Raw genomic sequence first — 114,565 nt, forward strand, 5'->3', positions numbered from 1 at the left:
CCACCAGCACTGGAAGAAGATCCAGTCCACGAACCCGCTGGAGCGGCTGAACCGGGAGATCAAACGCCGCACCGACGTCGTCCAGGTCTTCCCCAACCCGCCCGCGGTCCTCCGCCTCGCGACCGCGGTCCTCGCCGAACTCCACGACGAGTGGATCGCCTTCCCCCGCCGCTACCTCTCCAACGAGAGCATGGACGCCCTCTACCTCGATGCCCCAACCGTCCTACCCGCCACGTCAGACGACTGATCGCCTACACCACGACAGGGGACATGACCCTGGAGCGACGGGTCATCGGTGAGTCGACGCGCCGCAACTACGAAGGGTTCATCCGTAACCACCTCGTGCCGCGCCTGGGGCGGAAGGCGCTGGCCGGGTTGGCGCGGTGCGACTTCGAGGAGTTCGCCAAGGGCGTGCATGCCTCCGGTGCGGGGTTGTCGGCCTCCACGGTCAATGAGCCCTTTCAGGGAGGCCACCGATCGGGTGACGGGCCGGTGTCCCGCAACGCACGAGGCCCCTGTGCCGTTGAGAGAGGTGTTCGACGTCTCAACTCATCAGCCTAGGAGCCTCGTTGGTTCCCTATCCTCCCTCACTCGACCTGCCTCACGCCCTGGTCGAGTGGGTAGCCATGCTTATCGTCACCCGTGAGGGTGACCGCCGCTGCAAGCTCCCGCCGCACCAACGTGCTCTCGTCGCCTTGATCTACCTGCGCCGGCACGACCCGCTCACGCAGATCGCCGCCGGCTTCGGCATATCCGTGGGCACCGCCCACGCCTACGTCACCGCCGTCGTCGGCCACCTCGCCCGCCGGGCCTGCTGCGGGTTCTGCGGGAGACCGACCCTGATCACGTTCTGCTCGATGGGACGCTCGCCGAGTGCGACCGGGTCGGCGACAGCCGGGCCGACTACTCCCACAAGCACCGCCGCCACGGCGTGAATGTGCAGGTCGTCGCCGATCCCGCGGGGAAACTGCTGGGTGACCACGCCGATCAGACGCCTTCCGCACCAGGACCTCACCCCGACCCAGCGGACGATCAACCGGGCCCTGTCAGCGGCACGGGCACCGGTCGAGCGAAGCGTCGCGCGGCTCAAGTCCTGGCGCATCTTCCGCCGGTCCCGCTGCAGCCCGAACCGCATGTCCGTCATCGCCGCTGCCGTCCTCACTCTGGAGAGGCAACGCTGAAAACGCTTACTGACGCGTCGGATGTTCGCCGTACTGAAGCAAGGCTCCTGTCAGGATCTTTGGGCAGCACGACCGGTGGGCACAGGCGCGCAGGCTCGGCTGCTGCGGCCGTGATCGCGTTCGGATTGAGGGCGGGCGCAGCGGCTACGGCCGGGTCCAGCCGTTGGAGAACTCGCACTGGAGGTCCGTCGAGTGGCGCCGCCCCATGGGGGTGTAGCCGGGGTGGTCGCGGAGGTGGGCCAGGGCGTTGACCCACTGGTCCCAGGGGCCGTCAGGCCGGGTGAAGCGGTCCGCGTGGTGGGTGCCGAGGTGGGCGTCGAGGCGGAGGAGGGCGCCGAGGGCTGCGGGCTGGTCGTAGCGGAGGTCGGTGCGGGGGAGGTAATGGTCGAGGTAGGCGGTGAGGATCTCGGCGTCGGCGTGGGTGCCGAAGCGGGCCAGGGCGAAGCAGTAGGCGCTGCCGGAGAAGCAGACCTCGCTGGCCAGGAGCAGGTCGCCGATGCGTTCGCGGAACCGTTCGCGGCGGTCGACGCCGATCAGCCATGCGGCGGTGAGGCGCGAGCGCCACTCGTAGCCGAGGAGGGCTTCCAACTCGGCATCGGTGATCGTGGCCGCGTCGTCGATGAGGTGATGGGCGAAACGTTCGCCGTGAGGCCACTCGGGCCGCAGGAATCGACCACTTTTCAGGACGAGGTAGCGCGCGTGGCCCGAGTCCTTCCTTGCCGCGTATCGCTCGATCACGTAGCCGTAGCCGATCTCCTCGGGGTGCTGGAACGGCATCGGTCACCTCTCCGGGTGCAGGTCGGTACGGTCGATCCAGGTGGGGCGACGAAGATGTTGTCGCCGGTGGGGGCTTCGGAGGCTTCCAGCAGGGACCAGGTGCGGGACTCCTCGACCAGGTGCTCCCAAGGCGCGGTCCAGTCGAGTTCCCAGTCCAGGTCGGATCCGGAGACGCCGTATGTGCCGTCGGCGTCCACTCGCCAGAACTGGGAGTAGAGGATCACCTGGGCGTGGTCGGCCAGGTCGTTGATGATCTCGGTGAAGTGGGCTGAAGGCCAGCCTGGGGCGTTGTCCGCAGTGGTGGGTCGTAGGCGCGCGGTGAGCGGCGGGACGACGGGGCTGCGTGCGCCGAGTTCGGTCAGGGCCCAGCGGATGCCTTCCGGCTCGCTCCAGTCGGGTGGCGTCGCCCGTTCCAGGCAGGCGCGATAGGCGCGGCGCACGGGCTCGACCGCGCCGTCGAACTTCAGGCTCGCCAGGGCCATCGCCGCCCATTCGCGGACGGTCGGGTTGTCGCTGTCCAGCAGGCCGATGAGAGCGGCGCCGCAACGGGGATCGCCCACCGCCTCGAAGACCTCGATGGCGGTCAACTGACCGAAGCCGCCGAGGGCAGGCAGGCCGTTGATGACGGCGGGTATGGCGTCGGCGCCGATCCGGATCAGCTCCGCGCGGGCGTCGCAGGACTCGTCGGCCTTGCCGTCGAGCTGCTGGACGAGTGTCTCGATGTGGGAGGTCATGACGTGGAGTGGTCCCGGCGCCAGAAGGTGGGCAGCCACCAGCAGAGCACCGAGTGGTCGTCGGGCCACGGGGCGCGGTCCTCGGCTGCCCAGTCCTCGAAGGAGTCGCGTGTCAGGTCGATGGGGCGCCAGGCGGGGTCGAGCGGCTCGTCTTCGGCCGGCGGGCGGACGAACCGTCGGCCGTGCTCGTCGCAGGCGCCGAAGTCCTGGTAGTTCCGCTGGGCCTCGATCAAGGAGACCTTGTTCGCGCCGCCGCCCATAGTCGGCCAGCGGAACTGGACCCCGTCGTCCTCCCAGAAGCAGACGGGGCAGATCTCGTACGAGCCGGGCATCTCGCCCAGCAGGCGGTGCCCGCAGCATGGGCAGGGGTAGCGGTCGCTCACCCGGGCAGTCTCCTTGCCGGTCCCGCTGGTGCGCCATGGATTTCTCGGCCTCCGCCCGCCCAGCCAGTCCGCAGCCAGTCCGCAGGACACCCGTAAATGGCCGTCGGGAGCCAACGCATGCCAACCGGGGTATCCCAGGTCAGAGCCCTGGAGGGGGCTCCGTCGCAGGTCAGGATCAGCCCGCAGACATTCCGCTTCAATGTGTGACCGGTTCATCGCTTTCCGCTAGATGCTCCGTCAGGCGCTCAGGCAGCAGGGGTCGACTCGTTCGGGTCGGCCCCTTGCTGTTTCCCGTGCCGGAAAGGGTCAGGTCACGTCCATAACTGCGAGCGAAGCCCGCAAGGCTCTCTGGTCGCGGCGTCTTCCGCGTCGCCTGTGCGGTAGTTGACGAAGACGTCGGTCATGAAGATTCCTTTTGTGAGGAGGACGGAGGTGGACACGCATGGGAGTGAGGTCTGCCGAGCGCCCCGGATTCCTGGTTCGCCCGGGCCATGAGGTGCCGACCGTTCGACCGCGCGAGGGCACGGGGTGCCCACGGAAAGGCCTACGAATGGAGGTGCGCCGCCTGGCGCGTCACTGGTCTCGGGTGGTTCGGGGAAGCCGGGAGCGCGGTGCGCCCCGGCGGGCGGGATCAGAGAGATCCGTCGGATCATGGGAGCCGGAGGGGCCGCCGAGCATCCGCCGTGCCGGGCGGCTCAAAGAGCCGATGTCGCTCGTTGGCTCGTGGAAGTGGTTTCAGTCGTGCGCGGGGGCGAGCACCCGTGCCAGCGCCGGTTGCAGATCGCGCACGGCCCGGTTGCTCCGGAACCTGGAGAGCTCCCGTGCGAGACGCCGGATGTCGCAGTTCACCGTCGCCGAGGGCACGGCCGGCATCATCCCCAAGAGTTCTCCCGCGATCGTGCACGCATGCTCGGCTTCTCCGGAGGCGGCGTGGGCCAGGGCCTTGCGGAAGCCGTACCGGGCGCGGGTACGCAGGGCGTGCGGCGGGAGGCGATGGCATTCCCGGTCGAGGATCTTGGCGGCGGCCTTGGGGCGACCGAGGTCGTACAGGCACCAGCCGGTCGTCATCACCGCCGGGTCGCTCACGTGGGTGGTGCCGATCACGGGCTCATTGCCGCCGCGGGCGTCATCACTGTCGAGTAGTTCTCGTGCCCTGTCGAGGCTGCGGAGGCAGTCGTGTTCGTTGCCGATGAGCGCGTGCCCCTGGGCCTCTCGCTGGGCTGCGAGTCCCCGGATGCGCGGCGGGAGTTTGCTGCTCTGAGCCCGGCGGGCCAGGGCGATGGTGCCCGCGGCGTCCCCGCTGTAGAGCGTGACCAGGGCACGTCGAACGAACGCGTAGGAACCGAGGTGCGGATCGCCCCCGGCGTGCGCAAGTGCGGTGGCCTCGCCCATCCAACCGAGCGCCGTGCTGTTGTCCCCGGCCTCTTGGGACATCCAGCCGGTGAACTCCGCGAAACGCGATGCGAGCAGGAGCGCGGGGACACGAGTGGTCGACGCGGCGCCGGCGGCCAGCCCGGCAATCATGCGTGTCTGCGTCTCCAGCAGGGGAAGCAGGACCTTCGGCGCGGTGGACTGGCCGAGCTTTCGCAGCTGGTCGAACTGCGCGCGGAAGGAGGACAGGAGGGGGTCGACGGCGGCGGGTGCCTGACTGCTGAGTTTCAGGCCGACGTCGATCAGCGCCCCGGTACCCGCTGAGAGAACTGCTCAGGACGGACGGCCAGGCGCCACAGGTCGCCGTTCGCACCGAGAAAGGCGTCGCACCGGCGGGCCAGGTCGGGGGACGCGGAGCGCTCTCCGCAACGAGGTGAGTGCTAATATGCATGTTAGTAACATTTGGATTAGTTACATGCGTGGAGGTGGGTGTGGCGGTCTTCGTGGGGCGTCGGCAGGAGCTGGCGGCGCTGGAGCGAGAGCTGCGGAAAGTAGCGGCAGGGGTCGGCGGGGAGAGGCCCGGTCGGTGCGTGATGTTGCGTGGGCGGCGCCGAGTGGGCAAGTCGCGGCTGGTCGAACGGTTTGCGGAGCGCTCCGGGGCTCCGTTCTTGTTCTACGCGGCGACCGGTGCGTCCCCTTTTGATGATCTCGGCCGGCTCGCCCGTGACGCGCAGGCGTCGACGCTGCCGATGGCGGGGCTTGTGGCCGCCGCGCGGCCGGAGAGCTGGGACGCCGCGTTCGATGTGCTGGCAGCGGCGCTGCCCGCCGACCGGGCGAGTGTGCTGGTCATCGACGAGGTGCCGTACCTGATGGATGCCGATGGCGCCTTTGAGGGGATGCTGCAACGGGCCTGGGACCGGGTGTTGGAGACCAAGCCGGTGCTGCTGGTCCTCATCGGTTCCGATCTGTCGATGATGGAGGCGCTGAACAGCTATGGGCGCCCCTTCCATCAGCGTGGCCGGGAGATGGTGCTGGGGCCCCTGAACCCCGCAGAGGTGGGTCAGATGCTGGGGCTGGAACCGGCGGAAGCCTTCGATGCCGCGCTGGTCACCGGCGGACTGCCGCTGATCTGCGCGGACTGGCCGCGAGGCGCGGGACTGTGGGACTTCCTCGGCGAGGCGCTGAGTGACCCGGTCTCGCCCCTGCTGGTGTCGGCCGAGCGTTCGCTGGCTGCCGAATTCCCCCCGCAGGCCCAGGCGCGTACGGTTCTGGCGGCCATCGGCAGCGGCGAGCGGACCTTCACCAACATCGCCCGGGCGGCCGGCGGAATCGGGGCCACGCCACTGCAGCGAGCGCTGGAACTGCTCACGAACAAGCGGATCATCGCTGCGGAGCTGCCCGTGTCGCCGCGCCCTTCGAAGGATCGCCGCTACCGGGTGGCAGATCCCTATCTGCGCTTCTGGCTGCATCTGCTCGGCCCGTCCATGGAAGAGATCGAGCGGGGGCGGGGCGACCTGACCTTGGCGCGTATCCGGGAGAATTGGACCAGTTGGCGCGGCCGGGCCGTCGAGCCCCTTGTCCGCGAGGCCCTGGCACGGATACTGCCCGATGACAGGCTGCCCGCGGCCCCGGCAGTGGGCGGCTACTGGACCCGCACCAACGACGTCGAGATCGACATCGTCGGGGCGGACCGCGCCCCCATCGCCAAGGAACTGCTTTTCGTCGGATCCATCAAGTGGCTGGAGCAGTCGCCCTTCGACCGGCACGACCTGGCAGCCCTCCATCGGCACCGGGCCGCCCTCACCGGCGAACCCGTTCCCGTCGTGGCGGTCTCGCGCAGCGGAGTCGACTGCCCGGGGCTCGACACCTCCTACGGTCCTGGCGATTTGCTGACCGCCTGGCCACTGTGAGCCGCGAGCCCTTTGATCGATTACTGCTGAGGTCGAGACAGAGGTGCACGGGCTTGCCGAGGTGATCCCGGAGGCGCTGCTGGGGGTGCAGTTCCTGGCGAGCGAACGGGGGACAGGAGTCGGCTGTCCTGCCGCCTGGCCGGCCAGCTCCTGTCTGCCGCCCTTGCGTACCCGACCTCTGCCTTCGACACCCCGGACGCCGCGTCCAGCGGTTCCGACGCGGCGGGGGATCGCTACTTCGTGGCCCCTTGAGCGAAGCCGTTGTAGATGTAGCGCTGGAGAAACAGGAAGATCACGAGTGTCGGCACGATGACGAGAACGGCTCCGGCTGAGATGTTCTCCCAGTGCGCCCCGAAAGGCCCCTTGAAGCGGAACAGGGCCGTTGACATGGTCCCGAGATCCTCTTTGGGCATGTAGAGAAAGGGGATGTAGAAATCGTTGTACGTGGTGATGCCCTTGATGATGACCACGGTAGCGATGGCCGGTTTCAGCAGGGGGAAGATGATCTTCCGGTAGATGGTGAACGAGTTGGCGCCGTCGAGTCGCGCGGCCTCGTCGAGGGACTTCGGAATTCCGCGGATGAACTGCAGGAAGATGTAGATGGCCACGATGTCGGTGCCCATATAGAGCAGGATCGGGGCCCACCGGGTGTTGAACAGCCCGAAGCTGTTGACGACCTGGAAGGTGGCGACCTGGGTCGTTACGGCAGGCACCAGCGTGGCGATCAGGAAGAGGGCCATGACGAGCTTCTTGAAGCGGAAGTCGAAGCGGTCGATGGCGTACGCGGTCATCGAGCCGATGATCACGGTGCCCGTGATGGAGAACAGCAGGATGAAGGCGGTGTTGCCGAACGCCGTCATCATGTGGCCATCGGTGAAGGCCGTGGCGTAGTTGGAGAAGTTGAGCCAGTTGTCCGGCAGGGCGAGGGCGCCCTGGCCGTCGGAGATCTCCCCGTAGGACTTGAGCGAGGTCAGGAAGATGACGACGAGCGGCAGCAGCACCACGAGGGAGGCGACGACCAGCGACAGGTACACCAGAGCGGTGCTGACGCGTGGGCTGCGGCGCTTCCGGTCCTGAGCGCGGGCGGGAGCGGTGAGGGTCATACGAGGTCCACCTTCTCGTCGGGTACGAGGCGGCGCTGGATCCAGGTGATCACCAGGATGATTGCCAGCAGCACCACCGCGCAGGCGGAGGCCAGGCCGGTCTTGTTGAACTGGAAGGCGTACTTCACCGTCTGGATGACAAAGGTCGAGGTTTCGGTCGCGCCGCCGGTCATGATGTACGGGATCTCGAAGACGGAGAGGGAGCCGGAGATCGCCAGGATGACGCTCAGGCCCAGCACCGGGCGGATGCTCGGCGCGATGATGTGCCGGAACTGCTGCCAGCGGCTCGCCCCGTCCAGTTGGGCGGCCTCGTACAGCTCGCCGGGGATCGACTGGATCGCGCCGAGGAACAGCACGAAGTTCAGGCCGGTGTAGCGCCACACGGACACGCCGGCCATGGAGGTGTTGGCCGACTCGGGAGTCCCCAGCCAGGCGTGGTCGGTGCCGACGCCGAACCAGGACAGGACCGAGTCGAGTGTGCCGCCGTCCTGGAAGAAGTACAGGAAGACGAAGCCGATCGCGACGCCGTTGATCAGGTACGGAAAGAACAGGATGCCCTTGAAGAGATTCCTGAAGCGCAGGTCGAAGCTGAGGACGACGGCGAAGTACAGGGCGATGACGATCTGTACGGCGGACGCCGCCAGGTAGTAGAAGCTCACCGCGAACACCCGGAACAGTTCGGGGCGAGTGAAGATCTCGGTGTAGTTCTCCGTGCCGACGTAGTTGCGGTCGGGGCTGACGCCGTCCCAGTCGGTGAAGCTGTAGTAGATCATGTTGCCCACCGGCACGTAGGTGAACGTGATCAGCAGGGCCAGGGGCGCCACCAGGAACAGCCACGGCGTGATCTTGCCCACCGGCCGGTCGCGCCACGAGGCGCCGGCCCGCGCGCGGTGCCGGGAGCGTTGCTTGCCGGCCGGGCCCGGCCCGGTGGCCGGGGCGGGCGGTGACGCGGTGGAGACGGTTCGGGTTCGGGTCATTGCGGAGCCAGGGCCTTTCGTCGTCCGCTGAGGGCACTGGGGCGCCGGGCCCGCTCGCCGGGACGGCGTGCGGGGACCCGGCGGGTGCTGGGGTCAGGAGCCGACGGTCTGCCTGGCCTCGGACCAGCGCTTGTTCAGGTCGTCGAAGTAGCCCTCGATCGACCCGTCCGTGGAGCCGCGGGCGATGTCGATGAGCTTCTTGCGGTAGTCGGGCTTGTTCAGTCCGATCTCGGCGGCATTGTCGATGGCGTTGACGTCCGCCGTCGCCGCCTCGGAGCGTTCGATCATCTTGACATCGTTGTCAACGTAGTCCTTGAGTGTCGTCGGCATCGCCTCGGACTTCAGGGCGGAGACGGCGCCCTCCTTGGCGGCGTAGCCGGACTTCTCGGTGAACCAGTCGATCCACGCCCGGGCGGCCTCCTTGTGATCGGAGTGGATGTTGACGGCCTGCTGGTAGTCGGAGACCAAGGTGGCGCAGAACGTGCCGCCCTGCTGGGACGGGACCGGCATGAAGCCGATGTCGTCGGGGTTCTGGCCGGCGGTCCCGGCCGCGTCCCGCATCTGGTTGATCGCCCAGGAGCCGAGCATCATGCTGCCCACCTTGCCCTTGGCCAGGAGGGTCTTGGAGCTCTCCCAGTTGGTGGTGGCGGGGTCCTTCTCCGACAGCCCCTCGTGGACGATGTCGTGGAGCAGGGTGTCGAGGGCGTGGAGGTCGTTGCCCTCGGCCCAGGGCTTGTCCATCCTGGCCAGTTTGTCGGAAGCCTGGGTGTCACAACTGATCGAGCCGACGCCGTTGGTCCAGGGGCTTTCGAGCGGCCAGCCGTCCTTGAAGTTGGTGTAGTAGGGGGTCGCCCCGGTCTTGTCCTTGACGGCCTTGAGATCGTCGAGGAACTGCTCGGTCGTCGTCGGCCATTCGGTGATCCCGGCCTTCTTCCACAGAGCCTTGTTGTAGACCAGGCCGTTGGCGGTACCGAAGGTGGCGATGCCGTACGTCCTGCCGTCGACGTCGGTCTTGTCGGTGAAGCGGTAGGTGGCCGCCATCGACGAGGTCTCACCGAGCGGTGCGAAGAACTTGGGGTAGTCGCCCTTGGCGACCGCCGACGGGATGAGCAGGACGTCGCCGTAGTCCTCCGTGTTCATGCGGATCTTCACCTCCCCCTCGTAGTCGGTGAGGCCCTCGAACTCGACCTTCACGCCGGGGTAGGTCTTGTTGAACTCGGCGGCGTACTTCTTCATCGTTCCGTCCTCGACGAGGTCGGTGCGATTGGTCAGCACGGTGATGTCCCCCGAGACGCCGTCCGGGTTCACCGGCGCGGCGGCTGTTTCGCCGGCGTCCGCGCTGCCCCCTCCGCTGCACCCCGCAACGGTCAGCATCGCGGTGGCGAGCAGTGCGACGCTCAGCGTCCTCTTCCCCATGTGCCCAGCTCCTTTCCAAGGATTACGGCTCGGGCTCCGGTGGTGGTTGACGGCGACTATGTCAGCCGGTCGTGAACCGGTAAAGCTACTCAATCCTCCGCGATGCTCAATCGTTACCTGAGGTTGAGGTGGGTGGGCGCAACACGCGGGCGCTGCCTGTGTCTCCGTGGAGGCTCCTGCCGGCATGAGAGGGCTAGACCGGTTCACTTCTGTGGGGTTAGGTTGAGCCGCGTTGCCTACGACACCGGGCCCGTCCCGCCGAAGGAGCCGTACATGAAGGAAGTCGTCCCGCTCGCCGAGGGCTGGAGTCTTTGCCACCGGGAGAACCTGCTGCCCGCCCAGGTCCCCGGATGCGTCCACACCGATCTGCTCACGGCCGGCCTGATCCCGGACCCCTTCCTCGGTACCAACGAGACCGAAGTGGCCTGGGTCGGACAACGTGCCTGGACCTATGTCCGCGACCTGCGGGACACCGACACCGCCGCGGAGGACGGGTACGAGCGGACGGACTTGGTCTTCGACGGGCTGGACACCGCCGCGGCCATCACCCTGGACGGGCGCGAACTGGGCCGCACCCGGAACATGCACCGGCGTCACCGCTTCGACATCACCGGTCGCCACGGGCTCCTGGCAGTGGACTTCGCCTCCGCCTACGACGAGGCGGCCTCGGTGCGGGCGCTGACGGGGGAACGCCCCAACGTCTACCCGGAGCCGTTCCAGTACATCCGCAAGATGGCGTGCAGCTTCGGCTGGGACTGGGGCCCGACCTTGGTGACCGCCGGCATCTGGCGCCCGGTCCGACTGGAGCGCTGGTCGACGGCCCGGCTGGCCGATGTACGTCCGCTCGTGACGGTCGACGGCGGCACGGGCCGCGTCGAGGTGCGCTTCGAGGTCGAGCGGACCGCGCAGGGGACGTCCCGCCCGCTCGCCGTGCGTGCCACCGTCGGGGACGGCCTCGCCGAGGCGCGCGGTGTCGTGGAGGGGAAACACGCCGCGCTGACGCTGGAGGTGCCCGACGTCTCCCTGTGGTGGCCTCGTGGCTACGGTGATCAGCCTCTGTACGACCTGGAGCTGGTGCTCGTCGAGGACGGTTCCGCAGAGCGACCCCTCGACTCCTGGCGCCGGCGGATCGGCTTCCGCACCGTGGAACTGGACCGGTCGGCGGACCGGCACGGCACCGGATTCACCCTGGTCGTCAACGGCGAACGGATCTTCGCGCGGGGGGTCAACTGGATCCCCGACGACGTCTTCCCGTCCCGGATCACACCGGAGCGCTACCGCACCCGGTTGCGCCAGACGGCCGATGCGGGCGTGGACCTGGTGCGTATCTGGGGCGGCGGCATCTACGAGGACGACGCCTTCTACGACGCCTGCGACGAGCTGGGCCTCATGGTCTGGCAGGACTTCCTCTTCGCCTGCGCCGCCTACCCCGAGGAGCAGCCGCTGCGTGGCGAGGTGGAGGCCGAGGCGCGCGACAACGTTGTCCGGCTCATGCCGCACCCCTCGCTCGTCCTGTGGAACGGCAACAACGAGAACCTCTGGGGCTTCCGCGACTGGGACTGGGAGCCCGAGCTGCGCGGCGACTCCTGGGGCGGCGGCTACTACCTGGACCTGCTCCCGCGGATCGTCGCGGAACTCGACCCCACTCGCCCGTACAACGCCGGCAGCCCCTGGTCGGGCTCCTGGGACCACCACCCCAACGACCCGGCCCACGGCACGTATCACTCCTGGGAGGTCTGGAACCGCCGGGACTACGCCGAGTACCGCGACTCGGTGCCCCGCTTCGTGTCGGAGTTCGGCTGGCAGGCGCCGCCCGCCATGGCGACCCTGCGACGCGCGCTGCCCGGCGAGCGGCTCTCACCCGACTCGCCCGGCATGCTGCACCACCAGAAGGCCGAGGACGGCAACGGCAAGCTGAACCGGGGAGTGGAACGCCACTTCGTGTTGCCGGACGGCGACTTCGACCGCTGGCACTACCTCACCCAGGTCGTGCAGGCTCGTGCGATCGCCACCGGGATCGAGCACTGGCGTTCCCACTGGCCCGTGTGCGCCGGGACCGTCGTCTGGCAGATCAACGACTGCTGGCCGGTCAGTTCCTGGGCGGCCATCGACGGTGACGGCCGGCTCAAGCCCCTCTACCACGAGCTGCGCCGTGTCTACGCGGACCGGCTGCTCACGCTGCAGCCGGGAGCGGGCGACGACGGGCCGGTGCTCGCCGTCGTCAATCAGTCCGCCGAGCCCTGGCAGGCGCGCGTGACCCTGCGGCGCATGCGGGCGGACGGCTCCGGGGTCGCCGAGGACGTGCTCGACGTGACCGTTGCCGCTCGTTCGGTGCACCGGCAGTCCGTGCCGCGGGACCTGGTCCCTGTCCCGCGCAGCGCCAAGGAGTTCCTTGTCGCCGACAGTGAGCACTTGCGCAGTGTGTACCTGCCGGTCACGGACCGGGAGTTCGCCTACCCGGTTCCGGACTACGACGTGGCCGTCGAGTCCCCGATGGGTGCCGGGACGGGTACTGTCGAAGTCGTGGTCACCGCACACACCCTCGTACGCGATCTCCTCCTGCAGGCCGACCGGCTCGGGCCCGACGCGGTCTGCGACACCGGACTGCGCACCCTGCTCCCCGGCGAACGACTCCGCCTGCGGGTCACGGGCGCGACCGACACCGGGGCCAACGCCGTCCGGGCGGCACTGTTCTGCGTGGAACCGGCGTGAGCACACCGTCCGTACGCGTCACCATCAAGGACGTCGCCGCGGCCGCCGGCGTGTCCAAGGGTGCCGTGTCCCTGGCGTTCAACGACAAGCCAGGGGTCTCCGACGCCACCCGCGAGCGGATCTTCGCGGCGGCCCGGCAACTGGGCTGGGCCCCGAACTCCTCGGCCCGCAGCCTGTCGCGCCAGTCCGTCGACACCGTCGGCCTGGCGATCTGCCGGCCGGCCCGGCTGCTGGGCCTGGAGCCGTTCTACATGGAGTTCGTCTCCGGCATCGAGAGCGTGCTGGCCGAGCGCGACTGCTCGCTGCTGCTGCGCCTCGTCGGCTCGCTGGAGGAGGAGATCGGTCTGCAGGAACGCTGGTGGCGGGAGCGGCAGATAGGAGGTTCGATCCTGGTCGACTTCCATCACGACGATCCGCGGATCGTCCCGCTGCAGCGGATCGGTCTCCCCGCCGTGGCGGTCGGCCACCCGTCCCTCACCGGCGGGTTCCCTTCGGTGTGGACTGACGACGCCGCCGCCGTCGCCGAGGCGGTGCGCTACCTGGCGGTGCTGGGGCACCGGCGCATCGCGCACGTGGGCGGCCCCCGGGGGCTCGGGCACAGTGCCATCCGGACGACCGCGTTCGAACAGACCATGACCGAGCTCGGCCTGGAACGGGGGCCGCACGTCGAGACCGGATTCTCGGGCGAGGACGGCGCGCGCGCCACCCGCTCCCTGCTGCTGTCCGCCGAGCGGCCCACGGCCATCCTCTACGACAACGACATCATGGCGGTCGCCGGATTGGGTGTCGCCACAGAGATGGGCGTCTCCGTGCCGGACGACCTGTCGCTGCTGGCGTGGGACGACTCCCAGCTGTGCCGGCTGACGCACCCGACCCTGTCGGCGATGAGCCACGACGTGCACGGCTTCGGCGCGCAGGTCGCGCGGGTGCTGTTCGAGGTGCTGACGGGCCACGACGTGACCTCCCGGCCCGTCGCGACGCCGTCGTTGGTACCGCGGGCGTCGACCGCCCCGCCTCCGTCGTAGGAGGGGGCGGGCAGGGACGGTCGAGGGGCGCGGCGTCATGCCGCGCCCCTTGGCGTGTCGCCGAGGAGTTCTGCTCGGCAGGCCCCCCCTCACGATGCGGGAGTGGACGACGGAAACCACTGCGACGACTCGAGAGTGGCTCGGGATTGCCCGACCGAAACCGGTCAAGCACTGGGTTCGTGGACGACGGACACTTTTCCGCGCACTTCTGATGATGCCGTTCCGTCCACTGTGCGGAGTCGCTGCCGGGCGGCCGCCGCCGCACCGATGAGGCCGGCGTCCCGAGCCAGAGCGGCGGGACGGACTTCGAGGTCACGCACGAAGCCGAGCACCGCAAACGCGCGCAGGTGGCGGCGCAGCGGCGTGAACAGCGTTCCGCCCGCCTGCGCGACGCCACCGCCGATCACCGCGACCTCGATCTCCAGCAGAGTCGCGCTGCCGGCGATCGCGGCGGCCAGAGCTCGCGCGGAGCGGTCGTATGCGGCCAGGGCACGTTCGTCGCCCTCACGCGCCGAAGCGGCGACCGCGGCGGCGGAAGGCTGCGACCCCGGTTTCGGTGACCAGCCCGTCTGTACGGCGTAGCGGGTGATGGCCGTCCCGCTGGCGTACGTCTCGACACATCCACGCGCCCCGCAAGCGCAGGGTGGTCCGTCCATGCCGACGGAGATGTGGCCTATGTGCCCGGCGTTCCCCGAAGGGCCCGGATGCAGCCGTCCGTCCAGGACGTACCCACCGCCCACGCCGGTGGAGACCACCATGCACAGGGCGTTGTCCACGCCTCGAGCGGCGCCGAGCCAGTGCTCGGCGGCGGTCATGGCCACCGCGTCCCCGAGCAGGACCGGTTCGAGGCCGGCGAGGACCATGGGATGGTCGCGCACGCTCTCGACGAGCGGGAAGTCCCGCCAGGCGGGAATGTTCACGGGACTCACCGTGCCGGCCACCGTGTCGACGGGGCCGGCGCTGGCGATCCCGATGCCACGTACCGTGCTCCACGCCGGAGCGGTCGACAGGGCGTCGATCACGGAGTCGACGGTCCGCGCCATGCGCTGGGCGGACTCCTGGGCGGGTGTGGGGAGCTCGGCCCGGTAGACGACGGTTCCCCTCTCGTCCACCAAGGCTCCCGCGATCTTGGTACCTCCGATGTCCAGGGCGGCGTACACCGATTCGGTCCTTTCTCCAGTCGTCCCTCCGGGACCCTCGGAGCGTGCAGGCACCGAGGAGCGCAGAGGGAGACAACGTTGTCAACGAGGGGGAGGCGCAAGGAGCCCTACGCGGCCGAACCCGGCACGTTCGAGTCCGGGCCCACGGTTGCCACGAACAGGGTGCCCGTGCCCTCGACCAGGACGTCCTGGTCGGCGGCGGACAGGAAGCAGGAGGCGCCCCGGTCGAGTCGCATCGGCTCCCCGCCGCCCGTCCCGGAGCGCAGCCGGGCCGATCCTTCCGCGCAGAAGGCGATACGAGGACCGGTCGTGGGCACGAGAGGCAACCGAGAACCGTCCAGTTCGGTCCTGTAGAGGGCGAACTCCGGCACCGGGCAGTCGTAGAGCCAGGTGGGCCGCGGTCCCGGGACGCTCACCGGCGTGACCTCCGGGACGCGCACCGCCGGGTCGGTGACGCGCAGCAGCTCGGGCACGTTCACCTCCTTGGTGGTCAGGCCCGCACGCAGCACGTTGTCCGAGTTGGCGAGCAGTTCGAGGCCGACACCGCGCAGATGGGCGTGCAGTCCGCCGGCGGGCATGAACAGGGCCGTGCCGGGCTCGAGGACCCGGTGGTTCATCAGCAGGGAGGCAACGAGGCCGAGGTCTTCGGGGTGATGCCGCGACATGCGCTCCACCGCCGCGTACGCGGCCGCGTGGACGTGCGTGGATCGTGCAAGGCGCCTACTCGATGCCACCACGGCGGACACCAGCGAGGCGCGCTCGTCCGGCGCCCATTCCAACAGGGCACGCAAGGCGTCGGAGAGGGCCTGCTGGTCGACCCCGGCGCGCAACAGGCCCGTCACCGGGCGCAGGTCGTCGATCCGGAGATCCTCCAGAAGACGTGCGGCCTCCTCACGCGCGCGGAAGCCGGCCAGAACCTCGAAGCGGCTGAGCGCGCAGAGCAGTTCGGGCTTGGGCCAGTCGTCCATGTACGAGCCCTGACCGCCGCCGGCCTGCTGGGCTGCGTAGGCCGAGCGCGCATGCTCCCGGTCGGGGTGCACCTGTATGGACAGTGGCTGCTCCGCGGCCAGCACCTTCAGCAGGAACGGCAACTTTTCCCCGAACCGCCGGGCGCACGCGGTCCCCAGCTCCCGGTGAGGGTCCTCGGCCACGGCCTCCAGAAGCGTCGTGGCCCGTCCGCGGCGGGTCATCCCCGACGGGCCGGACGGGTGCGCGCCCATCCACAGCTCCGCCTCCGGCCCGGCCGCCGGGGCGTCCCTCCCCTGCAGCCGGGCCAGTGCGTCACGTGAACCCCATGGGTACGGCTTGATGATCGGTTGAAGTAGATCCACGGTCGTACGTTAACCGCGACCGAACGCATTTCGCGGACCCTCCGGCTCCTGTTATTGAACCGGTATAGTGCCAGCCGGGTCGGCTTTCTGATCAGCTCGCTGAGCGGGTCGTTCCGGGCGTGATGGGCGTGTTGCAGCCCGAGGGATGAACAGGTCGTAGGCGTTGGCGCCGGCGGAGGTCGGGGGGAGGGCGCATGAGCGACAGACACGCGCCCGCCAACGCGGCCACGAGGAGGAGCGCCAGAGGTGTCACAAGCGGTCTGGTCGTGGGGGAGGGGCGGCCGTGCATGGCGGCTCTCTCGTTCGGGGGATGACTCGCATGTACCGGTTCATCGGAGTGGAACGTAGGGGCGCCTGCTTCGGCTGTCAATCAATCGCGCAGGTGCCTTCTTGCTGGTAAGTGGCCTGCCTGACAAGAACGTGGGTGTTGGGCAGCGGGTTTAGCGGTTTAGCGGTCGGGTGGCCCTCAGTGCGCTCAGGCGAATCCTGAACCGTCTATTGACATGGATGGAACATCCGGTGCCTCATGGTGTGGCACTGAGCGGCCGCAGCCCCTCCCGGCCGCCGTGACGACCCATCACCCCGCTTGTCCGGGGCCTGTCTCGCACCCCCCGACGTCTGTGAAGCGTGCTGCGGGCGGTGCTCTCCGCCGTCGGACATCGTTGTCATCCGTGGGCGTCGGCAGGGTGCGTCCAGCACGTCCGGTCACGCGTCGTCCTCCGTCATCCCCTTCAACCGAGGAGAAACATGCGAAAGCCAAGAAGCACGCTCATCACGACGGCGGGGATGGCGTTCGCCGCCGTTCTCGGGCTGCTGCTCTCACTCGCCGGCCCATCCGCCGGCACGGCGCAGGCGGCGGAAGGCGGTATCCACGTCAGCAACGGTCGTGTCGTCGAGGGCAACGGCAACGCGTTCGTCATGCGCGGGGTCAACCACGCCTACACCTGGTACCCGGAGCGCACCAGCTCCATCGCCGACATCGCGGCCAAGGGTGCCAACACCGTCCGCGTCGTGCTGTCCAGCGGCGGCCGCTGGACGAAGACGAGTGCCTCCGAGGTCTCCACGCTCATCGGCCAGTGCAAGGCCAGCAAGGTCATCTGCGTGCTGGAGGTGCACGACACCACCGGCTACGGCGAGGACGGCGCCGCGACCAGCCTGGACCAGGCGGCGGACTACTGGATCAGCGTGAAGGGCGCGCTGGTGGGCCAGGAGGACTACGTCGTCGTCAACATCGGCAACGAGCCCTTCGGCAACACCCATTACACGGCGTGGACCGACGCGACCAAGGCGGCCGTCACCAAGCTCCGCGGCGCCGGCCTCGACCACGCCCTGATGGTCGACGCACCCAACTGGGGCCAGGACTGGTCCGGCACGATGCGCTCCAACGCGGCCTCCGTCTTCGCCTCCGACCCCGACCGCAACACCATCTTCTCGATCCACATGTACGGCGTGTACGACACCGCGACCGAGGTGCAGGATTACCTCAACGCCTTTGTCGGCAACGGACTGCCCATCGTCGTCGGGGAGTTCGGCGACCAGCACAGCGATGGCAACCCCGACGAGGACGCCATCATGGCGACGGCCCAGTCCCTCGGTGTCGGCTACATCGGCTGGTCCTGGAGCGGCAACGGCAGCGGCGTCGAATACCTCGACATGGTCAACGGCTTCGACCCGAATTCGCTGACCAGCTGGGGCGATCGCTTCTTCAACGGCAGCAACGGCATCGCAACCACGTCCAGGACCGCCACCGTGTACGGCGGCGGTGACGACGGCGGCAGCACGGGCGGTACCGCTCCCAACGGTTACCCGTACTGCGTGAACGGGAGCGCCTCGGACCCGGACGGTGACGGATGGGGCTGGGAGAACAGCCGTTCCTGCGTCGTCCCCGGCGGTATCGCTCCCAACGGTTACCCGTACTGCGCCAACGGCAGCGCTTCCGATCCTGACGGTGACGGGTGGGGCTGGGAGAACAGCCGTTCCTGCGTCGTCCGGGGCAGCGCTGCGGATCGCTGACCGACGGACGCTGTGACGCCCCGCAGCAGGTAGGTCCCAGCGGCGGGGCGTCCGGCCGGTGCTCACGGGCCGGTAGGTGCGACCGCACTCGAACCGTCTCCGTCACCGCCGACGAGTCCTCGGTGCGCCCCGCTACAGCCGTGTGATGCGCAGCGGGACCACATGCCAGTGGGTTTCGACCGCGTACGGGTCGGCGGCGACGCGGGTGTGCATGCCCGCGGTGAACGCCTGTGTCACGGTGCCGGCGTGGTCGGCGGGGAGTGTGCTGAGCAGGGAGGGCAGGAACGCCGCCCGGAAGAACGCCGTCACCCGGTCGGCGAAGTGCTGGACGTCCCCGGTTGCCCGGAGCTGTTCGAGCAGGAGGTCGGGGAGTGCCACCAGGTCGTGCTCCTCGAGCCGCAGGACCCCGGCCGGCGGCCCCGCCCCGAGAGGGGCGAGGAACTCCTCCCTGGTCCGGTTCCAGGTCGGGATCGTCATCCTCGCGTACTCGTCCGACGTGATCAGGCCCTGGCGTACCAGATCGGCCAGTACGGCCTCGGCGGCGTCCATCAGACCGTCGGCCCCGCTGGTCCCGTCGTCGGCGCACGCCCCGCCCAGGACGACGACCTGCCCGCCAGGGCGCAGTTCCCGGGCCCGGTGGGCGAGGAAGGCCTCCCAGTCGGCGCGGGACTGTTCCTTCAGGGCACGGCGCACGTCGCCGGTGGCGCGTGAGGAGTAGATGTGGCCGGGGATCGATGCGGGCACCCGGGAGAGCCAGTGCACCGCGATCGCGCTCCAGACCAGGTGCAGCTCAGCGGGCGGGAAGAGGGGCTCGTAGAAGGAACGGGCTTCGGCGTGGACGAACACGTGCGGCTGGTGGGCGTAGGAGCCGGGTGAGCCCGTGACCGTCGCGAACATGGTGTTGAAGTCGTTCCCGGGGATGTCGGTGTGGACCACCGTCACCGGGGTTTCCTCGCCGGTACGGCCGCGGATGCCCTCCACCACGGCCCGCATCGGGTCCAGGGAGTTGGTTCCGGCGGCCACGCCGAGGTCCGCGACGCGGAAGGGGGCGCCGCCCTCCGGCAGGGGGACCGCGTCCAGGGCCCGGTGCAGCAGGGGCATCCCGTAGTCACCGGCACGGTGCTGGACCCGGGAGTGCCGTGCGTAGCCGTGGCCCATGGCGCCCTCGGCACGCAGAGGAGGGACCGATCCGCTCACAGAGACCTCGCTCACCGCCAGTCGGGTCCCCTCCGTCCACGATAGCCACGCCCCGGTGAGCCGCCACCCGCGCGGTCGGACGACGAGCGTGACGGCCTCGACGAGGTCCGACGCCGATCAAGGGCTGCCCGGCCTTCCGAATCGGCGTACGGGACGGGAGGGCATGGCGCGGCCCGTGGCCCACGGACAGCGTCTCGATCGGGCGGCCCGCACGGGACGTGCCGATCCGGCGCAGCCGGCCGGTCCCCGAGAATCCGGAGACCGGTCGCCGCGCCCACGGGGAGACGTCCGCGCCCCTGAGACAGCGGTCCCTCATGCGCGTCCAGTCCTCGTCGCCGGCAGGGTGGGTCGGCAATGGCGGAATCGCAGCGGAGGTGACCGTGCGGGCAACGGTCCGCTCGGTGCGGCGGCCTCGGGATCGAACCGGGGCGCCGGGCGGGGTGCGACCGGGTCGCCCGGACGTACGGGGCGGGTCCGCCGGTCGTGCGCTGTCACGGGTATGGGCCATTACCTTCGTGCAGGGCCCTTGTGCAAATCCTGTGGAACCCTCAATCTTTCGGCTGACGCACGGACTTGGCCATCGGTGTTGACATGATCCTGTCAGTGGCCGGTTTGCTTCGCCACCCGCGCAGCAGGTGCGTCGACCGCACCACCCCCCACAGCACACGCACCACCGACTGAGGAGGAACCCTCACATGGCAGTGATGCGTCATCCCCGGCGAAGACTGGCCACCCTCGGTGCCGCGGCCTCCGTGGCGCTCGTCGCGGGTCTGGTCTCCGCTCTCCCCGCGGGCGCGGCCCCGGCCGCTCCCGAAGGCCGCATCCAGTACGCGGGCGACGCGAACGCGGTCGCCGGCAGCTACATCGTGACCCTGAAGGCGGACGAGGCCCGTTCCGGCTCCGCCGAGGGCCGGGCCCTGGCGAAGAAGTACGGCGCCGACATCGAGCGCACCTACACCAAGGCCCTCAACGGCTACGAGGTCGAGGCCTCCGAGACCGAGGCGAAGCGTCTCGCCGCCGACCCGGCCGTCGCCTCCGTGATCCAGAACCGCACCTTCCACGTCACCGGCACCCAGCCCAACCCGCCCTCCTGGGGCCTGGACCGGATCGACCAGCGCGCCCTGCCGCTCAACAGCTCCTACGGCTACCCGGATTCGGCCGGGGAGGGCGTGACGGCGTACGTCATCGACACCGGAGTCCGCATCACCCACAACGACTTCGGCGGCCGTGCCTCCTACGGCTACGACGCCATCGACAACGACAACACCGCCCAGGACGGCCACGGTCACGGCACCCATGTCGCCGGCACGGTCGCGGGCAGCGCCTACGGTGTGGCGAAGAAGGCGGACGTCGTCGGCGTGCGGGTGCTGAACGACTCCGGCTCCGGCACCACCGCCCAGGTCGTCGCCGGTATCGACTGGGTGGCGCGGAACGCGGTCAAGCCGGCCGTCGCCAACATGTCCCTCGGCGGCGGCGCGGACAGCGCCCTCGACGCGGCGGTGCGCAACGCGATCGCCTCCGGCATCACCTTCGTCGTCGCGGCCGGCAACGAGTCCACCAACGCCTCCACCAAGTCCCCGGCCCGGGTGACCGAGGCGATCACCGTCGGCGCCACCACCTCCAGCGACGCCCGCGCCAGCTACTCCAACTACGGCTCGGTGCTGGACCTGTTCGCGCCGGGTTCCTCCATCACCTCCGCCTGGCGCACCAGCGACACGGCCACCAGCACCATCTCCGGTACGTCCATGGCGAGCCCGCACGTCGCCGGTGCCGCCGCCCTCCACCTGGCCGCCAACCCCTCGGCCACCCCCGCCCAGGTCTCCGCCGCGCTGACCTCCGCCGCCACCAGCGGCGTCGTCGGCAACCCGGGCAGCGGCTCGCCCAACCGCCTGCTGTTCACGGGCGAGGGGGACGACACCCCGCCGCCCCCCGGTGACCGCTTCGAGAACACCGCCGACTACACCATCGCGGACCGCTCCACCGTCGAGTCCCCGGTGACCGTCTCCGGCGTCTCGGGCAACGCGCCCTCGGACCTGGCCGTCGAGGTCGACATCACGCACACCTACATCGGCGACCTCCAGGTCCAGCTGATCGCCCCCGACGGCACGGCGTACACGCTGAAGTCGTACGGCACCGGCGGCAGCGCGAACGACATCGACACCACCTACACCGTCGACGCCTCCGCGGAGTCGGCGAACGGCACCTGGAAGCTGCGCGTCAGCGACAACGCCTGGTGGGACTCCGGCCGGCTCAACGGCTGGGCCCTTCAGTTCTGACGGCACCCGACCGGCACCCTCACCCCCGGGAAGCGATCCCCGGGGGTGAGGCCTGTGGCCTCCCGCTTACGATGCGGCTCGTGTCCATACCTCCGCCCTACGGGCCCCCGCACGCTCAAGGCCCGCAGCCGCCGCCCCAGTTCCCCTACGGGGGACAGCCCGGGTTCGCGCCGTACGGGCTCTACGGCCCCTACGGGCCCCGGCCGCCGGTCACCGTCAACGGGGTCGCCGTCGCCGCCCTGGTCTTCGGCGTGCTGTGCTTCCTGCCGGCCGTCGGGCTGGTGCTGGGGCTGATCGCGCTGTGGCAGATCAAACGGCGGGGGCAGCGGGGGCGGGGGATGGCCGTCGCGGGTTCGGTGCTGTCGTCGGCCGGGCTCGCCCTGTGGGCGCTGGCCCTCGCCACCGGGGCCGCGTCCGACTTCTGGCAGGGCGTGAAGGACGCGAGCCGGAGCGACAGCGTCCTCGCGCTGCGCGAGGGCGACTGCTTCGACTCGCCCGGCGGGCTGGAGGGCTGGGCCGAGAGGGCCACCCGTGTGCCCTGCGCGCGCGAGCACGACGGGGAGGTCTTCGCCGTCGCCGCCCTGCCCGACGGCGCCTACCCGGGCGACGCGCGCCTCGGCGACACCGCGATCGAGCGGTGCGACGAGCTCCTGGACGGCTACGTCATGGACACCTGGGCGCTCCCCGGCCATGTGGACGTCTACTACCTCACGCCGTCCGAGGACAGCTGGGACTTCGGCGACCGCGAGATCACCTGTGTGCTCGGCAACCGCGACCCGCAGGCCACCCTCACCGGCACGCTGCGCCGGGACGAGACCACCCTCGACGCCCACCAGTTGGCCTATCTGGAGGCCGCGCGGGTGCTGAACGCGGCGCTGGACGACCCGCCCGAGGGGGAGTACCCCGACGAGGACCTGAGCGACGACAAGGAGTGGGCCGGACGGGTCGAGGCGGCACTCGCCGAGCAGATCGGGCTGCTGCGCGCGCACCAGTGGCCGGCCGGTGCGGAGCGGCCGATGGCCGATCTGGTCGCGAAGCTGGGTGAGGCCCGCGCGGAGTGGGGCAGGGCGGCCGACGCCGCCGACGTCGGTGCCTACTACGGGCACGAGGCGGAAGGCTGGGAGCTGATCGACCCCTCCCACTCCGTCACCGCCCGCAAGGCTCTGGGTCTGGCCACGTCCCCGCCCTCGTACGAGGAGGAGCCGGAGCGCGCGCCCGAAAGCGGTGAGATGAAGGTGTGAGGGCCCCCATAGCGGGGAGAAAGTGCCTGCGTAAAGCCCTCACCCCGAAGATGTCATCACATCGAGTGATTCTCTGGCCTTCGCTTGCCTGGTACAACCTACGGTTGCCACGCTGTTGCTGTCTGTACAACCTGATGGGAGTGGCCCGTGACCTTCGGTGAGCAGCCGGCGTACCTGCGCGTCGCGGGTGATCTCCGCAAGAAGATCGTCGACGGACGGCTGCCCCCGCACACCCGGCTCCCCTCCCAGGCGAGGATCCGCGAGGAGTACGGCGTCTCGGACACGGTCGCGCTGGAGGCGCGCAAGGTGCTCATGGCGGAGGGGCTCGTCGAGGGCCGCTCCGGCTCGGGGACGTACGTGCGCGAGCGTCCGGTGCCCCGGAGGGTCGCCCGCTCCGGGTTCCGTCCGGAGCGCGGGGCCACGCCCTTCCGCCAGGAGCAGGCCGACGCGGGCGTCCGCGGCACGTGGGAGTCCAGCAGCGAGCAGACGGACGCCTGTGCCGCCATCGCCGGGCGGCTCGGGATCGAGTCCGGCGACCGCGTGATGCGCACCAAGTACCTCTTCCGGGAGGCCGGTGAGCCGGTGATGCTCTCCACCTCCTGGGAGCCGCTCGCCCTGACCGGCCGGACCCCCGTGATGCTGCCCGAGGAGGGCCCGCTCGGCGGCATGGGCGTGGTGGAGCGGATGCGCGCCATCGACGTGATCGTGGACAACGTCACGGAGGAGGTCGGCGCCCGCCCCGGGCTCGCCGAGGAGCTGGTGCTGCTGGGCGGTGTCCCCGGACATGTCGTCCTGGTCATCCAGCGCACCTACTTCGCCTCGGGCCGGCCCGTGGAGACCGCCGACGTGGTCATCCCGGCCGACCGCTACCGGGCCGCGTACCACCTCCCGGTGAAGTAGCGCGTTCCGGCCTTCACGCCCCCGTCACCGCCCCGCACATCCGCCCCATCACTCCCTCGCGCTCCTTTCCGCGCCCCGCGCCCGGCCGCGCTCCGGCGCGCCGTGCGGGCCGCGGTCGCCCCGCCGCCGTAGCAATCTGGCCGTTCTCGCAGGTCGCCCCCCGGAGCGGGGCGCGCCCGGCGGTATGCCGCTGACCGGATACGCAGGCCCTCGCGCACGGCGCATCCGCCACCGTGCGCCCCCTGTGTTCTGGCTGGTTGCGTGCCTCTTTGTGAAAAGGCGTATTCGCTCAGTGAAGGTAAGGCGTAGGCTCGGGCATATGCGTACTGGGGTTTCCTTACCGGGCGGAGCGCGGCGCGGACCGCGGACGGGAAGTGGAGGGGAGCGATGAACGACGGCACGGTGACTCTTCCCTGGCTCGTCGTGCGTCAGGACGACAACGGCAATCGCTACCGGGTGGGCAGGTACGCGACGCGCGCCGAGGCGGAGCGGATCGCGGACAGCCTCGACGGGCGCGGACACAAGCAGCTCTACTGGGTCGAGCGGATCAGCCAGAACGGCGCACCGTCGGGCTGACCCCGGTCTCCCGCGCGGGCCCTGCCGTAGGCTCCGGCGCATGAGCGAGCGGATCGTGGTGGTGGGTGCGGCCCTGTGGCACGAGGGGCGGCTGCTCGCCGCCCGCCGGAGCGCGCCCGCGGAACTGGCCGGGCGCTGGGAGCTGCCCGGCGGCAAGGTCGAACCGGGGGAGGCCCCGGAGAGGGCCGTCGTACGGGAGTTGCGCGAGGAACTCGGCGTCGACGCCGAGGCGGGAGAGCGCGTCCCGGGCGAGTGGCCGCTGCGGACGCCGTACGTGATGCGGGTGTGGACCGCGCGCCTGCGCCCCGGATCCCCCGCGCCCCGTCCCCTCGAGGACCACGACGAGCTGCGCTGGCTCACCCCCGACCGGATCTGGGACGTCGACTGGCTCGACCACGACGTGCCCGCCGTCCGGGACACCCTCGTCCACCTGGGGCTGCGCGAGGGCGTGTGAAGCACGACTCCGGCGTGCGGGCGCGGGGATGACGGAGCGTGGGCGCCTCTCCGCGCCGCTCGTGCCACGATGCGCCGCCGGACGCGGTACTCCGTCCGGGATATCGGGTATGGGCCCCTTAACCCCATGAAACCGGACATGGACGGGTTCGCTCGCCCTCGCTCCCCGGCGGGAAGTGATCCGTGTGACCGAGACCGACGGCGACTGGGCCGCGTGGACCTTCTCCGCCGACCCGGGGGCCGTGCGCGCCGCCCGCTCCGCCGTCCGCGACCAACTGCGCCTGTGGGACCTCGACAGCGTCGGCGACCTCGCGGCCCTGCTGGTCAGCGAACTCGTCACCAACGCCCTGCGGCACGCCACCGGACCCATCGGCGTCCGCCTGGTGCACCCCTGCGACCACGCCGAAGTCCTGCGCGTGGAGGTCTCCGACCCGCTCCCCGAGCCCCCGCACGAACGCGCCGCCCGGCCGGAGGACGAGGGCGGACGCGGACTGCACCTCCTGGCCTGCGCCTCGCGCCGCTGGGGCACCCGGCCCGGGGCCGCCGGCAAGACCGTGTGGTTCGAACTCACGGTGCCCGGATGAGCCCCCGCACGGCCGTTCGCCGCTGTACGGACACGGAACTTCCGTCGAGTGACCGGTTCAGGCCGGTGGCGGTTGCCCGGGAGGGGGATTCGACGACGTGTCCGCTGGTTAGAAGACTGGGAGTGTTCTCACGGCGCGGACCGAAAAGCATCGGGACCGTGCTGTGATCGTGAACACCGTGTTGTGCGGCGCCGTAGTGCTGGATACTGCGGGCAGCCGCCCCCGGTGACCGGTGCCGGACGCGGTGAGCTGGAGGGGACGGTTCGCGTGAGCGAGATACCAGCGAAGGCCACGGAGTCCGAGGACTCGTCGGGCGGCGCGAGGAGCGGGGCCGTCGACGGCCTCTCCTCCGGCGACGCTCCGGGCGGCAAGGGGATGTGGCAGAGCAGTCCGCCCGGCTCCATGTACGACTACATCAAGGTCGCCTCCTTCTCCATCGGCCCGGACGGGCTGGTCGACCAGTGGAGCCTGCGCGCCGAGCAGATCTTCGGCATCCCCGCGGACCACGCCGTCGGCATGGACCCCATCGAGGCGTTCATCGAGCCGGTCCGCCGCGAGCGCGGCCAGCGCAAGATGGCCGAGATCCTCGACGGCCGGGAGTGGACCGGAGTGGTGCCCTTCCGGCTGCCGGACTCCACGGCGGCGGACGAGCGCGACCGGGAGGGCCTCGCCGAGGTCTACGTCATGCCGACCCGCACCGAGGAGGGCGAGAAGGCCGCCGTCTGCATCGTCGTCGACGTCCGCACCCTGCGCCGTATCGAGACCGATCTCGCCGCCTCGCAGGCCATATTCGGCCAATCCCCGTTCGGCTTCGTGCTGATCGACCCCGACCTGCGGGTACGCCGCGCCAACCAGCGGTTCGCGTCCATCTTCGGCGGCACCCCCGACGACCACCGCGGCAAGGGCGTGCACGACTATCTGCCGCGCGGGGAGGCCGAGCGGGTCGCGGCGACCCTGCGCCGGGTCCTGGAGTCCGGCGACTCCATCACCGACATGCACGTCACGGGCTTCGTCCCGGGCTCCGAGGAGCGCCGCCACTGGTCCGTCAACCTCTACCGCGTGCACAGCGGAAGCGGCCGGCCCATCGGCATCGCCTGGCTGGGAACCGACATCACCGCCCGCCGCGCCGCCGCCCGCGAGGCCGCCGCCGCACGGCGCAATCTCGCCCTCCTCAACGAGGCGGGCGCCCGCATCGGCAATTCCCTGGACCTGGAGACCACCGCCCGCGAACTGCTCGACGTCGTCGTCCCCGGCTTCTGCGACCTGGCCACCGTCGACCTGTACCAGGGCCTGCTGGTGGGTGACGAGAACCCGCCGGGGCTCGCCGACGGCAGCGCGGAGGTGCGCAGGGTCGCCTTCGCCAGCGCGGTCTCCGACGCGCCGCTCATCGGCGCCGGCGAGCATGTCGAGGTGGGCGCCGTCCACCACTTCCCGTTCAACTCGCCCTGCGCGGACGCCCTGCGCACCGCCCGCCCGCAGAAGGTGCCGGGCGACGACGGCGGCCTGGTGCAGTCCACGCTGGCCGTGCCGATGGTCGCCCACGACACCGTGGTGGGCCTCGCCCGGTTCGCCCGCACCAAGGGCAGCGAGCCGTTCGGCGACCGCGACCGCGAACTCGCCGTCGAACTGGCCGCCCGGGCCGCCGTCTGCATCGACAACGCCCGCCTGTACCGGCGCGAGCACGAACGCGCGTTGATACTCCAGCGGTCCCTGCTCCCGCCCGGTGACCCGGAGGCCTCCGGCCTCGACATCGCCTGCCGCTACCTGCCCGGCAACGCGGCGACGGGCCGGCCCAGCGAGGTCGGCGGCGACTGGTTCGACGTCATCGAACTGCCCGGCCACCGCACCGCGCTGGTCGTCGGCGACGTCATGGGGCGCGGACTGCGCGCGGCCGTGGCGATGGGCGAACTGCGCACCGCCGTACGCACCCTGGCCCAGCTCGACCTCGAACCCGCCGAGGTGCTCTCCCAGCTGGACGAGATCGCCCGCGGCCTCGGCACGCCGGGAGGACCCTCCCAGGGCTTCGCGGGAGGTGTCCAGCAGGCCACCAGAGCCGCCCGCCGCCCCCGCGAGGCGGACCTGTCCGAGGTCTACCTGGCGACCTGTGTCTACGCCGTCTACGACGCGGTGACCAGGCGCTGCACCTTCGCCAACGCCGGCCATCTGCCGCCCGTCCTGGTCGAACCCGGCGAACCGGCGCTGATGCTGGACGTGCCGCCCGGGATGCCGCTCGGTGTCGGCGGGGAGCCCTTCGAGGAGGTGGAGGTCGAACTGCCCGAAGGCGCCCTGCTCGCGCTCTACACGGATGGACTGGTCGAAAGCCGCGATCACCCCCTCGACGAGGGCCTCCAGGCCTTCGTGGGCGCCCTCACCGATCCCGCGCGGCCCCTGGAGGACGTCTGCGACCACGTCCTCAACACCCTCGACACCCACCACGGCGAGGACGACATCGCCCTGCTGATGGCCCGCGTCCAGGGGCTGCCCGCGGACTCCGTCGGCGACTGGACGCTCCCCCGTGAGCCGCGCAGCGTGGGCCGGGCCCGCGAGTACGCCCGCGCCCAGCTGCTCGGCTGGGACATGGAGCCCCTGGTCGACACGACGGAACTCCTGGTCAGCGAACTCGTCACCAACGCCCTGCGCTACGGCGAGGGCGAGATCAGACTCCGCCTCCTCCTCGACCGCACCCTGGTCTGCGAGGTCTGGGACTCCGGCCTGGTCCAGCCCCGCCGCCGGCGCGCCCGCGACACCGACGAGGGCGGCCGCGGCCTCCAGCTCGTCGGCCTGCTCAGCGCGGCCTGGGGCTCACGCCGTACGCACCGGGGCAAGACGGTCTGGTTCGAACTCCCCCTCCCCGGCACCGACACCGCCCTCACCGACCCGGCGGAGGCGCTGATGAGCCTGTTCTGACCCCGCTGCGCCCGACGCACGCCCGGCACCCTGTCCTGGCGGCCCGACGGGCGAGCCCGGGTGATCGCAACCGGAACACCCGTTCCCCTCGTCCTCCCCCTCAACATCAACCACTCGGCTGCCCAGGGGAGTCGACGGGTGAAGGGGAGCCGTCATGGCACGCGCGGAGCCGCAGGAACCGCAGGAACCGGGGACGGCGGCGGACGAGACACCCCCGCGGGAGCCGGACGAGACATCCCCGCGGGAGCCGGACGAGACACCCCCGCGGGAGCCGGACGAGGCTTCCCCGGAGGAGCCGGCCGGCAAGCGCCGTGGACCCTGGGGCCGCCGGGTGAGACGTACCGCCCTCGTGCTCGCCCTCGTCCTGATCGTCCCCGTCCTCGCCGTCGAGACCGCCCTGCGCGTCAACTACATGGGAGACCCGGCGGACGGCACGTACACCCGCAACCGCGACGCCATGTGGCTCGGGCACGCCTGGGTCGACGGGCGGAAGAAGGACGCCGACGTGACCGCGCTGGCCCGCCGCCTCGAAGGCACCGGGATCCGCGACCTGTACGTCCACTCCGGGCCGCTGGAGCACGACGGGACCCTGCCGAAGTCGAAGTATCCGCGCGCGCGTTGGTTCATCGACGCCGTGCACCGGGAGCTGCCGGGCGTCCGCGTCCAGGCGTTTCTCGGGGACGTCCTCGCCAACGGCGGCCCCGACGGCCTGCGTCTGGACCGGGCCGCCACCCGCGCCGCCGTCGTCCGCAGCGCCGGCCAGGTCCTGGACGCCGGCTACGAGGGTGTCCATCTCGACCTGGAGCCCCTGCACTCCGACGACCCGGACTACCTCCCCCTCCTGGACGACCTGCGCGCCGTCACCCGTGCCGAGGGCGCGCAACTCTCGGTGGCCGCCCACCAGATCGACCCGCTGCCGGGCCTCCACACCGTCGCCGGTGTCTTCGCCGACCACCCCAAGTGGTGGTCCCAGAAGTTCTTCGGCGAGGTCGCCCGGCGCGTCGACCAGATCGCCGTGATGTCGTACGACACCGCGCGGCCCCTGGAGAGCACCTACGGCGGCTATGTCGCCCAGCAGACCTCCCTCGCCCTGGAGGTCACCCCGCCCACCACCCATCTGCTGATGGGCCTGCCCTTCTACTACGAGAGCGACTTCAGCCACTGGGGTCACGCCGAGACCGTCGCCGCCGCTGTCCGCGGGGCCCGCCTCGGTCTGTCGCGGACGGACCCCGACCGGGAACTCTTCGGTGTCGCCCCGTACATCGACTTCGCGGCGACGGAGACGAACTGGGAGGAGTACCGCGAGGGCTGGCTGGACCCCGGGGTGAGCCCCTAACGCCTCCTGATCTTCGACCCCAGCCACACCAGCGGGTCGTACTTCCGGTCCACCGCCCGTTCCTTCAACGGGATCAGCGCGTTGTCCGTGATCTTGATGCCCTCCGGGCAGACCTCCGTACAGCACTTGGTGATGTTGCAGTAGCCGAGGCCGTGTTCGTCCTGGGCCGTGCGCCTGCGGTCCAGGCCGGACTCCTCGGCCGCGTCCAGCGGGTGCATGTCCAGCTCCGCGACCCGCATCAGGAACCGCGGTCCGGCGAACGCCGGCTTGTTCTCCTCGTGGTCGCGGACCACATGGCAGACGTCCTGGCACAGGAAGCACTCGATGCACTTGCGGAACTCCTGCGACCGGTCCACGTCCTCCTGCATCATCCGGTACTCGCCCGCCGCGACCCCCTCCGGCGGCACGAACGCCGGGACCTGCCGGGCCTTGGTGTAGTTGAAGCCGACGTCCGTGACCAGGTCCCGGATCACCGGGAACGCCCGCAGCGGGGTCACGGTGATCGTCTCGTCCCGCTCGAAGACCGACATGCGGGTCATGCACAGCAGCCGGGGGCGCCCGTTGATCTCCGCCGAGCAGGAACCGCACTTGCCGGCCTTGCAGTTCCAGCGCACGGCGAGATCGGGGGCCTGGGTGGCCTGGAGGCGGTGGATGATGTCGAGGACCACCTCGCCGTCGTTCACCTCGACCGCGAAGTCCTCCAGGCCGCCACCGTCGACGTCCCCCCGCCACACCTTGAAGCGGGCCTCGTAGCTGCTCATTCGTGGAGCTCCTCTTCGGCGAGGTACTTGACCAGCTCCTCCTTCTCGAAGAGGGCCAGCAGGTCGGGGCGGATGGGTTCGGTGGTCTCCCGGGTGAGGGCGATCCGGCCGCGCACCGCCTCGGTGACCGGGAGACCTTCCGCGGTGCCGGCGAGCGCGCACAGCAGGTTGACGTTGCGCCAGCCGCGGTCCATCCCGGAGTGGTCCTCGCGGGTGTGGCCGCCGCGCGACTCGGTGCGTTCCAGCGCCGCCCGGGCCACGCACTCGCTGACCAGCAGCATGTTCCTGAGGTCGAGGGCGAGGTGCCAGCCCGGGTTGAACTGCCGGTGCCCCTCGACACCGGCGCGGCGGGCCCGTACCCGCAGCCCGGCGAGTTTCTCCAGGGCCTTCTCCATCTCCTGCTCGCGGCGGATGATGCCGACCAGGTCGTTCATCGTCTGCTGGAGCTCCTGGTGCACGGTGTACGGGTTCTCCGGCGGGCCCTGGTCCGGGGCCTCGCCCTCCGCGGAGAACGGGCGCAGCGCCTCCGCGGCGGCCGTGTCGACCTGGACGTCGTCCACCCGGGGCCGCGCCTGAGCGCTGCCGCTCGCGTACTCGGCCGCGTGCCATCCCGCCCGGCGCCCGAACACCAGCAGGTCGGACAGGGAGTTGCCGCCGAGCCGGTTGGAGCCGTGCATGCCGCCGGCCACCTCACCGGCCGCGAACAGTCCCGGCACCCCGCGCGCCGCCGCCGAGTCGGAGTCGACGGCGATGCCGCCCATCACGTAGTGACAGGTCGGCCCGACCTCCATCGCCTCCGCCGTGATGTCGACGTCCGCCAGCTCCTTGAACTGGTGGTACATCGACGGCAGCCGCCGCTTGATCACCTCGGCCGGCATGCGCGTGGACACGTCCAGGAAGACCCCGCCGTGCGGGGAACCGCGGCCGGCCTTGACCTCGGCGTTGATCGCGCGGGCCACCTCGTCGCGGGGGAGCAGTTCGGGCGGGCGCCGGTTGTGGTCCGGGTCCTCGTACCAGCGGTCGCCCTCCTCCTCGGACTCGGCGTACTTGTCCTTGAAGACGTCCGGGACGTAGTCGAACATGAACCGCTTGCCCTCGGAGTTGCGCAGCACCCCGCCGTCGCCGCGCACCGACTCGGTGACGAGGATGCCCTTCACCGACGGCGGCCAGACCATCCCGGTCGGGTGGAACTGCACGAACTCCATGTTCAGCAGCGGCGCCCCGGCCAGCAGCGCCAGCGCGTGCCCGTCGCCGGTGTACTCCCACGAGTTCGACGTCACCTTGAACGACTTGCCGATCCCGCCGGTCGCGATGACGACGGCGGGTGCCTCCAGCACGAAGAAGCGCCCGGACTCCCGCTCGTACCCGAAGACCCCGGAAACCCGCTCGCCGTCCTTCAGCACGCGCGTGACCGTGCACTCCTGGAAGACCTTCAGCCGGGACTCGTGGTCGCCGGTCTCGCGGAAGTCCTCCTGCTGGAGGGCGACGATCTTCTGCTGGAGGGTGCGGATCAGTTCGAGGCCGGTGCGGTCGCCCACATGCGCCAGGCGCGGGTACTCGTGGCCGCCGAAGTTGCGCTGCGAGATCCGGCCGTCCTTCGTGCGGTCGAACAGCGCGCCCCACGTCTCCAGCTCCCACACCCGCTGCGGGGCCTCCTGGGCGTGCAGCTCGGCCATCCGCCACTGGTTGAGGAACTTCCCGCCGCGCATGGTGTCGCGGAAGTGCACCTGCCAGTTGTCGCCGGAGTTGACGTTGCCCATCGCCGCCGCAATGCCGCCCTCGGCCATCACGGTGTGCGCCTTGCCGAAGAGCGACTTGCAGATCACGGCCGTACGGGCGCCCCGCTCGCGCGCCTCGATCGCGGCGCGCAGGCCGGCGCCGCCGGCCCCGACCACGACGACGTCCCACTCCTGTCGGTCGACCACGGACATCAGTCACAGCCCCCAGCTAGAAGAAGCGCGGATCGTCGAAGACACCGGTCGCGACGAGGTACACGTAGAGGTCGGCGAGCGCCACGCTCAGCAGGGACGCCCAGGCGAGCTGCATGTGCCGGGCGTTCAGCCGGCCCACCCACTGCCACATCCGGTAGCGCACCGGATGCCGGGAGAAGTGCTTCAGCTTGCCGCCGACGATGTGCCGGCAGGAATGACAGGAGATCGTGTACGCCCAGATCAGCACGATGTTGACGAGGAACACCAGGGTGCCGAGCCCCATGTGGCCCCAGTCGTAGTTCTCGTCGCGGAAGGCGAGCACGGTGTCGTAGGTGAGGATGCCGGCGACCAGGATCGCCGCGTAGAAGAAGTACCGGTGGACGTTCTGCAGGATCAGCGGGAAGCGGGTCTCACCGGTGTACGTGGTGTGCGGTTCGGCGACGGCGCAGGCCGGCGGGGACGCCCAGAAGCCCCGGTAGTAGGCCTTGCGGTAGTAGTAGCAGGTCAGGCGGAAGCCGAGCGGGAAGATCAGGATGATGATCGCCGGCGAGAGGCCCCACCAGCTGCCGAAGAGCTCCCAGTTGGGTCCGGCCTTCATCGGTTCGCAGTTCTCCGCCAGACACGGCGAGTAGAACGGCGAGACGTACGGCGCCGCGTAGTAGTCGGCGTTCGCGAGGGCCCGCCAGGTCGAGTAGACGACGAAGGCGAGCAGCCCGGCCGCGGTGGCGGCCGGGGCCAGCCACCAGCGGTCGGTCCGCAGGTGCGGGGCGGCGATCGCGGCGCGCGTGCCGGTGCGCACGCCGCCGGTCCGGCGATGGGGTTCGGTGGCAGGGGGTTCCGTGCCAGTGGCCACTTGTCCACTCCGATGGGGGTCGGGGGCGCCGCGATCGGCGGGGGTCAGGGGGCGTGACGGCCGCGGGCGCCGAGCCCTTCGTCGTCCGTGTCCACCCACAGCGAGGGGTCGTAGGGCGTGTCGGAGATGGTCACGAGGTCGGGCCGCTGCTGGGGGGCCGCGGTGGTGGCCGCCGTCTCCCGCAGCAGCGCGATGCTCTCGCGCAGGTGATTGGTGTCGGACCGGACGCGGCGCATCTCCAGGCCGCCGCTGCCCATCTGCTTCTCCAGGCGCCCCACCGACCGGATCAGATCGTCGAGACAGCGCTGGACGGATGTCAGTTCGTCGTGCACGGACATGACTTGCCCTCACTTCCACGGGTCCTTCAGGCCCAAGGCGGCAACGTTCATGCGCCTGCGAGTGTTGCGCGTCACACCTTGCGCTGTGAAGGGATGTGCATCGATTGGCCGAGGCGTATGGGTGCACCGTCCGGTGCGTTGCGCCGCACGGGTGGGCTTGTCACCCATGGCCGCCGTGTCGCCCTGAGTTGCCGAACCCTTTCCTCTTCAGTGGGCCGCATACATCGGATGAGCTCCAAATACCACCAAAAGTGATCGTAACGCCCGCGGCTTCCCGGAGGTACTCAGAGATGTCCCACGACGGCGTCGGACCGCGCGCGGCTCTGCGCTCGGTCGCCCTCCTCACCGCGGGCGTGCTCGCGGTGCCCGCGCTGGCCGGCTGCGGTGCCGACGACCCGGCGGGCAAGCCTCTCGCGGGAGCGGACATCGCACGGGCCGACCGGGCGAAGATCGCCGACGGAGGCACCCTGCGCTGGGCCGTGGACACCGTCCCGGACACCCTGAACGCCTTCCAGGCGGACGCCGACAGCACCACCTCCCGGATCGCCCAGGCCGTCCTGCCCTCCCTGTACCGGATGGACGGCCGGGGCCGGGCGGTGCGCAACCCCGACTACCTGGAGTCCGCCGAGGTCGTCGACACCGAGCCCAAACAGGTGGTCCTCTACAAGCTGAACCAGCAGGCCGTCTGGAGCGACGGCCGCGAGATCGGCGCCGACGACTTCGCCGCCCAGTGGCGCGCCCTGTCCGGCAAGGACACCGCCTACTGGACCGCCCGCAACGCCGGCTACGACCGCATCGGGAAGGTCGAGCGCGGGAAGAACAACCTCGAGGTCAAGGTCACTTTCAGCCGCCCCTACGCCGACTGGAAGTCCCTCTTCACCCCGCTGTACCCCAAGGAGGTCATGGGCACCCCGGACGCCTTCAACGACGGGGCGCGCAAGAAGCTGAAGGTCACCGCCGGTCCCTTCACGGTGAAGAAGGTCGACACGGAGGAGGACGAGGTCACCCTCACCCGCAACACGCGCTGGTGGGGCGACCCGGCGAGGCTCTCCACGATCGTGCTGCGCTCGGTGCCTCGCGACAAGCGGATCTCCGCGCTCAGCGCCGGCACCCTCGACCTGGCCGAGATCGACCCGGCCGGGGCCGGCCGGATCACCGCCGCCGCGAGTCCGCAGGACGGGAGCGGGGAGGGGAGCACGCCCCTCATGGGCCCCGGCGCCGACCGCTCCGCCGCGGACGCGCTGCGCTCCTGGGCGGTCGCCCACGGCTCCGACGAGGACGCCGCCGACGAGGAGATCTCCGCCCGCAAGAAACAGCGCAAGAAGGCCGCCAAGTACGCCCGTCAGCAGAAGGCCCTCGGCGGCTTCGAGGTGCGCACGTCACTGGAGCCCGCCTACACCCAGCTCGCCCTCAACGGCGCCGACGGGCCCCTGGCCGACGAGCGGGTCCGCCGGGCCGTGGCCCGGGCCCTGGACCGGCGCGCCATCGCCGAGGCGGTCCTGAAGCCGCTGGGCCTGCCCGCCGAGCCCGTCGGCAGCCACCTCGCGCTGGCCGGGCAGGCCGCCTACGCCGACAGCAGCGGGGCCCTCGGCGAGCAGGACGCCAAGGAGGCCAGGGCACTGCTCGCGGACGCCGGCTGGGTGCGGGGAGGACCGGTCGAGGAGAAGCAGGAGAAGGACGAGGGGGAGAAGGCGGCGGGCTCCGAGAACGACGAGGACTCGGGCAGTGACAAGGCCTCCGGTGACGACGGGGACTCCGGGAGCGGCGACGACGGCACGTACATCGTCGGCGAGGACAAGGACACCGAGGACAAGGACACCGAGGGCAAGGACGGCAAGGACAACGACACCAAGGACGGCGACGGCGGCGACAACAAGGCCCCCCGCGACTCCGGTACCGGCACCCAGCAGCTGAACCAGGGCAGCGCCCCCGGCGCCTACGCCCCCAAGGGCACCGCCGCCCCGGCCCGTGCCGGGAACGCGCCCGTCGCGAAGGACGGCAAGGCGCTCACGCTCCGCTTCGTGCTCCCCTCGGGGCCGGGCTCGGACACGCTGGCCACCGTGGCCGGCCGGATCTCGAAAATGCTGGAGAGGATCGGCATCCGCACCGACATCTCCAAGGTCGACGACGACAGCTACTTCAAGGACCACATCGCCTCCGGCGAGTACGACCTGGCCCTGTACTCGTGGCCCGCGACCGCCTTCCCCGCCACCGACGCCCGCCCCGTCTACTCCAAGCCGGTCCCGGCCGCCGACGGCTCCCTGAACGTCGAGCAGAACTGGACCCGGGTCGGCACCGACCAGGTCGACCAGCTCTTCGACCAGGCCATCGGCACCCTCGACGACTCCGAGCGGCACGCCCTGATCCGCAAGGCCGACTCCCGCATCTGGGCGGCGGCCGGCTCGATCCCCCTCTTCCAGCGCCCCCAGCTCACCGCGGCCCGCACCGACCTGGCCAACGCGGGCGCCTTCGGCTTCCGTACGCCGGTCTTCGAGGACATGGGCTTCCTGAAGAAGTCCGCCCAGGGCCCGTCGGGCTCGCCGGGCGCGAAGAGCTCCGAGTCGTCGGCCGGGGACTGACGCCTCGGGCACGTACGGAAGCGGCCCGCCCCGCTCGGGGGTGGGCCGCTTCCGTATCCGTACCTGCCGGGGTCAGCCGTGCTTGGCGCGGCTCGCGGCGCGGGCGCGCTCGCGGGCGTCCAGGTTCACCTTGCGGATGCGGATCGCCTCCGGGGTGACCTCCACGCACTCGTCGTCGCGGCAGAACTCCAGGGACTGCTCCAGCGACAGCTTGCGCGGCGGGACGATCGACTCGGCCACATCGGCCGTGGACGACCGCATGTTGGTGAGCTTCTTCTCCTTGGTGATGTTGACGTCCATGTCGTCGGAGCGCGAGTTCTCGCCGACGATCATGCCCTCGTACACCTCGGTGCCGGGCTCGGTGAACAGCACCCCGCGCTCCTGGAGGTTGGTCATCGCGAAGGCGGTGACCGCACCGGCGCGGTCGGCGACCAGGGAGCCGTTGTTCCGGGTGACGAGGTTCCCGAACCAGGGCTCGTGACCCTCGTGGATGGAGTGGCCGATGCCGGTGCCGCGGGTCTGGGTCAGGAACTCCGTACGGAAGCCGATCAGACCGCGGGAGGGCACCACGAACTCCATGCGCACCCAGCCGGAGCCGTGGTTGGACATGTTGTCCATCCGGCCCTTGCGGACGCCCATGAGCTGCGTGACCGCGCCCATGTGCTCCTCGGGGACGTCGATGGTCATGCGCTCGACCGGCTCGTGGAGCTTGCCGTCGATCTCCCTGGTGACCACCTGCGGCTTGCCGACGGTGAGCTCGAAGCCCTCGCGGCGCATCTGCTCGACCAGGATGGCCAGCGCCAGCTCGCCGCGGCCCTGCACCTCCCAGGCGTCGGGGCGGTCGGTGTCCAGGACGCGCAGCGAGACGTTGCCGATCAGCTCGCGGTCCAGGCGGTCCTTGACCTGGCGGGCGGTGACCTTGCGGTCCTTGACGGCCGCCTTGTTGTCGGCGCCCTTGCCGGTGCCGCCGCGGCCGACCAGCGGGGAGGTGTTGGTGCCGATGGTCATGGAGATCGCCGGCTCGTCCACCGTGATCAGCGGCAGCGGGACGGGGTTCTCCGGGTCGGCCAGGGTCTCGCCGATCATGATGTCCGGGATGCCGGCGACGGCGCAGATGTCACCGGGGCCGGCCTTCTCGGCGGGCTTGCGGGTGAGCGCCTCGGTCATCATCAGCTCGGAGATGCGCACGTTGGTGACCGAGCCGTCGCGCTTCATCCAGGCGACCGTCTGCCCCTTCTTCAGCTCGCCCTGGTGGACGCGGAGCAGGGCGATACGGCCGAGGAAGTTGTCGGCGTCGAGGTTGGTGACGTGGGCCTGGAGCGGGGCCTCCTCGTCGTAGACCGGGGCCGGGATGTGCTCCAGGATCGTCGAGAAGAACGGCTCCAGGCTGGTGGAGTCGGGCGGGACCGTGCCGTCCTCCGGCTTGGTCAGGGAGGCGACGCCGTCCCGGCCGCAGGCGTAGACGATCGGGAACTCGATCTGCTCCTCGTCGGCGTCCAGGTCGAGGAAGAGGTCGTAGGTCTCGTTGACGACCTCGTCGATCCGGGCGTCCGGACGGTCCGTCTTGTTGATGCACAGGATGATCGGCAGCCGCTGCTGCAGCGCCTTGCGCAGCACGAAGCGGGTCTGCGGCAGCGGGCCCTCGGAGGAGTCCACCAGCAGTACGACACCGTCGACCATCGACAGGCCGCGCTCGACCTCGCCGCCGAAGTCGGCGTGGCCGGGGGTGTCGATGATGTTGATCGTGATGGGCTCCCCGCCGTCCTTGGGGTGGTACTTCACCGCCGTGTTCTTGGCGAGGATCGTGATGCCCTTCTCACGCTCCAGGTCGTTCGAGTCCATCATGCGGTCGTCGACCTGGTCGAGCTGGTGGGCGGCGAAGGCGCCGGCCTGCTTGAGCATGCCGTCGACGATGGTGGTCTTGCCGTGGTCGACGTGAGCGACGATGGCGACGTTGCGGATGTCGTGACGTGTTGCGGACGGAGCCATAAAAGGCGTACTCCCGGAGTGCTGAGGAATGCCCTGCACGAGCGTCTGTGGTGTGCGGGCCCTGCCGGGCTGACACACGCCACGGCCACACCCCATGGTACGGGCCCGCCACGGCGTCCGCCGTCGCGAGCGACGGCGCCCCCGACGGTTCACGTGAACCGGGGGAAGCCGTTCGCATATCGGAGTGCAGCGAAACACGTTTCGGACATGTAAACAAAATGGTGCGCCTAAATGTCCGGATTGCCGGGCTGCCTTTGGGGGTGTCAAGCGCGCGCAGGTGTCAATCTTTGCAATTTTTGCTCAAAATATGGACGGTAGGGAGATCCCTATGCCTTCCGCCCTTGACGCGCGTTGACGGTCTTGGCGAAAGTTCCCCCAAACCACAGAACCTGCCGGTATCTGTGCTGCGCTCAACTTCCCAACCCCCCGGGGGACGAACACGATGACCAGTCCAATCAAGGCCGAGGACTCCGGGTCCGCGGCTGTCTTGGACCCTGAGCTCGCAGCGACCAGTGAGAACGCGGTCGTGAAGGGCGAGAAGCAGCCCGAGGGTCGTTCCCCCGGCCAGTTGATGTGGCAGCGCTTCAAGCGCGACCGTACCGGGGTCGTCTCCGCGTGCGTAGTGATTTTCTTCTTCGTCGTCTCCGCCGCGGCTCCGCTCATCGCGAAGCTGTACGGCAAGAACCCCTACACGCTGTACGCCCAGGAGCCGGACTACCCGTTCCTCCTGGACGACTTCGCCATGCCGAACGGATCCTTCGGCGGCATGTCGGGCGAGTTCTGGTTCGGTGTGGAGCCGAAGCTGGGCCGTGACGTCTTCACGATGCTGCTGTACGGCATGCGGACCTCGCTGTACATGGCCGTGGTCGTCACAACGCTCTGCGTGATCACGGGCGTCATCATCGGCATGGTCATGGGCTACTTCGGCGGCCGGGTGGACTACTGGCTCGGCCGGGTCACGGACTTCTTCCTGGCCTTCCCGCAGCAGCTGTTCTTCATCGCCTTCATGCCCGTCGTGGTCGCCATGTTCGTCGACCCGCAGGACGAGACCCCCACCTTCCTGCGGGCCCTGGCGATCACCCTGGTGATGTGGTTCCTCGGCTGGATGGGTCTGGCGCGCCTCGTGCGCAGCTCCGTACTCTCGCTCGCCGAGCGGGAGTTCGTGGAGGCGGCCAAGGTGTCCGGCGCTTCTCCGTGGCGCATCGTGCGCAAGGAGATCCTGCCGAACATCGTCACCCCGATCCTGGTGCAGGCCACCTACATCCTCCCGGGGACGATCCTCTCCATCGCCTTCCTCTCGTACATCGGCGTCGGCTTCGTCGAGCCGACCCCCGACTGGGGCCGGATGTTCGCCATCGGCGCCGACGTGTACGAGCAGGACCCGATGTTCATGTTCTTCCCGGGCGTGGCGCTGGTGGTGTTCGTTCTCTCCTTCAACCTTCTCGGAGACTCCGTCCGGGACGCATTCGACCCCAAGACCGGACGGTAATCGTCCATTGGTGGTGGGGGAGCTGCCGCCCCCGTGCCGGGCTACCGGACCGCTAGGCAGCACTCGTGGACAACTAATGACAGGTAGGTGCATCGGCATCATGAAGCCCATCAGAACGCGTACCGCGCGTGCCATCGCGGTGGCCATCGTGGCCGGCTCGCTCGCGCTGACCGGCTGCTCCAGCGACAACGGTGGTGGCAGCAAGGGCAAGAGCGACGCGAAGAACCAGAAGGACGCCGCCGAGCAGCAGGATCCTGTCGCCTACGGTGACGCCGCCGCTTCCACCGGTCCGGCCGAGGAGGTCGCCGGCGCCAAGCCGGGCGGTTTCATCAACGTCTACATGCAGTCGGACCTGTCCCACATGGACCCGGGTCAGATCTACGTCTCCGACGCCGGCCAGTTCGCCAACCTGATCCACCGCGGTCTGACGAACTACCAGGAGGACGACAAGGGCAACCTGACGGTCGTCGGTGACATAGCCACCGACTCCGGCAAGACCACCGACGGCGGCAAGACCTGGACGTACACGCTCAAGGACGGCGTCAAGGACGAGGACGGCAACGCCATCACCTCGGCCGACGTCCGCCACTCCATCGAGCGCCTGTACTCGAAGGTCATCTTCGACGGCCCGACGTTCGTGCAGTCCTGGCTCTCGGGCAACGACTACCGCAAGGCGCTGCCGGACGGCCCCTACAAGGGCAAGCACCTGCCGGACACCGTGCTGGAGACCCCGGACGACAAGACGGTCGTCTTCAAGTTCGACAAGCCGCGTCCGGACCTCCCGCAGGCCCTCGCCATGGCCGGCTACGCCATCGTGCCCGAGAAGCAGGACACGAAGGAGAAGTACGACGACGCCCCCGCCGCGCTCGGCCCCTACAAGATCGCCGAGTACAAGCCGGGCAAGTCGATGAAGCTGGTCAAGAACGACCAGTGGGACCCGAAGACCGACTCCGTGCGCCACCAGTACGTGGACGGCTACAACTTCAGCTCCACCATCGACCAGGCCAGCCAGACCAAGCGTCTGATCGCCGACCAGGGCGAGGCGAAGAACGCCATCCAGTTCACCGACTCGGTGGACCCGGCGCAGATGTCCACCGTCATCGGTGACGCGAACGCCAAGAAGCGCACCATCCAGGGCTTCCAGCCCTACGTGTGGCAGCTCACCTTCAACCTGGACCGGCTGAAGGACAAGAAGATCCGCGACGCGATCACCTACGCGATCCCGAACCAGTCCATGGTTCAGGCGGACGGTGGCCGCTACGGCGGTGAGGTCGCCGGCGGTCTGTTCGCCCCGACCCTGCCGAACTTCGACCCCGAGTACGACCCGTTCGGCAAGCTGAAGAAGCCCAACGGTGACCCGGAGAAGGCCAAGCAGCTGCTGAAGGAGGCGGGCTTCAAGGAGGGCACCAAGATCAGCTACGCCTACTCCAACACCCCGCGTGGCCAGGCGCAGCAGGTCATCATCAAGGACGCGCTCGAGAAGATCGGCTTCGACGTCCAGGCCAAGGAGATCGACCGGGCCAGCTTCTACGAGCAGGTCGGCAAGCTGGACAACCCGTACGACATCTACATGACCGGCTGGGGCCAGGACTGGTCCTCCCCGTCCACGGTCGTCACCCCGGTCTACGACGGCCAGCTGGTCGCCGACGGTGCGTCGAACTACTCGCACATCAACGACCCCCAGGTCAACGACCTGATCAACAAGGCCCTGGTCCAGCAGCCCGAGGAGGCCGCGAAGACCTGGGAGGAGGCGCACCACCGCATCGTCGAGGAGATCAACCCGGCCGCTCCGGTCTACTACTCGAAGCAGATGCAGCTGTTCGGTTCGAACATCGGCGGCGCCAAGTACAGCACCGAGTCGAGCTACATCGACATCAACGACCTGTACCTGAAGCAGCCGTAACCCGTCAGCTAGGCTGACCGCGGGGGTGTGCGCCAGGCGGAGCGCACCCCCGCGGACGGTACCCCCTCCCTGCCGCCGCGTTTCGAAGAGAGCATCCACCCGCCATGCTTCAGTTCCTCATCCGCAGGCTGATCGGCGCCGTCGTCATCATGTTCCTGATCGGCGCCTTCACGTTCTTCCTGTTCTATACGGTTCCTCAGGACTTCGCTGCGCTGTCCTGCGGCAAGAACTGCTCGCCCGAGAACCTCGCCGTGATCCGCGAGAACCTCGGGCTGGACAAGCCCATCACCACCCAGTTCTGGGAGTTCATGACGGGCATCGTCGCAGGGCGGGACTTCGCGACCGGACACTGTGCGGCACCCTGCCTCGGCCAGTCCTTCGAGACCGGTGAGTTCGTCTGGGACTCGATCATGGACCGGTTCCCGCTGACCCTGTCGCTGACCGTCGGCGGCCTGGTGATCTTCCTCATCGTCGGTCTCGGCTCCGGCCTGCTGGCCGCCTGGAAGCGCGGCACGTACGCCGACAAGCTCGTCAGCGGCGCCTCCATCGTGCTCAGCTCGTTCCAGATCTACTTCCTCGGCCCGATCGTCCTCGGCATCGTCGTCTACCAGACGGGCTGGCTGGACAACCCCAAGTACCACCCCTTCACCGAGAACCCGCTCACCTGGGCCGCCGGCATGCTGATCCCGTGGGCGGTGATGGCCACCATCTTCACCGCGCAGTACACCCGTATGTCGCGCTCGACGATGATCGAGCAGCTCCAGGAAGAGCACGTCCGCACCGCCCGCGCCAAGGGCATGAAGCAGAGCTACGTCTTCTTCCGCTACGCCTGGCGCGGTTCGCTCATTCCGATCGTCACCATCCTCGGTATCGACCTCAGCGCGCTGCTGTCCGGCGCGGTGGTCACGGAGTTCACGTTCGACCTGGCCGGAATCGGCCGTCTCGCGGTGGATTCGTCGCTGACGAAGGACCTGCCGGTGACCATGGGCGTCATGCTGTTCGGGGCGTTCTTCATCCTGCTCCTGAACATCCTCGTGGACCTCGTCTACGCGTACATCGACCCGCGCGTGCGGCTCAGCTAGGAGACATACCGTGACCACACTGACCAAGACCGAAGGCGAGAAGGCCCCGACCGGGCCGGACTCCTTCCTCTCGGTCCGCGACCTCAGGGTGCGGTTCTCCACCGAGGACGGCGTCGTCAAGGCGGTCGACGGACTGTCCTTCGATGTCGAGCGCGGCAAGACCCTCGGCATCGTCGGCGAGTCGGGCTCCGGCAAGTCCGTGACCAACCTGACCGTCCTGGGCCTGCACAACCCCAAGACCACCACCGTCGAGGGCGAGATCCTCCTCGAGGGGCAGGACCTGGTCACCGCCCCCGAGAAGGAGCTGGAGAGGCTCCGCGGCAACAAGGTGGCGATGATCTTCCAGGACCCGCTGACGGCGCTCTCGCCGTACTACACGGTGGGCCGGCAGATCGCCGAGCCGTTCATGAAGCACACCGGCGCCTCCAAGAAGGAGGCCCGGGCGCGGGCGATCGAGATGCTGACCAAGGTCGGCATCCCGCAGCCCGAGTCCCGGGTGGACGACTACCCGCACCAGTTCTCCGGCGGTATGCGCCAGCGCGCCATGATCGCCATGGCGCTGGTCTGCGACCCCGACCTGCTGATCGCGGACGAGCCGACCACGGCCCTGGACGTGACGGTGCAGGCCCAGATCCTCGACCTGCTGAAGGACCTCCAGCAGGAGTTCGGCACGGGCATCATCTTCATCACCCACGACCTCGGCGTCATCTCCGACATGGCCGACGACCTGCTGGTGATGTACTCGGGCCGGGCCGTGGAGCGCGGCGGCGTCCGCGAGGTGCTGCGCGCGCCGAAGCACCCCTACACCTGGGGCCTGCTCAGCTCGATGCCGCGCCTGGGCGCCGACGTCTCGCAGGCCCTCAACCCGATCCCCGGATCGCCGCCCAGCCTGCTGAACCCGCCCTCCGGCTGCCCCTTCCACCCGCGCTGCGCCTTCACGGACAAGGTGTCGGGCAACCGCTGCAGCACCGAGCGCCCGCCGCTCGGCGAAGGCCGGGCCGCTGCCTGTCACCTGACGGCGGAGCAGAAGCAGACCATATTCATCGACACGATCCAGCCCCGGCTGCGCTAGGGAGAGATCCGAGACATGAGCGACAACCTCACCCTCCCCGCACAGCAGGGCTCCACCGGCGCGTCCACCGAGACGCTGCTGAAGGTGGAGGGCCTGACCAAGCACTTCCCGATCTACGGCGGCTTTCCGATCAAGCGGAAGGTCGGCGCCGTCCAGGCCGTCGACAACGTCGACCTGACCGTCGGCGTCGGCGAGAGCGTCGGCCTGGTGGGTGAGTCGGGCTGCGGCAAGTCGACCACCGGCCGGCTCATCACCCGGCTCCTGGAGCCGACCGGCGGGAAGATCGAGTACGCCGGCCAGGACATCACGCACGCCAAGCGCAGGCAGCTCGCGCCGGTCCGGTCCGAGATCCAGATGATCTTCCAGGACCCGTACTCGTCGCTGAACCCGCGGCAGACCGTCGGCACCATCATCAAGTCGCCGATGGAGGTCAACGGGATCGACCCCGCGGGCGGCCGGGAGAAGAAGGTGCGCGAGCTGCTCGAGCTCGTCGGCCTCAACCCCGAGCACTACAACCGCTTCCCGCACGAGTTCTCCGGCGGCCAGCGCCAGCGCATCGGCGTCGCCCGTGCCCTCGCGCTCAGCCCGAAGCTGATCGTCGCGGACGAGCCGGTCTCCGCCCTGGACGTCTCCATCCAGGCGCAGGTCGTCAACCTGCTCCAGAAGGTCCAGGAAGAGCTGGGCATCGCCTTCCTGTTCATCGCCCACGACCTGGCGGTGGTCCGGCACTTCTCGCAGCGCGTGGCCGTGATGTACCTCGGCAAGGTGGTCGAGGTCGGCGACCGGGACTCCATCTACAACCGTCCCCGTCACCCCTACACCCACGCCCTGCTGTCGGCCGTGCCCGAGGTGGCGATGGACGACGAGACGGAGGACCGGGAGCGCATCCGCCTCTTCGGCGACGTGCCCTCGCCGATCATGCCGCCGTCCGGCTGCCGCTTCCGCACCCGGTGCTGGAAGGCGCAGGACAAGTGCGCCACGGAGGAGCCGCCGCTGGTGCAGATCTCCGGCAACCGTGACGGCCACCTGACGGCCTGCCACTTCCCGGAGGACCCGACGACGGAGGCCCGCGGCGAGGACGTCGTCCTCGACCCGGCGCTGAAGGCCCTGGAGGACTCGACCGACAAGAAGGACTGACACCTCGTCGGACGTCACGGCTGCCGTTCACCCCCGGGGGTGGACGGCAGCCGTCGTCCGTTCAGGGGGCGCTCGAAGGGCGCCCGTGCGTGCATATGGCTGGAGTCGTCCCCGAACAGGTGCCGTACATGTGCGTGACGCACCCTGTGCGCCGATATTGGCGTAAAGGATCAGCGCACGTACGAGGAGGCACCCCATGCGCGGAGCCACGCACGTCACATGGGCCGCTTGCGCGATGGCGCTCGCCCTCGCCGCGACGGCCTGCGGAGGGGGCGGGGACGGCGGCGGCAGTGACTCGGGCGCGGTGCTGAGCGCCTCCTGGGGCGATCCGCAGAACCCGCTGGAGCCGTCGAACACCAACGAGGTGCAGGGCGGCAAGGTCCTCGACATGATCTTCCGGGGGCTGAAGCGGTACGACCCGGAGACCGGCGAGGCCCAGGACATGCTCGCCGAGAAGATCGAGACCGACGACTCGCAGAACTTCACCATCACTGTCAAGGACGGCTGGACCTTCAGCAACGGCGAGCCGGTCACCGCCCGGTCCTTCGTCGACGCCTGGAACTACGGCGCGAGCCTGCGCAACAACCAGCGCAACTCGTACTTCTTCGGCTACATCCAGGGCTACGACGCGGTCCACCCCGAGGAGGGCGAGCAGACCGCCGACACCCTGTCCGGGCTGAAGGTCACCGGCGACCGGACGTTCACCGTCGCGCTCACCCAGAAGTTCTCGACCTTCCCCGACACCCTCGGCTACAACGCCTTCGTCCCGCTGCCCCGCGCCTTCTTCGACGACCACGACGCCTGGGTGAAGAAGCCCATCGGCAACGGCCCGTACCTGGTCGACTCGTACACGCGTGGCTCGCAGATGTCGCTGCGCAAGTGGGACGACTACCCCGGCGAGGACAAGGCGCAGAACGGCGGCGTCGACCTCAAGGTGTACACCGACAACAACACCGCCTACACCGACCTGATGGCCGGCAACCTCGACCTGGTCGACGACGTCCCCGCGGCCCAGCTGAGGAACGTGCGCAACGACCTCGGCGACCGCTACCTGAACACCCCCGCCGGCATCATCCAGACCCTCGCCTTCCCCTTCTACGACGAGGACTGGAACCGGCCCGGCGCGGAGCAGGTCCGCAAGGGCCTGTCCATGGCGATCGACCGCAAGCAGATCACCGACACCATCTTCCAGAAGACCCGCACCCCCGCCACCGACTGGACCTCACCCGTCCTCGGCGAGGACGGCGGCTACCAGGCCGGGCTGTGCGGGGAATTCTGCGAGTTCAAGCCCGACGAGGCCAAGCGGCTCGTCGAGGAGGGCGGCGGGCTGCCCGGCGGCCGGGTGACGATCACCTACAACGCGGACACCGGCTCCCACCGCGAATGGGTCAACGCCGTCTGCAACTCCATCAACAACGCGCTGGACGACGAGCGGGCCTGCACCGGCAACCCGGTCGGCACCTTCGCCGACTTCCGCAACGAGATCACCGACCGGAAGATGACCGGCCCGTTCCGGGCCGGCTGGCAGATGGACTACCCGCTCATCCAGAACTTCCTCCAGCCGCTCTACTACACCGACGCCTCCTCCAACGACGGCAAGTGGTCCAACCAGCGGTTCGACGACCTGGTCGACCAGGCCAACCAGGAGACCGACACGGCCAAGGCGATCGACCTGTTCCAGCAGGCCGAGGGGGTCGTCCGCGACAACATGGCCGCCATCCCGCTCTGGTACCAGAACGGCAGCGCCGGCTGGTCGGAGCGGCTGTCGAACGTCAAGCTCAACCCCTTCAGCGTCCCCGTGTACGACCAGATCAAGGTGAGCTGATCCGCCGTGGGGCGCTATGTCGTCCGGCGGCTGCTCCAGATGATCCCGGTGTTCATCGGGGCCACGCTGCTGATCTTCCTCATGGTCAACGTGATGGGCGACCCCATCGCCGGACTGTGCGGCGAACGCCAGTGCGACCCGGCGACCGCCGCCCGGCTGGAGCAGGAGTTCGGCCTCGACAAGCCGGTCTGGGAGCAATACGTGACCTACATGGGGAACGTCTTCACCGGCGACTTCGGCACCGCCTTCAACGGCCAGGAGGTCACCGAGCTGATGGCGACGGCGTTCCCCGTCACCATCCGGCTCACCCTGATCGCGATCCTCTTCGAGATCGTCATCGGCGTCACCCTCGGCGTGGTCACCGGACTGCGCCGGGGCCGGCCCGTCGACACCGGCGTGCTGCTGCTCACCCTCGTCGTCATCTCCGTGCCCACCTTCGTCACCGGCCTGCTGCTCCAGCTGCTGCTCGGCGTGAAGTGGGGCTGGATCCGCCCCTCAGTCTCCTCCGAGGCGCCCTTCGACGAGCTGATCCTGCCCGGCCTCGTCCTGGCCTCCGTCTCCCTCGCCTACGTCACCCGGCTGACCCGCACCTCCATCGCCGAGAACCGCCGCTCCGACTACGTCCGCACCGCCGTCGCCAAGGGCCTGCCCCGCCACCGGGTGGTCGTGCGGCACCTGCTGCGCAACTCCCTCATCCCGGTGGTCACCTTCATCGGCGCCGACATCGGCTTCCTCATGGGCGGCGCCATCGTCACCGAGCGGATCTTCAACATCCACGGCGTCGGCTACCAGCTCTACCAGGGCATCCTCCGGCAGAACACGCAGACCGTCGTCGGCTTCGTCACCGTGCTGGTGCTGGTGTTCCTGGTCGCCAACCTGATCGTCGACCTCCTGTACGCCGTACTCGACCCGAGGATCCGCTATGCCTGACGGACGCCACGAACCCGAGCAGGCCATCGCGGGGACCGGGATGGGCGGCACCATGGACCTGGGTGTCGAGGAGGCCGAGACCCTGGAGAAGCGGCCGGAGGGCGACGGCGGCTCCGGACCGCAGGGCAAGCCGCGCTCCCTGTGGTCCGACGCCTGGCGCGACCTGCGCCGCAACCCCGTCTTCATCGTCTCCGCCCTGGTCATCCTCTTCCTGGTCCTCATCTCCCTGTGGCCCTCGGCGATCGCCTCCGGCAGCCCCCTCAAGTGCGACCTGTCCAAGGCCCAGCAGGGCTCCCAGTCCGGCCACCCCTTCGGCTTCGACGGCCAGGGCTGCGACGTCTACACCCGCACCGTCTACGGCGCCCGTACGTCCGTGGCGGTCGGCGTCCTCGCCACCCTGGGCGTCGCCGTCCTCGGCAGCGTCCTGGGCGCCCTCGCCGGGTTCTTCGGCGGCATCGCGGACTCGATCCTGTCCCGCATCACCGACGTCTTCTTCGCCATCCCGGTCGTCCTCGGCGGACTGGTGCTGCTGTCCGTCATCACCAGCAACACCATCTGGCCGGTCATCGGGTTCATCGTGCTGCTGGGCTGGCCGCAGATCTCCCGCATCGCCCGCGGCTCCGTCATCACCGCCAAACAGAACGACTACGTCCAGGCCGCGCGGGCCCTCGGCGCCTCCCACACCCGCCTGATGCTGCGGCACATCGCGCCCAACGCCATCGCGCCCGTCATCGTCGTCGCGACCATCGCGCTCGGCACCTACATCTCGCTGGAGGCGACCCTGTCCTACCTCGGCGTCGGCCTGAAGCCGCCCAGCGTCTCCTGGGGCATCGACATCTCCGCCGCCTCCCCGTACATCCGCAACGCCCCGCACGCGCTGCTGTGGCCCTCCGGGGCCCTCGCGATCACCGTCCTGGCGTTCATCATGCTCGGCGACGCGGTGCGCGACGCCCTCGACCCGAAGCTGAGGTGAGCCGCCGTGCTGCTCGAAGTGCGCGACCTGCACGTGGAGTTCCACACCCGCGACGGGGTCGCCAAGGCCGTCAACGGGGTCAGCTACGGCGTGGACGCCGGCGAGACCCTGGCCGTGCTCGGCGAGTCCGGCTCCGGCAAGTCGGTGACCGCGCAGGCCGTCATGGGCATCCTCGACATCCCGCCCGGCCGGATCACCGGCGGCGAGGTGATCTTCCAGGGCCGCGACCTGCTGAGGCTCAAGGAGGACGAACGCCGGAGGGTCCGCGGCGCCGAGATGGCGATGATCTTCCAGGACGCGCTGTCGTCCCTGAACCCGGTCATCAGCGTCGGCGACCAGCTCGGCGAGATGTTCACCGTGCACCGGGGCATGTCCCGCAAGGACGCCCGGGCCAAGGCGGTCGAACTGATGGACCGGGTGCGCATCCCCGCCGCCCGGGAGCGGGTCAAGCAGTACCCGCACCAGTTCTCCGGCGGCATGCGCCAGCGCATCATGATCGCGATGGCGCTGGCCCTGGAACCCGCCCTGATCATCGCCGACGAACCGACCACCGCCCTCGACGTCACCGTCCAGGCCCAGGTCATGGAGCTGCTCGCGGAACTCCAGCGCGAGTACCGCATGGGCCTCATCCTCATCACCCACGACCTGGGCGTGGTCGCCGACGTCGCCGACCGCATCGCCGTGATGTACGCGGGCCGGATCGTGGAGTCGGCGCCCGTCCACGACATCTACAAGGCCCCCGCCCACCCGTACACGCGCGGTCTGCTGGAGTCCATCCCGCGCCTGGACCAGAAGGGCCGGGAGCTCTACGCCATCAAGGGCCTGCCGCCCAACCTCATGAACATCCCGCCGGGCTGCGCCTTCCACCCGCGCTGCCCGCTGGCCCGGGACGTCTGCCGCACCGACGAGCCGCCGCTGTACGAGGTGTCGCCGGTGCGGGGGAGCGCCTGCCACTTCTGGAGGGAGTGCCTGGATGGCTGAGCCGATCCTGGAGGTCTCCGGCCTGGTCAAGCACTACCCGCTCACCCGGGGCGTCGTCTTCCGCAAGCAGGTCGGCGCCGTGCGCGCGGTCGACGGCGTGGACTTCCACCTCGGCCGGGGCGAGACGCTGGGCATCGTCGGGGAGTCCGGCTGCGGCAAGTCGACGGTCGCGAAGATGCTGGTCAACCTGGAGCGCCCGACGGCCGGTTCGATCCGTTACAAGGGCGAGGACATCACCCGCCTGTCGGGCAGGGCGCTCAAGTCCGTACGCCGCAACATCCAGATGGTGTTCCAGGACCCGTACACCTCCCTCAACCCCCGGATGACGGTGGGGGACATCATCGGGGAGCCGTACGACATCCATCCCGAGGTGGCCCCCAAGGGCGACCGGCGCCGGAAGGTGCGCGAGCTGCTCGACGTGGTCGGCCTCAACCCGGAGTACATCAACCGCTACCCGCACCAGTTCTCCGGCGGCCAGCGCCAGCGCATCGGCATCGCACGGGGGTTGGCGCTGCGCCCCGAGGTGATCGTCGCCGACGAGCCGGTGTCCGCGCTGGACGTCTCGGTGCAGGCGCAGGTCATCAACCTGATGGACCGGCTGCAGAGCGAGTTCGACCTGGCCTACATCTTCATCGCGCACGACCTGTCGATCGTCCGGCACATCTCGGACCGGGTCGGGGTGATGTACCTCGGCCGGATCGTGGAGACCGGCACGGACACCGAGATCTACGACCATCCCACGCACCCGTACACGCAGGCGCTGCTCTCCGCCGTCCCCGTACCGGACCCGGAGGCCCGCGAGCACCGGGAGCGGATCATCCTCAGCGGTGACGTCCCCTCGCCCACGAACATCCCCTCGGGCTGCCGTTTCCGCACCCGCTGCTGGAAGGCGCGGGAGCGGTGCGCGCTGGAGGTGCCGGCGCTCGCGGTGCCGGCCTGGTTCGAGGAGGCCGGGGGCCCGGCGGCGCACGACTCGGCCTGTCACTTCGCGGAGGAGAAGCACGTGGTCCCGGCGGAGGGGCACGGCAACGGGCCGGGGTGACATGAGGACATGCCACCCCGGCCCGCTCACGGCACCCGCACGGCCGTACGCCCTTCAGGGTTCCGTGTCCGTATATCGGAACCGCTTCCGCGGAGTTGCGCGCGTGTTAACGCGGTGCGTCCCCGTTCGGCAGGCCGAGCGAGTGCCGGAGGAAGTCGAGCTGGAGGCGGAGCAGGTTCTCGGCGACCTCCTCCTGCGGAGTCATGTGCGTGACGCCGGACAACGGCAGCACCTCGTGCGGGCGGCCGGCCGCCAGCAGGGCGGAGGACAGCCGCAGGGAGTGCGCGACGACCACGTTGTCGTCCACCAGCCCGTGGATGACCATCATCGGGCGGTGCGGTTCGGCGGCGTCGACCAGGCCCGCGTCGTCGATCACCGAGTTGCGGCGGTAGACGTCCGGCTGCTCGCCGGGGTGGCCGGCGTAGCGTTCCTGGTAGTGGGTGTCGTAGTGGCGGAGGTCGGTGACCGGGGCGCCCACCACGGCCGCGTGGAAGACGTCGGGGCGGCGCAGCGCGGCGAGGGCCGCCAGGTAGCCGCCGAAGGACCAGCCCCGGACGGCGACGCGGTCCAGGTCGAGCGGGAAGTCGGCGGCGAGCGCCTGGAGCGCGTCGACCTGGTCCTGGACGACGATCTCGGCGATGTCGTCCCTGATGGACTTCTCCCAGGCGGGCGAGCGGCCCGGGGTGCCCCGCCCGTCCGCGACGATCACCGCGAACCCCTGGTCGGCGAACCACTGGGAGGTCAGGTGCGGGTTGTGGGCGGCGACCACCCGCTGCCCGTGCGGACCGCCATAGGGGTCCATGAGCACCGGCAGGAGGGTGTCACCGGAGTAGTCCCGAGGCATAAGCACGGCGCACGGAATACGGCGTGCGCCCCCCTGGGTCAGGGTCACGCGGGGGGACATACCGGGGTCTTCGGCGTACGAGGGGACAGTCGCCGTCGGTTTCCCGTCACGCAGGACCACCGCCCGGGAACCTGGCCGGTCCGGTGTGGCGGAGACGAGCACGGTGACGCCCCCGGCGCGTACCGCGGAGTGCACGCCCGGCTCCTGGGAGAGGCGCTCCACGCCGAGCTCGTTCACCCGGTGGACGTGCACCTCGCCGGTCTCCGGATCGGCCGCCTCCGCGCCCGCCGACGCCGAGACCAGCACGTCGTCGTCGGAGACGTCGAGCACCGCGCGGATGTGCAACTGCCCTCCGGTGAGCGGTCGTTCACCGACGGCGAGTCGTCGTGCGCCCCCCTCGTCCGCGATCCGCACGAGCTGCCCGGACGGGCTCCAGCAGGGCACTCCGGGGAAAAGTTCAAGCCAAGTTGGATCTTCGTCGGCGTGCACCATGCGGGTCGCCCCGGAGTCCGGGTCCACGGCCAGGATCAGCTGCCCGCGCTGGTCGCGCGCCTGTACGAGCAGCAGCGGGGCACCCGCCGCTGACCAGTGCACACGCGCCAGGTAGGGATACCGCGCACGGTCCCAGGAGACCTCGGTACGGGTCCCGGCGAGGTCGATCACGAACAGCCGCACGTCCGCGTTCGGGGTGCCGGCGGCCGGGTAGCGGACGTGGCGCGGCTCACGTTCCGGATGGGCGGGATCGGAGATCCACCACCGCTGCACCGGCGTGTCGTCCACCCGCGCCACCAGCAGCCGGTCCGACTCCGGCGCCCACCAGAAGCCCCGGGAACGCCCCATCTCCTCGGCCGCGATGAACTCCGCGAGACCGTAAGTGACGTTCTCCTCCTCGGGGGTTGCGAGCGCCCGGTCGTCCGCCCCCTCGGCCCCGGTCACCCGCAGCGCGCCCCGGGCGACGTAGGCGACGTGCCGCCCGTCGGGCGACGGCCGCGGGTCGATCACCGGCCCCGCGGCGGGCAGTTCACGTGCCGTACCGGCCCGCAGTTCGGCCGCGAAGAGCCGCCCTGACAAGGCGAAAGCCGCCAACTCGACGGCCGCGTCGGTGGCGTAGCCGACGATGCCGGCACCGCCCTCACGGCTCCGCTCGCGTCGCGCCCGTTCCTCGGCGGGGAGGTGCTCCGAGGCCCCGCCCAGGAGGGCGCGCGGGTCGGCCGCCACGCGCTCCCCGCCCTCCTCCACGTCGAGTACCCAGAGTGAATGGGCCCGGTCCGTACCGGAACCCGAGCGGAGGAACACGACACGCGAGCCGTCGGGAGCCACGCTGAACGAACGCGGCGCGCCGAGCGTGAAGCGGAGGGTACGGGCGTGCCGTCGGGGGAAGGAGTCGGTCTCGGTCGTCATGCCTTGACCATATTGGCCATGCGCCCCCTTGTGCGGCCGTGCGCCGACCGATGCGCACGTACGGATAGTTATGATCGTTAGCGCATAGTGGGTATGAACCTGCTGGCTGCTGTGTGGATTTGATCTGCCCCCATATTCCTACCCCCGCGCCCTGGGATCCTTGGAGGTGAGCCGCCGTGGCACTCTCGATTTCGGCGGTGGTGCTGCTGGCGATCATCGTCTTCCTGCTCATCAAGAAGTCGGGCCTGAAGGCAGGCCACGCCGTGGTGTGCATGCTGCTCGGCTTCTACATGGCCTCGTCGACGATCGCGCCCACGATCAGTGAGCTCACGACGAACATCGCGGGGATGATCGGCAGCATCAACTTCTGATCGCCGCCGCCGGCCCCCTCGCGTGTTACCCGCCGGTAAGCAATGATGGCGGGGCCATCATTCACGCGCGCAGGGCGGAGCCGACGGTGACGACTTCCGAGGAACAGAGCCAGGAACGCGGCGAGGCACGGAACGAGGCCCGCACCAGGGTGCACGTCTTCCGGGACGACGCCCTCGGCGACCACGACGCGGTCGGCCTCGCCCGGGCGATCCGCCGGGGCGAGGTGAGCGCGGCCGAGGCCGCCCGTGACGCGTCGGCACGCGTCCGGGCCGCCGAGGCCCTGAACGCCGTCCAGGTCCACCTCGACCTGCCGGTCCACGGCTCCGCGACCGGCGGTGCCTTCGCCGGGGTGCCGACCTTCGTCAAGGACAACACCGACTACCAGGGGCTGCCCACGGGTCACGGCAGCGCCGCCTTCGCGCCCCGCGCCGCGCGGCGGCACGCCCCGTTCACCCGCCAGTTCCTGAGCACCGGCGTCACGGTGCTCGGCAAGACCAGGCTGCCCGAGTTCGGCTTCAGCCCCACCACGGAGTACGAGACCGGTGAGCCCGTCCGCAACCCGTGGCACATGGACCACTCGGCGGGCGGCTCCTCGGGCGGCAGTGCGGCCCTCGTCGCCGCGGGCGCGGTCCCGATCGCCCACGCCAACGACGGCGGCGGCTCGATCCGCATCCCCGCCGCCTGCTGCGGCCTCGTCGGCCTGAAGCCGACCCGCGGCCGGGTGGTGGCGAACGCGCAGGGCCGCCAACTCCCCATCGACCTCATCACCGACGGCGTGGTGAGCCGCTCGGTCCGCGACAGCGCGGCGTGGCTGGCCGCCGCGGAAGAGCACTGGTGGAACCCCAAGCTGCCGCCCGTCGGCCTGGTCGAGGGCCCCTCGGACCGCCGGCTGCGCATCGGCCTCCTGGTCGACTCCCCGAACGGCATCCGCTCCGACGCGGACACCCGGACGGCGGTGACGGAGACGGCCGAGCGCCTGGAGCGGCTCGGGCACACCGTGGAACCCGTGGAACTGGCCATCGACCCGCACTTCACCGACGACTTCCTCACCTACTGGGGCCTGCTGTCGTTCCTGCTCGGCGTCACGGGCAGGAAGCTCGGCGCGGACTTCGACCGGAACCGCATGGACGGCCTGAGCCGGGGCCTGCGCGAGACGTACCTGGGCAACTGGCGGAACACACCGGGCGTACTGCGCCGGCTGAAGCGCACCCGGCTGGCCTACGCGGCGGCGCTCCGCGGCCTCGACCTGATCCTCTCCCCGGTCCTCGCCCACACCACCCCGCCGCTCGGCCACCTCAACCCGACCGTCCCCTACGACACCCTGGTCCAACGCCTCGTGGACTACGTGTCGTTCACCCCGGTCAACAACGTCGTCGGCACCCCGGCGATCTCCGTCCCGGCCACCCACACGACCCCGTCCGGCCTCCCCATCGGCGTGATGTTCTCGGGCCGCCCGGGCGCGGAACGCAAGCTCCTGGAACTGGCATTCGAACTGGAGGCGGACCAGCCGTTCCGCAGCCTGCGGGACGCCTGACGGCCGGATCAGCCCTCGACCGCGTACGGCAGGAAACCGCTCCACGCGGCGGGGCTGAAGGCAAGTTGGGGGCCGTCGAGGCTCTTGGAGTCACGGACGTGAACGGTGGCGGGGGCGGTGGCGATCTCAAGGCAGGACTCGCCGTCAGGGCCGCTGCTGTAGCTGCTCTTGAACCAAGCTCCCGCGACTTCGACGCACGAGTCGCCTTCGTTGCCGTCGCTGTAGCTGCTCTTGAACCACGCGAGGCCTGAAGTGCAGCAGTCGGAGACCTTGCGGATCATGTTTCCCCCAGCAATTCCTCGATGAATGCCAGCGACTCCCGAGGTGGGAGAGCCTGCGCGCGGATGCTGCCATATCGTAGTTCGGCGATGCGGAGTTGCCGGACGTCCGAGACCGGACGGCCGTTGAAGGCTCCCTCGCAGCGTGCCACTGCTGAACCGTCCTCGAACTTCAGCAACTCGATCTTCCCGTCCAGGCCGGGGTGTGCCTCGCAGTGCGTCGGCATCACTTGCAGCGTTACGCAACGCAGCCTGCCCACGTCGAGGAGGTGCTCCAGCTGTCCGCGCCACACCATTGTGCCTCCGAGCGGACGCCGTAGAGGGGCCTCTTCCAGGACGAAACTGAGCGTGGGCGCCGGGTCTTTGCAGAAGATGGCTTGGCGATCCACACGAGCAGCTACCATCCGCTCGATCTCGTCCTGACTGTAGGCGGGTTGCCGTGACTCGAACGCTGCCCGTGCGTGATCGGGGGTCTGGAGAAGTCCGCTGATGCTGTGGCACACGTAGAGGCTGATCTCAACCGCCCGCGCCTCCAACTGTGCGAGATCCCGAACCTTCTTCGGGTACCGGACCCTCTTCACGTCCTCGTGCATCGCAGCGATGAGGCCACCGGCGTTCAGGACTTCGTCGGCCGTGTCCAAGTACTCCGGCCGAGGAATCCGCTTCCCCGTCTCGATCTTGTACACGAGATCCGCGCCGTATCCGGCCGCCGCCGCGAAGTCGTTGACCCGCAGGCCCGCCGCCTCCCGGCGGAGCCGCAACTGCCGCCCCACCGTGGCCACCACGGCCAGTGCCCAGTCGTCGTCCGGGTCCACCTCCCAGCCCGGCTCGTCCGTCTGGTCCATCTCGGTCCCGGCCCGCACCGCCTCACTGCTCACCGACATCTGTGCCCCTCCGTTGTGGTGCGACGTACTGTTCCGAGCCGTTCGCAGGAGCTACTTCGACAGCGCGGACAGAGCCCGCCGAATCTTGGACCGTAGCTCTACGTAACAGCTCAATTACCTATCTCAGTATGTCCGGTCGGCCACGCTCGGTGATGTGAATCAGCAAACTCAGGGAATCGCCGAGCACGGGTCAGGATCCGAACCCGACGGCCCCGTCCGGAACTTCAGCGTGCTGCTGTCGTCCACGCCGCGAGGCGCCCGTCTCGGCCGGTTGCTCGCGGTGGACACGCTCCGGAGCTGGGGGCTTCCGCACGAACGGGCGAGCCATGTCATCGCGGAACTGGCCGCCAACGCGGCGACGCACGGCCGCCTGCCCGGCCGCAGCTTCCGGCTCACGCTGTACGTGATCGGCTGCACGCTGCGCGTCGAGGTCACGGACACGCGCGGTGATCTGATGCCGGAGCCGCACGTGCCGGACCCGGACGCCGAGTCGGGCCGTGGCCTGCTGCTCGTGGAGGCGCTGGCCGACCGCTGGGGTGTGACGGAGGGGTGGTTCCCCCGCAAGACCGTCTGGGCCGAACTGGGCTTCACGCCACCGGAGCCCGCATCCCCGTGCTCCGGTGCCCTCGGCGACTGAAAGACAAAGAACCCCGGGGGAAAGCACCCCCACCAAACCCGACCCTTCCGCCTGTGGCCGTACTCACTCGGGCGGGTGAACATCGCCGTTCCGGCTGGATTTTCGCCCCTCCGAGGCCCGACGCTCAGGCCAACGACCACTGCACACATGAGACGGCCCCCGCAGGGACTGCAATCCCGGATGCGAGGGCCTGACCACCGAGGAAGGTAAAGGCTTCCCGATGGGTATCCAGAACCCTAGCGTGCTCCCGCGCGCCCAGGCCCGCCGTGCGGGCAACAGCCACTCGAACCGGGTCCACCGCAGCACAGGCGGCGGGCTCCACCACGACAACTCACCACACACCACCCGCTTCACGGTGGTCGGCAACCACCTCGCCCAGCACCCGGAGCTCTCCCTGCTGGCCATCGGGCTCGGCGTGCACCTCCAGTCGCTGCCCCAGGGCGCCCCGGCCGACATCAAGAGCCTCACCGCCCGGTTCCCGGAGGGGGCGACCCGTATCGCCGCCGCCCTGCGCGAGCTGGAGCGCCACGGCTACCTGCGCCGCGAACGGCACCGCACGCCCAACGGCTGCATCGTCAGCCGTACGGTCTCCTGCAACCAGCCGGCGGCGGCCCGCAACCACCCCCACCCCGGGCCCCCGGCAGCGGAACCACCGTCGCAGCCGCGTCCGCCGCAGCCCTGCGAGGAGCGCGTACCGCAGGCCGCACCGCGTGAGCGCAAACCCCTCCCCGCCGTACCCCGCCCCGAGTGCAACGTCCCCGCCCTGTTCCAGGCCGCCGCCGACCTCCTCGCGGACCTCCGCCGCCACCACCCGCAGCTGCTGCTCTCCGCCACCGACACGGCCCACCTGACCCCCGGAGTGGCTGCCTGGCTGGAGCGCGACGTGACGCCCGCCGCCGTACGCAGGGCCCTGACCGCCGACCTGCCCCCCGAGGGCGTACACCGCCCCGCCGCCTTCCTGGCCCACCGCCTGACCGCCCAGCTCCCGCCCCCGGCCCCGTACCGCGAACCGGCCGCCCCACTGCCGCCCGCACGGCCCCGGCTCCCGATGCAGGACTGCGACGGCTGCGACCGCCCCTTCCGCGCCCCCGAGCCCGGCCGCTGCCGCGACTGCCGACGAGAAGCGACCGCATGACCGTCGCACCCGGGGATCCGCGACGGAGCGGTTCCCACGTCTATCGGGCCATGCGGACTGTCGTGGAGTCCCTGGGTGACGCCGACACGGTCCCGGGCAAGTTCGAGATCACCAAGAACGGGATCGTCCACGACATGGCGGCGCCCAGTGGTCCGCACGAGCTGACCACCCTGCACCTGCGTAAGCGCGTTGAGAAGGTGGTGCCGGGGGAGCTCGTCGCGCATACGGGCAAGCCTGACGTCGAGGACGAGTGCGAGGGCATCATGCGGCACCCCGACGTGATGGTGATTGCCTGGGCCGACCTCGACGTCGAGGGTTCCATCGATCCCCGTACCGGCACCGGTGCCGTCCTCAACGAGATCCACGCCACCCCTGACGGCCCCCGCTACGCGGTCCGCAAGGACTTCGTCCACGGCGAGGACGTCACCATCGGGGAGTGGACCATCTCCACGCGCGGCCTGCCGCGCTACCAGGGCGCCGGTGCCTCATAGGGTGGGGGCATGACGGAACTGCCCTCCCGGCGTCTGATGCTGGTGCACGCCCATCCGGACGACGAGTCGATCAACAACGGCGCGACCATGGCCCGGTACGCCGCCGAGGGCGCCCAGGTGACGCTGGTCACCTGCACCCTCGGGGAGCGGGGCGAGGTCATCCCGCCCGGGCTGCGGCATCTGAGCGGAGCCGCCCTCGGGGGGCACCGGCTCGGGGAGCTCAGGGAGGCCATGGGGGCGCTCGGCGTCACCGACTTCCGGCTGCTCGGCGGGGCCGGGCGGTACTGCGACTCCGGGATGATGGGCCTGCCCGACAACGACGACCCCGGCTGCTTCTGGCAGGCCGACGTGGAACAGGCCGCCGGGCTGCTCGCCGAGGTGATCCTGGAGGTGCGTCCGCAGGTGCTCGTCACGTACGACGAGAACGGCGGGTACGGCCACCCCGACCACATCCAGACCCACCGCGTCGCCATGCGCGCCGTCGAGCTCGCCGCCGACGCCGGGTGGGACGTGCCCAAGGTGTACTGGAACCGCGTACCGCGATCCGTGGGGGAGGAGCTGTTCGCGCGTCTCGACGACGAGCTGGCGGAGCTTCCCTTCGACAAGGCGGGCGTCCTGGACGACGTACCGGGTGTCGTCGACGACGGGCGGATCACCGCCGCGATCGACGGCACCGCGTACGCCTCCGCCAAGGCCGCCGCCATGCGCGCGCACGCCACCCAGATCACCGTCGCCGAGCCGTACTTCGTGCTGTCGAACGACCTCGCCCAGCCGTTCTTCACCACCGAGTACTACGAGTTGGTACGCGGTAAACGCCCCGAAGTGCCGGAAGGCTGGGAAAGCGACCTGTTCGCCGGGGTCGCGCGGTGAGCGGGGAGCGTGCGCCCGCGCTGGCGCAGCCGCTGCGCATGCCGTCCGCCGGGCGGGCCGCGGCCTACCTGGGGCTGCTGGTGCTCGGCGCCGTCGCCGGTGTGGCGGGGGCGCTCGTGCAGCCCGGGTGGTTTCCCGGCGGGCTGCTGCTCGCGCTCGCCGGTGAGGCCGGACTCGTCCTGGGAGGGGCCCGGTTGATGCGCGGCCGGGGCGGTGGCGTCGCCGTCGCCGCGGGGTGGATGATCGTCGTCATCCTGCTGACGACCAGCCGTCCGGAAGGTGATTTCCTGTTCGCCGCGGGAGCCGGATCGTATCTCTTCCTGCTCGGCGGCATCGCCGTGGCTGTGATCTGCGCCACCCTTGGCGCCGGGCGGCAACCGGACGGCGACCCCGCCCGACTTGGCAAGTGACGTACCACTTCGCCGTGTCCCGGCGGTGCGGGTCCGGTGTGGGTTTCGCCAGCGGTACTGGGATACGGGCCGGACGCGGCCAGTAAGGTGGTGCGCGCCGCCGAGCCTCCCTCGAACTCTCGGCTTCGCCCGAGCAGGGGGGACCCCCACCGTGAGGTCGTGACGGGCGGCGGAGCCAACCGGGAGAACCTGCCTTGAGTCGTGAAACTGACACTCCGTCCTCCGGCCCCAACGGGCGCGGCGGAGCCGCCTACCCGTCGGGCACCCCGCCCTACGGGATTCCGGCGATTCCGGACGAGGGTACGAACGCGGGCCGTTCGGCCGAGCGGCCGGAGGAACGCAAGACCGAGACCACGCTGACGACCCGGATCCGGATCAACATCCCCGGATCGCGGCCCATTCCGCCGGTCGTCGTGCGCAAGCCCGTCACGGACGCGGAGAGCAAGGGCTCCACGGGTGCCGAGGACGCCGCGCCGGCTCCGGCCCCGTCGGCCGAAGCGGTCGAGCCTCCCGCCCTGCCCGCGCTGCCCACCCGGCCTGCCCAGTCCACCCCGTCCGCTCAGTCCGCTCAGTCCGCCAAGCCGGCGGCCGAGGAGAAGCCGGCCAGCGACTGGTTCGCGCCGCGCAAGTCAGGCTCGGGCAAGGGCACTCAGGGCGGCGGCTCCGCCAACGGGAGCGGCGCTCCCGGAGGTTCGGGCAGCGGCGCACCGGCCGCTCCCGCCGCGCCCGGTGGTGCGCGGCCGGGTGCAGGGCGGCCGGGTGGCGTGGTCGGCTCCATGGGCGCGCCGGGCGGTCCCCGTCCGGGCGGTACGACGGGTTCCGGGCCGACCGGTACGACCGGTGCGACCGGCGGTCCCGTCGCCCCCGGGCACGGCGGCGGCACCGGTTCGTTCGACGTGACCGAGGCGCTGGCCGGCGGTCCGGTGGGCAACGGCACCCGGCCGGGCGCCGCCGAGCCGCGCCGCGACGACCCGCCGTTCCTCCCGGAGGACGGTCCCGGCGCTCGCCCCGGGCAGCGCGGTCCCGGGCGGCCCACGGGGCCCCAGGGCGGGCCGCAGGGCCCCGCCGGACCCACGGGCGGCCCGGTCACCGGCAACGGTCCGATGGTCCCGCCCGGCGGTCCCGCCGGTCCCGCCGGGCCACAGCAGGGCGGCGGTCTTCCCGGCGCGCCCTCGGTCCCCGGCGCCGGGCTCAGCGACGACACCGCGATCCTCACCCCCCAGCAGCCCGCCGAACCCGGCACCCCGGGCTACGGGCCCCGCCACGACAACGTCTCCGGGCACACCGTCACCAGCGGCATCCCGGTCGTTCCCGCGAGCGCGGCCTTCGACGCGCCCGGGTCGGGACCCGGCGGTCCCCGTGCGCAGACGCCGCCCCCGAAGCGGCCCGAGCCGGCCTCCCCGGCCCCGGCGAGCTCCGCCAAGCCCCCGAAGAAGAAGGGGCGCAGCAAGCTCGTCCTGCTCGGCACGGGTGTGGTCGTCGTGCTCGGTGTCGCCTACGGTGCCGGTCTGCTGATGAACAGCTCCGACGTGCCCAAGGGCACCACCGTGCTCGGAGTCGACATCGGCGGCGGCACCCGCGACGACGCGGTGAAGAAGCTGGACGCCGCCCTGGAGGAGCGGCTGAACAAGCCGCTGAAGCTGTCGGTCGACGGCAAGACCGTCGAGCTCCAGCCGGACAACGCCGGCCTGCAGTTCGACACCGACGCCACCGCCGGCGCGGCCGCCACCAGCGACTACAACCCGGTCAACGTGATCGGCTCCCTCTTCGGCCAGCAGCGCGTCGTCGACCCGGTCATGCCCGTCGACGAGGAGAAGCTGGCCGCCGCCCTGGAGAGCGCCGCCGGCGGCTCGGGATCGGTGACCGAGGGCTCGATCACGTTCGAGTCCGGCAAGGCCGTCCCCGTGTACCCGAAGGCGGGCCAGGGCATCGACGTCGCCAAGGCGTCGGGCGTGGTGACGGAGGCGTACCGCACCCAGGTCGAGACCGGCTCGGCCGCCGCGGTGAACGTGCCGACGGCCCCGCAGCAGCCCAAGGTCTCCAAGGCCGAGGTCGACCGGATGATGAAGGAGTTCGCCGAGCCGGCGATGTCCGACATCGTGACCGTGCAGACCGACCCGGCGCACTCGATCCCGATGAGCCCCGAGAAGTCCCTGTGGAAGTTCCTCAGGGTCGAGGCCGTGAACGGGAAACTGGTCGACAAGCCCGACCTGAACGCCCTGAAGGAGCTGTACGGCCAGACCTTCGACGGCGTGCTCATCACCCGGGGCAACGGCGAGAAGACGGCCGTCACCCCGCAGGACGTCTACGGCGCCCTCCGCCAGGCCCTGATGAGCAAGACCGACCGGGTCGCGGTCATCGAGACCGACCCGAGCTGACCCGGCACGCACCCGCGCGCACGTAGGGGAGCGGCGCCGCACGATCCGTGCGGCGTCGCTCCCGTCGCCCAGTGGGACGGCGCGGTGCCGTCAGTTCAGCATCGCCCGAGCGGCGAAGGCCTCTCCCCGCACCTGGGCCGCGGCCCCCTCGTCCACCGCCTCCACCACCTCCGCGTACGCCTCCAGCTCGCCGGCCCCCGCCGCGAACTCCCCCCGCTGCACCAGCAGCCGGGCCCGCTCGTAGCGAAGGCGTGCCGCGTGCGACGGCAGCAGCAGGGACAGGTCCACCGCCCACAGGCCCACGTCCGACCGCTCCGGACGGGCCGCGGCCCACGCGCGTACGTTGTTCAGGACGCGCAGGACGACGTCCAGCGTCCCCGCCGGCGTCAGCATCGACGCGTCCAGCGGAGCGCCCGTCGCCCCCGCGACCAGCAGCTCCGCGTCCGCGCCGCTCAGCACCCGCCCGCCGTCGAACGGGTCGGCCAGCACCTGACCCGCGCCCGCCCCGGGCTCCCCGAACCCGACGACGAAATGCCCCGGCAGCGCCACCCCGTACACCGGCGCCCCCGCCCGCCGCGCCACCTCGATCCACACCACCGACAGCAGGATCGGCAGCCCGCGCCGCCGCCGCAGCACCTCGTGCAGCAGCGACGACTCCAGCCGCTGGTAGTCCTCCGGCCGCCCCTGGAAGCCGTACCGCTCACCCAGCAGCTCCCGCAGCGCCCGCGCCCACGCGTGCGGCGAACCCGGACGGTAGGGCAGCTCACCGGCCAGCCGGTCCAGCTCCACCTCCACGGCGTCCAGGCCCGTCTCGTCCAGCGTGCCGTCCGCCACCGCGCCCACCAGCAGACACAGCGCGGACAGGCCGGGCCGCTCGCTGCGGGCCTCCTCGGCGAACCGCCGGCGCAGTTCGGCGGAGCGCCCGGGCGGCGGCGGGTGCGGGAGGCGCATACCCGGTTCGTGCCCGCTCACGGCGCTCCCTCACCCTCCGGGGCGCCATAGTGGTGGTACGCGTGGTGCACGGCGAACCCCATGCGCGCGTACAGCGCCCGCGCGCCCGCGTTGTCCTCGTCCACCTGCAACCACGCCGCCGAGGCCCCCTCGTCCAGCGCCTTCCGGGCCAGCGCCGCCATCACGGCCGTCGCCAGCCCCTGCCGCCGCCGCGCCGGGTCCACCTCGACCGCCGCGAACCCGGCCCACCGCCCGTCCACGACACACCGCCCGATGGCGGCGGGGGCGCCCTCGCCCGGCACCGTCGCGAACCACACCGACGGCCCCGCGCCCAGCACCCGCAGCGCCACCTCGCTCACGCCCTTGCGCTGGTAGCGGGCCAGCCACGCCTCGTCCACCTCCCGCGACAGCACCACCCCGGACGGCTCCCCGCCCAGGTCGGCGACCGGCGCCAGCGGGCCCGTCCACACCCCGACGGACACCTTCCGCACCCAGCCCCGCCGCTCCAGCTCCGCGCAGAGCGGCTCCTGCGTCCCCTCCGCGCCCGTCGCGGTCTGGAGGTACGCGGGCAGCCCGCGCGCCGCGTACCAGCCGCGTACGGCCGTCAGCGCGTCGTCGAGCGGCATGCCCGGGTCACCGAGCGGCAGCACCGAGTTGGCCCGCCGCGTGAACCCGTCCGCGGCGCGCAGCTCCCACTCGCCCAGCCGCTCGCTCTCCACGGGCCGCCACGCCCGCGCGCAGACCCGCGCCAGCTCCTCGTACGAGACGGAGGGACCGCGCCGGCGGGCGGGTGCGGACGGCACGACCTTGCCCGCGACCAGCGCGGACTCCGCGACGCGGACACCCTCCCCGTTCTTCCTTGTGATCCGCAGCACACCGTTGTCCCATGATGTGAGAACACCCACCGTGTCCGTGAACTTCTCACCCGAGGGACCATGTTCGATCAAGCTCCGTACCGAGACCCGTTTTCCCACGTCAGCAGTGGTGATGCGGACCTCGAGGCGCCCGGCGGCAGAGATTTCCACAGGTCAGTTCACCCCTCCTGTTCGGATCATGCCCAGGAACGGAGATACTAGGGGCGGGCATCGACGACGCCGCGCTCCCGCGCGCCAGGCGGCGGAGCCTGAGGAGGCCCGCCAGCGCCCTATCGAGGAGGAACGACAGCGTGACCTACGTCATCGCGCAGCCTTGTGTCGACGTGAAGGACAAGGCGTGCATCGAGGAGTGCCCGGTCGACTGCATCTACGAGGGCCAGCGGTCCTTGTACATCCACCCGGACGAATGCGTCGACTGCGGCGCCTGTGAACCGGTCTGCCCGGTCGAGGCCATCTTCTACGAGGACGACACTCCCGAGGAGTGGAAGGACTACTACAAGGCGAACGTCGAGTTCTTCGACGAGCTCGGCTCGCCCGGCGGCGCCAGCAAGCTGGGGCTGATCGAGCGGGACCACCCGTTCATCGCCGCGCTGCCGCCGCAGGCGTAGCCGTCCCGTAAGCGGCCCCCGCATCGACGTGCCGCCTTGGTCCCGTACGGCCCGGTCCCTTCCGATCGCCGTACGGGGCCGAGGCGTTCGCCGGACCAGAAAGTGAGCCCCCGCCCGTGTCCGCAGTCTCCGACCGGTTGCCCACCTTCCCCTGGGACAAGCTGGAGCCGTACAAGAAGACGGCCGCCGCGCACCCCGACGGCATCGTCGACCTCTCGGTCGGCACGCCCGTCGACCCGGTGCCCGAGCCGATCCAGAAGGCCCTGACCGCGGCGGCGGACTCGCCGGGCTATCCGACGGTCTGGGGCACCCCGGAACTGCGGGACGCGATCACCCGCTGGACCGAGCACCGGCTGGGCGCCCGGGGGATGACCCACCGGCACGTGCTGCCGATCGTCGGCTCCAAGGAACTGGTCGCCTGGCTCCCCACCCAGCTCGGGCTCGGCCCCGGCGACAAGGTCGCCTTCCCGCGCCTGGCCTACCCGACGTACGAGGTCGGCGCCCGCCTCGCCCGCGCGGACCACGTCTCGTACGACGACCCGACCGAGCTGGACCCGGCCGGCCTGAAGCTGCTCTGGCTCAACTCCCCGTCCAACCCGACCGGCCGGGTGCTCTCCAAGGAGGAGCTGACCCGGATCGTCGCCTGGGCCCGCGAGCACGGCGTCCTCGTCCTCTCCGACGAGTGCTACATCGAACTCGGCTGGGAGGCCGACCCCGTCTCGGTGCTGCACCCCGACGTCAACGGCGGGTCATACGACGGCATCGTCTCCGTCCACTCCCTCTCCAAGCGGTCCAACCTCGCCGGTTACCGCGCCGCGTTCCTCGCCGGTGACCCGGCGGTACTCGGTCCGCTGCTGGAGATCCGCAAGCACGGCGGCATGATGACGTCGGCGCCGACGCAGGCGGCCGTGGTGGCGGCGCTGGGCGACGACGAGCACGTCCGCGTCCAGCGCGAGCGCTACGCGGCCCGCCGCACCGTCCTGCGCGAGGCCCTGCTCGCCCACGGCTTCCGCATCGAGCACAGCGAGGCCAGCCTCTACCTGTGGGCCACGCGGGACGAGTCCTGCTGGGACACGGTCGCCCACCTCGCCGCCCGGGGCATCCTCGTGGCCCCCGGCGACTTCTACGGCCCGGCAGGCGCCACCTTCGTCCGCGTGGCCCTGACGGCAACAGACGCCCACGTCCGGACAGCGGCCAACCGCCTGACCCAGTAACCCCCGCCCCGCCACGGGCACAGACCCGCGCACGGCTCGGGGCACGGCAAACGGGGCCTGGAGGAAAGCACCCCCAGACCCCGGACACCGCACAGGCCCGGCGCTAGCCGACCGGCAGCTCCTTCACCACAGGCACCGCCTTCTTCACAGCCGCGCCCGCGTCGGGCGTGCCCTTGCCGACACCCTTCGCCACGCTGTCCACGTTGTCCACGGTGTCACCGGTAGCCCCGTCCAGGGCGTTCAGCCCGACATGGGGCGCGGCCGGCAGCTGCGGAGCCGCGCTCGCGGCACCGGCCGCACCGACCCCCGCGGCCGCTCCCGCAGCGACGATCAGCGCGGCACGGGCGATCCGACGGGTCAGGGGGAGGGTCATGGTGCTCCTTCGAGACGGCAGAAGTGCAGAAGAACTCGGACGCCGTGACTACCGCACGACCGCCGCGAAGGTTGCGGCGCGACAGCGTAAAGAGTTGGCAATCCAGCACCCCGCGGCCCGCGCACAACGCCTGCGGGGGACAGCCCGCACGCCTGCGCGGTCCACCCGAGGACCACCGCACGGGCCTACCGCACGGTCGTGATCCGCACCGCTCCCGCGCCGCCGTCCACCGTCCCCGCGGACCCCTTGCCGTCGTCCTGCCGCCACTGGTCGTCCGTGGTCCCGGCGGTCCACTCCCGGCCGGCGTACGACACCCGCTTTATCCGCAGTTCGGAGGCGTTGGCCACGGCCCAGTGCGCGAGCTGCCAGCCCCGCGCGCCGGCGCTCCGCCCGGCTCCCGCGCCGCCGTCCTCGGTGACCGGAATCGTCACGGTCCGCCCGTCGGAACCACCGCTGCCGGAGGCATCCGAGGCCTCCGCGGACGGCGTGGACGTCACCGAGCCGTCGCGGCCCACCTCGGCACCCGCCGGCTCCAGCACGTCCCGCCCGAAGTCCCGGGCCAGCGCGGCCCGTACCGCGTCCGGGCCCGCCGTGCGCGACGCACCGGGGCGGCCCTCGCAGGTCAGCGTCGCCGCCGTGCGCCCGGTGAGGGCGGCGGCCAGCAGCGCGGCGTCCGGTTCGTGCTTGGCGTACGCCTGCGGGAACCCGCTGCGTTGCACCCGCTGCGCGGCGACGGTGAGCGGCAGCCGGGTGTACCCCGGCACCTCCTCGAGATGCTCGTAGAACTTGTCCGCCGCGTACGACGGATCCATGATCTCCTCCGGCGTGCCCCAGCCCTGCGAGGGACGCTGCTGGAACAGGCCCAGCGAGTCACGGTCGCCGTAGTCGATGTTGCGCAGCGTCGACTCCTGAAGAGCCGTCGCAAGCGCGATCGTCACGGCCCGTTCCGGCAGATCACGCGCGGTGCCCACGGCGGTGATCGTCGCCGCGTTCACCGCCATCTCGGGGGTGAGCTCGTACGTCGCGCCGTCGGCCTTGCCGGACACGACCTTGCAGCCCGGACCGCGGGCACCCCCGGTGTCGTACTGCACCACCACGTAACCGGCGACCGCGGACAGCACCACAAGACCCGCACTCCAGCGGAGGACACGGCCGCGACGCGTGCGCTTGGAAGGAAGGGACGGCTCTGGCACGCGTACAAGGTACTGGAGAGTACGGTTCCGTGTGAGCCGGGTGTGAACAGTCGTGCGCGGCCCGCCGGGTTAGGGTCGACGGCATGGCCGACACCCCGCTTGACCTCACGCTGGACGCCGCGCGCCTGACCGCGCAGCTCGTCGACTTCCCCTCCGAGAGCGGCACCGAGAAGCCGCTCGCGGACGCGATCGAGACGGCGCTGCGCGCACTCCCGCACCTCACGGTCGACCGGTACGGCAACAACGTCGTGGCGCGCACCCGGCTGGGGCGCGCGGAGCGGGTGATCCTCGCCGGCCACATCGACACGGTCCCGATCGCGGACAACGTCCCCTCCCGGCTCGACGCCGACGGCACGCTGTGGGGCTGCGGCACCTGCGACATGAAGGCGGGTGTGGCCGTCCAGCTGCGCCTCGCGGCCACGGTCCCCGCCCCCAACCGCGATCTGACCTTCGTCTTCTACGACAACGAGGAGGTCGCCGCCGACCTCAACGGCCTGAAGCATGTGGCCGAGGCACACCCCGAGTGGCTGGAGGGCGACTTCGCGGTGCTCCTCGAACCCTCCGACGGCCAGGTCGAGGGCGGCTGCCAGGGCACCCTGCGGGTACTGCTGCGGACCACCGGCGAACGCGCCCACTCCGCGCGGAGCTGGATGGGCTCCAACGCGATCCACGCCGCCGCCCCGATCCTCGCCCGCCTGGCCGCGTACGAGCCCCGCTACCCGGTGATCGACGGCCTGGAGTACCGCGAGGGCCTGAACGCGGTCGGGATCTCCGGGGGAGTGGCCGGCAACGTCATCCCCGACGAGTGCGTTGTCACCGTCAACTTCCGCTACGCCCCGGACCGCACCGAGGAGGAGGCCCTGGCCCACGTCCGCGAGGTCTTCGCGGACTGCGGGGTGAGCGAGTTCCTCGTCGATGACCACAGCGGCGCGGCCCTCCCGGGCCTGTCCCACCCGGCCGCCGCGGCCTTCATCGAGGCCGTGGGCGGCACCCCGCAGCCCAAGTACGGCTGGACGGACGTCTCCCGCTTCTCCTCGCTGGGCATCCCGGCCGTCAACTACGGTCCCGGAAACCCCCACTTGGCGCACAAGCGGGACGAGCGGGTGGACACCGCGAAGATCCTCGCGGGGGAGGAACGGCTGCGCACCTGGTTGACGGCCTGAGCCCACGCGCGCACGGGTGCGTTTGGAACGCTCTCCCGTGGACATGCTGACGTCCCCCGTACGTAACCCGCGTAGATCTACGCTGAGGCGGTACGACCTGGCACATGGAGGGAGCACATATGGCTACCGGCAACCCGGAGGGTAAGAAGAAGCCACCGGAGGAGCAGCGCCTGGGGCCGGTCCTCCGCCGGCGGGGCCAGGTGCAGCGGAGCACCACCGATCAGCGGCTGCTGGACGAGCGTGCCCCGTCGGACTGGGTCCACACCGATCCCTGGCGGGTGCTGCGCATCCAGTCGGAGTTCATCGAGGGCTTCGGCACGCTGGCCGAACTCCCGCCCGCGATCAGCGTCTTCGGCTCGGCCCGCACGCCGGTGGACTCGGTGGAGTACGAGGCCGGGGTGCGGCTGGGCCGGGGCCTGGTGGAGGCGGGCTTCGCGGTGATCACCGGCGGCGGCCCCGGGGCCATGGAGGCGGCCAACAAGGGCGCCCTCGAGGCGGACGGCATGTCGGTCGGCCTGGGCATCGAGCTCCCCTTCGAGCAGGGGCTGAACCGCTACGTCGACATCGGCCTGAACTTCCGCTACTTCTTCGTCCGCAAGCTGATGTTCGTGAAGTACGCCCAGGGCTTCGTGGTGCTGCCCGGCGGCCTCGGCACCCTCGACGAACTCTTCGAGGCCCTGACCCTCGTCCAGACCCAGAAGGTCACCCAGTTCCCCATCGTCCTGTTCGGCACGGAGTACTGGGGCGGCCTGGTCGACTGGCTCCGCACATCGGTCATCGCCGGAGGCAAGGCGGCGGAGAAGGACCTCCTCCTGTTCCACCTCACGGACGACGTGGACGAGGCGGTCGCCCTGGTCTCGAAGGAAGCGGGCCGCTAGAGGCAGAGCCCGGGGGTCCGGGGGCGGAGCCCCCGGGACGGGACGGGAAGGGGCGGCGGGGGCGAGAAAGCCCTACGCCAGCCCCCTCCGCGCCACCGCCGGCTCCCGCTCCCCGGCAATCGCGGACACCATGTCCAGCACCTGCCGGGTCTCGGCGACCTCGTGCACCCGATACACCTGCGCCCCCAACCACGCCGACACCGCCGTCGTGGCGAGCGTCCCCACCACCCGCTCCTTGACCGGCCGGTCCAACGTCTCCCCCACGAAGTCCTTGTTGGACAGCGACACCAGCACCGACCACCCCGTGGCCACCATCTCCCCCAGCCGCCGCGTCGCCTCCAGACTGTGCCGCGTGTTCTTCCCGAAGTCGTGCCCCGGATCGATCATCACCGACTCGCGCGGCACCCCCAGCGACACCGCCCGCTCCGCGAGCCCCACGGTCACGTCGAGGATGTCCGCCATGACGTCGTCGTACGTCACCCGGTGCGGCCGTGTCCGCGGCTGCGAGCCGCCCGCGTGGGTGCACACCAGCCCCGCCCCGTACCGCCCGGCGACCTCCGCGAGCCGGGGATCGACCCCGCCCCACGCGTCGTTCAGCACGTCGGCGCCCGCCTCGCACACCGCCTCGCCGACCTCGTGCCGCCAGGTGTCCACGCTGATCACGACGTCCGGGAAGCGCCGCCGCACCTCGGCGACGAAGCCGACCGTCCGCCGTACCTCCTCCTCGGCCGTGACCTCCTCGCCGGGGCCCGCCTTCACCCCGCCGATGTCGATGATCGCGGCGCCCTCGGCCACGGCCTGCTCCACGCGCGTGAGCGCCGGCTCGTCGCGGAACGTGGCGCCCTGGTCGTAGAAGGAGTCCGGGGTCCGGTTCACGATCGCCATGATCACCCGCTCGTGCGGTGCGAATTCCCGCCTGCCCAGCCTGAGCATCCCTCGTGACCTCTTCTCGTCCGTCCGTCCCTGGCCGCCTCCGTCCGCCCGGAGGCCCCGGGTGTCAGACTCGCATGGCACGATCGGAGCCACACATCCGACTCCGACTCATCCCACCGTGGGGGCCCCGGCGATGGTTATGTTCCTGTTCCTGGTCGTCGCGCTGGCCGTCGTGGTCGCCGCGGTGACCCTCGCCGTGGTGGGCGGCGGCGACAACGGCCCGCTGCCCGAGGCGGCCCCCGAGCGCCTGGTGGACCACCTTCCCCCGGACCGCCCGGTCAGCCGCGCGGACGTGGACGGCCTGCGCTTCCCGCTCACCGTCCGCGGCTACCGCATGGCCGACGTGGACGACGCCCTCGGCCGCCTCGGCGCCGAGATCGCCGAGCGCGACGCCCGGATCGCCGACCTGGAGTCCGCGCTGGCCGGCGCGCGCGCCGCCGCGGCCCACATGTCCCTGGACAAGCCCGCCCGGCACGGTGAGGACGAGCAGCCGTGACCGAGGGAACGACAGAGGCGGCGACCGAGGGAGCGGCCGAGGCGGCGACCGAGGGAACGGTCGAGGCGGCTGCCGCCCCCGTCGGCCCGGACGGCTTCCCCCGCTGCCCCTGGGCCCTGTCCACCCCGGACTACGTGGCCTACCACGACGAGGAATGGGGCCGCCCGGTCCACGGCGACGACGCCCTCTTCGAGCGGCTCAGCCTGGAGGCGTTCCAGTCCGGCCTGTCCTGGATCACCATCCTGCGGCGCCGCCCCGGCTTCCGTGCCGCCTTCGCCGACTTCGAGATCGCCGCGGTCGCGGAGTTCACCGACGCCGACCGCGAGCGCCTGCTGGCCGACACCGGGATCATCCGCAACCGCGCCAAGATCGACGCGACGCTCGCCAACGCGCGCGTGCTGGCCGAGTGGGCGCCCGGTGACCTGGACGCCCTGATCTGGTCCCACGCGCCCGACCCGGCCGGCCGCCCGGTGCCGAAGACCCTCGCCGACGTCCCCGCGGTGACCCCGGAGTCGACGGCCCTGTCGAAGGCCCTGAAGAAACAAGGCCTGCGCTTCGTGGGCCCGACCACGGCGTACGCCCTGATGCAGGCCTGCGGCCTGGTGAACGACCACTTGGAGACGTGCGGAGCGAGAAGCGCCCCTCGCGAGGCGCGGGGCCCTGCCGATCAGCGGCCTCCCACGGCGCGGTAGCCCCGAACTCACCGCCCCGAATTCACCGGCCCAGGTACTTCGGCTTCTCCTTGTTCACGAACGCCCGCACCGCGATCGCGTGGTCCTCCGAGGACCCCGCCCGGGTCTGCAGCTCGTCCTCCTTCTCCAGCGCCTCCTCCAGCGAGTGGCTCAGCCCGTACGCCACGGACTCCTTCAGCGCCGCGTACGCCACCGTCGGCCCCTCGGCCAGCGCGCGGGCCACCTTCTCCGCCTCCGCGCGGAGCTCCGCCGCCGGCACCAGACGGTTGGCGATGCCCAGCTCGTACGCCTCCTGCGCGGAGACGTTGCGCGGGAAGAGCAGCAGGTCGGTGGCGCGCCCGGCGCCGATCACGCGCGGCAGCGTCCAGGAGATCCCGGAGTCCGCGGTCAGCGCGACCCCCGCGAACGAGGTGTTGAACGCCGCCGTGTCCGCGACGATCCGGTAGTCGGCGGCCAGCGCGAAACCGAAACCGGCCCCCGCCGCGACCCCGTTCACCGCCGCGACCACCGGCTTCGCGGCGCCCGCGATCGCCTGCACGATCGGGTTGTAGTGCTCGCGCACCGTGCTCATGGTCTGCCCCGAACCGGTCTCCCGGTCCTCGATCAGCAGCCCGATGTGCTCCTTGAGGTCCTGCCCGACGCAGAACGCCCGGTCACCGGCGGCCGTCAGCAGCACGGCCCGTACGGCGTCGTCGTCCGCGGCGGACCTGACCGCGTCCCGGAGGGCGACCTTCGCGGCGACGTTCAGCGCGTTCATCGCCTCCGGGCGGTTCAGCGTGATCGTCGCGAGTCCGTCGCTCACCTCGTAGAGCACGGTGTCGGCCATGGTGGGTGTCCCTCCGTGTGCGGCTCGGGACGTACCGGTGAGTACGTCCCCGTCTGCAGGACAGCATGACGGAGATCACCGGCCGTGGCCCACGCCCTTCGTGTGACCTGCGTCAAACAATTCCGGTCCGTTTCCGGTCGCCGGAGCTGTGTGCGGCGGCGCAGTATCGCAGTCACATCGCCGAATTGAGTGGTTTTGCTCGCGCGCGTTGCCCAAGCGATGCCTTCTGATGTTGGTCATCGGGTCCTGCCATGCGGGATAATGGCCTGGAAGCAATGTGTTCGATGCCGGTGGCGTGTGTCCTGCTTCGAGGACCGCAGGTGCCCTTCAGTGGGCCGTCGGCTCAGACGTTTCAGCTGGGTTTCAGGAAGGGGAACGAGCATGGCGGCCATGAAGCCGCGGACGGGTGATGGCCCGCTCGAGGTGACCAAGGAGGGGCGGGGCATCGTCATGCGCGTTCCGCTCGAAGGCGGCGGTCGGCTCGTCGTCGAGCTGACCCCGGATGAGGCCGACGCGCTCGGCGACGCCCTCAAGAAGGTCGTCGGCTGACGCGCAAGCGACCATACCCTTTCAGCCGCCCCGGTGCCGCACGCGGTGCCGGGGCGGCTGTTTGCGTACGGTCGGAGGGGGGCGGCCGGGACCGGCCGGTCACCGCTTCACGGCGCAGAGGAGCCCGTCCCCCACGGGCAGCAGCGACGACACCAGCTCCTGGCTCTCGCGGACGGTCCGCACCAGCTCCCGCAGCCGCAGTACCTCCGAGGGCTGCGGACCCGAATCCACCGTGCGTCCGTTCGCGAAGACGCCTTCGAAGGCGACCAGGCCTCCCGGGCGCAGCAGGCGCAACGATTCAGCGAGATAGTCCTGGTACTCCTGCCGGTCGCCGTCGCAGAACACCAGGTCGTAGCCGGCGTCCGCGAGACGGGGCAGGACGTCCAGCGCGTGGCCCGGGATGAAACGGGCCCGGTTGCCGGCGAAACCGGCGTCGCGGAACGCCTGACGGGCGGACTGCTGGTGCTCCGGCTCCTGGTCGACCGTGGTCAGCACCCCGTCCGGCCGCATGCCGTGCAGCAGATGGATCCCGGAGACCCCGCAACCGGTGCCGATCTCCGCGACCGCCTTGGCGTCCACGCTGGCGGCGAGCAACCGCAGGGCCGCGCCCGTGCCGGGCGACACCGAGCGCAGGCCTGCGTCACGGGCCCGGTCCCGGGCCCAGTGCAGCGCCTCCTCCTCGGCGACATAGGCGTCGGCGAACGCCCAGCTCGTCTGCCGGTTGGCGGTAATGACCCTCTCCTGTCCCCGTGGTTGCCTGGGCGTGACTGTATCCGTTGGCGTCGGGAACCCGCAGATGGGACCGGTCGTTTAAAGGGATGAGCAAGTGGTGTGTGCCGTGACCGGGGGGTAGGTAGTGGACGAGGACGCCGAGCAAGTGCTGACGCAGTCGTACGAGCCGTGCCAGCCCAGATCAAATTCTCGTAAAACCGCTTATCCGGAGCTAACGGGCGAGGTGGCTATGGTAGGGGCTCCACTGGACACCACCAGAGCCGACAGGGGAGGTGCGGCTGCACCTGTGGATCGCGGAGGAGTGTTCCGGCGCTTCCTCGGATCGGCGGGCAGGCCGAAATCCGTGAACGACACCGCTGCTGACCACGACCGCGCCGGCGAGCCGGCCCAGACCGCCACCTTCTCCGGCGACGCGGACGGGCAGGCGTGGACTCCGCCCACGTGGGAGGAGATCGTCAGCATGCACAGTGGCCGGGTCTACCGGCTCGCCTACCGGCTCACGGGCAACCAGCACGACGCCGAGGACCTCACCCAGGAGGTCTTCGTCCGCGTCTTCCGCTCCCTGTCGACGTACACGCCGGGCACCTTCGAGGGCTGGCTGCACCGCATCACCACCAACCTCTTCCTGGACATGGTCCGCCGCAAGCAGCGCATCCGCTTCGACGCGCTCGGCGACGACGCGGCCGAGCGGCTGCCCAGCAAGGAGCCCACGCCGCAGCAGGTGTTCAACGACGCCCACTTCGACGCGGACGTCCAGCAGGCCCTCGACACCCTCGCCCCCGAGTTCCGCGCCGCCGTCGTCCTGTGCGACATCGAAGGACTGTCGTACGAGGAGATCGCGGCCACGCTGGGCGTGAAGCTCGGCACCGTCCGGTCCCGGATCCACCGCGGCCGTTCCCAGCTGCGCAAGGCCCTCGCGCACCGCTCGCCCAAGGCACGTGCGGAGCGCCGCTCCTTCGTGCCGCGTGTTCCCGCACTGGGAGGAGGGGGCGCGAGCGCGTGAGCGGTTCACTGCCGAAGTCTTCCGAGGGACACCTCGCAGAGCAGCACCTGGGAGACCGACTCTCCGCCCTGGTGGACGGAGAGCTCGGTCATGACGCGCGTGAGCGCGTACTGGCGCACGTCGCCACCTGCGCCAAGTGCAAGGCGGAGGTGGACGCGCAGCGCCGTCTGAAGAACGTCTTCGCGGCGGCCGCGCCACCGCCGCCCTCCGAGAGCTTCCTGGCCCGCCTCCAGGGGCTGCCCGGCGGAGGCGACCTGGGCGACGGCGGCTCACCGCTGGGCGGCGGAGGGCTCCCGGGCGGCACGTCCGGGCGGTTCGGCTCCTCCGGCGTCTTCGGGAGCAGGCGCGGCGAGCGCTTCGAGTTCGCGTACACGCCGGTCCGGCGGCACGAGCCGGCGCCTGCGGCGAGCGGCCGGGCGCTCGGCGTCCAGGACACCGGCCGTCACGAGACCGACCGGCCGTCCTCGCGCGGACTGCGGTTCGCCTTCGTCGCCGCCGGAGCGGTGTCGCTGGCCGCGATCGCCCTGGGCGGGGTCACCGCGAGCGGCCCCGTCGACACGGAGGCGCGCGGCTCGGGCAAGGGCAGCAACGTGACGCCGCTGCGGACCCAGGGCGCGGGAGCCCCGACGACGGCGCCCGATTCACGTCGCCGTGGCGTCGGGCCGCTGCTGGGCCAGCTGACGGGTCAGGGCGGACTGGGGGAGACCCCCGTCGCGCCGACCTTCGTCGCCGCACCGCTGCTGCCCGGCATCCCGGCGCCCACCGCGGGCGGTGCGACGGCGGTCTCCCCGCTGATAGGCCCGCCGGGAGGCACCCCGCCGCTCACCCTGGCCGCCTGGGCCGCGTCCGCGGGCCTCAGGGCACCCGGGCTCGTCACCGCCGGTACGCCGCCGGCTCCGACGCCCACCAGCACCTCCCGTACGGCCCGCTGACCGTTCACTGCGCAGGGGCGCGCGAACCTGGTTGAATTCCGGGTGGCGCGCCCAGGCCCCTGCGGCCGGGCGCCGAGTCTGTGTCCAGCTGTGGGGAGAGCATGAACAAGGGGAAGCCGGGCCCACCGGGGGATGAGCCGACCGTGCGTCCGGAGACACCCGACGGGGACTTCGAACTGCCCCGCCCGTCCCCGCCGTCGCCCACCGCGACCGAGCACGAGGGCGACTACGAACTCGAACGCCCTCAGCGCTCGGTCCCTGCCGGGGGGCCGGACGGGGACGTGACGCCGGTGTCCGGGGGTTCCGGTGACGAAGGCAGTGGGCCGGGGGCGACCGCCGAGGCAGGACCTCGTGCAGCCACCGCCCCCGCCGGGGCCGAGGCGCCCACGCCGATCACCGACCCACCCCCGACGGACCCCCCGGCCGAGCCGGCCGACGTGCCCGACGCGACCGACGCGACCGGTTCGCACGACACTGCGACGGCGACGGACGCCGGTACGGCCGACGGGCCCGGTTCGGTTGGCGCTGCAACGACGGCGGACGCCGGTATGGCGGAGGGGCCCGGTTCGGTTGGCGCTGCGACGGCGGCCGACGCCGATACGGCCGATGGGCCCGGTTCGTATGGCGCTGCAACGGCGACGGACGCCGACGGGCCCGGTTCGCACGGCGTCTCCGGTGCTTCGGCCTCCTCCGGCGTCGCGCCGGCCGGGGCCACCGGCGGGGACGGGGGCGAGTCCCGCCCCGTGACCGGCGGCTTCGCGCGCCCGGACGGCGGGGGAGCGACGCTGGCCGACGGACAGGTACGTCCCCTGCACGACCCCGACCCCTACAGCACCCCGCCGTACGGCGAGCCAGGCCCCTGGGCCCCCGCCCCACCCGTGCAACACCCCGGGGCCACGCCCACGCACGGTGTGGCGAGCGCGGCCCCGCCGGTGCAGCACGCGGGAGGTGCTCCGGCGCCCGGTATGGCGAGCCCGGCCCCGTTCGTACAGCACCCGGAAGGTACTCCCGCGCACGGTGTGACAGGCTCAACTCCGCCCGCGCAGCAGCCGGGTGGCGCTCCGGCGCCCGGTATGGCGAGCCCGGCCCCGCCCGCGCAGCACCCGGAAGGTACTCCCGCGCACGGTGTGACAGGCTCAACTCCGCCCGCGCAGCAGCCGAGTGGCGCGCCCGCGCACGGTGTGGCGAGCGCGGCCCCGCCTGTGCAGCGGCCGGGGGGTGCGCCCGCACCCGGTGTGGCAGGCTCCGCTCCGCCTGTGCAACCCCACGGCGGCGCGGCCCCGCTCGCGCAGACGCCGGCAGGCGCTCAGGTGCCGGGGATTCCCGGTCCGTCGCACCCCGACCCCGTGGAGAGTGCGCCCGCCGATCCCTGGGGGCGGTACGACCCCTGGGCGGCTGCCGCGGGGGCGCCGTTGCAGCAGGCCGAGCCCGTGTTCATGGACGACAAGCGGCGGCGCAGACGCGCCCGGCGGGTGATCATCGGCGGCGCGCTGCTGATCGCGCTCGTGTCCGGCGGCGCCGGCGGGATCGTCGGCGGGTACCTGGAGCGCAACGGCGGCATCGGGACCGTGGAACTCCCGCAGGCAGCCCGGGAGGACGTCCCGCGCGACCCCGGCAGCGTCGCCGGAATCGCCGCGCAGGCCCTGGCCGGCGTCGTCACCCTGCACGTCAGCGGCGCCGGAGCGGCCGGCACCGGCACCGGTTTCGTGCTCGACGAGCGCGGCCACATCCTCACCAACGACCACGTCGTCGAACCCGCCGGCGACGACGGCGACATCACCGTCACCTTCCACAGCGGCGACACCGCCGAGGCCACCGTCGTCGGCCGGGACAGCGGCTACGACCTCGCCGTGGTGAAGGTCAAGGGCGTGAGCGGGCTCGCCCCGCTGCCCCTCGGCAACTCCGACAACGTGCGCGTCGGCGACCCCGTCGTCGCCATCGGCGCCCCCTTCGACCTGGCCGGCACCGTCACCTCCGGCATCATCAGCGCCCGCGAGCGGCCGATCACCGCCGGCGGCGAGAAGGGCGACGGCAGCGACGTGTCGTACGTCGACGCGCTCCAGACCGACGCGCCGATCAACCCCGGCAACTCCGGCGGCCCCCTGCTGGACGCCGAGGGCCGGGTGATCGGCATCAACTCGGCCATCCGCTCCGCCGACGGCGCCGACGACCCGGACGGCGGCGGCCGGGCCGGCTCCATAGGGCTCGGCTTCGCCATCCCGGTCAACCAGGGCAAGCGCGTCGCCGAGGAGCTGATCAAGACCGGGAAGGCGACCCACCCGGTGATCGGCATCACCCTCGACATGGACTACGGCGGCGACGGCGCCCGCGTCGCCACCGAGGGCAGCGACGGCGGACCCCCGGTCAGCGTCTCGGGCCCCGGCGCGAAGGCGGGCATCGAGGCCGGCGACGTCATCACGGAGGTCGACGGCACCCGTGTCCACTCCGGCGAGGAGCTCATCGTCAAGACCCGCGCCCACCGCCCCGGCGACCGGCTGGAGCTCACCCTGGAACGGGACGGGAAGGAACGGAAGGTGTCCCTGGTGCTCGGTTCCTCCGGCGGGGACTGAGCCACGAGGGCGCCGGGACAGTACCGGTCATACGGGGTGGCCGGGTACCGTGGACCCGGCCCGGACCACGGAAAGAGCAACGAGCACAGGCCGGCACCGAGGGCCGAGGACCGAAGGCATCGCGAGGAGCTTCAGGTGTTCAATGACATAGGACCGCTCGAGCTGGTCACGCTCATCGTCCTCGCCGTGCTCGTCTTCGGTCCGGACAAGCTCCCCAAGGTCATCCAGGACGTGAGCCGCACGATCCGGAAGATCCGGGACTTCTCCGACAGTGCCAAGCAGGACATCCGGGAGGAGCTCGGACCGGATTTCAAGGACTTCGAGTTCGAGGACCTCAACCCCAAGACGTTCATCCGCAAGCAGCTGGACAACGACGACCTGGGCCTGAAGGAGATCCGCAACGGCTTCGACCTGAAGAAGGAGATGGCCGAGGTCACGGACGCCGTCCACGGCCGGGAGAGCGAACCCACCACGTCCCCCGCCGGCACCTCCGGCGGTCGCGTGGACATGACCAAGAAGCCGGAGCGCCCGGCGGCCACCGACGACCGCCCGCCCTTCGACATGGACGCCACCTGACCCGTGGGCCCGGGGCGTACGCCCGCGCGCACGTGACGCGTTTCATACTCCACACGGGCTGTGTACGGCCCGATCCGGACGCCCGGGCGCCCCACGCGCCGGGCGCTTTCCCGGCCCACGGCCGCGGGGTGGCTATGCTTCCCGGGTCGTTGTGCGGAACGGACGAGTACGCCCGAAGGGGGGCGGGCCGCCCGGTCCGACGAGAGCGAGGAGGCGTCCGGGCACATGGAGACGACGAGTTCGGCAGTCGCGCAGGCGCCGGCCGCGGAGGACGGACAACACGTCCCCTCCGCCCGGCGTACGGTCGACGGCTACCTGCGTGCGCCCTTCCCCTGGTACGGCCTCGACGAGGCGTTCACGGGCCCGCGCTGGCTGATGCAGGTCGGACTGGCGGCCGACGGCGCCGTCGAGCACGGATCGGTCGGGCACGGCGACGAGCCCTCGGTGCGCAGCGAGTTCATGGCCGGCGGTGACCAGGACGCCAAGGAGAAGTTCGCCGTCGTGGTGACCGTGGCCGCCAACCCGGTCCGCCGCAGTGCCGACGGCACCGGACTGCTGGAGGCCACCTCGGTCTCCTCCGCCGCCTGGCTCGCCGGTGTGGGACTGCTGTCCTTCACCTGGCCCGGCCAGATGGACCACTCCCTGCGCGACGACTGGCTGGAGCAGCAGACGGAGACCGCCTGGGCCCTCGCCGACGACCTGGAGGGCGAGGACTGGTCGACGCTGTCCCTGCCCGTCGACGGGGTGCCGACGTCGTTCCACTACCGGGAGTCGGAGTTCGGCTGGGTGCTCGCCGGTTCCACGCAGGCGGGCGTGCACGTGGGCGCGTACGGCAGAGGGATGAGCGCGTACGGTCTCGGCTTCGCCGTGGTCAAGGACATCGCCGCGTACGACGACTGAGCCGTACGCGGTGACCTGAGCGGATACGCCGAAGGGCGCCGTCCCCGCGGACGGCGCCCTTCGGCACGACAGCCCTCAGAACTTGTTGCGCGGCGTGATCCCCAGGGACATGCCCGACAGGCCCCGCTGCCGGCCGCCCAGCTTGCCGGCGATGGAGCGGAGCGCCGAGCCCGCCGGGGAGTCCGGGTCGGTCAGCACCACGGGCTTGCCCTCGTCGCCGCCCTCGCGCAGCCGGACGTCGATGGGGATGGCGCCGAGCACCGGAACGTTCGCACCGGTGGTGCGGGTCAGGCCGTCGGCGACCGCCTGGCCGCCGCCCGTGCCGAACACGTCGACCATCTCGCCGCAGTGCGGGCAGGGCAGGCCCGACATGTTCTCGACCACGCCGACGATCTTCTGGTGCGTCTGCACGGCGATGGACCCGGCGCGCTCGGCGACCTCGGCCGCCGCCTGCTGGGGCGTGGTGACGACGAGGATCTCCGCGTTCGGCACCAGCTGGGCCACGGAGATCGCGATGTCGCCCGTGCCGGGCGGCAGGTCGAGCAGCAGGACGTCCAGGTCGCCCCAGTAGACGTCCGCCAGGAACTGCTGGAGCGCGCGGTGCAGCATCGGGCCGCGCCACACCACCGGCGCGTTGCCCGGGGTGAACATGCCGATGGAGATGACCTTCACGCCGTGCGCCGACGGCGGCATGATCATGTTCTCGACCTGGGTGGGACGCCCGTCGGCGCCCAGCATGCGCGGCACCGAGTGGCCGTAGATGTCGGCGTCCACGACACCGACCTTCAGGCCGTCCGCCGCCATCGCCGCCGCCAGGTTCACCGTCACCGACGACTTGCCGACCCCGCCCTTGCCGGACGCGACCGCGTACACCCGGGTCAGGCTGCCCGGCTTGGCGAAGGGCACCTCGCGCTCGGCCTGGCCGCCGCGCAGGGCGTTCGCCAGCTCCTTGCGCTGCTCGTCGCTCATGACGTCCAGCGTCACGTCGACCCGGGTCACACCCTCGAGCGCGGAGACCGCGTCCGTCACGCGCTGCGTGATGGTGTCCCGCATGGGGCAGCCGGAAACCGTCAGATACACGGTGACCGCGACCGCACCGTCCGCACCGATCTCCACCGATTTGACCATCCCGAGTTCGGTGATGGGCCGGTTGATCTCGGGGTCGTTCACCGTCGCCAGTGCTTCGCGCACCGCGTCTTCCGTAGCCATACCGACGATGGTACGGCGCCGGGTACACCGGCGGGTAAGGACGTCAGCGGTCGTCTGCGTCACGTCCCGGCGGGTGTTCCGCCCGCATCGCCGGAAACGTCCCGTGGTGCTCCTTGTGGCCGTTCTGCCGTGCCTCCATCTCCTTGACCATGTCCTGGAGCTCGGAGCGGATCCAGTCCCGGGTGGCCACCTCGCCGAGCCCGATCCGCAGCGCGGCGATCTCCCGGGTCAGGTACTCGGTGTCCGCGATCGACCGCTCGTTCTGCTTGCGGTCCTGCTCCAGATTGACCCGGTCGCGGTCGTCCTGCCTGTTCTGCGCGAGCAGGATCAGCGGAGCCGCGTAGGAGGCCTGCAACGACAGCGCCAGGGTCAGGAAGATGAACGGGTACTCGTCGAAGCGCAGCTCCTCCGGCGCGGCCACGTTCCACAGCACCCACAGGATGATGACGAACGTCATCCAGACGATGAACCGCCCGGTGCCCAGGAACCGCGCCACGCTCTCCGAGAGCCGCCCGAAGGCCTCCGGGTCCCACTCGGGCAGGATCCGCCGCCTGGGGGGCCGCGGCTGGTCCAGCCGGGGCGTGCGCGGCCGTCCGGCCGCCGTGGCGCCCGCCGGCAGCCGCTCGCGTACGCCGTCGCGCTCAGCCGCCATCGGGCACCACCTCCTCGTCGAGGTGGAACTCGGTCTCCCGCCAGTCGTCGGGCAGCATGTGGTCCAGGACGTCGTCCACCGTCACCGCGCCCAGCAGCGACCCGGACTCGTCGACCACGGGCGCCGCCACCATGTCGTACGTGGCGAAGAACCCGGCGACCACGGGCAGCGCCGCGTCCGGGTCCAGCGGCTGGAGGTCGTCGTCCAGCATCGAGCCGACCAGCGTGTACGGCGGGTCGCGCAGCAGCCGCTGGAAGTGCACCGTGCCCAGGTACTTGCCGGTGGGCGTCTCCTCGGGCGGGCGGCAGACGTAGACCTGCGCGGCGTGCGCGGGGGACAGGTCGGGCTCCCGGATGCGGGCGAGGGCGTCGGCGACGGTCGCGTCGGGCCGCAGCACGATCGGCTCGGTCGTCATCAGCCCGCCGGCCGTGTGCTCCTCGTACGACATCAGCCGCCGCATGTCGGCCGCGTCGGCGGGCTTCATCAGGCTCAGCAGGCGCTCCTTGTCCGCCTCGGGCAGCTCACCGAGCAGGTCGGCCGCGTCGTCGGGGTCCATGGCCTCCAGGACGTCCGCGGCGCGCTCCTCCTTCAGTTTGCCGAGGATCTCGATCTGGTCGTCCTCGGGCAGCTCCTCCAGCACGTCCGCGAGCCGGTCGTCGTCGAGGGCCGCGGCCACCTCCGCCCGCCGTTTGGGGGAGAGGTGGTGCAGGACGTTGGCGAGGTCGGCGGGGCGCAGCTGCTCGAAGGTGGCGAGCAGGTTCTCGGCGCCCTGCGCGTCCTCCTCCAGGGAGAAGCCGGTGACCGCGGACCACTCGACGGTCAGCGCCTCGCCCTTGCCGCGCCGGAACGCGCCGCCCTTCCTCCCCTTGCGCACGAAGACCCGGTCGATCTCCCACTCGCGCCGGGCCTGGAGCTGATGCACCGACAGGTCCAGGACGGTGACCTCCTCACCGCTCTCCACGAGCGTCACCCGCCGGTCGAGGAGTTCGCCGAAGACCAGCCGCTCGGTGGGCCGCTGCTCGAAGCGCCGCACGTTGAGCACCCCGGTCGTGATGACCTGGCCGGACTGCACGGCGGTCACCCGGGTCATGGGCAGGAAGATGCGGCGGCGGGTGGAGAGTTCGACCACCAGGCCGAGCAGTCTCGGCGGCCGCCGTCCGGGACGCAGGATGACGACCAGATCGCGCACGCGCCCCACCTGGTCGCCGGCCGGGTCGAAGACGGCGACACCGGAGACATGGGAGACGAAGAACCGGGGGGCACCCGCTGCCATGGCGGCGGCTCCTTTGCGTGCGGGGTGTTTCGTTGCCGTGTACTGCCTGCTGCGTTCGTTGTCCGGATGGCCCGCTCGGGTGGGCTTCAGGCTAGCCCGTCCCGATCGGCCGTGCGCTCGCGGCCGGTCCGGACGGACTGCCTCCGCCCGGCCGCGTGCGCCCCGGTACTCTGCGGTACGCCGTTCAGGTCCCCCGTAAGAGAGGCAGCCCACCTGTGATTCCGATCTCCCAGGGCCGATCCCGCAGGGCCATGCTGGCCGGCGCCGTGTGCGCACTGCTCGTGACGGGGACGGCGCTCACGGGATGCTCCGAGGATCCGAACGAGGGCACCAACGGTGTCGGCCGACTGCCCGCCGACCAGATCCAGAGCAGAGCGCAGAAGGCCGCGGGGTCGGTCGACACGGTGCGGCTGCACGGGACCGTGGTCACCAGCGGACGGACGTACACGCTCGACATGCGGCTGAAGGAGAAGGGCGGCGTCGGCTCGGTCACCACCAAGGGGGAGACGTTTCGCCTCCTGCGGATCGACGACGAGCTGTACCTGAAGGCCGACGCCGGGTTCTGGGGCCAGGGGGCCGCGGAGGGCGAGGGAGGGGGCGAGGACCGCAAGGCGGACGCGGCGGCGGCCGACAAGCTCGCCTCCAAGTACGTGAAGGTCCCGCAGGGCGACCCCTCGTACCAGAAGTTCATCGGCTTCACCGACAAGAGTGTGCTGCTCAGCGGGCTGCTGACCCTGCACGGCAAGCTGGCCACCGACGGCCACCACGAGCAGTCGGGCGTACGCACCATCCGCGTCACCGGCGACGAGGGCTCCGGCGGCACCCTGGACGTCTCACTCGAGGGCAAGCCGTACCCCGTGCGCCTGGTGCGGGCCGGGAAGGCGGGCACCCTCACCTTCTCGGCGTGGGGCACCGACTTCCCGCTGGAGAAGCCGGCCAAGGACGACACCCTGGACTACGGCAAGCAGCTCCCGACGTCGTAGCTAGCGCCTCTTCTTCTTCAGCAGCAGCCGGGGCAGCCCGGCCGGGACCGGCCGGCGGGTCGTCACGGGGGTCGGCAGCGGGGGCTCGGCCAGGGAACCGTCGGGGAGGGGCGCCGTCGCCCCCGTCGGCTCCAGGCGCAGCACCCGGCACTCGCGGGCCCAGCGCTCCGGCATCGTCTCGGCGTCCGGCGCGTTGAGCCGCTTGCCCTTGAGTTCGGCGACCGCCGCCGTCCACGCCTCGGAGTCCGGCGCGAGCTCCACGACCGTCGCGGCCCACGACACCAGCCGGCCGCCCTTGTCCTTGCTGCGCACCGTCACCTCGGCGGGTCCGCCGTCGGCCAGTCCCGGCAGCGGCTGCTCCCCGGGCCCGTCACCGACGACGCACGCGGCACCCTCGTGCCACACGTGCCACAGCGCGCGGGCCGCGGAACCCGGCCCCCCGACCCACACGAGGCCGGACTTCTTCGTGGCCTCCTCGATGAGGGCCCGGTCGAGCAGCGCACTTGTCATGGGCCCAGCCTAGGACGTGTCGCGTCCCGGCCGGGTGTCCTCACAGCCAGCCGTTGCGCTTCAGCGTGCGGTGGATGCCCAGACAGATGGCCACGGTGACGCTGAGGATCACCGGATAGCCGTACTTCCAGTGGGTCTCCGGCATGTAGTCGAAGTTCATGCCGTACACCCCGCACACCATCGTCGGTACGGCGATGATCGCGGCCCACGAGGTGATCTTCCGCATGTCCTCGTTCTGCGCCACGGAGGCCTGGGCCAGGTTGGCCTGGAGGATGGAGTTCAGCAGTTCGTCGAAGCCGACGACCTGCTCCTGCACCCGGGCCACATGGTCGGCGACGTCCCGGAAGTACTTCTGGATCTCCGGGTCGATCAGCCGCATCGGACGCTCGCTCAGCAGCTGCATCGGCCGCAGCAGCGGCGCCACCGCCCGCTTGAACTCCAGTACCTCGCGCTTGAGTTGGTAGATCTCACCGGCGTCCGTACCGCGCGGGGTGCCCTTGCGGCCCGGCGAGAACACCTTCGTCTCGACCTCGTCGATGTCGTCCTGCATCGCGTCGGCGACCGCGATGTAGCCGTCCACCACGTGGTCGGCGATGGCGTGCAGCACGGCTGAGGGGCCCTTGGCCAGCAGCTCGGGGTCGTCCTCCAGGCGGTGCCGCAGGGCCCGCAGGGAGCCCTGGCCGCCGTGCCGCACGGTGATGAAGAAGTCCCGGCCGGTGAAGCACATCACCTCGCCGGTCTCCACGACCTCGCTGCTGGCGGAGAGCCGCTCGTGGTCGAGGTAGTGGACGGTCTTGAAGACCGTGAACAGCGAGTCGTCGTAGCGCTCCAGCTTGGGCCGCTGATGGGCCTGGACGGCGTCCTCCACGGCCAGCGGGTGCAGCCCGAACTCCTGGGCGATGCCCGCGAATTCGGCCTCGTTCGGCTCGTGCATGCCGATCCACACGAAGCCCCCGTCGCGGCGCACCAGACGCATCGCCTCCTGGGGGGTGAGCTGGCCGCCCCCGGTCTCCAGACGGCGGCCGTCGCGGTAGACGGCGCAGTCGACGACGGCACTGGCCGTCGCGGGGTCACGGGTGGGGTCGTACGGGCCGCTCTCCTTGCGCAGCGAGATGCGGGAGGAGGGACGGACCACGGCGCGCAGGTCGCGGATCATCGACATGGCGGGCTCCTTCGCGGGCAGGCGACGAAAGGCGCCGGAGCGACGGGTGGAACAACCCGGAATGAGGACGTCCTGGACTGCGCGTGTTTGGCACGTCCACAAAGCGGGGAGCACCGCACCGTCGCGGTGGCGAGCTTCGTCGCTGATACAGCTACTGGGGCAGATCAGGCAGAACGAAACGAAGTGCTCTTCCAGAGGAGACGCGCAAGGGCGAAAGGCGGCAGCCGGACAGGGAGCAGCTGCGTCAGAGGGCGGAAGAGCGGGTGATACTGCACGGTCGACTTCGGTCCATGCCAGCCCCACCTCCTCCGGCCGGTCCCTCGTGAGGGACGATCCACAATCCCCTGGGGGATGTCCCCATGAGCGGGGAGTGTCATACAGGCGTTCGGGAATCGCTCGGACGCATCGCGAGGCTGCCCGAAACCACCGGCCAAGCGTATCAGCCGACTGCCGTGTCAAGGCTCTGCTTTGCCCGGTACCGACGAGTTCTATGCTCGCCGCATGGCTGATGTTCTTCCTCTGGTCGAGGCCCGGCTGCGTACGGCGCTGGGCGAACCGGACGCGCGCGCGGCGGTCACCTTCCTGGGCACGGACCGTATCGAGGTGCTGCGCTTCCACGAGGGCGACATCGCGCGCTACGCCACGCTCGGCATGTCCGCGCAGCCCATGACCGACCCCACGGCGGTGGTCGCGGACCCGGTGAAGGGGCCGCGCGTCGAGCTGGTGCTGTCCGTGCGGGCCGGGGTCGCGGACACCGACAAGGTGCTCCGTCCGCTCGCCGTCCTGGCCGCCTCGCCGCAGGTCGAGGGCGTGGTCGTGGCCCCGGGCGCCTCGCTCGACGTGGGTGAACCGCTGTGGCCCGGCGCCCCGTTCACCTCCGTGCTGGTCGCCGAGCCGGGCGGGCTGGTGGAGGACCTGGAACTCGACGAGCCCCTGGACCCCGTACGGTTCCTGCCGCTGCTGCCGATGACCCCGAACGAGGCCGCCTGGAAGCGTGTGCACGGCGCGCCGGCCCTCCGGGAGCGCTGGCTGAACCAGGGCACGGACCTGCGCGACCCGAACCGCCGGTCCGCCTCGCTGGACTGAGGCCTCTGGCCGGAACGCGCCGCCGCGATGAATGTGTTCATTCCACAAGATGACTGCGCCGGCCGGGTGATCGTCCTTGACGTGGAGCGGCAGAGCTAGGACCGTGGGGCCCTATGAGGGGCGAACCCAGTTGCCCGAAGTGCGGTGGCCGGGTCAGGGCTCCCGGCCTCTTCTCGGATGCCTGGCAGTGCGATGTGCACGGCACCGTGCACCCGCTGCAGCCCGTGATACCGCCGAGCGTCGAGGCCCTCGAAGTCGTCGTGCACCGCACGAAGGTGCCGGTGTGGATGCCGTGGCCGCTCCCGGTCGGCTGGCTCTTCACGGGTGTGGCCAGCGCGGGCGACGACCGCACCGGGGGCCGGGCGACGGCCGTGGCCTGCACCGGTCCCGGACCGCTCGGCGGCATGGGCGAGCTGATCCTGGTCGCGGAGGAGCTCGGCGTGGGCCTGGGCGCGCGGTACGCGGGCACCGACGGCCCGGACCCGGGACCGTACATGAACGTGGAGAAGCCGCCCCAGGCGAAGGTGCTGGCCGCGGGCCGGCCGACCCCGCTCTGGCACGTCTCGAAGACGCCCGACGACCGCGCCGTGTTCGCCGGCGAGGCGCTCGGCATGTGGCTGTGGGCGGTGGTGTGGCCGGAGCAGTCCGGGCTGCTGATGTACGACGAGCTGGTCCTGGCCGACCTGCGGGACGCCGGGGCCGAGGTGGAACTGGTGCCGTGCGGGGCGCTCTCGCCACGGCTGCTCGGACCCTAGCGGCCCCCGAGCCGGCCGTAGGGGGTGCAGGGCGGGTTCGGGTATGACGGAGGAGGTTGAACATCCGGTTATCCTGAAGCGTCCCCATCCGTCCGTCACCGCTTGGAGTACCGCGTCGTGCGTATCGATCTGCACACTCACTCCACCGCGTCCGACGGTACGGACGCGCCGGCCGACCTGGTCCGCAAGGCTGCCGCCGCCGGTCTCGACGTCGTCGCGCTGACCGACCACGACACCACCCGCGGCCACGCCGAGGCGCTCTCCGCGCTGCCGGCCGGGCTCACGCTGGTCACCGGCGCGGAGCTCTCCTGCCGCCTCGACGGCGTCGGCATGCACCTGCTGGCCTACCTCTTCGACCCCGGGGAGCCGGCCCTGCTCGCCGAGCGCGAGCTGGTCCGGGACGACCGGGTGCCCCGCGCCAAGGGCATGATCGCCAAGCTGAACGCGCTGGGCGTGCCGGTCACCTGGGAGCAGGTGGCCGGGATCGCCGGTGACGGTTCGGTGGGACGCCCGCACGTGGCCTCCGCCCTCGTCGAGCTCGGCGTCGTACCGAGCGTGAACGACGCCTTCACCCAGGAGTGGCTGGCCGACGGCGGCCGCGCCCACATGGAGAAGCACGAGACCGACCCCTTCGAGGCCCTGCGGCTGGTCAAGAACGCGGGCGGGGTCGCCGTCTTCGCGCACCCCGCCGCGAGCAAGCGCGGCCGGACCGTGCCCGAGTCCGCGATCGCCGCGCTCGCCGAGGCCGGCCTCGACGGCATCGAGGTCGACCACATGGACCACGACCCCGACACCCGGGCGCGGCTGCGCGGCCTGGCCAAGGAGCTGGGGCTCCTGGTCACCGGGTCCAGCGACTACCACGGCAGCCGCAAGACCTGCGTCCTCGGCGAGTTCACCACGGACCCCGAGGTGTACGGCGAGATCACGCGCCGCGCGACCGGGGCGTTCCCGGTGCCGGGCGCCGGCGGAGTCTGAGACCCGCCCCCTCCTCCGAACCTCTTTCCCGCACGTCCGCACGTCTCCGTGTGCGCGCGTGCCGGCGCGTACGTCCTCGTGCGCCCCCGTACGTCCCTCACCAGTTCCTCAGCAAGGCAGTCATGTTCGACGTCGCCGTCTTCGGCTCTCTCTTCCTGACCCTCTTCGTCATCATGGATCCCCCCGGGATCACCCCGATCTTCCTCGCCCTGACCTCGGGCCGGCCCGCCAAGGTGCAGAAGCGCATGGCCTTCCAGGCCGTCTGCGTGGCCGGCGGTGTGATCACCGTTTTCGGGCTGCTCGGCCATCAGATCCTGGCCTACCTGCATGTCTCGGTGCCCGCCCTGATGATCGCGGGCGGACTGCTCCTGCTGCTGATCGCGCTCGACCTGCTGACCGGCAAGACCGACGAGCCCAAGCAGACCAAGGACGTCAACGTCGCGCTGGTCCCGCTGGGCATGCCGCTGCTCGCCGGGCCGGGGGCGATCGTGTCGGTCATCCTGGCCGTGCAGAAGGCCGACGGTGTCACCGGGCAGATTTCGGTCTGGTCGGCGATCCTCGCCATCCATGTCGTGCTGTGGCTGGTGATGCGCTACTCGCTGCTGATCATCCGGGTCATCAAGGACGGCGGAGTCGTCCTGGTGACGCGCCTGGCGGGCATGATGCTCTCCGCGATCGCCGTGCAGCAGATCATCAACGGCGTCACCCAGGTGATCCGGGGCGGTTGAACCCCGCGCCGACCGGCCGCGCCCCGGCCCAGGACGACCGGAGCCCCCGTACCGTGGCGGTACGGGGGCTCCCGAGCATGCATAACGGGGTCCCGGCCCATGCGGCCGGCCTCCCGGGTACAAGCGTTATGAGGCCGGTGTGTCGGCCGGGCGGATCCACAGGCGCTGTCCGATGGCGGCGGCCTGCTGCACGATGCGGTTGACGGAGGCGGCGTCCACAACGGTCGAGTCCACGGGTGTGCCGTCGACGTCGTCGAGTCGCATGATTTCGAAGCGCAAGGGGCTTCTCCCTTCGTCTGGTCATCCTCCTGAAGGAGAACTGCTCGGTGGGCGGCCACGGGCCGGACCGGCCCGCGTTTCACCCGCGTCCATGACGGGTTCAACGGGATGTGGGGGGCAAACATTCCCTACGCTAAAGAAATTTTTCGATCGACTAAATACTGACGAGTAAGGCTTTCGAAGGAGACCGACCGGGACCGGTTGTGTTCGTAGCGTGACCACCGGGAGAATGGAGGTGATGAACGAAGACCTCGCGGCCCTGCACGCCCGTATCGATCGCACGAACGAACTGCTCCAGCGCATGCTCGCCGAGGTGGCGAAGACGCCCTCGACGCATGCGATCTTCGTCGACGCCGGCTACCTGTACGCGGCCGCGGGGCGGCTCGTGGCCGGCACGGAGGACCGCCGGGCCTTCGACCTCGACGCCGAGGGGCTCATCGACGCGCTCATCGACCGGGCCCGCACCGTCTTCGCCGACAGCCGACTGCTGCGCGTCTACTGGTACGACGGGGCCCGCCGGCGCATCCACACCGCCGAGCAGCAGACCATCGCCGAACTCCCCGACGTCAAGGTCCGCCTCGGCAACCTCAACGCCAACAACCAGCAGAAGGGTGTCGACTCCCTGATCCGCACCGACCTGGAGTCACTGGCCCGGCACCGCGCCATCAGCGACGCGGCCCTGCTCGGCGGCGACGAGGACCTCGTCTCGGCCGTCGAGGCGGCCCAGGGGTACGGCGCGCGGGTCCACCTCTGGGGCATCGAGGCGCCCGAGGGCCGCAACCAGGCCGAGCCGCTGCTCTGGGAGGTCGACAGCCAGCGCACCCTCGACCTCGACTTCTTCAAGCCCTACGTCTCACGGCGCACGGCACCGGCGTACGAGACCACCACCGGCCGGCCCACCCGCGAGGACGTCCGGTTCGTCGGCGCGCAGATCGCCGCGAAATGGCTGGTCGCGCGCGGCCGGGAAGCCATGGTGGAACTCCTCCCCGGCCACCCCTACCTGCCCGGCTCCGTCGACCAGGACCTGCTGGTGGAGGCGGAAGGCCTGCTCCAGTACTCCCTGCGCGGCCAGGCGGACCTGCGCCGCGCCCTGCGGGACGGCTTCTGGGACCATCTGCAGGCGCAGTACTAGCGGGAGCGGTGCGCGTCCCAGAAGCCGGCGAGGGCCCGGGCGGTCGGCGCGGGCCGGTCGACGGCGGGTGAGTGCTCGGCCCCGTCGACGACGGTGCGGTGCGCGCCCAGCCGCCGGGCCATCGTGTCGAGGTCCGGCACCGGCCAGGTGTCGTCGCGCTCGCCCGACAGGACGTGGAACGGCAGCGGCACGGCCGCCAGTTCGGCGACCCGGTCCGGCTCGGAACACAACTGACGTCCGGCGGCCAGCAGTTGCGCGGGCTTCGTGCCCAACCAGCGGCGCCGCAGGTGCTCCTGGCCGCCGACCCCGCGGGCCGGGCCGCCCACCTCCTCCGGCGGCCCCATGGCCAGGATCGCCTCCCAGCACTCGGCCATCGACATCACCGCGAGCGCGTCCCGCAGCAGTTTCACCCGCTGCTCCTGGGAGACGGAGATCCGTGCAGGCCCGGAGGAGACGAGGGTGAGGGTGCGGAAGGGGGAGTGGTCGAGGAGGACGGCGGCCCGGGCCACCTGGCCGCCGAACGAGTGCCCGACGAGATGCACGGGCGCGCCGAGGGCCTCCGCCTGCGCGAGCACGTCCCGTGCCAACTCCTCCTGGGCGTAGGCGGATTCGTCGTCCGGCCCGTCCGACTCGTACTGCCCACGTCCGTCCACCGCGACCGTGCGATAGCCGCGCGCGGCGAGCGGCTCGTGCACCAGCGCGAAGTCCTCCTTGCTGCCGGTGTACCCGGGCAGCAGCAACACGGTCCCGCGGGCCGTGACCCCGGTGGCCGGTGGCACGTCCACGACGGCGAACTCACCACGGGCGGTACGGAGCCGGCGCACGCCGGAGGACGGGGCGGAGGCGGGGTGGCTGGTCACGTGGGTGAGGGTAGCGGGTGCGGAGCGGCGGCCGGCCGGGGGAGCGGCGCGGGGTGCCGACATGGCGGCGGCCCGGTCCCCTGGGTGGGGACCGGGCCGTCGTCGGCGTGGCTGCGTCAGCTCTCCGTGGGCTCCGCGGCTGCCGCGACCTTGCGGGTGCGGCGGGCCTTGGGCTTCGCCTCCGCCTCGGCCTCCGGCGCGGACTGCGCGGGGATCTCGGCGGCGGCCTTGCGGGTGCGGCGGCGCGGCGCGGCCTCGGTGGCGACCGGCGCGTCGTCGGCCTCGGCGGCGGCTGCCGTCTTCCGCGCACGCCGGGGCTTGGCCTCGGCGGTGACGGTGTCGACGGCGGCTTCCGCCTTCTTGGCGGCCGTCTTGCGCGTACGGCGCGGCTTGGCCTCCGCCTCCTCGGTCTCCGGCGCCGACTGCGCCGGGATGCCGGCGGCGACGGCCGGCTCCTCCGCCTCGGCGGCCTTGCGGGTGCGGCGGCGGGGCTTCGCCTCGGTGGCTTCCGCCGTGTCGCCGGCGTCGGCGGCGGCTGCCGTCTTCCGCGTGCGCCGCGGCTTGGCCTCGGCACTGTCGACGGCCTCCTCGGCCTTCACCGCGGCGGCCTTCCGCGTACGGCGCGGCTTCGCCTCCGCCTCCTCGCCCACGGCCTCGACCGTCACGGCGGCCTTGCGGGCGCGGCGCGGCTTGGTCTCGGCGGCTTCGGCGGGTTCGGTGTTCGCCTCGGCCGTGTCGACCGCGGTCTCGGCCTTCGTGGCGGCCTTGCGGGTGCGGCGCGGCTTGGTTTCCGTGGCTTCGGCGGGTTCGGTGTTCGCCTCGGCGGTGTCGAGCGCGGTCTCGGCCGGCGCCGCGGTCTTGCGGGTGCGGCGCGGCTTGGTTTCCGTGGCTTCGGCGGGTTCGGTGTTCGCCTCGGCGGTGTCGAGCGCGGTCTCCGCGGGCGCCGCGGTCTTGCGGGTGCGGCGGCGGCGCGGTTCCGTGGCCGGGGCCTCGGCCTCGGGCTCCGGGGAGACCGGGGCGGCGACGGCCACCGCGGGTTCCTCGGCCGGGGACGGGTCGACGGCGGTCACTGTGTCCACCGCTGCCGTCTCCGCGGACCTGCGGGTACGGCGGCGACGAGCCTGCGCGGGGGCCTCGGCGATGTCCACCGGGGTGCCCTCGGCGGTGTCGACGGCGGACTCGGCCGCCTGCTCCGTCGCCACGGGCTCCGCCGGGCTCGCCGTGGCCGCCGACGGCGCACCCGAAGGCGCCCCGCCGCGGGTACGGCGGCGACGGCGCGGCGTACGCACCGCCGTGCCGGCCTCCGACTCACCGGCGTCCGCGACGGCCGGGGCGGCGGGCTGCTGCGCGGCGGCCTCGTCCAGCGGGGCACCGCCCCGCGTGCGGCGGCGGCGGCGCGGCGTACGCGTGGACGTCTCCCGCTCCTCGGGGCGGGAGCCACCGCGCCCGCCCCGGGCACCGCGCCCGCGCGGTGCGCGACCGCCCGGCTCGCCCAGGTCCTCCAGCTCCTCCGCCTCCAGCCCGGCCCGGGTCCGCTCCGAGCGCGGCAGGATGCCCTTGGTGCCCTCGGGGATGCCCAGGTCCGCGTACAGGTGCGGCGAGGTGGAGTAGGTCTCCGCCGGATCGCCGAAGCCCAGGTCCAGCGCCTTGTTGATCAGCTGCCAGCGCGGGATGTCGTCCCAGTCGACCAGCGTGATCGCCGTACCCTTCGCACCCGCGCGGCCGGTGCGGCCGATGCGGTGCAGGTACGTCTTCTCGTCCTCGGGGGACTGGTAGTTGATGACGTGGGTGACGCCCTCGACGTCGATGCCGCGGGCGGCGACGTCGGTGCAGACGAGCACGTCCACCTTGCCGTTGCGGAAGGCGCGCAGCGCCTGCTCACGGGCGCCCTGGCCGAGGTCGCCGTGGACCGCGCCGGAGGCGAAGCCGCGCTGCCGCAGCTGGTCGGCGAGATCGGCGGCGGTGCGCTTGGTGCGGCAGAAGACCATGGCCAGTCCCCGGCCGTCGGCCTGCAGCATCCGCGCGACCATCTCGGGCTTGTCCATGTTGTGCGCGCGGTAGACGAACTGCGTGGTGTTCGCGACCGTCGCGCCCTCGTCGTCCGGGGCCGTGGCACGGATGTGCGTCGGCTGGGACATGTAGCGCCGGGCGAGCCCGATCACCGCGCCCGGCATGGTGGCCGAGAACAGCATGGTCTGCCGCTTGACCGGCAGCATGTTGATGATCTTCTCGACGTCGGGCAGGAAGCCCAGGTCGAGCATCTCGTCGGCCTCGTCGAGGACGAGCGCCTTGACATGCTTCAGGTTCAGCTTCTTCTGCCCGGCGAGGTCGAGGAGCCGGCCCGGCGTGCCGACGACCACGTCGACGCCCTTCTTCAGGGCCTCGACCTGAGGCTCGTAGGCCCGGCCGCCGTAGATCGCGGTGACCCGCACGTTGCGCACCTTGCCGGCGGCGAGCAGATCACTGGTGACCTGCGTGCACAGCTCGCGCGTGGGAACGACGACCAGCGCCTGCGGGGTGTCGGTGAGGTCCTCGGGCCGCGCGCGGCCGGCTTCCACGTCCACGGGGACGGTCACGCGCTCGAGGAGCGGAAGACCGAAGCCGAGCGTCTTGCCGGTGCCGGTCTTGGCCTGGCCGATGACGTCCGTGCCCGACAGGGCCACGGGGAGCGTCATCTCCTGGATGGGGAAGGGAGTGGTGATGCCGACGGCTTCAAGGGCCTCGGCGGTCTCGGGGAGGATTCCGAGCTCTCGGAACGTCGTAGTCAGGGTGCTGCCTCTTCTGTGTGCGCGGTGCGAGGCGAGCGCGGGGGTCGTGTAGGGACCGTGATCGGGGACGTCGGCTGCCGCAAGGGCGGGGCCGAAGGACACGGGACCACTGCCGACGCTCGAGCGTTCGTACCGCTGAGGTGTCCCTCCGGATTCCGTACGCACTGTGTCGTACGACTTCAGAGGGCTGTCGGGTCGGAGCCGATCGGGCCACCGACCGGGCATCCTCATACATGCGGCCCGTCGAGTACGTCAGAGTGCTCAGCAGGCGCATTACCACCATACCCCGGATTCGCGCACACGCCATGGCCGATTTGGTCACGTAGCCGTCGTCACACTGATTGAGCAGGGCCTTCCGGGACGGGACAAGCGGGCTATTGTGCGCTTCATGACGAGCTCTGACAAGCCTGACAACGCCGCGGACACCCCCGACACCTCCGCCGGACACACCGGCGTCGCCGCCCTGGACTGGGCGGCCGCCTCGGCCGACCCCCAGTACCGTGCCGCCGTCGTGGATCTGCTCGGCGCGCTCGCGTACGGCGAACTGGCGGCGTTCGAACGGCTCGCGGAGGACGCCAAGCTGGCGCCCACACTGGCGGACAAGGCGGAGCTGGCGAAGATGGCCTCGGCCGAGTTCCACCACTTCGAGCGGCTGCGCGACCGGCTCGCCGAGATCGGCGAGGAGCCGACGCTCGCCATGGAGCCCTTCGTCGCCGCCTACGACGGCTTCCACCGGCAGACGGCCCCCTCCGACTGGCTGGAGGGCCTGGTCAAGGCCTATGTCGGCGACTCCATCGCCAGCGACTTCTACCGGGAGGTCGCGGCCCGGCTGGACTCCGACAGCCGCGCCCTGGTGCTGGCCGTGCTCGACGACACCGGGCACGGCGGCTTCGCCGTGGAGAAGGTGCGCGCGGCGATCGACGCGGAGCCGCGCGTGGGCGGCCGGCTCGCGCTGTGGGCGCGGCGGCTCATGGGCGAGGCGCTGTCGCAGTCCCAGCGGGTGGTGGCCGAGCGGGACGCGCTGTCGACGATGCTGGTGGGCGGTGTCGCCGACGGGTTCGACCTCGCCGAGGTCGGCAAGATGTTCTCCCGGATCACCGAGGCGCACACCAAGCGCATGGCGGCCCTGGGGCTGGCGGCCTGAGAGGTCCCCCGGACACCCGCGGTGTCCGGATCACCCCCGGCGCCACCGTCGGCGGCCCGTCAGGCGGTCGCCGACCGGCGGCGCAGTCTTCCCGCGGGGCGCAGCAGCAGGGAGAGGGACGCCACGGAGACGATCACCGCGCCGAGCAGTATCGTCAGGAAGTTGCCGGCGTCCAGCGCGGTGTTCATGACGAAGGCGCCGGACAGCGCTCCCGCCACCCCCGTCGGCAGGACCAGGGCGCGCGCGGGAAGTCGGTGCGGCAGGCGGTGATACGCCGCCCACGCCAGGGCCAGGCCGAGGATCGCGGAGCTGAGCGCTTCCAAGAGCATGCTGGGGTCCCTCCCACATGGCCGGCCTGCTCACATCGGTCGTAGCCCGTCCTACCCCTGACCTGCGGAATGCAATCCACCCGTGAGGGTGGCCCCTGTGCGGAACGGCGGCAGGACACGCGGAAGGGCCCGGCGGTACGGAACCGCCGGGCCCTTCTCACGATGTCCGGTCGCCGCCTACAGCGCGCCGAAGCCCACCTTGCGCGGGGCCGGCTCGCCGATCTCGACGTAGGCGAGACGGTCGGCCGGGACCAGGATCTTGCGGCCGTGCTCGTCCACGAGGCTCAGCAGCTGCGACTTCCCGGCCAGCGCCTCGGCCACCACACGCTCGACCTCCTCGGCGCTCTGACCGCTCTCCAGAACGATCTCGCGGGGCGCGTGCTGCACGCCGATCTTGACCTCCACGGCTATGTCCCTCCGACGGTCAGTGAAGTGCGCGACCTTCCGCGCCGTACCAGCACACATTAGCCCGGTGAGGGGAGGTACATGCCGCGCCCGGCAACGCCAGGAGCGAACAGCCAACGGGAACAAACGCCCCCGTGCCCTCAGTGCTGCTGATCGCTGCCGTGCAGCGGGAATCCGGCGATGCCCCGCCAGGCCAGCGAGGTCAGCAGCTGCACCGCCTGGTCGCGCGGCACGCTGCGGTCGCTGTGCAGCCAGGACCGCGCCACCACCTGCGCGAGCCCACCCAGCCCCGAGGCCAGCAGCGTCGACTCCGCACGCGACAGCCCGGTGTCCTCCGCGATGACGTCGCAGATCGCCTCCGCGCAGTCGCTGGTCACCTTGTCGACGCGCTCGCGCACGGCGGGCTCGTTCGTCAGATCCGACTCGAACACCAGGCGGAAAGCGCCGCCGTCGTCCTCCACGTACGCGAAATAGGCGTCCATGGTCGCCCGGACGCGCTGCTTGTTGTCCGTCGTCGAGGCCAGCGCCTGGCGCACCGACTGGATCAGTGCCTCGCAGTGCTGGTCCAGCAGCGCCAGATAGAGATCGAGCTTGCCGGGGAAGTGCTGGTACAGCACCGGCTTGCTGACCCCCGCGCGCTCGGCGATGTCGTCCATCGCCGCCGCGTGATAACCCTGCGCGACGAAGACCTCCTGGGCGGCGCCCAGCAATTGGTTCCGCCGGGCACGGCGCGGCAGGCGTGTACCCCTCGGGCGTACCGCGTCCGTCTGCTCGATGGCTGTCACGCCGCCTCCCATTGTTGTCCCTGTGCGGTGTGAGCCGCGCCGCCATCGTACTTTTCGGTAACCGTGGTGTGCGCGGCGAGAGTGCAGAATTTCACGGACCGGACGGAGGCGAAAGCCGTACCGACGGTTTCAAAAGCTGTCAGAGCGGGCAAGAAGTGTCCCTTTGTTGCTCGGCGGGGTCGCTCGGCGGCATCCCGGCCGGTGCGCTCCTCACCGGTAGTCGTCCTCGTCGAGGGAGACGACCCGGGCCTGCTCCACCAGGTCCGCCTCGCTGCCGCGGTCAGGGTCGACGCCGGTCAGCGGGTCGTCGTGGTCCGGCGCCACCTCCGCCTGCTGCTCCGCCGCGTCGCCCTCCGGCGCCTCGACGTCGTACTCCCGCTCCTCGGGCACGTCCTCGTCCTGCGCGAACGTCTCGGGGTCGGTCGGGTCTACGGCCATGCTGGGCTCCCTTCCTATGAACGTCCCTGAGGATGCAGGGGCCACATACGGGTGCCCTCTCCATGAGCCTAGGAGACACCCGATCCGTACGCCATGCGATCCGCGACCGGGGTGTGACAGGGTGCGCACGCCCGTGAGCCGGGGCGCACGCCGTGAACGCGCGCCGGGCCGGGGCGCGCTGTGACGCCGAACACATGAGCCAGTACGTGATCGTCTCGTAACATTGCCGCATGTCTTCGACCGAGCTGCCGTCCGTGCCGCCCGCAAACGTGCTCCCCGAAGTGGCGGACGTCAGGGTCGCCGACGGCGAGCGGCTCAGTTCGGTGGAGCTGCCCGGCGTCACCCTCTCGATCCGGTCGAGGCCGCCCGCGCGGGAGGGCCTGCCGCCGGCGCTCTACGTCCACGGACTCGGCGGCTCCTCCCTGAACTGGTCGGCCCTCATGCCGCTGCTGCACGACGTCGTCGACAGCGAGGCCGTGGACCTGCCCGGCTTCGGCAACTCCCCGCCGCCGGACGACGGCGACTACTCGATCACCGCGCACGCACGCGCGGTGATCCGCTATCTCGAGGTCTCCGGGCGCGGCCCGGTGCATCTCTTCGGCAACTCGCTCGGCGGTGCGGTCACCACCCGCGTCGCCGCCGTCCGCCCCGATCTCGTCCGCACCCTCACCCTCGTGTCGCCGGCCCTCCCGGAACTGAGGGTGCAGCGCACCGCCGTCCCCACGGGACTCCTGGCGGTCCCCGGGATCGCACTGCTGTTCACCCGCATCACGCGGGAGTGGACGGCGGAACAGCGGGTGCGCGGCGTGCTGAAGCTCTGTTACGGCGACCCCGCGCGGGTGTCGCCGGAGGGGTTCCGCGACGCCGTGCGGGAGATGGAACGGCGGCTGCGGCTGCCGTACTTCTGGGACGCGATGGCGCGCTCCGCGCGGGGGCTCGTCAACGCGTACACGCTGGGTGGCCAGCAGGGACTGTGGCGCCAGGCCGAGCGGGTGCTCGCGCCGACGCTGCTCGTCTACGGCGGCCGGGACCAGCTCGTCGGCTTCCGGATGGCGCAGCGTTCGGCGCGCGCCTTCCGCGACTCCCGGCTGGTGACCCTCCCGGACGCGGGGCACGTGGCGATGATGGAATACCCCGAGACCGTGGCCCTGGCTTTCCGTGAACTCCTCATGCAGGCAACGGATTCTGCCGATGAGGGGGATACTGGGCAGCCGGGCGCGCAGGGCGCTCCGGGACCGCCCGCCGACGCCGGTGGCGGAACCACCGCAGACGACATGAGGGGCTGAGGCGCGACGTGGGACGCCACAGCCGTCGTGGACCCGCCCCGAAGGGCGCGGCCCCGGACACCGCCGCGCCGCGCAAGGGCCGGGACGCCCGTCCGGGCGTGCGCGGGACGCCCCAGGCTCCGCCGGCCCAGGGCCCGGGGAGGGCGACCACCGGCCCCGCCGAGGGGTACGCGGCTCCGTACGGGAACCCGCCAGCGACTCCGGCGCACGGCACTCCGGGGTCTCCGGGGTACGGCGGACCGGGCTACGCGGGACCGGCGGCATACGGCACTCCGGCCGGGGGCGTACCGCGCCACCCGGACGGGACTCCGGCACACGGTGTGCCACGCCTGCCGGACGGATGGGCCCCGGAGGGGACACCGGCGCACGGCTTTCCGCGCCATCCGGACGGGACCCCGGCCCACGGACTTCCGCGGTTCGCCGGCGGAGCCCCGCCGCAAGGTGTCCCGGGACGGCCCGACGGCACTCCGCCGCACGGTGTTCCCCAGGCCCGCGGCGGCCACCCCGAGCAGTGGGAACCCGGGGGCGCCTGGGGGACGTTGAACGGCCGGACGACGGCCGGAGCGGGACACGGCACGCCGGCCGCCGGGCAGGAAGTGCCCCTCCCGAGACAGCGGCAGGCTCCTCACGGAGACCCGCGAGGCCCGCACGGCCGGCGCGGTCCGGGAGGCCCGCGACAGGACTACCTCGACGCCTTCGCCGAGGACGGCGACCTCTTCACGCCGCGCACGCCCGTCGCCGCACCCCGCCCGCCCGACTCCGCGCACCCCGCCGACCCCTACGCCGCCGTCACCGACTGGGACGGCGCCCCGGACACCGGCATCGTCGCCGACGCGGACGACGGCGACGAGCCGCCGCCGTCCGGCGCGGCCGCGGAAGCCAGAGGCGGCAAGGGGCGTGCGTTCACCGGGATCGCGGCCGCCGCCGTCACCACCGTCCTGGCGGTCGTGGTGGCCGGCCAGGTCGCCGAGGAGCAGGACGCCGCCGGCGTGCAGGCGCGGTCCACCGGTGAGCAGGCCCGCGACGTCCGGGACTCCCCCTCGCGCGGTGACGAGCGGGGGACACCCGCCGCCCCCTCCGCCCAGCCGCCGACGTACGAGCAGAAGATGGGCAAGAAGTACCCGCTCGGCGCCACGCGCGCGGGCAGCGGGAAGTTCGAGGCGATCACCGGCATCGACAAGGCCCCCGGCAAGGGCGAGAAGATCACCTACCGGGTGGACGTGGAGCAAGGGCTCGGCCTCGACGGCGAGCTCTTCGCCGAGGCCGTGTACAAGACGCTCAACGACGACCGCAGCTGGGCGCACAACGGCGCCCGTACCTTCGAGCGCGTCCACTCCGGGCGCGTCGACTGGGTGATCACCCTCGCCAGTCCCCCGACGACCGCCGACTGGTGCGCCAAGTCCGGCCTGGACACCACCGAGGACAACGTCTCCTGCGACTCCGCGGCCACCGAACGCGTGATGATCAACGCGTACCGGTGGGCACAGGGCTCCGAGACCTACGGCGACGACATCCACGCCTACCGCCAGATGCTGATCAACCACGAGATCGGCCACCGTCTCGGTTACAACCACGTCACCTGCGACAAGGACGGCGACCTCGCCCCGGTGATGCAGCAGCAGACCAAGTTCCTCGACCACGACGGAATCAGCTGCCGTCCCAACCCCTGGGCCTACCCGAACGCCTGATCATCATCTGATCGCCGTGTGAGCGCGCTCGGCATCCCGAACGCGCCCCGCGCGGGAAAGTTACGCCCGTTCACCCCTTTTGGTGGCGTGATGGACAACCGTCCGTCGCGCCACCACCTCTTCCGCATACGTTCGTCCCGCTGCGAGCCGCCGGGCCAACGGCGGCTCCCCACACGGGAGATCGGGGGTGCACACGTGCGCATCGGACTGCTTACGGAGGGTGGTTATCCGTATGTGGACGGTGAGGGCGGGCTCTGGTGCGATCGCCTGGTGCGCGGACTCGACCGACACGAGTTCGACGTCTACGCGTTCAGCAGCGGCGAAGCCCAGGAGGACGCCGGTTGGGTGCCGCTCCCGCCCCAGGTCCGCAGGGTGCGCACCGCGCCCCTGTGGACGGCGGAGGACGACGGGGTGGTGTACGGCCGCCGCGCACGCCGGCGGTTCGCGGAGCACTACGGCGAACTGGCCACCGTCCTCTGCGCCGCCACGGACTCCGTAGCCACGGACTCCGTAGCCACGGGCCCCGCAGCCACGGACTCCGCCGCCACGGATTCTGCCGCCCCCGAGGCGGACCGTTTCGCCACCGCTCTGCACGGCCTCGCCGAACTCGCCCGCGACGAAGGCGGCCTGGTCGCCGCGCTCCGCTCCGAGACGGCCGTGCGCGCCCTGGAGCGCGCCTGTCGTGCGCCCGGCGTCCAGCGCGCCGCCCGCGAGGCCCGTGTCCCCGATCTGCTGACCGTCGCCGCGCACCTGGAGCGCGCCCTGCGCCCCCTCTCGCTCGACTGGTACGAGGAGGACGGCCTCGGCGCGGTGGACCTGTGCCACGCCGCCGCCGGGGGAGTGGCGGCGCTCCCTGGCCTGCTCGCGCACCACTTCCTCGGCATCCCGCTGCTGGTCACCGAGTACGGCGTACGGCTGCGGGCGCACTACCTCACCCGGCCCGACTCCCCGCCCGCGGTCCGCTCCCTGCTCGCCGCCTTCCACGGCAGGCTCGCCGCCGAGACCTACCGCCGGGCCGCGTTCGTCACACCGGGCAACACCCACGCCCGCCGCTGGCAGGAGCGCTGCGGCGCCGACCGGGCGAAGCTGCGCACGGTGTACCCGGGCATCGACCCCGCGCCCTTCGCCGCCGTGGGGGAGTCCCCGCACAGCGCGGACCCGTACACCCTCGTCCGGGTCGGCCGGGTGGAGCCGGCCAAGGACCTGGTCTCGCTGCTGCACGCCTTCGCGGAGATCCGCGCGCAGGAGCCGAAGGCCCGCCTGCGGATCATCGGCGGCCCGTCCGGTCCCGAGGGCGCCGCCTACCTCGGCCACTGCATGGCACTGGCCGCCCAGCTCTTCCCGGACGAGGCCGACGGCCCGCACGCCGTCGGCGACAACCCGGTGTCCTTCGAGGAACCCGGCGGCCCCGGCCTCGCGACCCCCGCCGACGCCTACGCCGCCGGGGCCGTGGCCGTCCTGTCCAGCGTCGTCGAGGGGTTCCCCGTGGGCCTGATCGAGGCGATGCTCTGCGGGCGCGCGACCGTCTCCACGGACGTCGGCGCGGTCGTGGAGGCCGTCGGCGGCACCGGTCTCGTCGTACCCCCGCGCAATCCGCGGGCGCTCGCCGAGGCCTGCGTCGCCCTGCTGCGCGACCCCGAGCGCCGCACACGCCTCGGAGCCGCCGCGCGCGCCCGCGCACTCGAACTGTTCACCGTCGACCAGAACGTCGCGGCCTTCCACGGTCTCTACCTGGAGATCGTCGCGCGCACCCCGGTCCGCCGCCCCGTCCTCGACGACACCGGCCACCCCCTGCCCTTCGCGGCGCCCGCCGAGGCCCACGTCCCCGGCCACTGGACCGACCCCACCCCCCGCGCCGTCCCCAGCTGGGCCATGGAGACGCCGGTACCCGCGACGGAGACAGTCCGATGAACGACCTCGGCGAACTGAACCGCGGTACGCCCCCCGGGGCGGCCGACCCCGTCAAGGCGCTCCTGCACCGCCACCACGACCTGTGCCTGCGGGCCGTGGACCCCCTCGAGATCGCGGCGGGCCTGGAGGCCCACGGCATCACCGACCGCACCGCCGCCCGCTTCCGCCACCGCGACGTCTTCTCCCTGGCGGAGGAGCTCTACGCCCGGGCCCCCCGCGACGACGACTCCCGCCGCCCCGCCCCGATGGGCGCCGCACCCCTCGACAGGACCGCCGTCCTCCTCCCCTTCCTCCCCGGAGCCGTGTGCGCGGCCTCGGTGACCGCCCTGCGCCACACCGAGGGCGAGACCCGCCTCTACGCGGCGGCCGCCGGCATCCTCGCCCTCGCCCTCGCCCTGCGCGCCGTACTGCGCCGGGGCCCGCTGAGCACCCCCGCCCACACGCCCCGCCCGGCCACCGCGTCCCGGACCTGCTGGCTCATCGGCTACGCCCTGCTGGGCGACGGCCTGCTGCACATGGCGCTCACCGGCGGCCCCGACGGTCCGCCCGACGGCACCACCGCAGGACACTGGCCGCTCGCCCTCGCGCCCGTCCTGGCGCTCGCCCTCGCCTGCGCGCCCGCCGCCGGGGCCGCCCATCTCTTCGGCACCCGCGCCCGCCACAGGCTCGCCTCCAGCCGTGGCCTCGAGGACTTCGCCGCCTCGGTACGCCCCCTGCTGCTGGGTGCGTTCGCCCTGTTCCTGCTCGCGCTGACCGCCCTGCTCACCGGGGTCTCCGCGCTCCTCGGCGAACCCCTGGCTCTCCCGGAGACGCTCGCTCTCGGTGCCCTGCTCTTCCTGGCCCGCCTCCTCACGGTCCACGGCTTCACCCACGCGCCGAAGGTGATCCTCACGCTCACGGCCACCGTCCAGGCCACGGCGCTGGCGACGGTCTTCGCCGCCCGCCTCCCCGGCTGCGGCGCCCTGTCCGCACCGGTGGAAACCCTGACCGCCTGGCACCCCGCGGCCGTCCCCACCCTCACCTGCGGTGCGGCCGCCCTGGTCCTCCTGGTCCACGCGGCCCGCAGACTCCCCCGCGCCTCGGCGCACATCCCTCCGGAGCCGGCACGGTGACCGGCCGGCGCGTGACCGAGCACCCCGGCACGGGCGGCTCCCGCCGCCCCCACCCCGAGCCGCCGGGCGGAACGACGCGCCACGAGCAGTACGACCCCCACCCCGAAGGAGAACCCCACATGACCTCCCGCCCCGCAGCTCCGCACCACCCCGAAGGAGCCGCCCGATGAGAGTCCTGCTGATCGGAGCCAACGGCTACATCGGCCGCTTCGTGGCCGACCGCCTCCTCGCCGACCCCGCCGTCCAGCTCACCGCCCTCGGCCGCGGCGACGACGCCGACGTCCGCTTCGACCTCGCCACCGGCAGCCCCGGCGCCCTCACCCGCTTCCTCGACGCCGTCCACCCCGGCGTGGTGGTCAACTGCGCGGGCGCCACCCGGGGCGGCGCCCGCGAACTCACCCGTCACAACACCGTCGCCGTCGCCACCGTCTGCGAGGCCCTCCGCCGCAGCGGCTGCGGAGCGCGGCTCGTACAGATCGGCTGCGGCTCGGAGTACGGCCCCAGCCAGCCCGGCTCCTCCACCGCGGAGGACGCCGTCCCCCGCCCCGGCGGCCCTTACGGCGTCAGCAAGCTCGCCGCCACCGAACTGGTCCTCGGCTCCGCCCTGGACGCCGTGGTCCTGCGGGTCTTCTCACCCGTCGGCCCCGGCACCCCCGCCGGCTCCCCCCTCGGCCGGCTCGCCGAGGCCATGCGCCGGGCCATGCAGTCCGGGGACGCCGAACTGAAGCTCGGCGGCCTGGGCGCGCAACGGGACTTCGTCGACGTCCGCGACGTGGCCCGCGCCGTCCACGCCGCCTCCCTCTCCGCCGCCCAGGGCGTCATCAACATCGGCTCCGGCCGGGCCGTCCGCCTCCGCGACGCCGCCGGAATCCTCGCCCGGGTGGCCGGCTACGGCGGCGCCCTCAACGAACTCGACAACCCGCCCGGCCTGCACCACCCCCCCACCCCCCACATGACCCACGCCACCAGCGGCCCCCACCTCAGGCCCACCATCGGCCACCCCCGAGCCGACTCCGACCACCACCCCGGCGCCACCGCGCCCGCCGCCTTCCCGTACCCCGACGGCTGCGGCACCTGGCAGCAGGCGGACGTCCGCACCGCCCGCGACCGCCTCGGCTGGCGCCCCCGCATCAACCTCGAGGAATCCCTGGCCGACATCTGGATGGAGGCGGCATGCCGTATCTGACCAGCACCAGACCCGGCACCGCGACCACGGACGTCCGCACCGGCTTCGGCATCCCCGGCTTCGCGCACCCCCTCCTCGCCCCCACCGAGTGGAACAGGCTGACCCGCCCCGGCACGCCCCTGCACTGGGTGGTGCTCGACGTGGCCGACGGCCCCGGCGTCCAGCCCGACCCGCAGTGCCTGGAAGCGGCCGGCCGCCTGCGCAACACCGGTGTCCGAGTCCTCGGCCACCTCGACACCGCCCACGGCCTGCGTTCCTTCGGCGAGGTGATCTCGGACGCACACCGCTTCCTGGACTGGTACCAGGTCGACGGCTTCCTCCTGCACCGCTGCCCCGCCGACCCCGCCGCGCTCCCCGAGGTGCGGCGGATCATCGGCACGCTCCGGGTCATCCACGAGGACGCCCACATCGTCCTCGGCCACGGCACGCACCCGTACCCCGGATACGCCGACCACGCCGACCAGCTGGTCACCTTCTCCGGCGCGTGGAGCGACTACCGCTGGTCCCAGGTGGCCGAGTGGACCGCCGACCACCCGCCCGAACGCTTCTGCCACTTCGTGCACGGAGTGCCCGGGCCGCACCTGGACGAGGCCCTGCGCATCGCCCGCTGGCAGGGCGCGGCGACGATCTACTTCACCGACCACGCCCCCGGCCACCACACCGATCCCTGGGAACCGCTGCCCGGCTACTGGGACGACATCGTCTCGCGTATCGGAACGGGTGTCTCGGAATGAAAAAGCGCATGGCAGTGTTAAGCAGAGAACAACCGTAGTGATCGACCGACCAACGGAGTCCCCGTGTCGCTGCCACCCCTGGTCGAGCCGGCCCCCGAGCTCACCGTAGACGAGGTCCGCAGGTACTCCCGCCACCTGATCATCCCCGATGTGGGGATGGACGGGCAGAAGCGGCTGAAGAACGCCAAGGTGCTCTTTGTGGGCGCCGGCGGCCTGGGTTCCCCGGGGCTGATGTACATGGCCGCGGCGGGCGTGGGCACGCTCGGCATCGTGGAGTTCGACGAGGTCGACGAGTCGAACCTGCAGCGCCAGGTCATCCACAGCCAGGCCGACATCGGCCGCCCCAAGGCCGAGTCCGCGCGGGACACGATCAAGGGCATCAACCCGTACGTGAACGTGATCCTCCACGAGGAGCGGCTCGAGGCCGACAACGTGAAGGACATCTTCGGCCAGTACGACCTGATCGTCGACGGCACGGACAACTTCGCGACCCGCTACCTGGTCAACGACGCCTGTGTACTGCTGAACAAGCCGTACGTCTGGGGTTCGATCTACCGTTTCGACGGCCAGGCGTCGGTCTTCTGGTCCGAGCACGGTCCCTGCTACCGCTGCCTCTACCCGGAGCCCCCGCCGCCCGGCATGGTCCCCTCCTGCGCCGAGGGCGGCGTCCTCGGCGTGCTCTGCGCGTCCATCGGCTCCATCCAGGCCAACGAGGCCATCAAGCTGCTCGCCGGCATCGGTGAGCCCCTCGTCGGCCGCCTGATGATCTACGACGCCCTGGAGATGCAGTACCGCCAGGTCAAGGTCCGCAAGGACCCCGACTGCGCGATCTGCGGCGAGAACCCGACCGTCACCGAGCTCATCGACTACGAGGCCTTCTGCGGCGTCGTGTCCGAGGAGGCCCAGGCGGCGGCCGCCGACTCGACGATCACTCCCAAGCAGCTCAAGGAGTGGATCGACGACGGCGAGAGCATCGAGCTCATCGACGTCCGCGAGCCGAACGAGTTCGAGATCGTGTCCATCCCGGGCGCCCGGCTGATTCCCAAGAACGAGTTCCTCATGGGCAACGCCCTGGAGAGCCTCCCGCAGGACAAGAAGATCGTCTTGAACTGCAAGACGGGTGTCCGCAGTGCGGAAGTCCTCGCCGTTCTGAAGTCCGCGGGCTTCGCCGACGCCGTTCACGTGGGCGGCGGCGTGATCGGCTGGGTCAACCAGATCGAACCGGCGAAGCCGGTCTACTGAGCCGCACCGTCCGCTTCCGAGGCGGGGGCTCCGGGCACCACGGGTGCGCGGAGCCCCCGCCGTCGTCATGAGCAGACCTTGCCGTCCTCGGGCACGGTGCCGTCCAGCAGGTAGGCGTTCACCGTGGAGTCGACGCAGTCGCTGCCGCTGCCGTACGCGCCGTGGCCCTCGCCCTTCCAGGTGAGCATCACGCCGACGTCCTCGCCCAGCTCGTCCGCCATCTTCCGGGCGCCCTCGTACGGTGTGGCCGGGTCGCCGGTGTTGCCCACAACCAGGATCGGCGCCGCGCCCGGCGCGCTCACCTCCGGTGTGTCGAACTGTCCGGGGACCGGCCAGTCGTGGCACCAGCCGGCCGTGTCCCAGCCGAGGAAGGAGCCGAACACGGGCGAGATCTCCTCGAACTCGGGCAGCAGCTTCTTCGTCTCCTCGACGGTCGGCCGCTGCTTGTCGTCCAGGCACGATATGACCCGCTGTGAGTGGGTCGTGGTGCCGTAGCGTCCCGAGTCGTCGCGTTCGTTGTAGCCGTCGGCCAGGGCCAGCAGTTGCGAGCCGTCCCCGTCCTCCGCCGCCTTCAGCGCGCTGGTCAGCACCGGCCAGCCGGCCTTGCTGTACAGCGGCAGGACGATGCCGGTCAGCGCCAGCGACTGGGTCAGCTCACGTCCGGAGGAGGACGTCGGCAGCGGCTTGGCGTCGATCCGGTCCAGCAGCTCCGCGATGTCCCGGGATCCCTGCTCGGGGTCCCGGCCGGTGGACTTCAGGTAGTTGCCGAGGGCCGTCTGGAAGCCGCGCGTCTGGTTCTTCGCGTGCCCCACGGTGTCGGCGGTCGGGTCGACCACCGCGTCGAGCGTCAGCCGGCCCACCTTCTCGGGGAACAGATGGGCGTAGACGCCGCCGAGTTCGGTCCCGTAGGAGATGCCGAAGTAGTTCAGTTCGTCGTCGCCGAGGACCTGCCGGATGCGGTCCATGTCGCGGGCGGTGTCGGTGGTCGAGACATGGGCCATCAGTTCCCCGGCGGCCTTCTGGCATCCCTTGCCGAAGTCGGCGGCGTCCCGCAGGTACGTCCGCTCCTCGGCGGGGGTGTCCGGGGTGCCGTCCACCGTGGACTCGGCGGCCTGGATGCTCTTGTCGTCGCGGCAGCGGACGCCCTCGCTGGCGGCCACGCCCCGCGGGTCCCAGCTGACCAGGTCGTAGCGCTCATGCAGCTCGGCGACCGTGGGCGCGTAGGACGGCATCATGGAGACACCCGAGCCGCCGGGGCCGCCGAAGTTGAACAGCAGCGATCCGAGGCGGTCGTCTCCCGTGGCCTTGGCCCTGATGAGGGCGAGCCCGATCGTCGAGCCGTCCGGCTTCGACCAGTCCAGCGGCACCTCGAGGGTGGCGCACTGCCAGTCGCCGCCCGGTGCGGGCTCGTTCCCGGAGGCCTTGCAGCGTCCCCAGTCGAGCGCCGCCGCGCCGCTGGTGCCGTCGTTTCCGCTCTTTCCGTTCTTCGCGTCGTTCCCGGAGTCGTCGTCCGACGAGCCGGCGCCGGTGCAGCCGGCCGTCAGCAGCGCGGCGGCGACCGTCAGGGCCGTCCACCGTGTGAAACGGGTCATGTGCCAATTCCCCCCTCGCTTGCCGTCCGCACCGTGCCACGGATGGCGGTCGTGCCATGGTAGGCGGATTCGCCGCCCACCGCGGCAGCCTGTGGATAACGCTCTGACCTGCGGGTTTCAGTGTCGTTGTTCGCCGGCCGGCGCTCCCGCTCAGGGGCAGACGGTCCCGGCCGCGGGCACCTTCCCGTCCAGCAGGTAGCCGTGCACCGCGCCCTGCACGCACTCGTCCCCGCTGTTGTAGGCGCCGTGTCCCTGCCCCTCGTACGTCAGCTCCACGCCGACCCCCTCACCGAGAGCCCGCACCATTCCGCGGGCCCCCTCGTGCGGCGTGGCCGGGTCGCCGGTGTTGCCGATCACCAGGATCGGGGCCGCACCCGGCGCGCTCACGTCCGGATGGTCGGCGGCACCCGGCACCGCCCAGTCGGTGCAGCCGATCATGCCCCACGCCAGGTAGTCACCGAACAGTCCGGACGCCGCCCGGAAGTCGGGCAGGCTGCGTTCCACGTCCTCGGGGCTGTAGCGGGGCTTGGCGTCGGCGCAGGTGATCGAGGTGTTGGCGGCGACGAGGTTGCTGTACTCGCCGTTCTCCCCGCGTCCGTTCATCGAGTCGGACAGCAGCATCAGGATCGTGCCGTCGCCGTCGTACGCCTGCTCCAGGCCGTCGGTGAGGAACGCCCAGAAGTCCTGCGAGTACAGCGCCTGGAGGATGCCGCCGGTCGCCGCGGTCTGGGTCAGTTCCCGCGGGAAGATCCCCGGGATGGGTCTGCCGTCCAAGTCCTCCAGCAGCCTGGCGATACGGTTCTTCACGTCCTGTGCGCTGTCCCCGACGGGACACTCCGCGGCCTGGGAGACGCAGTCCTCCGCGTAGTTGTCGAGCGCGAGCTGGAAGCCCCGGGCCTGCCCCAGTGCGCTCTGCTCGGGGTTCTGCGTGGGGTCGACGACCGCGTCGAACACCGCACGGCCCACCTTCCCGGGGAACAGATGGGCGTAGACGCCGCCGAGCTCGGTCCCGTACGAGATGCCGAAGTAGTGCAGCCGCTCGTCGCCGAGGACCTGGCGCATCAGGTCCAGGTCACGGGCGGCGTCCGTGGTGCGCACATGCGGCAGCATCCGCTCGGAGTTCTCCTCGCAGTCCGCGTTGAACTCCTCCGTGTTGTCCAGGAGTTCCGTGCGTTCCGCTGCGTCGTCCGGGGTGGCGTCCTGCTGGAAGAGGGCGTCGAGCTGCTGGTCGCTCCCGCAGATCACGGGGGCGCTGCGGCCGACCCCGCGGGGATCGAAGCTGACCAGGTCGTAGCGGGTGCGCAGGGTCGCGTACTCCTCGCCGAAGGCGGGCAGCGTGGTGACGCCGGAGCCGCCCGGGCCGCCGAAGTTGAAGATCAGGGAGCCGATGCGTTCCGCCGGCGGGCCGCTCGACCGGGCCCGGATCAGCGCGAGGCCGATGGTGTCGCCCCGGGGGTCGTCCCAGTCCAGCGGCGCCTTCATGGTGGCGCAGCTCCACTCGCCCCTGTCGCCAGGCAGAGGGGACGGGGGAGGGCCGCCGCCCTGGGCCTCGGAGGGGGCAGGGCAGTCCTTCCAGTCGAGCCGCTGCCGGGTCAGGTCCTCGCCCTTGTCGTCCTCGCCGCAGCCCGCGAGCAGGGCGGACAGCAGTACGGCACAGACGGTCAGGGCGGCGGCACGCGGACGGAAGGGGCGGGGCATGCTCCCATCCTGAGGTCGCCCGGAGGGCCACGCGCGGGACGCGGGCCGTACGAGGTAAGGGCTCGCGCAGTACCGGGCCGTGGACGGAAAGGGCTCCGCCGCACCGGGGCGACCGCTACAGGGCCGCCTTGCGTGTGAGGTGGTTGAAGGCGATCCAGCCCGGCAGCACGGGCAGCCACAGCGTCAGCAGCCGGAAGAGCAGCACCGCCGGTGCGGCGACCTCCTTGGGGAGCCCGACGGCGATCAGACCGACCGTCAGCGTCGCCTCGACCGCGCCCACGCCGCCGGGTGTCGGGGCCGCCGACCCCAGCGCGTTGCCCGCGAGGAAGACGACGGCGACACCGGCGATGCTGACCGAGGTCGTCTCGTCGCCGAACGCCCGGACCGAGGCGTCCAGACACATCACGAAGCACCCCGTCAGCAGCAGCATGCCGCCGATGCCGGTGATCAGCTTCTGCGGCCGCTGCAGTACGTCGAGCATGCGCGGCACGACGCCCGCGAAGAGCGACCGCACGCGTGTGACGACGAACTTCCGCAGGAACGGCACCGACGTCACCACCAGGACCAGCACCGCAACGGTGAGCAGGCCGCCGATCACCGTGCGGGACGGCGAGAGGGAGGGTGTCTTCTCGGTGCCGGTCAGATAGCCGAAGGCCAGCAGCATCAGGATGTGGCAGCCGAGACCGAAGAGCTGCGACGCGCCGACGCTCGCCACCGCGAGCCCCGGCCGCACCCCGGCGCGCTGCAGGAAGCGCGTGTTCAGCGCGACGCCGCCCACCGCCGCCGGGGCGACGATCTTCACGAACGACCCGGCGACCTGCGCGGCCACGGTCCGCATGAACGGCACCCGCTCCGGCACGAACCCGAGCAGGGCCATCGCCGCCGCGAAGTAGCTGGCCGCCGAGAACAGCACCGCCGCGGCCACCCAGCCCCACTCCGCGTTCGCGATCAGCGGACCGAACTCGATGTGGGTGAGCTGCGTGAGCAGGAAGTACGCGCCGATCGCACCGGCGATGAAACTGATCAGCGTCCGCGGTCGCACCCGCTCCAGACGGGCCGGCTCGACCGGCGCCTGCGGCCGGATCCGCAGCACCTCGTGCCGGATCTGGCTGAGCAGATCCTCCTCGCGCGCCTCCTCCAGCGCGTCGTCGATGGCCCGCTTCTCGGCCCGCTGCTCCGCGCGTACGGCCTTCTTGTCGAGCTTGTCGAACTTGTCCGGTTGATCGGGCTTGTCGGGCAGGGCCCGTTCGGCGTCGTGGGCGCCGCTGTGCTCCGCGCGGGCGGGCCTGGACAGCCGGGAGGCCTCCAGGACCGCCTCGCGCTCCCGTTCGGCACGCTCGCGGGCCAGCTTGCGCAGCGTCCCGCGCGTGGAGCGGCTCAGCGCGATGGGCTGGAGCATCGGCAGACAGTCCGCCACGGCGTCGGGTCCGAGGACGCTCAGCGCGGAGGCCACCGCGCGTTCGGCGCCCACCCTGAGCCCCAGCGTCACCAGCAGCTGGGAGATGTCCATGCGCAGCAGCAGTTCGCCGGCCGCGATCTCGCCGCCGCGCAGATCGGTGAGGATCACCGTGCCGGAACGATCCACCAGGATGGCGTCGCCCACCAGCCTGCGGTGCGCGATACGGCGGGACTGCAGCGCCCGTACCTGGTGCCAGGTGTCGCGCAGCAGCGCGTCGGTGATCTCCTCGTCCGGCAGCGAGTCGAGGGTGCGCCCGCCGCTGTGCTCGTAGACCAGCATCACCGCGTCGGGACCGAGCTCGGAGGTCGCGATCAGTTTGGGCGCGTTGGCGCCGGCCGCGATGGCCGCGTACGCCAGCAGCGCCTCCTGCTCCAGCGCCTGGCGCAGCGACTGGAGACTGCTGCGGGTGGCGAAGCCGCGCAGGGCCAGATTGCGCCACGCGCGGTAGAAGAATCCCTGCGCCTGCTGTTCCCGGTCGACCACCGTGACGTCCAGCGGCGGACCGTCCTCGAGGGTGACGAAGTACCGGCGCCCGCGGTCGCCGCTCTCGGAGGCGTCCGGCGCCTCCTCGCGGGAGGCGGTCACGGGGCGGAAGCCCACGGTGCGCAGCCCCGCCATCAGGGTGCGCCCGGTGGGGCGCACATTGGGCGATCCCACCGCGTAGAGGGTGCCGTAGGCGACGGTCCAGCCGATCAATACCGTGAGGATGATCGAGAACGGGGTCGTGTACCCGGTGACGAGCATCGAGAAGGCGTCGAGGAGCAGCACGACCCACAGCACCGCGCGCCAGCGGGGTCTGCGGGACATGCCGACTGCCGTCATGTACGCGATGACCGGGGCCAGATAGCCGTGCACCGGGTCGGTCAGGGCGTGGACGTCGCCGGGAGAGGGCTGGGTGAGCGCCTCCTGGATGGAACCCGGGGCGGCCCGTGCCACCCACAGGTCGGTGGCGAGGGTCACACCGTGCGCGAGGACGGCGGCGAGCACCCCGTCGGCGATCCGCAGCCCGTCCCGTTTGATCAGCCGCTCGATGGCGAAGGCGACCGGCACCAGGAGGATCGCGATGCTGGAGGCCAGGCCGGCGATCTTGATGAGCAGGTCGGGCGCCTGCCCGGTGCCCTTGGTGATGTCCTGTTCCAGCCCGGACGTCGTGCCGTGGGCGAACGCGGCGATCGCCAGCAGCACCACGACGGCGAGTACGCCGCCGAGGAGCCGCATGAGATCGGACGGCCGGTGCACCCGCGCGGGGAGCAGCGGCTCGTCGCCCTCGACCTCGTCGATGTGCGCCGAGTCGGGCCCGCTGCGGCCGGGGTCCGCGGTGTCCGGGCGCGACGAGGCGTCAGGGTCGCCCTCCGTGCCCTCGGGATGCGCACCCTGCTGCTTCATCGTCTCTTCTCGATCTCGTATCACCGGTCACCGCCCGCACGATGGTGGCATGCCGTATCGGCACAAGGGGGCATCAGGGTCGAAAAGCGGGGCGGCACAGTCTGCCCGAAGCGCTGCCCGGGGGCGAGCCGTAGCCGCACACGTGAGCGCGTCGCGTTGTCGGTGGCGTGGGGCAGGATGGGCCGGATGAGCCAGGAGAGCCTTCCGTCCGGCGGCGGCCCACGGGGCCCGGACGCCCTGCCCGAGTACGCCGAGCGGGTCCTCGAGGTGGCCGAGATGATCCCGCCGGGACGTGTCATGACGTACGGGGACGTGGCCGAGTGGCTGGGCGAGGGCGGCCCCCGGCAGGTGGGGCGCGTGATGGCCCTGTACGGGGGAGCCGTGCCGTGGTGGCGCGTCGTCCGCGCGGACGGTGTGCTGCTGCCGGGCCACGAACCGAGAGCCCTCGGCCGCTACCGCGCGGAGGGCACGCCCCTGAAGGAGGCGAGCCGGGCCGTGCAGGACCATGTGCCGCGGCTCGACATGAGACGCGCGCGATGGGACGGCGCAAGGGACACCGAGGGCCACACCTGACAGCTTCCGCCCTCGCGCGCGCTGCCGTGTGAACCGTGAGCCATGAGGGGGAAATGGGACACATCCGCGGCATGACGTACGTTCGTGAGGTGAGGGACATGTGCGCCGCGAGTGACCGGAGGGAAGAAGCGGAAGGTCTGCTTCCGCCGTTTTCACCGGCGTAGCGTCGGCAGCGCGTGTCCCCTTCACCACCCGCCCACCGCCCCGCACGCGCGGCGAACGGCCCCACAGCACACCCACCAGGACCGGCGAACCACGTGAGCTCCTCTTCCTCCACCAGCGGCCTGTCGCACCCACCGGTGCGACGGGGGAACCGTGGCGCTTACCGACTGGTGCGTACCCCGCCGGCTCACGTGAACCCCCCTGGACTGGACGCCGCACAGCGCTCCGTGGTTGAGCACACGACCGGCCCGCTGCTCGTTCTCGCAGGTCCGGGCACCGGGAAGACCACCACACTCGTCGAGTCCGTGGCCGCGCGGATCGCCCGCGGCCAGGACCCCGAGCGGATCCTGGTGCTGACGTTCAGCCGCAAGGCGGCCGTCGAACTGCGCGACCGCATGGCCCTGCGCATCGGAGCCGCGCAGGCCCCGCAGGCCACCACCTTCCACTCGTTCTGCTACGCGCTGATCCGCGCCCACCAGGACAGCGACCTCTTCGTGGAGCCGCTGCGGCTGCTGTCGGGCCCCGAGCAGGACGTCACGGTTCGTGAGCTGCTCGCCGGCCAGGTGGACCTGGAGCGGCTGGGGCTGGCGCATGTGCGCTGGCCGGACGAGCTGCGCGCCTGCCTGACCACCCGCGGCTTCGCCGACGAGGTCCGCGCGGTGCTCGCCCGCAGTCGCGAACTGGGCCTCGCCCCGGACGCCCTGGATGCCTTCGCCCGCCGGATAGGACGCCCCGACTGGCGTGCCGCCTCCGCCTTCCTCGCCGAGTACCTCGACGTCCTCGACCTGCAGGGCGTCCTCGACTACGCCGAACTCGTCCACCGCGCGGTGCTCCTCGCCGGCCGCCCGGAGATCGCCGGGCGGCTCGCCGCGCGGTACGACGCCGTCTACGTCGACGAGTACCAGGACACCGACCCCGCACAGGTACGCCTGCTGCACGCCCTGGCCGGCGGACGCACCCTCGTCGCCTTCGGTGACCCCGACCAGTCGATCTACGCCTTCCGGGGCGCGGACGTCGGCGGGATCCTGGAGTTCCCCCACGCGTTCCGCCGCGCGGACGGCCGCCCCGCCCCGGTCGAGGTGCTGCGCACCTCCCGGCGTTCCGGCGCCGCCCTCCTGGAGGCGACCCGGCGGGTGACCCGGCGCATGCCGCTGCCCCGGCTCCCCGCCGAGCAGGTCCGCGCGCACCGGGAGCCGACCCCGGTACGGGACGGCGGCCGGGTCGAGGTCTACACGTACCCGACCACCGGCACGGAACTGGACAACATCGCCGACATCCTGCGCCGGGCGCACCTGGAGGACGGCGTGCCCTGGAACGACATGGCCGTCCTGGTGCGGGCCGGCTCCCGCACCCTGCCCGCGGTGCGCCGCGCCCTCACCTCGGCGGGCGTCCCCGTGGACGTCGACGGCGACGACCTGCCCCTGCGCCACGAACCGGCGGTGGCCCCGCTGCTGACGGCCCTGCGCGCGGTGGCGACGGCGGAGGCGGGCGGGCGGGACGACGCCGGAACCGCGACTCGTACCGATGCCGATGCCGATGCCGATGCCGACGCGGGTGCCGGCGCGGATGCCGATACGGACGCGTGCTGGCTCACCACCGAGACCGCCCTCACCCTGCTCACCTCCCCCCTCGCCGGCATGGACACCGCCGACCTGCGCCGCCTCGGCCGGGCCCTGCGCGAGGAGGAGCGGGCCGCGGGCAACCCGCTGCCGCCCCCCTCGGACGAACTGCTCGCGCGGGCGCTGGCCGAACCGGAGCGGCTCGCCGTGCACGATCCCGTCTACGCGCGCGGCGCCCAGCGGCTCGGTTCCCTGCTGCGCCGGGCCCGCGAGCGGCTGGCGGACGGCGGTACGGCGGAGGAGGCCCTGTGGGACCTGTGGGACGGCACGCCGTGGCCCCAGCGCCTGGAACGCTCCG

Annotated in this window: 100 protein-coding genes and 1 pseudogene (1 of these 101 cut by a window edge); 61 read left to right on the forward strand and 40 right to left on the reverse strand. The window is 71.3% G+C overall.

Annotation, left to right across the window (positions count from 1 at the left end; genetic code table 11):
• Together ACZ434_RS14115 and ACZ434_RS14120 are read left to right on the forward strand one after the other, a co-directional pair.
• Positions 1-247, forward strand: a 247-nt coding sequence (locus tag ACZ434_RS14115) for a transposase (protein WP_468455329.1), incomplete at its 5' end; no start/stop codon positions are given.
• Positions 248-569: 322 nt separating this feature from the next.
• A pseudogene (locus ACZ434_RS14120) lies at positions 570-1,181 on the forward strand (transposase).
• 144 nt (positions 1,182-1,325) lie between these two features.
• On the opposite strand, the gene ACZ434_RS14125 reads toward ACZ434_RS14120, so the two are convergent.
• From ACZ434_RS14125 to ACZ434_RS14140, 4 genes are all read right to left on the reverse strand, one after another.
• Complete coding sequence (locus ACZ434_RS14125; protein WP_468455331.1) at positions 1,326-1,958, reverse strand: DUF6000 family protein; 633 nt, start codon at positions 1,956-1,958, stop codon at positions 1,326-1,328.
• Positions 1,916-2,692 carry a HEAT repeat domain-containing protein gene (locus tag ACZ434_RS14130; protein WP_468455333.1) on the reverse strand — a complete coding sequence of 259 codons (777 nt, stop codon included), beginning with the start codon at positions 2,690-2,692 and terminating at the stop codon, positions 1,916-1,918. Before ACZ434_RS14130 ends, ACZ434_RS14125 begins: the two co-directional genes overlap by 43 nt.
• Positions 2,689-3,075 (reverse strand): CPCC family cysteine-rich protein, encoded by a 387-nt coding sequence (locus tag ACZ434_RS14135; protein WP_468455335.1) that lies wholly within the window; start codon positions 3,073-3,075, stop codon positions 2,689-2,691. The genes ACZ434_RS14130 and ACZ434_RS14135 overlap by 4 nt, the downstream gene beginning before the upstream one ends.
• 735 nt (positions 3,076-3,810) lie before the next feature.
• On the reverse strand, positions 3,811-4,599 hold the full coding sequence (locus tag ACZ434_RS14140; RefSeq protein ID WP_468455337.1) for a DNA-binding protein: 789 nt from the start codon (positions 4,597-4,599) through the stop codon (positions 3,811-3,813).
• Between the two features lie 338 nt (positions 4,600-4,937).
• Here ACZ434_RS14140 and ACZ434_RS14145 point away from each other — a divergent pair, with 338 nt between their 5' ends.
• Positions 4,938-6,356: an ATP-binding protein gene (locus ACZ434_RS14145; RefSeq protein WP_468455339.1), complete on the forward strand. Its 1,419-nt coding sequence runs from the start codon at positions 4,938-4,940 to the stop codon at positions 6,354-6,356.
• Positions 6,357-6,589: 233 nt separating this feature from the next.
• Here ACZ434_RS14145 and ACZ434_RS14150 read toward each other — a convergent pair whose 3' ends face one another.
• The 3 genes from ACZ434_RS14150 to ACZ434_RS14160 all read right to left on the reverse strand — a co-directional run bounded on the left by ACZ434_RS14150 (position 6,590) and on the right by ACZ434_RS14160 (position 9,852).
• Positions 6,590-7,459: a carbohydrate ABC transporter permease gene (locus ACZ434_RS14150; protein WP_468455341.1), complete on the reverse strand. Its 870-nt coding sequence runs from the start codon at positions 7,457-7,459 to the stop codon at positions 6,590-6,592.
• Positions 7,456-8,436 carry a carbohydrate ABC transporter permease gene (locus ACZ434_RS14155; RefSeq protein WP_468455343.1) on the reverse strand — a complete coding sequence of 327 codons (981 nt, stop codon included), beginning with the start codon at positions 8,434-8,436 and terminating at the stop codon, positions 7,456-7,458. The genes ACZ434_RS14150 and ACZ434_RS14155 overlap by 4 nt, the downstream gene beginning before the upstream one ends.
• A 93-nt stretch (positions 8,437-8,529) precedes the next feature.
• Complete coding sequence (locus tag ACZ434_RS14160; protein WP_468455345.1) at positions 8,530-9,852, reverse strand: ABC transporter substrate-binding protein; 1,323 nt, start codon at positions 9,850-9,852, stop codon at positions 8,530-8,532.
• 273 nt (positions 9,853-10,125) lie between these two features.
• Here ACZ434_RS14160 and ACZ434_RS14165 point away from each other — a divergent pair, with 273 nt between their 5' ends.
• Entirely contained in the window at positions 10,126-12,564 is a 2,439-nt protein-coding gene (locus ACZ434_RS14165; RefSeq protein ID WP_468455347.1) for a glycoside hydrolase family 2 protein, read from the forward strand.
• Complete coding sequence (locus ACZ434_RS14170; RefSeq protein ID WP_468455349.1) at positions 12,561-13,589, forward strand: LacI family DNA-binding transcriptional regulator; 1,029 nt, start codon at positions 12,561-12,563, stop codon at positions 13,587-13,589. Before ACZ434_RS14165 ends, ACZ434_RS14170 begins: the two co-directional genes overlap by 4 nt.
• Before the next feature lie 164 nt (positions 13,590-13,753).
• Here ACZ434_RS14170 and ACZ434_RS14175 read toward each other — a convergent pair whose 3' ends face one another.
• Together ACZ434_RS14175 and manA are read right to left on the reverse strand one after the other, a co-directional pair.
• Positions 13,754-14,749 (reverse strand): ROK family protein, encoded by a 996-nt coding sequence (locus ACZ434_RS14175; RefSeq protein ID WP_468455351.1) that lies wholly within the window; start codon positions 14,747-14,749, stop codon positions 13,754-13,756.
• 107 nt (positions 14,750-14,856) lie between these two features.
• Positions 14,857-16,080 (reverse strand): mannose-6-phosphate isomerase, class I, encoded by a 1,224-nt coding sequence (gene manA / locus ACZ434_RS14180; RefSeq protein WP_468455353.1) that lies wholly within the window; start codon positions 16,078-16,080, stop codon positions 14,857-14,859.
• Positions 16,081-16,827: 747 nt separating this feature from the next.
• Here manA and ACZ434_RS14185 point away from each other — a divergent pair.
• Entirely contained in the window at positions 16,828-18,093 is a 1,266-nt protein-coding gene (locus tag ACZ434_RS14185) for a cellulase family glycosylhydrolase (protein WP_468455355.1), read from the forward strand.
• A 132-nt stretch (positions 18,094-18,225) separates the two neighbouring features.
• Here the strand turns inward: ACZ434_RS14185 and ACZ434_RS14190 are convergent, their stop codons facing one another.
• Complete coding sequence (locus ACZ434_RS14190; RefSeq protein WP_468455357.1) at positions 18,226-19,305, reverse strand: class I SAM-dependent methyltransferase; 1,080 nt, start codon at positions 19,303-19,305, stop codon at positions 18,226-18,228.
• A 680-nt stretch (positions 19,306-19,985) separates the two neighbouring features.
• Here ACZ434_RS14190 and ACZ434_RS14195 point away from each other — a divergent pair.
• The 8 genes from ACZ434_RS14195 (at position 19,986) to ACZ434_RS14230 (ending at position 29,563) form a co-directional block, all read left to right on the forward strand.
• Positions 19,986-21,566, forward strand: coding sequence for a S8 family peptidase (locus ACZ434_RS14195; RefSeq protein WP_468455359.1), 1,581 nt, complete (start codon positions 19,986-19,988; stop codon positions 21,564-21,566).
• An 80-nt stretch (positions 21,567-21,646) separates the two neighbouring features.
• Positions 21,647-22,807: a DUF4190 domain-containing protein gene (locus tag ACZ434_RS14200; protein ID WP_468455361.1), complete on the forward strand. Its 1,161-nt coding sequence runs from the start codon at positions 21,647-21,649 to the stop codon at positions 22,805-22,807.
• Between the two features lie 147 nt (positions 22,808-22,954).
• Positions 22,955-23,707, forward strand: a complete 753-nt coding sequence (locus ACZ434_RS14205; RefSeq protein ID WP_468455363.1) for a GntR family transcriptional regulator — start codon at positions 22,955-22,957, stop codon at positions 23,705-23,707.
• A gap of 387 nt (positions 23,708-24,094) precedes the next feature.
• The gene (locus ACZ434_RS14210) at positions 24,095-24,283 is read left to right on the forward strand and encodes an SPOR domain-containing protein (protein ID WP_468455365.1); all 189 of its coding nucleotides are present in this window, start codon (positions 24,095-24,097) and stop codon (positions 24,281-24,283) included.
• 40 nt (positions 24,284-24,323) lie between these two features.
• A complete protein-coding gene (locus tag ACZ434_RS14215; protein ID WP_468455367.1) occupies positions 24,324-24,737 on the forward strand; it encodes a (deoxy)nucleoside triphosphate pyrophosphohydrolase in 414 nt (137 codons plus the stop codon).
• A gap of 175 nt (positions 24,738-24,912) precedes the next feature.
• Positions 24,913-25,320, forward strand: coding sequence for an ATP-binding protein (locus tag ACZ434_RS14220; protein WP_468455370.1), 408 nt, complete (start codon positions 24,913-24,915; stop codon positions 25,318-25,320).
• Positions 25,321-25,587: 267 nt separating this feature from the next.
• The gene (locus tag ACZ434_RS14225; RefSeq protein WP_468455372.1) at positions 25,588-28,227 is read left to right on the forward strand and encodes a SpoIIE family protein phosphatase; all 2,640 of its coding nucleotides are present in this window, start codon (positions 25,588-25,590) and stop codon (positions 28,225-28,227) included.
• Positions 28,228-28,381: 154 nt separating this feature from the next.
• Positions 28,382-29,563 carry a glycoside hydrolase family 18 protein gene (locus tag ACZ434_RS14230; RefSeq protein WP_468455374.1) on the forward strand — a complete coding sequence of 394 codons (1,182 nt, stop codon included), beginning with the start codon at positions 28,382-28,384 and terminating at the stop codon, positions 29,561-29,563.
• Here ACZ434_RS14230 and ACZ434_RS14235 read toward each other — a convergent pair.
• Genes ACZ434_RS14235 through ACZ434_RS14250 form a run of 4 tightly spaced genes read right to left on the reverse strand, consistent with a single transcriptional unit; the run spans position 29,560 to position 33,446 of the window.
• Complete coding sequence (locus ACZ434_RS14235) at positions 29,560-30,324, reverse strand: succinate dehydrogenase/fumarate reductase iron-sulfur subunit (protein WP_468455376.1); 765 nt, start codon at positions 30,322-30,324, stop codon at positions 29,560-29,562. The genes ACZ434_RS14230 and ACZ434_RS14235 overlap by 4 nt on opposite strands.
• Positions 30,321-32,255, reverse strand: a complete 1,935-nt coding sequence (locus ACZ434_RS14240; RefSeq protein ID WP_468455378.1) for a fumarate reductase/succinate dehydrogenase flavoprotein subunit — start codon at positions 32,253-32,255, stop codon at positions 30,321-30,323. The genes ACZ434_RS14235 and ACZ434_RS14240 overlap by 4 nt, the downstream gene beginning before the upstream one ends.
• Positions 32,256-32,271: 16 nt before the next feature.
• Positions 32,272-33,108, reverse strand: a complete 837-nt coding sequence (locus ACZ434_RS14245) for a hypothetical protein (protein ID WP_468455380.1) — start codon at positions 33,106-33,108, stop codon at positions 32,272-32,274.
• 44 nt (positions 33,109-33,152) lie between these two features.
• Entirely contained in the window at positions 33,153-33,446 is a 294-nt protein-coding gene (locus ACZ434_RS14250) for a hypothetical protein (protein WP_468455382.1), read from the reverse strand.
• 290 nt (positions 33,447-33,736) lie between these two features.
• Between ACZ434_RS14250 and ACZ434_RS14255 the strand changes: the two genes are divergently transcribed.
• Entirely contained in the window at positions 33,737-36,025 is a 2,289-nt protein-coding gene (locus ACZ434_RS14255; RefSeq protein WP_468455384.1) for an ABC transporter family substrate-binding protein, read from the forward strand.
• Between the two features lie 72 nt (positions 36,026-36,097).
• Here the strand turns inward: ACZ434_RS14255 and typA are convergent, their stop codons facing one another.
• A complete protein-coding gene (gene typA / locus ACZ434_RS14260; RefSeq protein WP_468455386.1) occupies positions 36,098-38,014 on the reverse strand; it encodes a translational GTPase TypA in 1,917 nt (638 codons plus the stop codon).
• A 442-nt stretch (positions 38,015-38,456) separates the two neighbouring features.
• Here typA and ACZ434_RS14265 point away from each other — a divergent pair, with 442 nt between their 5' ends.
• The 10 genes from ACZ434_RS14265 (at position 38,457) to ACZ434_RS14310 (ending at position 50,448) form a co-directional block, all read left to right on the forward strand.
• Positions 38,457-39,503 carry an ABC transporter permease gene (locus ACZ434_RS14265; protein WP_468455388.1) on the forward strand — a complete coding sequence of 349 codons (1,047 nt, stop codon included), beginning with the start codon at positions 38,457-38,459 and terminating at the stop codon, positions 39,501-39,503.
• Positions 39,504-39,603: 100 nt separating this feature from the next.
• Positions 39,604-41,406 (forward strand): ABC transporter substrate-binding protein, encoded by a 1,803-nt coding sequence (locus tag ACZ434_RS14270; RefSeq protein WP_468455390.1) that lies wholly within the window; start codon positions 39,604-39,606, stop codon positions 41,404-41,406.
• A gap of 104 nt (positions 41,407-41,510) precedes the next feature.
• Complete coding sequence (locus ACZ434_RS14275; RefSeq protein ID WP_468455392.1) at positions 41,511-42,488, forward strand: ABC transporter permease; 978 nt, start codon at positions 41,511-41,513, stop codon at positions 42,486-42,488.
• Between the two features lie 10 nt (positions 42,489-42,498).
• Positions 42,499-43,560, forward strand: coding sequence for an ABC transporter ATP-binding protein (locus tag ACZ434_RS14280; protein WP_468455394.1), 1,062 nt, complete (start codon positions 42,499-42,501; stop codon positions 43,558-43,560).
• Between the two features lie 15 nt (positions 43,561-43,575).
• Complete coding sequence (locus ACZ434_RS14285) at positions 43,576-44,697, forward strand: ABC transporter ATP-binding protein (RefSeq protein ID WP_468455396.1); 1,122 nt, start codon at positions 43,576-43,578, stop codon at positions 44,695-44,697.
• Between the two features lie 196 nt (positions 44,698-44,893).
• Entirely contained in the window at positions 44,894-46,522 is a 1,629-nt protein-coding gene (locus ACZ434_RS14290) for a peptide ABC transporter substrate-binding protein (protein ID WP_468455399.1), read from the forward strand.
• Between the two features lie 6 nt (positions 46,523-46,528).
• Positions 46,529-47,452, forward strand: coding sequence for an ABC transporter permease (locus ACZ434_RS14295; RefSeq protein WP_468455401.1), 924 nt, complete (start codon positions 46,529-46,531; stop codon positions 47,450-47,452).
• Positions 47,445-48,425: an ABC transporter permease gene (locus ACZ434_RS14300; protein ID WP_468455403.1), complete on the forward strand. Its 981-nt coding sequence runs from the start codon at positions 47,445-47,447 to the stop codon at positions 48,423-48,425. Before ACZ434_RS14295 ends, ACZ434_RS14300 begins: the two co-directional genes overlap by 8 nt.
• Before the next feature lie 6 nt (positions 48,426-48,431).
• Complete coding sequence (locus ACZ434_RS14305; protein WP_468455405.1) at positions 48,432-49,406, forward strand: ABC transporter ATP-binding protein; 975 nt, start codon at positions 48,432-48,434, stop codon at positions 49,404-49,406.
• Complete coding sequence (locus tag ACZ434_RS14310) at positions 49,399-50,448, forward strand: ABC transporter ATP-binding protein (RefSeq protein ID WP_468455407.1); 1,050 nt, start codon at positions 49,399-49,401, stop codon at positions 50,446-50,448. Before ACZ434_RS14305 ends, ACZ434_RS14310 begins: the two co-directional genes overlap by 8 nt.
• Before the next feature lie 106 nt (positions 50,449-50,554).
• Here the strand turns inward: ACZ434_RS14310 and ACZ434_RS14315 are convergent, their stop codons facing one another.
• Positions 50,555-52,693 carry a S9 family peptidase gene (locus ACZ434_RS14315; RefSeq protein ID WP_468455410.1) on the reverse strand — a complete coding sequence of 713 codons (2,139 nt, stop codon included), beginning with the start codon at positions 52,691-52,693 and terminating at the stop codon, positions 50,555-50,557.
• Positions 52,694-52,869: 176 nt separating this feature from the next.
• On the opposite strand from ACZ434_RS14315, the gene ACZ434_RS14320 reads away from it, so the two are divergent.
• A complete protein-coding gene (locus tag ACZ434_RS14320) occupies positions 52,870-53,064 on the forward strand; it encodes a hypothetical protein (RefSeq protein ID WP_042172665.1) in 195 nt (64 codons plus the stop codon).
• An 86-nt stretch (positions 53,065-53,150) separates the two neighbouring features.
• A complete protein-coding gene (locus ACZ434_RS14325; RefSeq protein ID WP_468455413.1) occupies positions 53,151-54,599 on the forward strand; it encodes an amidase in 1,449 nt (482 codons plus the stop codon).
• Between the two features lie 8 nt (positions 54,600-54,607).
• Here ACZ434_RS14325 and ACZ434_RS14330 read toward each other — a convergent pair whose 3' ends face one another.
• Entirely contained in the window at positions 54,608-54,880 is a 273-nt protein-coding gene (locus tag ACZ434_RS14330; RefSeq protein ID WP_468455415.1) for a DUF397 domain-containing protein, read from the reverse strand.
• Positions 54,877-55,761, reverse strand: a complete 885-nt coding sequence (locus ACZ434_RS14335; RefSeq protein ID WP_468455417.1) for a helix-turn-helix domain-containing protein — start codon at positions 55,759-55,761, stop codon at positions 54,877-54,879. The genes ACZ434_RS14330 and ACZ434_RS14335 overlap by 4 nt, the downstream gene beginning before the upstream one ends.
• 154 nt (positions 55,762-55,915) lie before the next feature.
• Between ACZ434_RS14335 and ACZ434_RS14340 the strand changes: the two genes are divergently transcribed.
• From ACZ434_RS14340 to ACZ434_RS14365, 6 genes are all read left to right on the forward strand, one after another.
• Entirely contained in the window at positions 55,916-56,398 is a 483-nt protein-coding gene (locus ACZ434_RS14340) for an ATP-binding protein (protein WP_468455419.1), read from the forward strand.
• Between the two features lie 220 nt (positions 56,399-56,618).
• A complete protein-coding gene (locus tag ACZ434_RS14345; RefSeq protein WP_468455421.1) occupies positions 56,619-57,533 on the forward strand; it encodes a helix-turn-helix domain-containing protein in 915 nt (304 codons plus the stop codon).
• Positions 57,530-58,024 carry a Uma2 family endonuclease gene (locus tag ACZ434_RS14350; RefSeq protein WP_468455423.1) on the forward strand — a complete coding sequence of 165 codons (495 nt, stop codon included), beginning with the start codon at positions 57,530-57,532 and terminating at the stop codon, positions 58,022-58,024. The genes ACZ434_RS14345 and ACZ434_RS14350 overlap by 4 nt, the downstream gene beginning before the upstream one ends.
• Before the next feature lie 9 nt (positions 58,025-58,033).
• Complete coding sequence (mshB, locus tag ACZ434_RS14355; RefSeq protein WP_468455425.1) at positions 58,034-58,894, forward strand: N-acetyl-1-D-myo-inositol-2-amino-2-deoxy-alpha-D-glucopyranoside deacetylase; 861 nt, start codon at positions 58,034-58,036, stop codon at positions 58,892-58,894.
• A gap of 38 nt (positions 58,895-58,932) precedes the next feature.
• Positions 58,933-59,304, forward strand: coding sequence for a DUF6113 family protein (locus ACZ434_RS14360; RefSeq protein WP_468455881.1), 372 nt, complete (start codon positions 58,933-58,935; stop codon positions 59,302-59,304).
• A gap of 194 nt (positions 59,305-59,498) precedes the next feature.
• Complete coding sequence (locus tag ACZ434_RS14365; protein WP_468455427.1) at positions 59,499-61,682, forward strand: hypothetical protein; 2,184 nt, start codon at positions 59,499-59,501, stop codon at positions 61,680-61,682.
• A 90-nt stretch (positions 61,683-61,772) separates the two neighbouring features.
• Here the strand turns inward: ACZ434_RS14365 and ACZ434_RS14370 are convergent, their stop codons facing one another.
• Positions 61,773-62,633 (reverse strand): transglutaminase-like and tetratricopeptide repeat-containing protein, encoded by an 861-nt coding sequence (locus tag ACZ434_RS14370; protein ID WP_468455884.1) that lies wholly within the window; start codon positions 62,631-62,633, stop codon positions 61,773-61,775.
• Between the two features lie 17 nt (positions 62,634-62,650).
• On the reverse strand, positions 62,651-63,658 hold the full coding sequence (locus ACZ434_RS14375) for a GNAT family N-acetyltransferase (RefSeq protein WP_468455429.1): 1,008 nt from the start codon (positions 63,656-63,658) through the stop codon (positions 62,651-62,653).
• Positions 63,659-63,798: 140 nt separating this feature from the next.
• On the opposite strand from ACZ434_RS14375, the gene fdxA reads away from it, so the two are divergent.
• Both fdxA and ACZ434_RS14385 read left to right on the forward strand, forming a co-directional pair.
• Positions 63,799-64,116: a ferredoxin gene (gene fdxA, locus ACZ434_RS14380; protein ID WP_004926152.1), complete on the forward strand. Its 318-nt coding sequence runs from the start codon at positions 63,799-63,801 to the stop codon at positions 64,114-64,116.
• Positions 64,117-64,232: 116 nt separating this feature from the next.
• Positions 64,233-65,330 carry a bifunctional succinyldiaminopimelate transaminase/glutamate-prephenate aminotransferase gene (locus ACZ434_RS14385; RefSeq protein ID WP_468455431.1) on the forward strand — a complete coding sequence of 366 codons (1,098 nt, stop codon included), beginning with the start codon at positions 64,233-64,235 and terminating at the stop codon, positions 65,328-65,330.
• Positions 65,331-65,433: 103 nt separating this feature from the next.
• On the opposite strand, the gene ACZ434_RS14390 is transcribed toward ACZ434_RS14385, so the two are convergent.
• Both ACZ434_RS14390 and ACZ434_RS14395 read right to left on the reverse strand, forming a co-directional pair.
• On the reverse strand, positions 65,434-65,703 hold the full coding sequence (locus ACZ434_RS14390) for an ATP-binding protein (protein WP_468455433.1): 270 nt from the start codon (positions 65,701-65,703) through the stop codon (positions 65,434-65,436).
• A gap of 185 nt (positions 65,704-65,888) precedes the next feature.
• The gene (locus ACZ434_RS14395; protein WP_468455435.1) at positions 65,889-66,896 is read right to left on the reverse strand and encodes a VldE C-terminal domain-containing protein; all 1,008 of its coding nucleotides are present in this window, start codon (positions 66,894-66,896) and stop codon (positions 65,889-65,891) included.
• Between the two features lie 83 nt (positions 66,897-66,979).
• On the opposite strand from ACZ434_RS14395, the gene dapE reads away from it, so the two are divergent.
• Both dapE and ACZ434_RS14405 read left to right on the forward strand, forming a co-directional pair.
• On the forward strand, positions 66,980-68,059 hold the full coding sequence (gene dapE, locus ACZ434_RS14400) for a succinyl-diaminopimelate desuccinylase (protein ID WP_468455437.1): 1,080 nt from the start codon (positions 66,980-66,982) through the stop codon (positions 68,057-68,059).
• Between the two features lie 119 nt (positions 68,060-68,178).
• A complete protein-coding gene (locus ACZ434_RS14405) occupies positions 68,179-68,937 on the forward strand; it encodes an LOG family protein (protein WP_468455439.1) in 759 nt (252 codons plus the stop codon).
• Between the two features lie 72 nt (positions 68,938-69,009).
• On the opposite strand, the gene folP is transcribed toward ACZ434_RS14405, so the two are convergent.
• Positions 69,010-69,870: a dihydropteroate synthase gene (gene folP, locus ACZ434_RS14410; protein ID WP_468455441.1), complete on the reverse strand. Its 861-nt coding sequence runs from the start codon at positions 69,868-69,870 to the stop codon at positions 69,010-69,012.
• Between the two features lie 133 nt (positions 69,871-70,003).
• Here folP and ACZ434_RS14415 point away from each other — a divergent pair, with 133 nt between their 5' ends.
• Together ACZ434_RS14415 and ACZ434_RS14420 are read left to right on the forward strand one after the other, a co-directional pair.
• Entirely contained in the window at positions 70,004-70,366 is a 363-nt protein-coding gene (locus tag ACZ434_RS14415; RefSeq protein ID WP_468455443.1) for a DivIVA domain-containing protein, read from the forward strand.
• Complete coding sequence (locus ACZ434_RS14420; protein ID WP_468455445.1) at positions 70,363-71,058, forward strand: DNA-3-methyladenine glycosylase I; 696 nt, start codon at positions 70,363-70,365, stop codon at positions 71,056-71,058. Before ACZ434_RS14415 ends, ACZ434_RS14420 begins: the two co-directional genes overlap by 4 nt.
• Positions 71,059-71,080: 22 nt before the next feature.
• Here the strand turns inward: ACZ434_RS14420 and chcB are convergent, their stop codons facing one another.
• Positions 71,081-71,884, reverse strand: a complete 804-nt coding sequence (gene chcB / locus ACZ434_RS14425; protein WP_468455447.1) for a 2-cyclohexenylcarbonyl CoA isomerase — start codon at positions 71,882-71,884, stop codon at positions 71,081-71,083.
• Positions 71,885-72,265: 381 nt separating this feature from the next.
• Here chcB and ACZ434_RS14430 point away from each other — a divergent pair, with 381 nt between their 5' ends.
• Positions 72,266-72,433: a DUF3117 domain-containing protein gene (locus ACZ434_RS14430; protein ID WP_003966491.1), complete on the forward strand. Its 168-nt coding sequence runs from the start codon at positions 72,266-72,268 to the stop codon at positions 72,431-72,433.
• A 99-nt stretch (positions 72,434-72,532) separates the two neighbouring features.
• Here the strand turns inward: ACZ434_RS14430 and ACZ434_RS14435 are convergent, their stop codons facing one another.
• Positions 72,533-73,231 carry an O-methyltransferase gene (locus tag ACZ434_RS14435; RefSeq protein ID WP_468455886.1) on the reverse strand — a complete coding sequence of 233 codons (699 nt, stop codon included), beginning with the start codon at positions 73,229-73,231 and terminating at the stop codon, positions 72,533-72,535.
• 277 nt (positions 73,232-73,508) lie between these two features.
• Here ACZ434_RS14435 and sigE point away from each other — a divergent pair, with 277 nt between their 5' ends.
• The 5 genes from sigE to ACZ434_RS14460 all read left to right on the forward strand — a co-directional run bounded on the left by sigE (position 73,509) and on the right by ACZ434_RS14460 (position 79,146).
• Complete coding sequence (gene sigE / locus ACZ434_RS14440; RefSeq protein ID WP_468455449.1) at positions 73,509-74,168, forward strand: RNA polymerase sigma factor SigE; 660 nt, start codon at positions 73,509-73,511, stop codon at positions 74,166-74,168.
• Positions 74,165-75,100, forward strand: coding sequence for an anti-sigma factor family protein (locus tag ACZ434_RS14445; RefSeq protein WP_468455451.1), 936 nt, complete (start codon positions 74,165-74,167; stop codon positions 75,098-75,100). Before sigE ends, ACZ434_RS14445 begins: the two co-directional genes overlap by 4 nt.
• A 548-nt stretch (positions 75,101-75,648) precedes the next feature.
• Positions 75,649-77,670, forward strand: coding sequence for a S1C family serine protease (locus tag ACZ434_RS14450; RefSeq protein WP_468455888.1), 2,022 nt, complete (start codon positions 75,649-75,651; stop codon positions 77,668-77,670).
• Between the two features lie 135 nt (positions 77,671-77,805).
• On the forward strand, positions 77,806-78,246 hold the full coding sequence (locus ACZ434_RS14455; protein ID WP_468455453.1) for a sec-independent translocase: 441 nt from the start codon (positions 77,806-77,808) through the stop codon (positions 78,244-78,246).
• 225 nt (positions 78,247-78,471) lie between these two features.
• The gene (locus ACZ434_RS14460; RefSeq protein ID WP_468455455.1) at positions 78,472-79,146 is read left to right on the forward strand and encodes a hypothetical protein; all 675 of its coding nucleotides are present in this window, start codon (positions 78,472-78,474) and stop codon (positions 79,144-79,146) included.
• Positions 79,147-79,221: 75 nt separating this feature from the next.
• Here ACZ434_RS14460 and ACZ434_RS14465 read toward each other — a convergent pair whose 3' ends face one another.
• From ACZ434_RS14465 to ACZ434_RS14475, 3 genes are read right to left on the reverse strand one after another with little or no spacing between them, the layout of a single operon-like run.
• Complete coding sequence (locus ACZ434_RS14465) at positions 79,222-80,355, reverse strand: Mrp/NBP35 family ATP-binding protein (protein ID WP_468455457.1); 1,134 nt, start codon at positions 80,353-80,355, stop codon at positions 79,222-79,224.
• Positions 80,356-80,398: 43 nt separating this feature from the next.
• Positions 80,399-81,007, reverse strand: coding sequence for a DUF1003 domain-containing protein (locus tag ACZ434_RS14470; RefSeq protein ID WP_468455459.1), 609 nt, complete (start codon positions 81,005-81,007; stop codon positions 80,399-80,401).
• On the reverse strand, positions 80,997-82,280 hold the full coding sequence (locus ACZ434_RS14475) for a magnesium transporter MgtE N-terminal domain-containing protein (RefSeq protein ID WP_468455461.1): 1,284 nt from the start codon (positions 82,278-82,280) through the stop codon (positions 80,997-80,999). Before ACZ434_RS14475 ends, ACZ434_RS14470 begins: the two co-directional genes overlap by 11 nt.
• A 215-nt stretch (positions 82,281-82,495) precedes the next feature.
• On the opposite strand from ACZ434_RS14475, the gene ACZ434_RS14480 reads away from it, so the two are divergent.
• On the forward strand, positions 82,496-83,263 hold the full coding sequence (locus ACZ434_RS14480; protein ID WP_468455463.1) for a hypothetical protein: 768 nt from the start codon (positions 82,496-82,498) through the stop codon (positions 83,261-83,263).
• On the opposite strand, the gene ACZ434_RS14485 is transcribed toward ACZ434_RS14480, so the two are convergent.
• Positions 83,264-83,773 (reverse strand): hypothetical protein, encoded by a 510-nt coding sequence (locus ACZ434_RS14485; protein ID WP_468455465.1) that lies wholly within the window; start codon positions 83,771-83,773, stop codon positions 83,264-83,266.
• Between the two features lie 40 nt (positions 83,774-83,813).
• On the reverse strand, positions 83,814-84,935 hold the full coding sequence (locus tag ACZ434_RS14490; RefSeq protein WP_468455467.1) for a magnesium and cobalt transport protein CorA: 1,122 nt from the start codon (positions 84,933-84,935) through the stop codon (positions 83,814-83,816).
• 501 nt (positions 84,936-85,436) lie between these two features.
• On the opposite strand from ACZ434_RS14490, the gene ACZ434_RS14495 reads away from it, so the two are divergent.
• The 4 genes from ACZ434_RS14495 to ACZ434_RS14510 all read left to right on the forward strand — a co-directional run bounded on the left by ACZ434_RS14495 (position 85,437) and on the right by ACZ434_RS14510 (position 88,479).
• On the forward strand, positions 85,437-86,021 hold the full coding sequence (locus ACZ434_RS14495) for a suppressor of fused domain protein (RefSeq protein ID WP_468455469.1): 585 nt from the start codon (positions 85,437-85,439) through the stop codon (positions 86,019-86,021).
• A 113-nt stretch (positions 86,022-86,134) separates the two neighbouring features.
• Positions 86,135-86,776 (forward strand): DUF6758 family protein, encoded by a 642-nt coding sequence (locus ACZ434_RS14500; RefSeq protein ID WP_468455471.1) that lies wholly within the window; start codon positions 86,135-86,137, stop codon positions 86,774-86,776.
• Between the two features lie 117 nt (positions 86,777-86,893).
• On the forward strand, positions 86,894-87,751 hold the full coding sequence (locus ACZ434_RS14505; protein ID WP_468455473.1) for a PHP domain-containing protein: 858 nt from the start codon (positions 86,894-86,896) through the stop codon (positions 87,749-87,751).
• 122 nt (positions 87,752-87,873) lie between these two features.
• A complete protein-coding gene (locus tag ACZ434_RS14510) occupies positions 87,874-88,479 on the forward strand; it encodes a MarC family protein (RefSeq protein WP_468455475.1) in 606 nt (201 codons plus the stop codon).
• Between the two features lie 126 nt (positions 88,480-88,605).
• Here ACZ434_RS14510 and ACZ434_RS14515 read toward each other — a convergent pair whose 3' ends face one another.
• On the reverse strand, positions 88,606-88,758 hold the full coding sequence (locus ACZ434_RS14515; protein ID WP_106982064.1) for a hypothetical protein: 153 nt from the start codon (positions 88,756-88,758) through the stop codon (positions 88,606-88,608).
• A gap of 229 nt (positions 88,759-88,987) precedes the next feature.
• On the opposite strand from ACZ434_RS14515, the gene ACZ434_RS14520 reads away from it, so the two are divergent.
• Positions 88,988-89,890 carry an NYN domain-containing protein gene (locus ACZ434_RS14520; protein ID WP_468455890.1) on the forward strand — a complete coding sequence of 301 codons (903 nt, stop codon included), beginning with the start codon at positions 88,988-88,990 and terminating at the stop codon, positions 89,888-89,890.
• Here ACZ434_RS14520 and ACZ434_RS14525 read toward each other — a convergent pair.
• A complete protein-coding gene (locus tag ACZ434_RS14525; protein WP_468455478.1) occupies positions 89,887-90,750 on the reverse strand; it encodes an alpha/beta fold hydrolase in 864 nt (287 codons plus the stop codon). The genes ACZ434_RS14520 and ACZ434_RS14525 overlap by 4 nt on opposite strands.
• Positions 90,751-90,866: 116 nt before the next feature.
• Positions 90,867-93,425: a DEAD/DEAH box helicase gene (locus ACZ434_RS14530; protein ID WP_468455892.1), complete on the reverse strand. Its 2,559-nt coding sequence runs from the start codon at positions 93,423-93,425 to the stop codon at positions 90,867-90,869.
• A gap of 481 nt (positions 93,426-93,906) precedes the next feature.
• On the opposite strand from ACZ434_RS14530, the gene ACZ434_RS14535 reads away from it, so the two are divergent.
• Entirely contained in the window at positions 93,907-94,662 is a 756-nt protein-coding gene (locus tag ACZ434_RS14535) for a ferritin-like fold-containing protein (protein WP_468455480.1), read from the forward strand.
• Positions 94,663-94,721: 59 nt separating this feature from the next.
• Here ACZ434_RS14535 and ACZ434_RS14540 read toward each other — a convergent pair whose 3' ends face one another.
• From ACZ434_RS14540 to ACZ434_RS14555, 4 genes are all read right to left on the reverse strand, one after another.
• Positions 94,722-94,991 carry a hypothetical protein gene (locus ACZ434_RS14540; RefSeq protein ID WP_468455482.1) on the reverse strand — a complete coding sequence of 90 codons (270 nt, stop codon included), beginning with the start codon at positions 94,989-94,991 and terminating at the stop codon, positions 94,722-94,724.
• A 177-nt stretch (positions 94,992-95,168) separates the two neighbouring features.
• On the reverse strand, positions 95,169-95,396 hold the full coding sequence (locus ACZ434_RS14545; protein ID WP_019522837.1) for a DUF3107 domain-containing protein: 228 nt from the start codon (positions 95,394-95,396) through the stop codon (positions 95,169-95,171).
• A gap of 140 nt (positions 95,397-95,536) precedes the next feature.
• Positions 95,537-96,181 carry a TetR/AcrR family transcriptional regulator gene (locus tag ACZ434_RS14550; protein ID WP_468455484.1) on the reverse strand — a complete coding sequence of 215 codons (645 nt, stop codon included), beginning with the start codon at positions 96,179-96,181 and terminating at the stop codon, positions 95,537-95,539.
• A gap of 210 nt (positions 96,182-96,391) precedes the next feature.
• A complete protein-coding gene (locus ACZ434_RS14555) occupies positions 96,392-96,619 on the reverse strand; it encodes a hypothetical protein (protein ID WP_468455486.1) in 228 nt (75 codons plus the stop codon).
• Positions 96,620-96,849: 230 nt separating this feature from the next.
• Between ACZ434_RS14555 and ACZ434_RS14560 the strand changes: the two genes are divergently transcribed.
• From ACZ434_RS14560 to moeZ, 7 genes are all read left to right on the forward strand, one after another.
• Positions 96,850-97,905 carry an alpha/beta fold hydrolase gene (locus ACZ434_RS14560; RefSeq protein WP_468455488.1) on the forward strand — a complete coding sequence of 352 codons (1,056 nt, stop codon included), beginning with the start codon at positions 96,850-96,852 and terminating at the stop codon, positions 97,903-97,905.
• An 8-nt stretch (positions 97,906-97,913) separates the two neighbouring features.
• The gene (locus ACZ434_RS14565) at positions 97,914-99,593 is read left to right on the forward strand and encodes a DUF3152 domain-containing protein (RefSeq protein ID WP_468455490.1); all 1,680 of its coding nucleotides are present in this window, start codon (positions 97,914-97,916) and stop codon (positions 99,591-99,593) included.
• A gap of 195 nt (positions 99,594-99,788) precedes the next feature.
• Complete coding sequence (locus ACZ434_RS14570; protein ID WP_468455492.1) at positions 99,789-101,504, forward strand: DUF3492 domain-containing protein; 1,716 nt, start codon at positions 99,789-99,791, stop codon at positions 101,502-101,504.
• Positions 101,501-102,616, forward strand: a complete 1,116-nt coding sequence (locus ACZ434_RS14575; RefSeq protein WP_468455494.1) for a hypothetical protein — start codon at positions 101,501-101,503, stop codon at positions 102,614-102,616. Before ACZ434_RS14570 ends, ACZ434_RS14575 begins: the two co-directional genes overlap by 4 nt.
• Before the next feature lie 166 nt (positions 102,617-102,782).
• Complete coding sequence (locus ACZ434_RS14580) at positions 102,783-103,802, forward strand: NAD-dependent epimerase/dehydratase (protein ID WP_468455496.1); 1,020 nt, start codon at positions 102,783-102,785, stop codon at positions 103,800-103,802.
• Entirely contained in the window at positions 103,790-104,536 is a 747-nt protein-coding gene (locus ACZ434_RS14585) for a spherulation-specific family 4 protein (RefSeq protein WP_468455498.1), read from the forward strand. The genes ACZ434_RS14580 and ACZ434_RS14585 overlap by 13 nt, the downstream gene beginning before the upstream one ends.
• 63 nt (positions 104,537-104,599) lie before the next feature.
• Positions 104,600-105,778, forward strand: a complete 1,179-nt coding sequence (gene moeZ, locus ACZ434_RS14590; RefSeq protein ID WP_468455500.1) for an adenylyltransferase/sulfurtransferase MoeZ — start codon at positions 104,600-104,602, stop codon at positions 105,776-105,778.
• 65 nt (positions 105,779-105,843) lie between these two features.
• Here moeZ and ACZ434_RS14595 read toward each other — a convergent pair whose 3' ends face one another.
• From ACZ434_RS14595 to ACZ434_RS14605, 3 genes are all read right to left on the reverse strand, one after another.
• Entirely contained in the window at positions 105,844-107,370 is a 1,527-nt protein-coding gene (locus ACZ434_RS14595; protein ID WP_468455502.1) for an alpha/beta hydrolase, read from the reverse strand.
• Between the two features lie 150 nt (positions 107,371-107,520).
• Positions 107,521-109,068: an alpha/beta hydrolase gene (locus ACZ434_RS14600; protein WP_468455504.1), complete on the reverse strand. Its 1,548-nt coding sequence runs from the start codon at positions 109,066-109,068 to the stop codon at positions 107,521-107,523.
• Positions 109,069-109,183: 115 nt separating this feature from the next.
• Complete coding sequence (locus ACZ434_RS14605) at positions 109,184-111,913, reverse strand: lysylphosphatidylglycerol synthase transmembrane domain-containing protein (protein ID WP_468455506.1); 2,730 nt, start codon at positions 111,911-111,913, stop codon at positions 109,184-109,186.
• A gap of 186 nt (positions 111,914-112,099) precedes the next feature.
• Here ACZ434_RS14605 and ACZ434_RS14610 point away from each other — a divergent pair, with 186 nt between their 5' ends.
• Both ACZ434_RS14610 and ACZ434_RS14615 read left to right on the forward strand, forming a co-directional pair.
• Positions 112,100-112,486 (forward strand): MGMT family protein, encoded by a 387-nt coding sequence (locus tag ACZ434_RS14610; protein ID WP_468455508.1) that lies wholly within the window; start codon positions 112,100-112,102, stop codon positions 112,484-112,486.
• A gap of 257 nt (positions 112,487-112,743) precedes the next feature.
• Positions 112,744-114,565, forward strand: the 5' portion of a protein-coding gene (locus ACZ434_RS14615) for an ATP-dependent helicase (protein WP_468455511.1). The gene runs 1,541 nt beyond the window's last position; the window shows 1,822 of its 3,363 coding nt (coding positions 1-1,822); its start codon is at positions 112,744-112,746; its stop codon lies beyond the right edge, outside the window.

This window comes from Streptomyces sp. NPDC030893, assembly GCF_055571535.1.

Excerpts from the sequence above, each read along its gene's own strand:
- ACZ434_RS14160 (WP_468455345.1), bottom strand. The coding sequence starts at position 9,852 with ATGGGGAAGAGGACGCTGAGCGTCGCACTGCTCGCCACCGCGATGCTG.
- ACZ434_RS14585 (WP_468455498.1), top strand. The coding sequence starts at position 103,790 with ATGCCGTATCTGACCAGCACCAGACCCGGCACCGCGACCACGGACGTC.
- ACZ434_RS14485 (WP_468455465.1), bottom strand. The coding sequence starts at position 83,773 with ATGACAAGTGCGCTGCTCGACCGGGCCCTCATCGAGGAGGCCACGAAG.
- ACZ434_RS14275 (WP_468455392.1), top strand. The coding sequence starts at position 41,511 with ATGCTTCAGTTCCTCATCCGCAGGCTGATCGGCGCCGTCGTCATCATG.
- ACZ434_RS14335 (WP_468455417.1), bottom strand. The coding sequence starts at position 55,761 with ATGTCGGTGAGCAGTGAGGCGGTGCGGGCCGGGACCGAGATGGACCAG.
- ACZ434_RS14255 (WP_468455384.1), top strand. The coding sequence starts at position 33,737 with ATGTCCCACGACGGCGTCGGACCGCGCGCGGCTCTGCGCTCGGTCGCC.
- ACZ434_RS14450 (WP_468455888.1), top strand. The coding sequence starts at position 75,649 with ATGGCGGAGGGGCCCGGTTCGGTTGGCGCTGCGACGGCGGCCGACGCC.
- ACZ434_RS14345 (WP_468455421.1), top strand. The coding sequence starts at position 56,619 with ATGGGTATCCAGAACCCTAGCGTGCTCCCGCGCGCCCAGGCCCGCCGT.
- ACZ434_RS14500 (WP_468455471.1), top strand. The coding sequence starts at position 86,135 with ATGAGGGGCGAACCCAGTTGCCCGAAGTGCGGTGGCCGGGTCAGGGCT.
- chcB (WP_468455447.1), bottom strand. The coding sequence starts at position 71,884 with ATGGCCGACACCGTGCTCTACGAGGTGAGCGACGGACTCGCGACGATC.
- ACZ434_RS14580 (WP_468455496.1), top strand. The coding sequence starts at position 102,783 with ATGAGAGTCCTGCTGATCGGAGCCAACGGCTACATCGGCCGCTTCGTG.
- ACZ434_RS14600 (WP_468455504.1), bottom strand. The coding sequence starts at position 109,068 with ATGCCCCGCCCCTTCCGTCCGCGTGCCGCCGCCCTGACCGTCTGTGCC.
- ACZ434_RS14610 (WP_468455508.1), top strand. The coding sequence starts at position 112,100 with ATGAGCCAGGAGAGCCTTCCGTCCGGCGGCGGCCCACGGGGCCCGGAC.
- dapE (WP_468455437.1), top strand. The coding sequence starts at position 66,980 with ATGGCCGACACCCCGCTTGACCTCACGCTGGACGCCGCGCGCCTGACC.
- ACZ434_RS14125 (WP_468455331.1), bottom strand. The coding sequence starts at position 1,958 with ATGCCGTTCCAGCACCCCGAGGAGATCGGCTACGGCTACGTGATCGAG.
- ACZ434_RS14315 (WP_468455410.1), bottom strand. The coding sequence starts at position 52,693 with ATGACGACCGAGACCGACTCCTTCCCCCGACGGCACGCCCGTACCCTC.
- ACZ434_RS14555 (WP_468455486.1), bottom strand. The coding sequence starts at position 96,619 with ATGGCCGTAGACCCGACCGACCCCGAGACGTTCGCGCAGGACGAGGAC.
- ACZ434_RS14250 (WP_468455382.1), bottom strand. The coding sequence starts at position 33,446 with ATGTCCGTGCACGACGAACTGACATCCGTCCAGCGCTGTCTCGACGAT.
- ACZ434_RS14185 (WP_468455355.1), top strand. The coding sequence starts at position 16,828 with ATGCGAAAGCCAAGAAGCACGCTCATCACGACGGCGGGGATGGCGTTC.
- ACZ434_RS14430 (WP_003966491.1), top strand. The coding sequence starts at position 72,266 with ATGGCGGCCATGAAGCCGCGGACGGGTGATGGCCCGCTCGAGGTGACC.
- ACZ434_RS14310 (WP_468455407.1), top strand. The coding sequence starts at position 49,399 with ATGGCTGAGCCGATCCTGGAGGTCTCCGGCCTGGTCAAGCACTACCCG.
- ACZ434_RS14300 (WP_468455403.1), top strand. The coding sequence starts at position 47,445 with ATGCCTGACGGACGCCACGAACCCGAGCAGGCCATCGCGGGGACCGGG.
- ACZ434_RS14230 (WP_468455374.1), top strand. The coding sequence starts at position 28,382 with ATGGCACGCGCGGAGCCGCAGGAACCGCAGGAACCGGGGACGGCGGCG.
- ACZ434_RS14595 (WP_468455502.1), bottom strand. The coding sequence starts at position 107,370 with ATGACCCGTTTCACACGGTGGACGGCCCTGACGGTCGCCGCCGCGCTG.
- ACZ434_RS14475 (WP_468455461.1), bottom strand. The coding sequence starts at position 82,280 with ATGGCAGCGGGTGCCCCCCGGTTCTTCGTCTCCCATGTCTCCGGTGTC.
- ACZ434_RS14390 (WP_468455433.1), bottom strand. The coding sequence starts at position 65,703 with ATGACCCTCCCCCTGACCCGTCGGATCGCCCGTGCCGCGCTGATCGTC.
- ACZ434_RS14165 (WP_468455347.1), top strand. The coding sequence starts at position 10,126 with ATGAAGGAAGTCGTCCCGCTCGCCGAGGGCTGGAGTCTTTGCCACCGG.
- ACZ434_RS14360 (WP_468455881.1), top strand. The coding sequence starts at position 58,933 with ATGCCGTCCGCCGGGCGGGCCGCGGCCTACCTGGGGCTGCTGGTGCTC.
- ACZ434_RS14240 (WP_468455378.1), bottom strand. The coding sequence starts at position 32,255 with ATGTCCGTGGTCGACCGACAGGAGTGGGACGTCGTCGTGGTCGGGGCC.
- ACZ434_RS14195 (WP_468455359.1), top strand. The coding sequence starts at position 19,986 with ATGGCAGTGATGCGTCATCCCCGGCGAAGACTGGCCACCCTCGGTGCC.
- ACZ434_RS14290 (WP_468455399.1), top strand. The coding sequence starts at position 44,894 with ATGCGCGGAGCCACGCACGTCACATGGGCCGCTTGCGCGATGGCGCTC.
- ACZ434_RS14490 (WP_468455467.1), bottom strand. The coding sequence starts at position 84,935 with ATGTCGATGATCCGCGACCTGCGCGCCGTGGTCCGTCCCTCCTCCCGC.
- ACZ434_RS14540 (WP_468455482.1), bottom strand. The coding sequence starts at position 94,991 with ATGCTCTTGGAAGCGCTCAGCTCCGCGATCCTCGGCCTGGCCCTGGCG.
- ACZ434_RS14575 (WP_468455494.1), top strand. The coding sequence starts at position 101,501 with ATGAACGACCTCGGCGAACTGAACCGCGGTACGCCCCCCGGGGCGGCC.
- ACZ434_RS14470 (WP_468455459.1), bottom strand. The coding sequence starts at position 81,007 with ATGGCGGCTGAGCGCGACGGCGTACGCGAGCGGCTGCCGGCGGGCGCC.
- ACZ434_RS14510 (WP_468455475.1), top strand. The coding sequence starts at position 87,874 with ATGTTCGACGTCGCCGTCTTCGGCTCTCTCTTCCTGACCCTCTTCGTC.
- ACZ434_RS14210 (WP_468455365.1), top strand. The coding sequence starts at position 24,095 with ATGAACGACGGCACGGTGACTCTTCCCTGGCTCGTCGTGCGTCAGGAC.
- folP (WP_468455441.1), bottom strand. The coding sequence starts at position 69,870 with ATGCTCAGGCTGGGCAGGCGGGAATTCGCACCGCACGAGCGGGTGATC.
- ACZ434_RS14130 (WP_468455333.1), bottom strand. The coding sequence starts at position 2,692 with ATGACCTCCCACATCGAGACACTCGTCCAGCAGCTCGACGGCAAGGCC.
- ACZ434_RS14330 (WP_468455415.1), bottom strand. The coding sequence starts at position 54,880 with ATGATCCGCAAGGTCTCCGACTGCTGCACTTCAGGCCTCGCGTGGTTC.
- ACZ434_RS14140 (WP_468455337.1), bottom strand. The coding sequence starts at position 4,599 with ATGATTGCCGGGCTGGCCGCCGGCGCCGCGTCGACCACTCGTGTCCCC.
- ACZ434_RS14535 (WP_468455480.1), top strand. The coding sequence starts at position 93,907 with ATGACGAGCTCTGACAAGCCTGACAACGCCGCGGACACCCCCGACACC.
- ACZ434_RS14270 (WP_468455390.1), top strand. The coding sequence starts at position 39,604 with ATGAAGCCCATCAGAACGCGTACCGCGCGTGCCATCGCGGTGGCCATC.
- typA (WP_468455386.1), bottom strand. The coding sequence starts at position 38,014 with ATGGCTCCGTCCGCAACACGTCACGACATCCGCAACGTCGCCATCGTC.
- ACZ434_RS14370 (WP_468455884.1), bottom strand. The coding sequence starts at position 62,633 with ATGCGCCTCCCGCACCCGCCGCCGCCCGGGCGCTCCGCCGAACTGCGC.
- ACZ434_RS14560 (WP_468455488.1), top strand. The coding sequence starts at position 96,850 with ATGTCTTCGACCGAGCTGCCGTCCGTGCCGCCCGCAAACGTGCTCCCC.
- mshB (WP_468455425.1), top strand. The coding sequence starts at position 58,034 with ATGACGGAACTGCCCTCCCGGCGTCTGATGCTGGTGCACGCCCATCCG.
- ACZ434_RS14520 (WP_468455890.1), top strand. The coding sequence starts at position 88,988 with ATGGAGGTGATGAACGAAGACCTCGCGGCCCTGCACGCCCGTATCGAT.
- ACZ434_RS14285 (WP_468455396.1), top strand. The coding sequence starts at position 43,576 with ATGAGCGACAACCTCACCCTCCCCGCACAGCAGGGCTCCACCGGCGCG.
- ACZ434_RS14465 (WP_468455457.1), bottom strand. The coding sequence starts at position 80,355 with ATGGCTACGGAAGACGCGGTGCGCGAAGCACTGGCGACGGTGAACGAC.
- ACZ434_RS14150 (WP_468455341.1), bottom strand. The coding sequence starts at position 7,459 with ATGACCCTCACCGCTCCCGCCCGCGCTCAGGACCGGAAGCGCCGCAGC.
- ACZ434_RS14235 (WP_468455376.1), bottom strand. The coding sequence starts at position 30,324 with ATGAGCAGCTACGAGGCCCGCTTCAAGGTGTGGCGGGGGGACGTCGAC.
- ACZ434_RS14605 (WP_468455506.1), bottom strand. The coding sequence starts at position 111,913 with ATGAAGCAGCAGGGTGCGCATCCCGAGGGCACGGAGGGCGACCCTGAC.
- ACZ434_RS14530 (WP_468455892.1), bottom strand. The coding sequence starts at position 93,425 with ATGACGCTCCCCGTGGCCCTGTCGGGCACGGACGTCATCGGCCAGGCC.
- ACZ434_RS14460 (WP_468455455.1), top strand. The coding sequence starts at position 78,472 with ATGGAGACGACGAGTTCGGCAGTCGCGCAGGCGCCGGCCGCGGAGGAC.
- ACZ434_RS14265 (WP_468455388.1), top strand. The coding sequence starts at position 38,457 with ATGACCAGTCCAATCAAGGCCGAGGACTCCGGGTCCGCGGCTGTCTTG.
- ACZ434_RS14155 (WP_468455343.1), bottom strand. The coding sequence starts at position 8,436 with ATGACCCGAACCCGAACCGTCTCCACCGCGTCACCGCCCGCCCCGGCC.
- ACZ434_RS14405 (WP_468455439.1), top strand. The coding sequence starts at position 68,179 with ATGGCTACCGGCAACCCGGAGGGTAAGAAGAAGCCACCGGAGGAGCAG.
- ACZ434_RS14215 (WP_468455367.1), top strand. The coding sequence starts at position 24,324 with ATGAGCGAGCGGATCGTGGTGGTGGGTGCGGCCCTGTGGCACGAGGGG.
- ACZ434_RS14495 (WP_468455469.1), top strand. The coding sequence starts at position 85,437 with ATGGCTGATGTTCTTCCTCTGGTCGAGGCCCGGCTGCGTACGGCGCTG.
- ACZ434_RS14415 (WP_468455443.1), top strand. The coding sequence starts at position 70,004 with ATGGTTATGTTCCTGTTCCTGGTCGTCGCGCTGGCCGTCGTGGTCGCC.
- ACZ434_RS14350 (WP_468455423.1), top strand. The coding sequence starts at position 57,530 with ATGACCGTCGCACCCGGGGATCCGCGACGGAGCGGTTCCCACGTCTAT.